This window comes from Actinoallomurus acanthiterrae (genome assembly GCF_054775715.1).
In genome coordinates, this window is the sequence record NZ_BAAHCO010000001.1 from 451,248 (window position 1) to 564,326 (window position 113,079).

Sequence of the window (113,079 nt, forward strand, 5' to 3'; positions counted from 1 at the left end):
TGGCTGGGCTGGCGCTGGTGCTTCTACGTCGGCGTCCCCTTCGCGGTCCTCGCCCTGATCGTGCTGCAGAAGACCCTGCACCTGCCGGTCACCAAGAGGAAGGTCAAGGTCGACTGGTTCGGTTCCACGCTGCTCACCGCCGCGGTGTCCCTGCTGCTCATCTGGGTCTCGTTCGCGGGTACCAAGTACGACTGGCTGTCCTGGCAGACCGGCGTGATGGTCGGCGGCGCCGTGGTCCTCGCCCTGATCTTCGTCCTCGTCGAGATCAAGGCGACCGAGCCGATCGTGCCGATGCACCTGTTCCGCAACCCCACCATGAGCCTCGCCGTGGTGGCGAGCCTGTTCATCGGCGTCGCGATGTTCGGCGCGACGACCTTCCTCAGCCAGTACTTCCAGCTCGCCCGCGGCGACTCGCCGACGAAGGCCGGCCTCATGACCCTGCCGATGATCGCCGGGCTGGCGCTCGCGTCGACCATCAGCGGCCGGATCATCACCCGTACCGGTCGCTACAAGGCCTTCATGGTCAGCGGCGGCGTCCTCATGACCGCCGGGTACGCCCTGATGAGCATGCTGCGTCACGACACGGCGTACTGGGAAGCCTCGATCTTCATGTTCCTCGTCGGCGTCGGTCTCGGCACGACGATGCAGAACACCGTGCTGGCCGTGCAGAACCAGGTGCGCAACGACCAGATGGGCGCGGCCAGCTCGTCCGTCTCGCTGTTCCGTACGCTCGGCGGCGCGATCGGTGTCTCGGCACTCGGTGCGCTGCTGTCCAACCGGGTGACGCACTACACGGCGGAAGGCATGGCTCGCCTCGGCGTTCGGGCGGCCGGCCCGTCCAGCGGTGGCAGCGAGTCCATCCCCAAGCTGTCCGCGTTGCCCGCCCCGATCCGCGCGGTCGTCGAGGACTCCTTCGGCCACGGCATCGGCAACGTCTTCCTGTTCGCCGCGCCGGCCGTGTTCATCGCGCTGCTCGCCCTCCTGTTCATCAAGGAAGTGCCGCTGCGCACCGCGAGCCTCGAGCAGCAGACGGCACCGGCGGGCGCCGCCCCGCACGGCCAGCACGTCCGGCGCGAGGAGCCGGCCTCCGCCGACCGGCCGATCTTCCCGGTCGCTCCCGAGACGCGGCAGGACGGCATCCCGGCCTCTCTGGTCGCTCAGGGCGCCACTCCGGGTGCCGAGGTGCGGCGGGACGGTCTTCCGGGCTCCCCGATCGCTCCCGAGGTGCGGCAGGGCGGCGTCATCCGCGGCGTCGTCCGCAATGCCGACGGGACGCCGGTGCCCGGTGCGGCGATCACACTGATCGACATCCGTGGCCGGCAGATCGGGCGCGCGGTGGCGCGGCCGGACGGCCGGTACGAGGTCGCCACTCCCGGCAGCGGCACGTACGTGCTGATCGCGGCGGCCGGCGACCACGACCCCCAGGCCGCGACCCTGGTCACCGGCGACCGGCCGCTCGACTTCGACCTCGTCCTCGCCGGCAACGGCGGCCTCGCCGGCACCGTGCGGGACACGGACGGCACGCCCGTCGCGGACGCGATGATCGTCGTGACCGACGTCCGTGGCGAGGTCGTCGCGAGCGGGGTGACCGACGCCGAGGGCGGCTACGCCTTCACCCAGGTGGTCGCGGGGACGTACACGATCGCGGTCAGCGCCGAAGGCCACCGACCGGCCGCGGTGCCGGCCGAGGTGGGCGGCGACTCGGGAGTGACCCGGCAGGACGTCGAGCTGCGGCCCGGCGCCCGGATCGCCGGAACCGTCCAGGCGCACGGCCACGGCCCGGTCGCCGACGCCCGTGTCACGCTGCTCGACGCGGCCGGCAACGTCGTCGGCGTCACCGTGACCGGCCCGACCGGCCAGTACTCCTTCGCCGACCTGACCGGCGGCCAGTACACCGTCACCGCCGCCGGGTACGCGCCCGTGGCGAGTGCGGTCAGCCTGAACGGGCACGACGAGAACGCGCATGACATGTGGCTCGGCAACCCGGCGGCGTGACCGACAGAACCGGGCCGGCCCGCTCCGGCCCGGCCGGTCACTCCCCCGGCGGGGTCACCGGCCTGGCCCGGTGGGCCCCGCCCGCCCGGTGGCCCGCCCGGCCCGGACACCCGCCCGGCTCGGACACCTGCCCGGCTCGGACACCTGCCCGGTCCGGACACCTGCTCGGCCCGGACACCTGCTCGGCCCGGACACCCGCCCCGGTTCGCTCCGGCCCGGTTACTCGCCCCGGCCGTGCCACTCTTGGCGGAAACGCGAAACCGGGCCACGCGGGGTGGGATCATGCCATTCGGCCTCGCCGAAGGCACGGCTCAAGGGAAGCGAACGATGACCGAAGCACCAGTCTCGACCGATACCGGTAAGCCCGAGGCGTATCACGCCCTCGAGCACGAGATCGGCGTCCTGCTGCGCCGCGCGCGGGCGCTGTCCACCCAGATGATGCGCGAGGTGCATCCCGGCCTGGACTCCGCGGCGTACGGGCTGCTCGTCGGGCTTCGCGAGTGCGCGCCGGCCCGGCCCAGCGACCTCGCGGAGTACTTCGGGATCGGCAAGGCCACCATGACCCGCCAGCTGAAGGTCCTGGAGGAGCTCGGCCTGATCGAGCGGCGGCCGGACCCGGACGATCGGCGCGCGCACCGGTTCGACCTCACCGTCGAGGGACGCTCGCGGATGGACGCCATCAGCGAGGCCCGCCAGGACAAGTTCCACCGGCTGCTCGGCGCCTGGCCGGAGGAGGACGTCCGCGTCCTCGCCACGATGCTGGCCCGCTTCAACCGCCTGGTCGGCCGGGTAAAGATCGATTAACTTTCCGCTGCCAGTAATCTTCGGCGAATGCGGCGAATACTCATCTTCTGCACCGTTGCCGGAATGCTCGCGTCGGCCACCGCCTGCGGTGGCGGTTCCAAGGCGAAGGACGACCCCGCCTCCGCCAGCCCGAGCGAGAAGGCGGCCGGTTCCGGTGGCGGGGCGAAGAAGTCCGGGGAACCGAAGTCCAAGCCCGCGGGGGGCGCTCACGCGGTCGTCCTGGAGGTGCTGGGCTCGGGGGAGCTCCCGGGCATCTACTACCACGCGGGCAAGGACGGCACCGCCACGAACGCGAAGCTGCCGTGGAAGAAGACCGTCAACGTGAAGAGCGGCCTGCTCGCCGTGCTCGCCAACGCGTCGTCGCAGCAGAAGGTCTCCTGCCAGATCACGGTGGACGGGTCGGTCGTCGTCAAGAAGGCGGGCGAAGTCGCCCAGTGCCGGTACACGCTCAAGAAATGAACGCCCGGCGCACTCTGTACGAATTCCGGGCCGCGGCCTACTTTCTCCTTGGGAGCGCTCCAAAACACGCCTGGCGGACCTAAGGAGACGGTGTGGCGCGTGCAGTCGGGCAGCTAGGAATCCCCCGCATCCCCGTGTCGTTGCGGTGGGAAGGAGAGCCGGCGAGTTCGTACCGGATGATTGACGACGGATTCGAGATCTCTACCGGTCCGGGCACGGACCTGTTCATCGACCCCCAGCGGACGGCCGTGACGCTGAACGCGCCGCACCTGCTCGCCTGCGCGGAGGGCGACTTCCTGCTCAGCGCCCGCGTGCAGGTGGACTTCCAGTCCACGTTCGACGCGGGCGCGCTGCTGGTGTGGCTGAACGACCGCGCCTGGGCCAAGCTCGCCTTCGAGCTGTCCCCGCAGCGGGAGCCCATGGTCGTGTCCGTGGTGACGCGCGGCACGTCCGACGACTGCAACGCCTTCGTCGTGGACGGCGGCGAGGTCTGGCTGCGGGTGGCGCGGGTCGGCACGGCGTACGCCTTCCACGCCTCGACCGACGGCGCGTACTGGCGGCTTATCCGCCACTTCGCGCTCTACGCCTCGGAGGTCCCGTCGTACGGCTTCGAAGCGCAGTCGCCCACCGGCGCCGGCTGCACCGCGACGTTCGACGCGATCGCCTACGAGCCGAGACGCCTGTTGGATCTGCGCGACGGTTCCTGACCGGGTCGAGGCGCCTGCTGGATCCGTGCGACGGAGCCGAGGCGCCTGCTCGACGTGCGCGACAGGCGCCTGAGCGAGCTCTCAGGCGCCTGTCGAATCTGCGCGACCGCCGCCGAGCCGGGACCGCCTACGAGCCCAGGCTCCTGCTTCGCCTGCGGACTGAGCCGGGATCGCCTACGGGCCCAGGCTCCAGCTCCGCCTGCGGGACTGAGCCGGGATCGCCTACGGGCCGAGGCGTCGGCTTGGCCTGCGGGACGGCTCCTGAGTCGTCGCTCGCCGGCGTTCGAGCTCCACCGGGTCGTGGGCGGAGAACATCGTGACGTCGCCGGTCCGGGCCAGTTCCCGGAGCCGGCCGACGTTGTGCAGCCGGGTCGTACGGTCGGCCTGTACGAGGGACTGGAAGGCGCGCAGGCCGGGCGGGCAGGCGCCCGACTCGATCTGGCGGTGGTGGAAGTAGGCGTCCCCGGCGTGCAGGAGCCAGCCGTCGCCGGTGTCCACCGCGACGCCGGCGTGGCCGCGCGTGTGCCCGGTGAGCGGGATCAGGAGCAGTCCGCCGGGAAGGCCGCGTACGGACTCGAACCCGTGCCAGCGTTCGCCGCCGGGGTGGTGCTCGACCCAGCGCGGGCGGTGCGACCACACCGCGGTCCGGTAGCGCTCCCGCTCGAGCAGTGTCACGGGCCGCCGGGCCGCCTCCAACTCCGCGACGTGCACATGCACCTCCGCCTCGGGGAAGTCGGTGAGCCCGCTCGTGTGGTCGACGTCGAGGTGGGTCAGCACGATGTGGCGTACGTCGGCGGCGGCGTACCCGAGCGCCGCGACCTGGCGGACGGCCGTCTCGCCCAGGTCCAGCCGGGGCCGGGTCATCGCGGCGAAGGAGCGGCCGAGGATCTCCTTCGGCCGGGCGACGGCCTGCGTGCCGATCCCCGTGTCGACCAGGATGAGGCCCTCGTCGGTCTCGATGAGCAGGCAGTGACAGACCAGCCGGGCCGCCGAGAGCCGGTCACCGCTCTCGTTGAGGATGCGTCCGCCGAAGGGGTACATCGTGCCGCAGTTGAGATGATGGACACGCATGCGAAAACCCCCATATCACCGCCACCCCGGGGAGTCATCGTAGGACAGCGTGATCAACCCTGACGAGCCCCTGACTCGGCGGAAACCGCTTTTCTGGACGCGCGGCGGAGCCGGCCGGCGGCGGGGACCGCGAGGGCGGCCAGGATGCCGAGGGCGATGGCGACGACGTGCTCGCGCCCGGCCAGGTTGGGCAGCAGGGTGACCTCGGTGACCATCGCGGTGAGCAGGACGGTCATCGTACGCGGGGCGCGGCGGACGCAGCACACGTACGCGACGAGCGCGACGACGGCCGCCGACGGGCCGGTGTCGGAGACGTACCGGGAGATCCACGGCAGGCCGACGATCGTGTCCGGTCCGAGGTAGCACATGATCCGGCCGCTGAGCGTGCACAGGAAGGTCGCGGTCAGCGCGACCATCAGCGTACGGCGCCACCCGACCAGCGCCTCGGCGATCCCGAACACGACGAACACCTGCAGCAGCGAGCCCCACACCGGGAGGTTCGGCGCCGGAGCGTACATCGACAGGGGTAGCCGGACGACGGCGAGGTAGAAGGGGGTGGAGGCCGAGACGTCGCTGATCAGCCGGACGATGTACGTGCCCAGCGAGGAGAAGTGGAGCGACCAGAGGATCAGCACCGTTGCGGACGAGCCGAACGCCAGAGGCAGCCGGCCTCGCCGCAGCCGGGTCAGCGGCTCGGCGGTCAGTCCTCGCACCTCGGCCAGGATGCCCGTGATCCAGGCAGGCCGGAGGCGCCCTCCGGTGGGCCGGCCGGGGTGAAGACCGGTGGCGATGCTCACGCTGTTTCCTTGTGGGGGAGACCCTTTGTGGGGGTTCGCTGGAGCCTTGACGTAATCATCACCGAGGGAGGGCTCCGCGTCCTCACACCGCAGGCTGATTCTCGCTCCGCCGCAAGGTGGAGGGAACCTCCGCGCATCCTCCTGATGTGACACTGATCGCGAAACGTGTTCAAGAGGGATCGAATAGTCCGATTTGGGGAGGAAGAGGAGTGTGGGAGCGTCTACGAAGAGTGAGTTTGTTGTCGTCGCCAACCGGCTGCCCGTCGACCGTGTGATCGACGAGGACGGCGAGGCGGCGTGGCGGCGTAGCCCGGGTGGCCTCGTGACCGCGATCGTGCCGGTCATGCAGCGCCGCGGGGGCGCGTGGGTCGGCTGGGTCGGCGCGCCGGACGAGGAACTGGAGCCCTTCACCGCCGACGGCATGGACCTCGTGCCCATCTGCCTGACCGCGAACGACGTCGAGTTGTACTACGAGGGCTTCTCCAACGCCACTCTTTGGCCGCTGTACCACGACGTGATCGTCCCGCCGGTGTACAAGCGGACGCTCTGGGACGCGTACGTCCGGGTCAACCGGCGGTTCGCGGAGGCGGCCGCCGAGGTCGCCGCCGAGGGCGCGGTCGTCTGGGTGCAGGACTACCAGCTGCAGCTCGTCCCAAAGATGCTCCGGGAGCTGCGCCCCGACCTGCGCATCGGCTTCTTCCTGCACATCCCGTTCCCGCCGATGGAGCTGTTCGTGCAGCTGCCGTGGCGGCAGCAGATCCTCGAAGGGCTGCTCGGCGCGGACCTGGTCGGCTTCCAGAGCGCCGACGCCGCCGCGAACTTCGCCCGCCTCTGCCGTCGCCTGTGCGCCGCGAAGACGCATCGGAACCAGGTCCTCGTCGACGACCGGATCGTCCGGGCCGAGGCGTTCCCGATCTCCGTGGACGTCAAGGAGCTGATCGACCTCATCGGCCGGACCGAGGTACGGCAGCGGGCCGCGCAGATCCGTGAGGACCTCGGTAATCCGGCCACGATCCTGCTCGGTGTCGACCGCCTCGACTACACCAAGGGCATCAGCCAGCGGATCGAGGCGTTCAGCGAGCTGTTCCGCGACGGGAGGCTGAAGAGCGGGGACGCGGTGTTCGTGCAGATCGCGACGCCGAGCCGTGAGCGCGTCGAGCAGTACCGCATCCTGCGCGACGACATCGAGCTGCAGATCGGCCGGGCCAACGGGCTCTACTCCGAGCTCGGCGCGCCGATCATCAACTACCTGCACACGTCGTACACGCGCGACGAGCTGGCCGCGCTCTTCCTCGCCGCCGACGTGATGGTGGTGACACCGCTGCGCGACGGTATGAACCTCGTCGCCAAGGAGTACGTCGCCTGCCGGGCGGACCTGCACGGCAGCCTGCTGCTCAGCGAGTTCGCGGGCGCGGCCGAGGAGCTCAGGCGCGCGTTCCTCGTCAATCCGTACGACATCGACGGCATGAAGCAGAAGATGCTGCAGGCCATGCACGCCGACCCGGCCGAGCAGAACCGCCGGATGCGGGCGCTGCGCAAGCGGGTGATCGAGTACGACGTCGACCGCTGGGCCCACGACTTCCTGGAGGCCCTCGAAGGCCCGGACATCGGAGACGAAGCCGTCGTCAAGGAGGCGGCGCCCGCCGTCTGACCGGCGGGCACCCCCTCCACGGCGCTATCGCAGCGTCGCGGACTTCACGGCGTACGGGTAGGCGCCGCGCTTGTCGTTCGACACGTCATAGTCGAGCTCGGCGGTCGCCTGCCAGGTCCCCGCCTTCTTGGCGGCGTAGGCCGGGATGCCGACGAGCTGGAGCGGCTGCTTGCCGTGGGCGGTCCACAGGTACCGCTTGACGTACTGCCCGACGCCCCGGTGCTCGACGACCTGCGTCTTGCCGTTGAGCTTCAACGTGATCTTGATGACGGCGTGGTTCGTGGGGTACTTGAAGTCGAAGCCCTTCACGCTCGTGCCGTTGGCGTGCATCGTCGGCTTGATCCAGGCAGCGACGTCTGTCTTTTTCGTATCCGAGTTCTTGACCGTGCCGATGCAGACCTTGATGTCCCAGGTGGGGTCCTTGTACTTGGGCACCGGAACGGTCTTTGTCTCGGTGTGGCACTTCAGCGCGGTCGTGGTGGCGGCGCCGGCGGCCGGGGCGACCGCCGCCACGGTGCCGAGCACCGCCACGGACGCGAGAGTGCCGGTGATCATGCGCTGCGTGTTATTCACCATGTCTCCTCTGCAGGGAACGTACGCAGCAGTATGGTGATCTTGATCGCCGGCGGACAGGGACCAGAGGCTCAATCCCGCCTCAGCCGCCCGCCGGGGGGACGGCGGGTTTGACGTGCTGCCACCAGTCACGCAGCTCTTCCGGGGCGTGCGCGCCCTCGACCGTCAGCGAGCCCGGCATCAGCGGGAAGCGGCGCCCCGGGCTCCACGTCCGCGGGTACGTCGGCGGGTCGAGCACCACGATCCGCGTGCCGCCCACCTCGGGGATGTCGGCAGGAACGCCCTCGTTCCAGATCCAGGAGCCGTGCGCGTCGACGAGGTTCCAGACGCCGGCGACCGGGGGCGTGCCCGGCTCGACGTCCTGGTCGATCGACGAGGCCACCCAGCGCGGGTCGGGCGCCTCCCCGGGGATGCCGCCCGGCCGGACCAGCGCGTGCGCGAGGAGGGTGTGCAGCTGGAAGTTGTCGCCGACGCCGCCGATCACGACGGTCCACCCGCGCCCGGTGGCACGTTCCAGCACCAGCAGGCGCTCACCGTCGAGGACCTTGAGCAGGTCACGGACGTACTCCAGCTGCCCCAGGTGGGGCGCGGCCTGGTCCACCACCGAGATCTTGAAGTCGCGTTCGGTCACGGAGGCGCGGACGGCCTGGTCGCGGGCGAGCATCGTGGAGGCGGCCATCGCGAACTGCGGCAGCGCCCACCAGGCCTCCATCGTGACGCCCGCGCCGTCACCCAGCTCGGGGTGCACCGTCTCCCAGACCTCCTGGGACGGCTGGTGCTCCATCGGGTCCGGGGGCGCGCCGCCGGTCGCCTTCTCCCAGGCGCCCGCGAACGCCAGGGCCGCGGCCGCCACCTCGACCAGCCGGTCGACGACCGCCGGGCCGGCGGGGCCCGCGTCCGCGCCCTTCTCCACCAGGGCGCCCGCCAGCACGGCCACCCAGCCGCCGAGGTGCGGGGACGCTTCCGCGATCGCGCCCGCCATCGCCCGGGCTCCGGCGGTCAGCCGGTCGGCGGGAAGGCCGGCGGCCTGCTCCTGCACCGCCGGAAGGAGGGGGCCGAACGCCTGCTGGTCACCGGCCAGCGCCGCGTTCGCCAGGTCTACGCATATCTGTTCAAACACGCCGATCACAGTGCCATAACCGACTGACAGTCACAGAACGGGCACCGCCGGATTAGAGCCGGTCGACGGACGTGACGTGGACGACCGCGCGGCCAGCCTCGTCGGAGGCGCGCAGGTCGACCTCGGCGCCGATGCCCCAGTCGTGGTGGCCGGCGGGGTCGTCGAGGACCTGCCGGACCCGCCACACGTCCGTCTCCCGCTCGATCTGCAGGAGCTTCGGGCCGCGCGCGTCCGGGCCGGTCTGGATCTCGTCGTGCTCCTCGAAGTAGGCGTCGAGGGCGTCGGCCCAGCGGTCGGCGTTCCAGCCGTCCTCCGCGTCGAGCTCGCCGAGCTCGTAGTACTTCTCCAGGGCCGCCAGCTCCACCCGGCGGAACATCGCGTTGCGGACCAGCACCCGGAACGCCCGTTCGTTCGCGGTGACGGCGGCGACCTTCTCCTCGATCGCGGTGTGCTGCTCGGCCGTCTCCGGGTGCTGCAGCTGCTCCCACTCGTCGAGGAGGCTGGAGTCGACCTGGCGGACCAGCTCGCCCAGCCATTCGATCAGGTCCTGCAGGTCGTCGGTCTTCACCGAGTCCGGCACGGTCTGCTGCAGGGCCTTGTAGGCGCTCGCGAGGTAGCGCAGCACGATGCCCTCGACGCGGGCGAGCTGGTAGTACGCGACGTACTCGGCGAACGTCATCGCCTGCTCGTACATGTCGCGTACGACCGACTTGGGCTGGACCGGGTAGTCCGCCACCCATGGGTGTCCGCGCCGGTAGATCTCGTACGCGCCCTCGAGCGTGTCCTCCAGGGGCTTGGGATAGGTGATGTCCTGGAGGAGCTCCATCCGCTCCTCGTACTCCACGCCGTCCGCCTTCATCTGCGCGACGGCCTCGCCCTTGGCCTTGTTCTCCTGCGCTGCGATGATCTGTCGGGGGTCCTCCAGCGTCGACTCGATCACCGACAGGACGTCCAGGGCGTACGACGGTGAGGACGGGTCGAGGAGCTCCATCGCGGCCAGCGCGAACGTCGACAGCGGCTGGTTGAGCGCGAAGTCCTCCTGCAGGTCGACGGTGAGGCGGGCGTACCGGCCCTCGTCGTCGGGCTCCTCGAGCTGCTCGACGACGCCGCCGGCCAGCAGGCTGCGGTAGATCGCGATGGCCTGCGAGATGTGGCGGCGCTGCTTCGCGCGGTCCTCGTGGTTGTCGGTGAGCAGCTTCTTCATCGCCTGGAAGGCGTTGCCCGGCCGGCCGATGACGCTGAGCAGCATGGCGTGGCTGACCTGGAAGCGCGACTGCAGCGGCTCCGGGTCGGCGGCGATGAGCTTGTTGAAGACCTCCTCGTCCCAGCCGACGAAGCCCTCCGGCGCCTTCTTGCGCACCACCTTGCGGCGTTTCTTCGGGTCGTCGCCGGCCTTGGCGAGGGCCTTCTCGTTCTCCACGACGTGCTCGGGGGCCTGGGCGACGACGTAGCCGACCACGTCGAACCCGGCCCGGCCCGCGCGCCCGGCGATCTGGTGGAACTCCCGGGCCCGCAGCCGCCGTACGCGGCTCCCGTCGTACTTGCTCAGCGCGGTGAACAGGACGGTACGGATCGGGACGTTCACCCCGACGCCGAGCGTGTCGGTGCCGCAGATGACCTTGAGCAGCCCGGCCTGCGCGAGGCGCTCCACCAGGCGGCGGTACTTCGGCAGCATCCCGGCGTGGTGGATGCCGATCCCGTGCCGGACGAGCCGGGACAGCGTCTGGCCGAACTTCGTCGTGAACCGGAAGTCGCCGATCAGCCGGGCGATCTCCTCTTTCTCGGCCTTGGTGGAGACGTTGATGCTCATCAGCGCTTGGGCGCGCTCGGCGGCGGCGGCCTGGGTGAAGTGCACGACGTAGATCGGGGCCTTCTGGTCGTGCAGCAGTTCCTCGATCGTCTCGTGCAGCGGCGTCACCCGGTACTCGTACTTCAGCGGCACCGGCCGCTCGGCGGAGCTGACGACGGCCGTCGGGCGGCCGGTGCGCCGGTTGAGGTCCTCTTCGAAGCGCTTCACGTCGCCGAGCGTCGCCGACATGAGCAGGAACTGCGCCTGCGGCAGCTCCAGCAGCGGGATCTGCCACGCCCAGCCGCGCTCGGGCTCGGCGTAGAAGTGGAACTCGTCCATGACGACCTGGCCGATGTCGGCGTCGGCGCCCTCGCGCAGCGCGATGCTGGCCAGCACCTCCGCGGTGCAGCAGACGATGGGGGCGTCGGGGTTGACGCTCGCGTCGCCCGTCATCATGCCGACGTTCTCGCTGCCGAACATCTCGATCAGGTCGAAGAACTTCTCCGACACCAGGGCCTTGATCGGCGCGGTGTAGAAGGTGACCTGGTCACGGGCGAGCGCCGCGAAGTGCGCCCCCGCCGCTACGAGGCTCTTGCCCGAGCCGGTCGGGGTGTTCAGGATGACGTTGGCGCCCGAGACGATCTCGATGAGCGCCTCCTCCTGCGCGGGGTAGAGCGTGATCCCCCGCTCGGTGACCCACTCGCTGAAGGCTTCGAAGACGGCGTCGGGGTCGGATCCCTTGGGCAGACGGTCGATGAGGCGCACACGTCAATACTGCCCGCCCTCGCCAAATCGGGGGAACGCGCCTTCACCCAGGCTCTAAGGCCGGCCCCTCGACTGCCGCCCTGTGGCCCAATCCGGCCATTGACTGGATATAGCGACACTCGCAGGTCCAAGATCATCTTCCGCTTCGCTTCGGCGTCGCCCCTGCCCGCAACCAGGAGAACTATGAAGCTGCCCTCATACGCCGCCGCCCTCACGGCGGCCGTCCTGCTCACCTCCCTGTCCGGAGCCGCCGAGGCGACGGCACAGGGGACCGACGGCAAGGCCCTTTCGAAGGCCCTCCCGAGCGTGAACATGGAAGCCCTCGTCAAGGCGGCCCAGATCGACCCGCGGCGGTCCAACAGCAAGCTGACCCCGGGTGCCAAGGCCAGCGTGCTCCTCGTCGAGCGGGCGCTGCGCGACCGGCACCTGCTCGACAAGAAGTGGGTGGACGGGTCCTTCGGCACCACGACGGTCGCCGCCTTCGCGAAATACCAGAAGTCGCTCGGCTACAAGGGCCTCCAGGCCAGCGGCCTGCCGGCCAAGACGTCGCTCGTCAAGCTCGGAGCCGGCCGCTTCAAGGTCACGCACGTCATCGAGCCGGGTGCCCGGGTGCACATCGGCAAGTTCGTCATCAACACCCGCACGCGGAGCATGCTGAACGAGGCGCAGCGGCTGCTCGGCCGCAAACTCGTGCTGGACCAGGGTTCCTACAACCCCGGGGGTGACCCCACGTCCGCGGGCACCCACGACGGCGGCGGCGTCGTCGACGTCGATGTCAAGGGGATGAGTTCCGCCACCCGCGTCGCGGTCGCCCGCGCCCTGCGCCGTGTCGGCTTCGCGGCATGGGTGCGCAACCCCAAGCAGGGCAACTGGCCGTGGCACATCCACGCCGCCGCCATCAGCGACACCGACCTCTCCTCCCAGGCCCAGAACCAGATCGGTGACTACTACCTCGGCCTGAACGGGCTCGCCAACCGTGGCCCGGACGACGGACCGAAGGTCACCATCCGCACCTGGGAGGAGTACAAGCTCCACTGACCCATCCGAATCCGAGCGCCGCGAAATCGGTCGCTCGGTCGGCCGGTTGCCTCCGGGAGGGCGTCGAGTGCCTCGACGCCCTCCCGGAGGCTTTTGCTGTCAGCGGGGGATGAGGCGGTCGCGCCTTGCGCAGAGGGGGATGAGGCGGTCGCGCCTTGCGCAGAGGGGGACTGTCGACTTAAAGTGATATCACTTTGATTCCATAGATCAAGCACGTTGGAGGAGTCGTGACCGAGGTCGAGATGCCGAGGCCCAAGGTCGGCGAGCGGGTCGCCGACGGCGTCAACGGATGGCCGATGCTGGCGGCGTCCCTCGTGGCGATCGCGGTCGGCGTCGCCCTGTTCTTCACCCGCGAGCCGGCGCTGGTCGTCGTCGCGATCGTCCTCATCCTGGCCGCCGTCGTCGTGCTCGTCGGGCTGACCGCCGTCGCGCCCGGTGAGGCGCGCGTCGTCCAGCTCCTCGGCCGGTACGCCGGGACGATCCGCACGGACGGCCTGCGCTGGGTCAACCCCCTGACCACCCGGCGCAAGATCTCCACCCGGATCCGCAACCACGAGACCGACCGCACCAAGGTCAACGACGCCGAGGGCAACCCGATCGAGATCTCCGCGGTCGTCGTCTGGCACGTCGAGGACACCGCCAAGGCCGTGTTCGAGGTCGACGACTTCGTCGAGTTCGTCGCGATCCAGACCGAGACGGCCGTCCGTCACATCGCCGGGATCTACCCGTACGACGCGTCCGGCGACGAGCGGCTCTCCCTCCGCGAGAACGCCGACGAGATCACCGGCAGGCTGTCCGAGGAGATCGCGGCCCGGGTCGCGTCGGCGGGTGTCAAGGTCATCGAGTCGCGCATCACCCGCCTGTCGTACGCGCCTGAGATCGCCCAGGCGATGCTGCGCCGCCAGCAGGCCGGCGCCGTCGTCGCCGCCCGGCAGCGCATCGTCGACGGCGCCGTCGGCATGGTCGAGGCCGCCCTCAACCAGCTGGCCGAGCACGACGTCGTCGAGCTGGACGAGGAGCGCAAGGCCGCGATGGTCAGCAACCTGCTCGTCGTCCTCTGCGGCGACCGCGACGCCCAGCCCGTCGTCAACACCGGATCCCTGTACCAGTGACGGACGGCGACGAGGGCCAGGCCCCCGAGCGCAAGGGCGGCGAGCGCAAGAAGCTCCTTCTGCGACTCGACCCCGCCGTGCACGAGGCCCTGGCCCGCTGGGCCGCCGACGAACTGCGCAGCACCAACGCCCAGATCGAGTTCCTGCTGCGCCGGGCGCTGGCCGACGCGGGGCGGATGCCGCGCGACGCCGGCCGCATACGAAGACCCGGCCGACCTCCGAAGGAGGACTCCGAATGAACCTGCCGCGATCGCTCCCCGCCCGGCTCTACCTGCTGGCCTACGACGTCGAGAAGGAGCGGCTCACCGCCCGCACCCAGCTCGGCCTGGTCCTGCGCGCCGCCGCGCTGGCCGACCTCTACCTCGACGAGCGGCTCGCCGACGACGACGGGAAGGCCAAGGTCGCCGTCGCCGGCTCGACCGGCGACCCGATCCTCGACGCCGTGCTGCGCCAGGTCGCCGACGGCAGACCGCGATCCTGGCGGCGCTGGGTGAACGCCGACGAGCGCCGCATCGTCCGCGAGGTGCGCGACCAGCTCGAGAAGGACCGATTGATCAAGGTGGAGCGGCGCAGGATCCTCCCCGACCGGGTCCGGTTGCGCGAGCGCCGCGAGGTGAAGCGGTTCGCGTCGGAGGTCAAGGCCGCCCTGCGCCCGTCCTCGGACACCGACCGCCGCACCGCGGCCGCGCTCGTGCTGGCCGCCCGCGGCGAACTGCCGACCGTGCTGTCCCGCCGCGGGCGCCGCGAGAACGCGCGCAGGCTCGAGGAACTCTCCGACCCGGTCTGGCCGGTCGCCCGCGCCCTGGAGAAGGCCGTACGGCAGAAGCAGGCCGCCAACGCCGGCTGACCCTGCCAGCCGTCAACGCCGGCTCTACCCTGCCGGCCGTCAACGCCGGCTCTACCCTGCCGGCCGTCAACGCCGGCTCTACCCTGCCGGCCGTCAACGCCGGCTGACCCTGCCGCGCCCGGGTCGATGACCGAGCAGATCGCGGTGCGGTCAGATGAGCCGCGCGCCGGGGTCAGATTGATCTTACCGACGTGTCTTCGCCGAAATACCGGGGCATCTGACCAGCGATTTCTCCCGTTCTGAACGCCACCAAGAGTCGACTTTTCAGGCATCTCGGGTTGCGGGTGGCAGTGATCGGAGTTAAGACTGAAGGAGCTCAACCGATCGCCGGAATTCAGCACCGGTATCGCGCGGCCGACCGGGTGACGGGGCCGCATTGACGAATCGAAGAATGTGCGTGATCGCCGTAGGGCGATCACCTTCGCGCGCCGTCAATGGAAATGAGTTCCCCGAATGGCAGAGGTCATCGTCGGCGTTCCCACACTGAACGAGGAGTCGACCATTGCGCGTACGGTCCGCTGCGTCGATGAAGGGTTACGCCGGCTGAACCGGCCTGCCTTGATCATCAACTGCGACAGCCGATCGAAGGACGATACCGTCGCGCGGTTCCATCAGGTTCCGACATGGTCCGGCAAAGAGGCGCTGACGACGACCACGTCGCGTCAGGGCAAGGGCGCCAACATCCGACGCGTCATCCGCAGGGCCGCGGAACTGAACGCCGAGGCCGTACTGTTCATCGACGCCGATCTGCGGACACTCGAGCCCTGGTGGATCCCCGAACTGGCCGGCGCGGTCCTGGCCGGCCGGGTCGACTACGGTTCGGCGTCCTATCGGGCCAGCCAGGGCGGCCCACTGCGGCACCTGATCAGCAGGCCGGTCGTCTACGGGTTGTTCGGCGCGGACATCGCCCAGCCGACCGGTGGCGAGGTCGCGTTGTCGGGCCGGATGACCCGCCGGATCGACGAGCTGGACCTCGAGGACTCGGACCTGGGCTACGGAATCGACATTCTGCTGGCGTGCGAAGCCGCGTCCGAGCGGCTGCCGTTCGCGGTCGTCGACCTCGGGGCCAAAGTGCACCGGGCGCGGCGCTGGAGCACCATCGACGATATCGCGGTCGAAGTCGTCGAAAGCGCACTTCGGGCCTATCGACGCCACCGTTTCCGGGGCCGGATGAGTTCGGTTGTCCAGCGGCCGGTCGAATCGCCCGCCCAGACGGTCGGTGTGACACCGCCGAAGCGACGCGCGATCGTCGACGTCGACGCGCTGAGACTTCGATGGGTGGCCGAGCGCGACCGATTCGAACGACTCTACGCCGACGTGTTGCCGCCGTACCTGGCCGATGCCGTCGGCGCCGATCCACGCCTGGGCATCGACAATCGACGGTGGGTGGAAATAGTCGCGACGTTCGCGCGGGAATCATTGTCCGGCGCCTACCGCGAGCGGGAGCTCGCGGCGGCCTTGATGCCGCCGTTCCTCGGCCGGATGGCGAGTTTCGCCGAGGAGTTGGGGACGCAGGACGCCGACACGCTGACGCGCCGATTCGGCGAGGACCTCGATCACTGTCTGGAGTCCAGCCTGCCATGAGGAGCACCCCCGACAAGGCGTCCCGGATGACGATCGACAACACCCCGTCGACAGCGGGCACACGGACCGTGGAGGTCCAGGGCAGCAAGAACTGCTTCAACCACATGGCCGTGGTGAGCCTCCTGGGCGGCAAGGGGTACGAGATGTCGATGTCCAACGCTCCCGACATCTCGGACGTCCGAACGGTCCGCGCGATATTCCGATCCGTGGGCCTGTCCGCCGATCTCACCGACGACACCTTCACCGTGGCAGGCCAGGTCACCTCCGCGACCCTCGACGCCGCGCACGTGCGCAGGCTCCGGGTGTCGATCTGTTACGGCGCGGCCATCGCCGCGGTCCATGGCGCGTGCTGGATGCCGTTCCCCGGCGGCGACGCCTTCACCCGCCGCCCGATCGACCTGCATCTGTCCGTCCTGCGGGCGGCAGGCGCCCGAGTCGAGGTCCGCCCGCACGGCATCTGGATCGAATTCATCGGCCGGCCCCGGTCCTTCGACGTCGACATCGCGGGTCCATTCGGGCCGAGCATGGGCGCGTCCGTGACCGCGCTCGCCGTCGCCGCGGTGGCGCACGGCAGGTCCATGATCCGCTCGTTAAGCCGGGAGCCCGAGGTCGAGCAGGTGAAGGAGGCGCTCCGGCTGTCCGGGGTGAGCGTGGAGGACGTCGATCCGGGGATCTGCCGGGTGACGGGCGTGGCCGGGCGCCTGGCGGGCAAGGTGTCCAGGAAGGTGCCCGCAGACCGGATAGAGGCGGCGACCTACATCTTCCTGGCCGCGGCCAGGAACACCGCACTGCGGCTGGACGGCATCGGATCCCACGATCTACCGCTCGGGTTTCGTCGTGCGATCGGCGAGATCGGTATCCGGATGGAGCGCCGGGACGATGACGGCTGTGTCGTCGTCAGAGGCTCGACGCTGCGCGCGGTGGATCTCGAGACGTCCCCGCACCCGGGATTCCCGACCGACGCCCAGCCGCAGCTGGCCGCCCTCATGGGGTTCGCGGCGGGACGCTCGACGATCACCGAGTCCGTCTATTCGCAGCGGACGACGCACGTCGCCGAGCTGCGCAAGCTGAACGTCCACATCGACGTCGCCGGCTCCCGGCAGGTCATCCCCGGTGAACAGCTCGCCAGGTCGGGATCGGCGAACGTTCGGGACATCCGCTGCGGGGCGGCTCTTCTGGTGGCGGCCGCCACGGTTCCGGGACGGACCGTCCTGCTCGATCCGCAGCGTCACCTGTGGCGCGGCTACAGCCACCTCGAGACGAAGCTGCGGGCGGTCGGCATGACCGCCGGCTGGGCCGCATGACGTGACGACGAACGGAGTTTCGATCATGGATCGGCATGAGGGAATGGCCTCGGCGACCGCGGCCACCGAGGCGGTGCTGACTCCTTCGGAGTCGGCCGTGGTCAGAGAGCAGAAGATCGCTCTCGCCGCCGCTTTCCGGATCTTCGGCCGGCTGGGGTTCGACCTCGGCGTCGCAGGACACATCACGGCGCGTCACGCCGAGCATCCCGACCTCTTCTGGGTCAACCCGCTGGGCCGCTCGTTCATGCGCATGCGCGCCTCTGACCTCCACCTGGTCGATCACACGGGCCGGGTCGTCCTGGGCGACGAGGCGATCAACCACTCGGCCTTCGTCATCCACTCCCACATCCACCGCGCGATGCCGACGGTGAACTCCGTCGCGCACGCGCACTCCCCGTACGGCGTCGCGTGGTCCTCCCTCGGGCGGCTGCTCGACCCGATCAACCAGAACGCCTGCGTCTTCTTCGAGGACCATGTCCTGCTCGACGACTACTTCGGCCCGGTGCTCGCGGACGACGAGGGCGCCAAGATCGCCTCCCTGCTGAGCGAGGCCGGTGCCAAGGCGGCCATTCTGAAGAACCACGGACTGCTGACCGTCGGCGGATCGGTGGCCGAAGCCGCATGGTGGTTCGTCGCGATGGAACGCGTCGCTCAGGTGCAGCTGCTGGCGGAATCGGCGGCCACGCCGCCCTGCCTCGTGGACGCCGACGTGGCACGCGAGGCACGGACGGTCAGCGGCACCGCCGCCGCCGGCTCGGATTCCAGCCGCTGCTGGGCTGGATCCTGCACGAAGAGCCCGACCTGACCGACTGACCGGCAGCGGCCACGAGCGTACGGACGACGGATGAGGTCGGGAATCGTGACCATCGTGAAATCGGCCGAGCGGCGAACGAGGGGCGACACCCTCTGGTCGCGTGCGTTCGGGACCTACTGGAGCGCGACGTCGTTGTCCAATCTGGGCAGCGGAGTGACGCTCGTCGCGCTGCCGATCCTCGCCGCGCAGGAACTCCACGCCGGCGCCCGGCAGCTCGGCCTGCTGCGCGCCGCCGAGACCGTTCCGTACGTCGTGCTCGGGCTGCTCGCCGGCCAACTCGCCGACCGGCTCCGGCCGCTCCGCATCATGATCTTCGCCGACGTGGTGCGAGCACTCCTGCTCGGCCTGATCGTCGTGCTGACGCTGGGATCGTCGCTGACCCTCGGGGAGTTGTACGTCGCCGTCTTCGCGGTCGGGTCGCTGACCGTCTGCTACGACGTCGCGCAGTTCACCCTCCTGCCGTCGATCGTGGCCAGGCGTCAGATGATCCCGGCGAACAGCTCGATCGAGCTGGCCAGAGGCGCGGCGGCCACCTTCGGGCCCGGCCTGGGCGGTGTGCTCGTGGCGGCGCTACGGGCCGGGCCCGCGCTCCTGGTGGACGCGGTCAGCTATGTCTACAGCGCTGCCGCCCTGTTCACCCTGCGGCGGATGCAGCCGCCGTCGACGGAACGACCACGGACCGGCTCGGCCGTCGGCTCGCTGACGCGCGGCCTCGCGTTCGTCGGCCGGCACCCGTTGCTGCGTCCGATGACCGCGTACCTGGGCGTCAACAACCTGTGCAACCAGGCCTTCCTCACCGGGCTCATCGCGTACGTGGAGGTGGACCAGCATCGTTCCTCGTTCCAGGTGGGGCTCGCCTTCGGCGCGTACGGCGCGGGCTTCCTCCTCGCGGCCGTACTGGCACCGGCCCTGAGCCGGCGGCTCGGCGCGGGGATCAGCGTGACGGCGTCGTCGCTGCTGTCGGCTCTCGGGATCGCGCTGCTCGCGGTGTCCACGGCGGGCTCGCCCACCGGTCCGGGCTCGCTGGCCGTCATCGTCGCCGGCTCGGCACTGACCGGCTTCGCCGCCCCGATCTTCAATGTCCAGTCGGTGGCACTGCGGTTGACGGTGACGCCGAAGGATCTCCTCGGCCGAGTCAACGCGGTCGTGAAACTGGTCTCCCAGGGGGCGTTGCCCCTCGGGGCGCTGGCCGGAGGCGCGTTGTTCGCGGCCTTCCCGCCGCGGACGGCGTTTGTCGTCGTCGCGACCGTGAGCTTCCTGGCCACGGCGATCCTGGTGCTGTCGCCGGTCACCCGGTCCCGTGAACTGGGTCCGGGCACCGCGATCCCGCGATAGCGATCGAGAAGGAGCAACGCGTGCAAGCGTCGTCGCCGCTGACGAAGGCCATCGACACCCTCTGGGGTTACACCCTGCTGACGTTCCCGCAGGCGCGTGTCGACATCGGCCTCGGTCTCGGCTGCCATGACATCGGAGTGGCCGAGCAGGCCGCGAGCCTCTTCCACCATGACGGGTTCACGCGCCTCGTGTTCTCCGGCGCGACGTCCCCGGCCACCCGGCCGATCTTTCCGGACGGCGAAGCCGTGCACTTCGCGCGCCGCGCGGTCGAACGCGGCGTGCCTCCCACGAGGATCCTCGTCGAGGATCGGGCCACCAACACGGCGGAGAACTTCACCGCCACCCGTGCCCTGCTGGCGCGACACGGCGTTCCGGTCGAGTCCGCCGTGATCATCACCCGGCCCTACCATCAGCGCCGGGCGCTGTTGACGGCCCGGCATGCGTGGCCGGACGTGGGCTGGTCCACCTCGTCGAGTCATCGCGACTTCGCGTCGTACTGCGACTTCCTCGGTGACCGCGACAAGGTGATCGACTACCTCGTCGGCGAGACGGCGCGGATCGTGACCTACGGAGAGCGCGGCATGCTCGGCGAGGTCGAGACTCCGCCCGACCCGGTGGTCGCGGCGATGCGGGACCTGTCCGCCGCGGGGTACACACGTCGTCCGGTGATCTGACCGATGTCCGATCGGCTACTGATCACCGGGGCGGCAGGCCGGGTCGGGCTCGCGCTGGTGCCGGTTCTCGCCGCACGTCATCGGCTGCGGCTGACGGATCGAGGCTCCGATGAGCTGGCCGGGCTCGGCGCTCATGGCGAGGTCCGTCCCGCGGACCTGCTCGAGCCCGGGACGCTCGGACCGGTGTTCGCGGACGTGGACGCGGTCCTGAATCTCGCCGGAAACGGACGGCAGGCCGCGGCCGTGCCCGACCTTTACGAAGCCAACGTCACCTGCGCGTACAACGTCTTCGCCGCGGCTCGTGCGGCCGGCTGCCCGGCGCGTGATCGAAATGTCGTCCGTTCAGGCGGTGGCGGGGTACCCGGCCGCCCTCGAACCGTTGCCCCCCGACCTGCCGCCGAACCCGGCCGGCCCGTACGGCCTGACCAAGGCGTGCGGCGAGACCCTGGCCCGGATGATGGTGGACATGGCCGGTGCGTCGGTCGTCGTGCTGCGAGTCGGTGCCGTGGCAGGGGCACCGGCGGACGAGGACATCGAGCGCGTCCGAACGTCGACGGCCGACCTCGCCGCCGCCGTCACCGCGGCCGTCGCGTGGCGGGGAACCGGGTGCGTCGTACTCAATGTCGTGAGTCACAGCGCGCGACTTCTGCGCTCCGATCCGACCACCGCGCTCGGCGGTTGAGAACGACGCGGCGCGCGACGTGAACGGCGGACAGCTCGGGGTTCAGCTCCGGCGGGCGGCGAGCAGCTCGGCCTTACGCACCTGCCACCGGACGCGGAAGCCCTCCATCTCCTCGCTGACGTAGTCGAAGAACGCGAGCGTCAAGGCCAGGCGCTCGCCGGCCGGGGTGTCGGGGCCGACCGCCTCGACACCCTGTTCAAGGCTCTTCTGCCAGCGCCCGATGATCCGGTCGCGGTCGAGCAGTGTCTCGTACCAGACGTCGTTGTCGACGACGTACTGGTCGCGGCGGGAGCCCGGCTCGCGCTCCCGCCGGACCATGTGCACCTGGGTGAGGTACCGCACCGCGCCGGAGATCGCCGCGGGGCTCGCCTGGAGCATCTCCGACAGCTCGGCGGCGGTGAGGCGGCCGGTGTCGGAGCCGACCAGCGCGGCGAAGACGCGGGAGGGCATGCGTGCGATGCCCGCCTCGACCATGTCCGAGGCGAACCGCTCGACGAACCGCTGGACGGCTTCCGGGTCCCGCTCGGCCACGCGATCACACTCCCTTTCCGGAACCAGCTTATCGAAGTTCACTGCCTTCACGAATTAGTGAAAGTAGTGTAGCTTCAGAAAAATGACAGACGCCATCTCGGTGGCCGGCCTGGTGAAGAACTTCGGCCGGACGCGTGCGCTCGACGGTCTGGACCTGACCGTCCGATCCGGTGAGGTCCACGGGTTCCTGGGCCCGAACGGTGCCGGGAAGTCCACGACCATCCGCGTCCTGCTCGGCCTCCTGCGGGCCGACGCGGGGACGGCGCGGCTGCTGGACGGTGACCCGTGGCGCGACGTCACCACCCTGCACCGGCGGCTCGCGTACGTCCCGGGCGACGTCGTCCTGTGGCCCAACCTCACCGGAGGCGAGGTCATCGACCTGCTCGGCCGGCTGCGCGGCGGCCACGACCCGGAGCGCAAGGCAGAGCTGCTCGAGCGGTTCGAGCTGGACCCGAAGAAGAAGGGCCGGGCGTACTCCAAGGGCAACCGGCAGAAGGTTGCCCTGGTCGCGGCGTTCGCGTCCGACGTCGAGCTGCTGATCCTCGATGAGCCGACCTCCGGCCTCGACCCGCTCATGGAGGAGGTCTTCCAGCGGTGCGTCGAGGAGGAGCGCGAGCGGGGCCGCACCGTGCTGCTGTCCAGCCACATCCTGTCCGAGGTCGAGGCCCTCTGCGACCGGGTGAGCATCATCCGCAAGGGCCGCACCGTCGAGAGCGGCACGCTCGCCGAGCTGCGGCACCTGACCCGTACCTCGATCACCGCCGAGCTGGCGAGCCCGCCGGACGGGCTGACCGCCCTGCCCGGGGTGCACGACCCCGACGTCCAGGGCACCCGCGTCAAGCTCGAGGTCGACACCGACAAGCTCGACGAGGTGCTGAAGCACCTGACCCGGGCGGGCGTCCGCAGCCTCACGAGCACTCCGCCGACGCTGGAGGAGCTGTTCCTCCGCCACTACGAGGACCAGGCCCCTGCGGGAATGGCACGATGAACGCCCTCGCCGGCACCGGACAGCTGCTCAAGCTCGGACTGCGACGCAGCCGCATCATGCTCGCGGCCTGGGTCTACGCCCTCGCGGCGTACGCGGCGAGCACCGGCTACGGCTTCAAAAGCCTGTACGACACGCCGCAGTCGCTGCGCAACTTCACCACCGGCATCAACGGCAACGGCGCGACGGTCGCGATGTACGGCCGGATCCTCGTGCCCGGCTCGGTCGGCGGCATCACCGCCTGGCGGCTGGCCGCCCTCGGCGGCGTGATGGTCGGCGTGATGACCGTCCTGCTGGTGATCAGGCACACGCGGGGCGACGAGGAGGCGGGCCGCCTCGAACTGGTCGGCGCGGGCGTCGTCGGCCGCCGGGCGCCGCTGACCGCGGGTCTGCTGGTCGGGGTCGTCGCCACTCTCGCGCTGGCGCTCGTGACGACGATCGTGCTGATCGCCTGCGGTCTGCCGGCGACGGGCTCGCTCGCGGTCGGCCTCGCCTGGGCGATCCCGGGCCTGTTCTTCACCGGAGTCGCGGGCGTCACGGCCCAGCTCGCCGAGACGGCGCAGGCGGCGCGCGGCATCGCGCTCGCCGTCGTCGGCGTCGCGTACCTTCTGCGCGCGGCCGGGGACGCGGCACGCGTCCCCTGGCTGGTCTGGGTCTCGCCGATCGGCTGGTCCCAGCGAGTCCGGGCGTACGGCGCGGAACGCTGGTGGCTCATCGGCCTCGGGCTGGTGGTCGCGATCGCGGTCGTGTTCGTGGCGTACGCGCTGGTCGGGCGCAGGGACCTCGGCGCGGGCCTGCTGCCCGTACGCCCCGGCCCCGCGGAGGCCGCGTCGTCGCTGCGCAGCCCACTCGCCCTGGCGTGGCGGCTGCAGCGCGGCGCGTTCCTGTCGTGGCTGTCCGGTTTCGTGGTGTACGGCGTCGCGATCGGCGCGATCCTCAAGGGCATCGGCGACCTGGTCAAGGACAGCTCCGGCACGAAGGACCTCCTCGCGAAGATGGGCGGGCAACGGGGGCTCGAGGACTCCTACATCGGCACGGTCATGGGCGTCCTCGGGGTGATCGCCGCGGCCTACGCCGTCCAGGTGGTGCTCCGGCTGCGCACCGAGGAGACGACGCAACGCCTCGAACCGCTCCTGGCGACACGCGTCCGGAGGGTGCGGTGGTCGGCCGGCCATCTGCTGTTCGCGGCGGCCGGTCCGGCGGTGCTGCTGGGCCTCGCGGGCGCGGCGGCCGGGCTGGCCCACGGGCTGCGGGTCCATGACGTCGGCACCCAGGTGCCCCGGATGTTCGAAGCCGCGCTGGTGCAGGTCCCCGCGGCCTGGGTGACGGCGGCGATCGCGCTCCTGCTGTTCGGCGTCGTACCCCGGTACGTGGCGGCGGCCTGGGGAGTGCTCGCCGTGTTCCTGCTGCTCGGCCAGATGGGGCCGGTGCTCAAGCTGAGCCAGGCGGTGATGGACCTGTCGCCGTTCACGCACGTGCCCAAGCTGCCCGGCGGCGACCTGACCGTCACGCCCCTGGCGGTCCTGACCGCCCTGGCGCTCGCGATCGCCGCGGCCGGTCTCGCGGGCTTCCGCCGCCGCGACATCGGTTAGACCTGCGGCCGCCCTCGCCGCTGCTTCGGCTAAGCGCGGCGGGCCGCCTCCACGATCGCCGCCAGCCGGTCGTGGTGGGCGCCCTTCCAGTAGAGATGGCCGCAGGCTCCGCACCGGGCGTAGTCGTCGTAGCTGCGCCGGGTGCCCGGCTCCAAGAGGTGCTCGATCGTCTCCTTGCCGACCGGGGCCAGCAGGCCGTTGCAGGCGGTGCACCGGCTCCAGGGCGCGAGCGGCGGCGCGAACCGGTCGAGGACGTCGCCGAACTGCTCGTCCGGGTCCGACCCGCGAACGTACGCGCCGAACCACAGCTTCCGGCGGCGGAGCAGCCCGCGATCCTGCGTCAGGAGGATCCGCTTCTCCCGGTTCGCCAGGTCGATCAGGGCGTCGTCGTCGATGTCGTTGTGATAGTCGGTGTCGACGCCGACGAGCCGCAGCCGTCGGGCCAGCGTGCCGAGGTGGACGTCGAGCGTGAAGCGGGGCGGGGTGACCGGCAGGGGCTGTGGCCGGTGCACCGCGGACACCCGGACGAGGTCGCCGTCCCGCGGACGGTACGACGGCGGCACCGCGCGGCCGTCCACGGTGAACTCGCCCACCTCCGGAAGCGGGACGCCGAGGGACTGCGCCAGGTGCCCGAGCGAGGAGGTCCCGTCCAAGACAACGGCGACCGCCCCGCCCCGGGACGCCGAAGGCAGGAAGAAGCGGAGCTCCGCGGCGATCTCGAGCAGAGCATCACTCAAAGGACCCACATCCCGGCCGAACGCATAGGACGGACATCCCCGCCGAGCCGCGGACCATTCCGTACGGTCCGACGTTTACAGGATCCTGGAACTGTGTACCCGAATCCCCTGGACCGGGCTTACCGTCGTTCTGACTGCGTAGGCCACTGAACCGCCACGGGGGCGGGTTCGGCGGGCCCGGCCCCCGGCTCGGTGAATCGAGCCGGGCGGAAGGGCCGGAGCAGGGCCGACTCCTTGCCGTACACCTCACCGGCCACCAGGTCGCCGAGGAGAGGTGCGAGCGTGATCCCGCTGTGCGTCACGACGGTGTAGACGCGTGCCTCCGGGTCGGTGAATCCCGCGACGGTGAGGCGGTCGGCGGGCATGGCGCGCTGCCCGACGCGGGTCCGCTCGACCCGCGCGCCGTCGGCGGCGGTCAGGGCCTCGGGCAGCCGGGCGAGCATCTCGGCGCCGACGTCGTCCGGCGGCGGCGTCTCGGGGTCGGCGGCGTCGTCGAGGTCGACGGCCTGGAGCACGAGCCGGCCGCCGCCGTCGGGGCGTACGTTCAGGCGGTCGCCGGTCAGGACGCGCGCCAGCCGGGCGGGGACCGGGGTGGTCGTGACGAGGAAGCCGTTGGTGACCGTGCCCGACACGCGGGGGTCGAGCACGGGGACGTCGACGAGCCCGCCCGTCCACCGGCCGGCGCAGGTCACCAGGACGTCGGCGGCGCGGACGCCGCCGTCGGCGAGCGTCACGGTGACCCCGCCGCGCCCTGACTTGATCTCGCGTACGGCCGCGCCGGTCTCGACGCGGCCGCCGTGGTCCCGGGTCTCGCCGAGGAGCCGGGCGAGGAGCGCCGCGGGGATCACGTGCCCTTCTTCGGGGAAGAAGACGTAGTCCGTGCCGTCGGGCTGGGCGGCGAGGTCGGGTTCGAACTCGGTGGCCCGGTGGGCGGTGATCCGCTCGACGGCGTATCCGCGGTCTCGGAGCCGCTCCACGCGGGCGGAGAGTTCGAGGCGGCGCGTCTCGCCGTTCGCCCACTCGAGGTGCCCGGTGGGGACGAAACCGTCGCCGCCGAGCGCGTGGTAGGCGTGGACGGCGGTGTGGTTCAGCGCGAAGTAGGCCTCCGGATCCTTGTCGTTCGCGTTGACCCAGGCGAACGACGTGCCGGTGGTGCCCGCGCCGGGAAAACGCTCCTCCAGCACGGTCACCCGCGCGCCACGGCGGGTCAGCCCGGCGGCGACGGCCGCGCCGACGATGCCGGCACCGATCACCAAGACTCGCATGCTCGCGACGGTAGCGAAGTCGGTCCACCAGGTGAGGGAGCGGCTCCGTCCCTGTCGGGTTCTTCACCATCACTTGGACAGAAAAGTTGAGAGTTCAAATAAATCGCGTACTCTTAGGGGGTAAGTTGAGCGTTCAATCACTTGGAGGGTCGCCATGTCCGGACGGATGCCGGTGATCTATCTCAGCCACGGGGCGCCGCCCCTGGCGGACGACGCGATCTGGCCCGGCCAGCTCGCCGCCTGGTCGGCCGGTCTGCCCCGCCCGAAGGCCATCCTCGTCGTGTCGGCGCACTGGGAGTCGGCCCCGCTCGCCGTCGGCGCCACCCGCACGGTCCCGCTGACGTACGACTTCTGGGGCTTCCCCGAGCACTACTACCAGGTCACCTACCCCGCGCCGGGCGCGCCCGAGCTGGCGGACAAGGTCCGCAAGCTGGTGGGCGGCCCGGTCCACGAGGACCCGGAGCGCGGCTTGGACCACGGCGCGTACGTCCCGCTGGTCGAGATGTACCCCGACGCCGACATCCCGGTCCTGCAGATCTCCATGCCGACCCTGGACCCGGAGCGGCTCCTCGCCCTCGGCCGCCGCCTCGCGCCGCTGCGCGACGAGGGCGTGCTGATCGTCGGCAGCGGTTTCTTCACCCACAACCTGCGCGCCCTCGCCATGGACCCGAACCCGGAGAACGCCCCGGGCTGGTCGAAGGAGTTCGACGCCTGGGGACGTGAGACGCTCGCCGCCGGCGACCTCGACGCGCTGCTGGACTTCGAGCACCGGGCCCCGGCCGGCCGCCTCGCCCACCCGCGTACGGAGCACTTCGCGCCGCTGTTCGTCGCCCTCGGCGCGGGCGAGGCCGAGCTCGGCACCCAGCGCAGCGTCATCGACGGCTTCTGGCTCGGCATGGCCAAACGCTCCATCCAGCTGGGCTGATCGCGACCCACCGCCGCGCGCCGACGGCCCGTCCGGGACTTACCGGGCCCTGGGTGCCCTCCGCCCCGTGCGGCGGCCTGGCCGGGATCCGTCGGGCCCTGGGCGCTATCAGCCCCGTGCGGCGGCTCGGCCAGGACTCGCCGCGCCCGCAGGGTCCACCGCCGCGCGCCGGCGGCCCGCCGGGACTTGCCGGGCCCTTAGTGCTGCCCGACCGCGTGGTTGGCCTGGATCACGCCCTCCGGGTCGTACGCCGCCTTGAGCTCGGTGAGCCGCCGGTAGGTCTCCGACGCGAACCCCGTCCGTACCTCGTCCTCGCCGAGCGGGCCATAGCTGAAGTTGAGGGACCGGCCGAGGGCCTCGGCGGCGAACGGCGCGAGGATGTCGTCGTGCAGGGCGCGCACCTTGTCCTCCTCGCCCGGCTCCGCCGGGGACAGGATGTTGAGCAGGTAGGCGGCCTCCCGGTGGCCGACGGCGTTCACGACCCGGGGCGGCCGTGCGAGCGCGCCGCCGAGGTGCCGGAGTCCGACCACGCACATCACCGGGGCCGCTGGGCCCGCCGTCCGCGGCAGCGTCGCGAGCGCGGCCGGGTCGAGCGCGCGCAGCAGACGGTTCTGTGACCGGTAGGCGTGGGGCCGGTCGGGCTCGTCGAAGACCGTGCCGGACTCGGTGTACGGCAGGACCCGCAGCGTGTCCTTCAGGCGCGGGCCGAGGGCGCGCAGCGGTGCCGCCAGCTCCCGCCCCTCCGCCTCGGAGCCCAGGTAGGCGACCTGGACATGCGCGACATGCCGGCCGCGCAGCGCCTCCGGCAGCATCGGCAGGTCCGGGTAGGACAGGACGGTCACGCCCGAGGTCAGCTCCTCCGGCGCCGTCTCCGTCCACCGCCGCCAGGCCTCCAGGACGTCCGGCACCTCCGCGACGCCGAAGTACAGGCCGCCGCCGAAGATCGTGCTCACCGGCAGCAGCTCGACCTCCATGCCCGTGACCACGCCGAAGCCGCCGCCACCGCCGCGCAGCGCCCAGAACAGGTCGGGTTCGGACTCCGCGGTGACCTCCCGGAGCCGCCCGTCGGCGGTGACGACCTCGAACCGGCGCACGTGGTCGGCGGCGAAGCCGTGGCGGCGGGCCATCAGGCCCACGCCCCCGCCCAGGGTGTAGGACACGGCCCCGACGCCGGGGAAGCTCCCGGACAGCGGCGCGAGCCCGTACGGGGCGGCGGCCTCGACGACCTGACGCCAGGTCGCGCCGGCCTCGACCCAGGCCGTACGCGCCTCGGGATCCACCCGGACCCCGGACATCCGGCGCGTGGTGATCAGTACGCCGTCCTCCAGCGTGCGGCCGAGCCCGTGCCCACTGGCCTGCGCCGTCACGCGTACGCCGCGCGCGGCGGCGAACGCGACGGCGGCCCGCACGTCCTCCGGACCGGCCGCTCCCACGATCACCGCGGGCCGGTGCGGGCGCAGCCGCTGGAACCCGAGGCGCTCGCCGTCGTAGCCGTCGGCCTCCGGCAGGTACACATGGCCGGTGAGGCGGTCGATGTCCCGATCGCTCGCTGTCTCCCTCATGTCGGCCACGTTAGAGGCCCTTCCGGACACATCTTGTCCGGAAGGGATGGGAATCTGGGCCCATGAGCGAGACCCGCAAGGACCTGCCCGGCCGGCTGCTGCGCCTGCTGTCCCTCCTGCAGGGCCGACGGGAGTGGTCCGGCGCCGAGCTCGCGGAGCGGCTGGGCGTCACCGACCGCACGCTGCGCCGCGACATCGGGCGGCTGCGCGCGCTCGACTACCCGGTGGAGAGCACGACCGGCACGGCCGGCGGCTACCGGCTGATCTCGGGACGCAACCTCCCGCCCCTGCTGCTGGACGACGACGAGGCGATCGCGGTCGCGCTCGGCCTGGCGACGGCCGCGGGCGGCAGCGTGGCCGGCCTCGAGGAGAGCTCCACGCGGGCGCTGGCCAAGCTGGAGCAGGTCCTGCCTGCCCGGCTGCGGCCCCGTCTGGCCGCGCTGAGCGACGCCACCGTCGCCGTTCCCCGCCCGGACGCGCCGCGCGCCGACCCCGCCGTCCTGGCGGTGATCGCGGGGTGCCGCCGCGACCACGAGATGCTCTCCTTCGACTACCGGAACCGGGCCGACCAGGTCGGCGCCCGCCGCGTCGAGCCGCACCACCTGGTCACCCTCCAGGGCCGGTGGTATCTGATCGCGTACGACCCGGAGCGGGCGGACTGGCGGACCTTCCGGGTGGACCGGATGGAGCGCCCCACGCCCGCCCATCGCCGATTCGCGCCGCGCGACCTGCCCGCGCCGGACCCGGCCGCCTACCTCGCCCGCGTCTTCGCCGCCGCGTCGTACCGCCATACCGCGCGGATGACCGTCCGGCTGCCCGCCGACGCCGTACGGGCCGGGGTGTTCGCGTCGATCCCCGGGGAGGTCGAGGACCGGGGCGCCGGCGGGTGCGCGATCCGGCTGAGCGCGGAGTCCGCCGACCTGGTCGTGCAGTACGTCGCCGCGATCGCGGCCCTCGGCGCCGAGTTCACCCTCGACGCCGCTCCGGAGATCGCCGAGCGGGTTCGGGCGCTCGGGCGCCGGCTCGAGGAAGAGTCAACATCTCCTTTCTCCTGAATCGAGACTTTGCCTGTTGACGGAATCTATGGGTGCGCTCGGCGAGCCTCGGTCATGGCGGCGTTTTGCGCCGGTCAGGCCACCTTCGACAGCCACTGATAGAACGAGCCTATAGGGCCCTAGTTTGGGGACATATTACCTGCGCGTAGTGTTATATGCCGATTCGCGAGGGATGATGGCCATTGGCGACCCCTAGCTAATGAATCAAGGGCTGTCGTGTTTTAGGGCTCTATGCCATTCCAATACAAAGGAGGCTCAACTGTGGTGAGGAAAGCGTCCGTGTGCGGCCTGGCGGCCGCCGCAGTGGCGAGCGGCCTCCTCATGGCCTCGCCTGTACACGCCCAGAGCCGTACCGCGATCCCGGCCGGCGCCGTGGCCGGCGCCGCGGGGAATCTCGTCTCCGCCATCCCCGCCAGCGACGGCCAAGGGCGTCGTCGCGGGCGTACCGTCGTCCGCACCCGCGTAATCAGGGAGCGGCCGCGCACCAGGGTGGTAGAGCGCACACGCGTCATCAGGGTGCCGGAGCGCACCACGGTGGTAGAGCGCCCAGGCTTCGTCAGGGCACCGGAGCGTCAGTTCATCCCGGGTGAGCGGCCCGGAACGAACATTAGCAACCGTAACCAGAACGTCACGAGCGTCGGCGGTGTCGGCAACATCACCGGCAGCGAACGTGCCCGGGGTGGTGTGACCGGCAGCACGGTCACGGGCAGCGGGAACGTCAGCGGCTCGCGCATCGGAATGGAGGAACAGCCGCGCTTCAGGATGGAAGAGCCTCGCCAACCTCTCCGTGAGCCTGGACGGACCACCACGAGCGTCGGCGGCGTCGGCAACGTCACCGGCAGCGCGGGCGCCCAGGGCGGCGTCCGGGAGAGCACCGTCCGGGGCAGCGGCAACGTCTCGCAAGGCGAGATCGGGACCGAGCGTTCTCGCGGCGGCCAGGAGACCACGAGCGTCGGCGGCGTCGGCAACGTGACCGGTAGCCCCGGCGCGTCCGGCGGCGTCTCCGGCAGCACCATCGAGAACAGCGGCAACGTCTCCGGCAGCGAGATTGAGTGACCGGCCGCTGGAGATGAGACGACGATTCGAGGGCACAGGCCGTGCCTGTGCCCTCGGCGTCGAGTCGGCTACAGGTGCCGGCTGTGAAAAGGGCGATTCAAAGTTACGTTACTGGTTTATTGCGTTATCTCCCGCTTATCCATCAATAATGGCGTATATGTATGCCTCCCGCGACGGCGGCCCCAAGAGGGTAGCCACCTCAGAACGTTATGTGTTTTGGTAAAGAGGAGGGCTCAACGTGTTGAGGAGAACTTGGGTCGCGACCGGCCTCGCGACCGCCGCCACGGCGAGTGCGCTCATGCTGGCGTCGCCGGCGACGGCGTCGCAGAGCGCCACGGTGGCGTCCGCCCACAGCCAGATCGTGGCGATGGCCCAAGGCGGTGTCGGCCACATAGTCGCGTACGACCACCATCGTCGCCATTATCGGCACTACCGCCACTATCGCCACTATCGGCATCACCGGTTCTACCCACATCACCGCCGCCACTATCGGCACTATCGGCACCACCGGTTCTACCCGCATCACCGGCATCACGTCCGGTCGTTCATCCCGGGTGAGCGGACCAGCTCGAACATCAGCAACCGCAACAGCAACGTCACGAGCGTCGGCGGCGTCGGCAACGTGACCGGCAGCCCGGGCGGCGTCGGCGGCGTGTCCGGCAGCAATGTCACGGGGAGCGGCAACGTGACCGGCAGCAACATCAGGTGAGCCATCGCCGGTGCGACAGGGCCGTCGATCCGATCGGCGGCCCTCTTGCTTCGCCGCGGGCCGTTCGGGGTTCCCGGCCCGATGGAGGGCCGTCGTGGCCGTACGGTCACGGTGCACACGTACGTCAAGATCCACGAGTCGTTGCGCGCCCGGCGAGGGGGGAACTGATCAACGCGGCGCGGCGTCCAACTCGGTCCACAGGGAACGCCGTCGATTCGTGAACGGGAGCCGGGATGACCGTACGCCGTCCGGGACGTCCGGAGGACCTGCCGTCCGCCGAGGTCATCTGGGCGCGCTGGGCGGCACTGGCGGCGGTCCTGTCCACCCCGGGAGCGGGCCGGCCCGGCTACCGCCTGGACGACGACGGACTGCACCTGGACACCGTCGGCAGCACCTGGGCGGCGATGACGTGGCGGGGCGACGGGCGGGCCGTGCTGTTCGGCGAGGACCACGCGGGCGGGACCAAGTGGCATGAACCACCGGTCGACGTGCTCGCCGGCGCCCCCGACTGGCTGCCGTACGAGCGGCTGGAGGACCATCTCGAGGCCGGCGAACTCGGCTTCGTCTATTGGTACGAGGAGGCGACGTGGCGCCGGGCGCCGTACCCGCCCGACCTCGAGGACGACGGAATCGCCACCACGTTGGGCCGGTTCGCCGTCCGCTCGGACACCGCGTGGGAGATGGAGAGCCGGCTGCGCGAGCGGATCCCCCGTACGAACGCGCCGCTTCAGGCCGCCTGCGCCCGCCTCCTGACGTACGCCGAGCGCCGGGCGGTGACCGCCGGGATCGTACGCGGCTTCGCCGCGCAGATCGGCTGGCCGGACGCCGACGTCACCGCGATCAGCACGGCCGCGCGCCGTGCCGGCCTGACGCGACCCGCCCGCTGAGCCGCGCCCGTGCCGGCCTGACACGTCCCGCCCGCTGAGCCCGGCCGGGCCGAAGTCGACCGGATGCGGCTTTTGGCCATTTTCGGCCTACCTTTAGGTCGGACCTGATCGGGTGTCCTACTGTCAGGCGCGTGTTCCCTCGACCACTGCATCTCGCCAACGAGGCGCTGGCGTTCCTGCTGGAGCTCGTGGCGCTCGCCGTCCTCGCCTGGTGGGGTGTGCGGACGGGCGACGGAGTCCTGCTGAAGGCGGTGCTGGGAGTCGGGGCACCGGCCGTGGCCGCCGTCGTGTGGGGGATGTTCGCCGCGCCGAAGGCCCGGGTGAGGTTGCCGCTCCCCGGCGTGCTGCTCGTCAAGGCGCTGGTGTTCGGCGTGGCCGCCGTCGCGCTGTACGGCCTGGGCCACTCCGGACTGGCCCTGGGGTTCGCCGTCGTCGTCATCGTCAATACGGCGATCGCGACCCTCGACCGGAACGCCCTGATCCGGAACCGCGCCCGATCATGAGGGGCCATCCGCCCGCCCCGGCTCACCGGAGCGGACGGACGCCCCGTGTGTCACATCGAGCCGAGGAGCTTCTTCATCGTCTCGATCTCCGCGGACTGGGAGGTGACGATCGAGGAGGCGAGGGCCTTGGCGTCGGCGGACGATCCGCTCGCCTGCTCGGTCTTGGCCATGGTGACCGCGCCCTGGTGATGCTGGATCATCATCTGCAGGAACGCCTTGTCGAACGGCTTACCGGACAGCGTTCCGAGCTTCTTCATGTCCTGCTCGGACATCATGCCGGAGCCGTGGTCCATGCCCATGTCACCGGACGAGGGGGACTCGCCCCAGGCCTTCAGCCAGCCGGTCATCTTCTCGATCTCCGGCTGCTGCGCTCCTTCGATCTGACCGGCGAGCTTCTTGACCTCGGGCGAGGACGCCTTGGCGGCGGCCTGCTTCGCCATCGTGAGCGCCTGCCGGTGATGCGGGATCATCATCTGCGCGAACATCACGTCCTGGGCGTTGTGCCCGGACGCCGACGGCGCGGAGCTCGCGCCCATCGAGTGAGCCGGCATCGAGTGGCCGCTCATGGAGTTCCCGGAGTCGTCGTTCCCACCGCCGCAGGCGGCGAGGGTGAACGCGGCGACCGGGACGACGATCAGGGAGAAAGCGCGCTTCATCGGTATGTCTACCTTCCGTACTCAGGGTGTGGTGAAGAGACGTCGTGGCTCGGTGCGAGCCAGGACGTCTGTCACAGCCTGAGTACGGAGAGTTGGAAGACCGACGGTGTGGGCGGCGGGCGCCCGCCGTGCCGGCGGCGCAGCCGGGCCCGTCGGCGGCCCGGGGCGCGTCGAAGGGCGGACCGCCCGATGAGGACGGTCAGCAGGATCAGAAGAGACGCGACGAGCAGCAGGCCCAGGCAGGTGCGCCCGCCGGGGTGGTGAGGCGTCGGGGAGGCGGGTGAGCGCGGTCCGACGCCGGCCTTCTCATGGACGGGCCCCGCGGCCTGGTGGGAGGCCATCGGGTCGTCCGGCCCGCTCGCCATGGACATCAGTGGCAGGCCGTGGGAGTCCATCGGGCCGTCCGACGACTGCAGCCCGTGCATGGCGAACAGCCCGGCCACGACCAGTCCCATGAGCAGCAGACGGCACAGAGACGCCCGTCGGACGCCTCCCCATCTCCTGACACCGCTCATGTCCGCCGAGCCTACCTCCGGTCAACCGCTGTCCTCGACGGTCCGAAGCTCCTCGGTCGCCTCCTGGTACGCCCGCGCCGCCCGGCGGAAGTAGTCGAAGAGCGTCGCGAGCTCGTCGGGGGAGTACCCGGCGAGGATCTCGCCGACCTTCCGTCGCGCCGGGTCCACGGCCTGGTCCACTCCGATCGGCCGGGAGACGTGTTCGATCACCACCTTCCGGCGGTCGGCCGGGTCGGGGACCCGTCGTACGTGACCGGCGCGTTCGAGCCGGTCGATGAGCCGGGTCGTCGCTCCGGTCGTGAGCCCGGTGTGCGCGGCGAGCAGGCCGGAGGTCATGGGGCCGGACAGTGAGAGGACGTTGATCGCGTACAGGTCGGTGGCGCCGAGGCCCACCGCCGCCGCACTGGCCTGTCCGTGCAGCACGACCGCGCTGAGGTACCGCCGGTAGACCTCGTGAGCGTCCTCGGGCATTGACCGCATCGAAAATCTTCCTTAGGTTGATATCTGCAGCAACGCAGATGCTCTGCATTGTAGACGTATGGAGGAGTGGACATGGTGAACGACGGTCGTTTCGTGCGGCATGAGCTGCGGGTTCCCGACCCCGCCGCGGCGGCCCGGTTCTACGGGGAGTTGCTCGGGTGGTCGGCCGACGCGGTGCCGACCGGCGTGACCTTCCGCGTGGCGGGTGTCCCGCTCGGCGGGGCGAGCGACGTCAAACCCGGCATTCCGAGCCACTGGACCCCCTTCGTCGCGGTCGCGGACGTCGACGCCGTCGCCCGGGACGCCGCGGCGGCCGGCGGCATCGTGACCAGCGGCGAGCCCGCGGACGTCCCCGGCGTCGGCCGTCTCGCGCCCATTCTCGACCCGCACAAGGCGATCTTCGCAGTGCTGCGCCCGCTCACCGTATCGGCGCCGTCCCGGGAGGTGGGCGCCTTCGTCTGGGCCCGGCTGCGCACCCCGGACGTCGAGTCCTCCGCCCGGTTCTACGAGCAGGTGATCGGTTGGTCGGCGACGCTCTCGCCCGACGGCGGCGCGGCCGTCTTCGACCTCGCCGACGGGACGCGGGTCGCGGAGGTGCTGCCCGCCACGCCGGAGGACCCGTACGGGTGGCTGCCCTTCGTCCGGGTCGGGGATCTCGAGGAGAGCCGGGACCGCGCGGTGGCCCTCGGCGCGGCGGTTCCCGGAACGTCGGTGGAGGTGCCGGGCGGCCGGGGCCGTTTCTCGATCATCCGGGATCCCCAGGGAGCGCCGATCGCCCTGCTCGAGTCCTACTGATACGGTCTCCGCCGGGTCATCGCCCCGTCGTGAGAGGTCCTGCGGGCCGCGCCGGTGATACCTACGTCTCGACTACCTAGGTGGAATACGTACCCATACGGGTGTTTTCCCCGTCCCCAATCCCGGGACGACCGAGCATGCTCGTGGTCATAGCCGATTTCGAATGGCGACGACCGAAGGTACGAGACGATGTGTCAGCACGAGCCCCAGTGTCCGCCCGCGGACCGTCCGGTTAGCGACGCGACGCGCCTCGTCGGCCTCTGCCCGAGGCGGCGTGGGACGCCGTCCGCCGGCGAGAGGTGGGTGTCATGAATCGGCTCATTGAACTCACCGATCCCCTCATGAGCGAGCAGCAGCCGAATGACCGCCCGGCATCGCGGTGCGCGTGGCAGACGTTCGACGCGACCGTCCCCCATGGCGAGCTCGCTCTTCCCCCCGCCGAGTCGGGGAGCGGCCAGGACGTCGCCGTCTCCTGGCCGCTTCCGCCATCGCCCTCCTCCGTGCGGCTCGCTCGCCGGCTCGCCGGCGAGCAGCTGGAGCACTGGAGGCTCGGCGATCATCGTGACATCGCAGAACTCCTCGTCAGCGAACTCGTCACCAACGCCGTACGCCACGCGGAGGGTCGGATCGATCTGACCGTCCGCATGCGGGACGGCGCGGTGCGGTTCGAAGTGCATGACGAGGACGCCGTGTCGGCCCCTCGCATCCGCCGTGTCGGCAAGGGTGAGGAGGGCGGACGCGGGCTCCATCTGGTCGCTCTGCTGTCCAGTGGCTGGGGAACGGCCCGTACGGAGCACGGAAAGGTCGTCTGGTTCGAACTCCGGACGAGCGGACCATCTCAGGACGACAACGCCGACGTGTGAGGGAGGTGGCAGTAAATACCGACAGCGATACCCGTTTGATGCCTCGCAAAGGGTCCGGGGGCCGGAGGCGGGCCCCCTCGCCAGGACGCTGCCGCCCCCGGACCTGCCCACACGTCACGCGCGCCGATCAGGACATGATCTCCCCCGACTTCCCCTGAGAGCTCGAGACGGTTCCAGGCCCCCGCAGAGACGCCGAGACCGGTATGTCCCCCGTATACCGGTCTCGGCGTCTTTCTGAGTGATGCCCCTTAGAAGGCCGCCGCCGCGACGGCCGGCTCCTCCTCCAAGGCGAAGGCGATCGCGTCGTCGAGCCCCAGCCGTGCTCCGCTCCGGAACGCGTCCGCGAACGCCCGGCCACCGAGAACCCGGCGCGTATGCTCCACGCAGCTCCGATGGGACTCCTCGCTGTAGCGGACCACCATCGGGGAGGCGTGCACGGCCTGCCACACGGAGTCGGCGGCGCCCAGCAGCCGGGCGGCGCGAAGATGGTCACCGCGCCTGCAGGCGGTCCACCCCATCACCTCCAGGAACTGCACCAGCCCCCAGCGGTCGTTGATGACGGTCCACGGGATGGCCACCTGGCGCATCATCGCCTCCGTGTGGCGCCAGTCGCCCTGGATCCAGGCAGCCATCGCCACGCCGAACTGCGCGTACGCCCGGAACAGCGGGGCGCCCCGCTCATTGCACAGCGCGATGAGCTGCTCGCCGAGGACGGCCGCCTCGTGCGGCGCCGTGGCCGAGCAGTACACCGAGGCGAGGTACAGGTTGAGGGCGAGGGCGTCGAGGTCGCCGAGCGCTCGGTGCCGGTTCCGTGCCTCTTCCAGCAGCGCGTAACCCTCCTTCGGATCACCGGTGGAGCACGCGGCGACCCCGGCGATCTGGAGGGCGAAGGCGAGGGACGACTCGTCGCGGGACTGCTTCGCGAGCTTGCGGCACTCGGCGACCCAGGTGCGGGCGCTGGCGACGTCGCCCTGGTAGATGGCGAGCAGGGCATCGGCCCACAGCGCGGTGAAGCGCGCCGGGTCGCCCGGGGAGGTCAGGGCGAGGCCGCGATCCAGCCAGTGCCGTCCCTCGGAGAGGGTGCCGGTGATCACCCAGTACGACCACATCGCGGAGGCGATGTCGAGCCCGGCCTCGGGGTCGTGCGTCCCCGTGAAGCACGAGTCCAGGGCGACGCGCAGGTTGGCGATCTCGGTCTGCAGCAGCCGGAACCGGTACACCTGATCGGGCACGACGCGGTCGATCCGGTTCGCGTCGGCCAGGCGCCGGTAGTGGGCGCAGCACGCGTGGCGGAGTGTGGTCTTCTCCGAAGGCGTCAGGTGCTCACGGCCGTACGCGCGGATGCTCTCCAGCATCCGGTACCGCGTCGCGGTGCTGGTCTGCTGGGTGGTGAGCACTGATTTGTCCACCAGGCCGGAGATCAGGTCGAAGATCTCATCGCGTGCGATTCCGTCGCCGGAGCAGATCTCTTCGGCGGTGTCGAGGTCGACGCCGCCGGGGAAGGTGGCGAGGCGGGCCCAGAGGCGTTGTTCGGCGGGGGAGCACAGGTCGTGGCTCCAGTCCATGGTGGCGCGGAGGGTTTGGTGGCGGGGGAGGGCGGTGGTGCTGCCGTCGGTGAGGGTGGTGAAGCGGTCGTCGAGTTCGCGGAGGAGTTGGTCGATGGGGGTGGTGCGTAGGCGGGTGGCGGCGAGTTCGATGGCGAGGGGGATGCCGTCGAGGCGTGCGGAGATGCGGGCGAGGGTGGGGGCGTTGGTGGCGTTGACGGTGAAGTCGGGGTTCACGGTGGTGGCCCGGTCGGTGAACAGCCGCACCGCCTCCCGCCGCGCGATCTTCCGAAACGGCTCGTCGCAGGCGGGGACCGCCAGGGACGGCACCCGGAGCAACTGCTCGCCGTACACCCCGATCGTCTGGCGGCTGGTCGCCAGGATGCGCAGCCGCAGCGTGTTCCGCAGCATCCGGTTGATCAGGGCGGCGCAGGCGAACAGCAGGTGCTCGCAGTTGTCCAGGACGAGCAGCATCCGCTTGTCCGCCAGGTAGTCCAGCAGCGCGGCGCCGATGGGACGCTGCGCCGCCCGGAGCCCCAGAGCCGATGCCACCGTCGACTCGAGCAGGTCGCCGTCCTCCAGGCCGGCCAACTCGATCACCTGGACCCCGTCGGGATAGCTCGAGCTCAGTGCCTCGGAGGCGCGCCGCGCGAGCCGCGACTTGCCGACGCCGCCCGCGCCGGTCAGCGTCAGCAGCCGGGTCCGTCCCAGCAGCCGCCTGATCTCGGCGAGCTCATGCCGGCGTCCGACGAAGGCCGATTCGTCGGCGTGGGATTCGCTCATCGCGCGGGGCTCGTGCACCATGGTGATCATTACCCGTCCGGGCGTCCTTTACCGCCGGTCCGCTTGTGCTCCGCGACCCATGCCGCGATCTGGGAGCGCGAGGTGAAGCCCAATTTGCTCAGGATGTGCTCGACGTGACCTTCGGCGGTCCGCTGGGCGATCACGAGCTTGGCCGCGATCTCCTTGTTGCTCATGCCTTCGGCGACGAGACGGGAGATCTCCGTCTCACGGCGGGTCAACGGTGATCGGTCGGAATCGGCCACGGACGGCTGCCGCTCGCCCAGGGCGAAGGCGAGCGCCTCGTCGAAGGAAAGCGCGGCCCCCTCGTCACGGGCCGCGGCGAAGGCCCGGTCACCCATGGCCGTACGGGTGCAGGTCTCACACTCGTCGTGGTAGCGCGCCAGATGGCCGTACCCGGACAGGGGCGCGTCGACCCTCCGCCAGATCACCCGCAGGACGCCGAGCAGCCGGGCCGCTCGCGGATACCGCCCCTCCGACGCGGCGACCCAGGCCAGGACCTCGATGTTCACCCCGACCCCCAGGAGGTCGTCGAGCTCCCGGTTGAACCGCAGGCTCTCCTCCTCCAGCGCCACCGCGCGGTCCAGGTCGCCCTGCCGCCAGACATCCACGCCGAGCGCCATCATCGTGTACGCCCTGTGCCAGCGCTCCCCATGCGCGTCGCAGAGGGCCAGGCTCTCCTCCGCGTACTTGATCGCCGGCTCCGAGTCCCCGCGGAAGGAGTAGGCGAGGGAGAGCCGGATCAGCCCGAGGGCCTGGCCCACCAGGTCACCGGTCTTCCGGTGCTGGGTCACCGCCGTCTTGAAGTACGAGATCGCGGCGTCGGGGTCGCGCTCGTACATGGCGACCATTCCGCAGAAGAGCGCGACGTAGGCGCCGACCGAGTCCAGCCGCAGGGTCTCCCCGATGCGCTTGCTCTCCTCGAGCATGCTCAGGGCGGGGCCGGGTTCGGCCTGGATGATGGCCAGCCAGGCGTTCGCCCACAGGGCGTGGGCCCGCGTCGCGTCGAGTTCGGTCTCGGTGGCCAGGCCGCGATCGAACCAGCGGCGTCCCTCGGTGAGGTAGTAGCTCGTGGTCCAGTGGTAGAGCAGGTCGGTGGCCATCCGCAGGCCGACGGCGCCCTCGCCCGAGCGGCCGAAGGAGTACTCCAGGGCCACCCGCAGGTTGGGGTGTTCGACCCGCAGCCGGGTCAGCAAGGCGACCTGGTCGGGTCCGAAGAGGCGTGTCCAGGCGTCCGCGGCGAGGCCGCGGTAGTAGTCGCGGTGGCGTCGCAGGATGAGGTCTTCGGTGCCGGAGGCGACCAGGCGTTCCCGGCCGTACTGGCGGATGGTCTCCAAAAGCCGGTACCGGACCGCCCCCGGATGCTCTTCGCGCACGAGCACGGACTTGTCCACCAGCCCGCCCACCAGATCCAGCATGTCCTCCCGCGCGATGCCGTCCCCGGCGCACACCTGCTCGGCGGCCTCCAGGTCCAGGCCGCCGGAGAACACCGAGATCCGCGCCCACACCAGCCGCTCGGCCTCGGTACACAGCCCATGACTCCAATCGATCAACGCTCGCAACGTCTGATGCCGCGGCAACACCACCCGCGACCCCGACGTCAACAGGCGGAACCGATCATCCAACCGGGCGAGAAGCTGCTGCACCGACAACGCCCGAAGGCGCACCGCCGCCAGCTCGATCCCCAACGGCAACCCGTCCAACCTGCGGCAGATCCGCTCCACGATCTCCCGGTTGTCCTCCGTCACCGCGAATCCCGGCACCACCGCCTCGGCCCGCTCGGCGAACAACCGCACCGCATCCCCGGCCACCGCCTCGGCATCGGTGGCGGCCACCGGCAACGTCGGCACCGACAAGGTCTGCTCGCTGACCACCCCCAAGGGCTGGCGGCTGGTGGCCAGGATCCGTAGCCCCGGCGCCGAGCGCAACAACGCATCCGCCAGAATCGCGCACGCCCGTACCAGGTGCTCACAGTTGTCCAGGATCACCAATGCCTGGGCGTCCCGCAGATGATCGATCAGCACCTCCAGCGCCGGACGCGCCGAATGATCCCGGATCCGCAACGCCTCACACACCGCCGGCACCAAAAGATCAGGATTGTTCAGATCCGCCAGCTCCACCAGCCACACCCCATCGGCGAACGCCCGCCGCAACATCGCCCCCACCCGACTCGCCAGCCGGGTCTTACCCACCCCACCAACACCCGTCAACGTCACCAACCGCGACACCGACAACAACCGCTTGACCTCGGCCACCTCATGCCGACGCCCCACGAAACTCGTCACCTCGGCCGGCAGGCGCGGCGCATCCCGCCGGGTGAGCTGCTCGGAGTTCGTGACATCCATGGAAGCCTCGCATCGGCCTCCATCAGGGAACCGGAGCGCGGCAGAGGCCGGGGACGCTGGAAACGCATTAGCAGGTTGCGTTTCAAACGCTACCCTACGCGTCAGATGTCATGAATCGAGCCTTTGTAACCGCAAATACCGCCGAATCAATTGATCACATGAAACGTCCGCCAGCGATCTCCAAGACGGCACCGGTCATGTAGCTCGACAGGTCCGAGGCGAGGAAGAGCGCGACGTTCGCGACCTCGACCGGTTCGCCCGCCCGTCCCATCGGGATCTCTCGCATCTTCCCCTCCCACACGTCCGGCCGCATCGCCTCCGTCATCGCCGTCCTGATCAGCCCTGGCTGCACGGCGTTGACCCGGACGCCCAGGTGGGCGAGCTCCTTGGCGGCGGCCTTGGTCATGCCGACGATGCCCGCCTTCGCGGCGCTGTAGTTCGTCTGGCCGGCCATCCCGACCTTCCCGGAGATGGACGAGACGTTCACGATCGAGCCTCGGCCGCGTTCCCGCATGACCAGCGAGGCGGCGCGGACGCCGTGCCAGGTGCCCTTCAGGTGGACGTCGATCACGGCGTCGAAGTCCGCCTCCGCCATCTTCCGCATGGTGGCGTCCCGGGTGATCCCGGCGTTGTTCACCATGACGTCGAGCCCGCCGTACTCCGCCACGCACCGATCGACCAGCGCCGACACCTGCTCGGCCGAGGTGACGTCGCACTCCACGGCGATGCCGCCCACCTCCTTGGCCGCCGCGCGGGCGGCGTCGAGGTCGCGGTCCGCGATCACCACCCGGGCGCCGTTCTCGGCGAACACCCGCGCCGTGGCCAGCCCGATCCCCTGCGCCGCCCCGGTGATCACGGCGCTCCGTCCCTCCAGCAGTCCCACGGCTCCTCCTGGGTACGATCCGGTCTCCGCCGTCATGCTCGCACGCCCGTACGGGCGTAAGGGCCCGTCTCAAAGCCCCGCTGTCCTACTGCGCGGTGCCCAGGCGGCGCCTCGCCGCGTTGTCGTCGGTCGCTAGCCAACACCGGGCTGACTCCCTCCTCCGCCTTGCGAGGCACCACCTGGACACCGCTCGCTACGGACGGGGACTTTGAGACGGGCCCTAGGCGATCCGCTCGAAGACCGCGGCGAGGCCCTGGCCGCCGCCGATGCACATCGTCTCCAGCCCGTACCGGGCGTCGCGGCGGTGCAGCTCGTGCAGCAGGGTGGTGAGGATGCGCGCGCCGGTCGCGCCGACCGGGTGCCCCAGCGAGATCCCGGAGCCGTTGACGTTCAGCTTGGCCAGGCCGGCCTCGTCGAGCCCCCACTCACGCAGGACGCCGATGACCTGCGCGGCGAACGCCTCGTTCAGCTCGATGAGGTCCATGTCGTCGAGGCTCAGCCGGGCACGGACGAGCGCCTTCTCGGTGGCGGGCACCGGGCCCAGCCCCATCAGGTGCGGCGGGACTCCGGCCACGGCCCAGGACACCAGCCTGGCCTGATGGGTCAGGCCGAGCGCGTCGGCCCGCTTCCGCGTCGTGACCAGGCAGACGGCCGCGCCGTCGTTCTGGCCGCTGGAGTTGCCCGCGGTGACCGTGGCGCCGTCCACGCGCATGACCGGCTTGAGGCCGGCCAACCGCTCCAGGGTCGTGTCCGCCCGCGGGTGCTCGTCGCGGTCGACGACCCGAGTCCCCTTGCGGTCGCGCACCTCGACCGGCACGATCTCGTCGGCGAACAGCCCCTTGTCCTGCGCCCGCACCGCCCGTTCGTGGGAGCGCAGCGCCAACTCGTCCTGCTCCGTACGGCTGATCTCATAGCGTTCGCGGACGTTCTCGGCGGTCTCCAGCATGCCGCCCGGCACCGGGTGGTGCTCGCCGCCCGCCGTGACGCGGGCCCGGGCCAGCCGGTCCATCAGCTTGATCTCGGCTCCGGGCCGGTCCCAGCGCAGGCCGGTGGCGTAGTACTCGACGCCGCTCATGCTCTCCGCGCCGCCCGCGATGACCGTGTCGCTCACGCCTGTCGCGACCTGCATCACCGCGTTCAGGACGGCCTGCAGCCCCGATCCGCACCGTCGGTCCACCTGCACTCCCGCGACCTCGACCGGCAGGCCCGCGTCGAGGGCGGCGACCCGGCCGATGGCCGGTGCGTCACCGTTCGGATTGCAGTTGCCGAGGATGACGTCGCCGATCTCGTGGGGGTCGACACCGGTGCGCTCGACCAGCGCACGGATCACCGTCGCCGCCAGCTCCTGCGCGCTGACGTCCTTCAATGCACCGCCGAAACGCCCCACCGGGGTACGAACCGGTGAGCAAACCACAACCTCGCGCATGTCATGACTCCTCTCGCGACAACCCTACGTTTCGGGTTACGAGAGGATTCGTCCAGTCTTCCGGCAGGCGGCAACGCCTTTCAGACTGCGCTCCCGAGGGCGTGCTGCGTCAGGTCCCACAGGACGTGGTAGACGGTCGTCTGCGCCTCCTGGACGCGGTGCACGGACGCCGACGGGATCACGAACAGGTAGTCGAGGGACGCCAGCTCGGCGAGCCTGCCGCCCTGGCCGCCGGCGAGCGCGATGGTGAGCATCCCACGCCGGGCCGCCTCCTCCACCGCCCGGATGACGTTGGCCGATTCACCGTTCGTCGACAGGCCGAACGCGATGTCGCCGGTGCCGCCCAGCGCGGCGAGCTGCCGGGCGAACACCACCTCGAAGCTCACGTCGTCGGACAGCGCGGTCAGCAGCGCGACGTCGGTGGTCAGGCAGAGCGCGGGCAGGGACCGCCCGCGCGACGGATTGGAGAACGTGGCGGCGATCTCTTCGGCGTCGGTGCTGCTGGCGCCGTTGCCGAAGGTGAACAGCCGCCCGCCCATGGCGAACCTCTTGGCCATCGCCTCGGCGCACTCCGCGAGCAGGAACCCCGACCGCTCCGCGACCTCACGCCGGAGCCGTACGATCTCCTCGGCCTTCTCCTCGGTGGACCGGCTGACCTCGCTCAGCACCGTCTCGATCTCGGACTCCCGCGAATACAGGAACGGGTACAGCTCCTGCATCCCATCCGGTGGCTCACTCCCGGTCATTGCCGCTCCCCCCGATCACCCCGCGCCACCACCGCGATGGCCTCTTTCGCGTGGACCAGGATCGTGTCGCCGACGGCCGCGTCGACCAGCGCGACGCTGACCTCCTCGCACCTGCCGCCACCAGTGTCGGCGACCGCGAGGTCGCCGTCGAGCAGGCGCACCACCGTCACCGGGACGGCCTCGTCGGAACAGGTGACGCAGACCTCCTCCGAACACGGACCGCGCTCGGTCACTCGATCACCTCCGGGCCGAGCAGGCCGGGCTGTTCGAAGAACACGTGCACGAGCTCCGACAGGAGGTGGTACGTCGTCACGTGGATCTCCTTGACGATCGCCGGGTCGTCGCTCTGCGCGATCAGCAGGTGGTCGATCGCCGGGCTCTGGCCCAGCATGCCGCCGTCCCCGCCGGTCAGCGCGACGGTGAGCAGCCCCAGGTCGTGGCCTGCCTCCAGGCCGCGGAGCACGTCGACGCAGTGACCGCCCGCGGAGATCCCCAGGGCGATGTCGTACGGAGCCGCCCACTGGCGCACCTGGTGGGCGAACACCTCGCAGAACCCCTCGCGGCACGCCACCCCCGTGATGGCCGCCGCGTCATTGCTCACCGCGATGGCGGGCAACGCCCGCTTGCCCACGATCATCGGATGCATGAACTCGACGGCGACGTGCGCCGCGTCCGTACCGGCCACGCCGTTGCCGAAGGCGATCAGCTTGCCGCCGCGGTGAAAGCGGACCGCCATGTCCTGGCACGCGCGGGCCACCCGTCCAGAGTCCTCGGCGAGCATCCGGCCGGCCGTCTCACGCCGCGCGAACGCCTGACTGACCCGTTCCATGGGTGGTGTCACGGTCATGTACACACTCCATTCCGGATCCGTACCGTCACGCTATGTCCATGTCGCTCTGGGGGAACACCCTGTCCGGCACAACCGGCGGTAAAGCCTCGGCGCGATCGGTAAGTTCTCGGCCACAACGGTCGCGGGCAGGTCTCGGGGCCGCCACGCCGCGGGCAACATTCGACGTATGCGATCACCGTCCGCTCGGCTGCTGATCCGCGTCGAGGGGATCGTGCAAGGGGTCGGCTTCCGGCCGTACGTCCATTCCCTCGCCCGGCGGCTGGACCTGGCCGGGTGGGTGGGCAACGACGCCCACGGCGTCTTCGTCGAGGTCGAGGGGCCGTCCGACGCCCTGACACGGTTCCAGGAGGGACTGCGCGACGACCCGCCGCCCCTGGCCTTGATCCACCGGATGACCGCGACGCGGCTCCCGGTCCGCGGCGAACGAGGATTCCGCATCGCGCCGAGCCGCCGGGAGGACACCCGTGAGACGCTGATCTCGCCGGACGTCGCGACCTGCGCGGACTGCCTCGCCGAGCTGTTCGACCCCGCCGACCGGCGGTACCGCTACCCGTTCGTCAACTGCACCAACTGCGGGCCGCGGTTCACCATCATCCGCGACGTGCCGTACGACCGGCCCGTGACGACGATGGCCGGGTTCGCCCTGTGCGAGGACTGCGCGGCGGAGTACCACGACCCGGGGAACCGGCGGTTCCACGCGCAGCCGACCTGCTGCCCGGCCTGCGGCCCTGCGCTGCGCCTGTCCGGTACGGACGACGGCGACCCGGCCGTCGAGGCGCCGCGAGCCGGCGGCCTTGGGGCGGCGAGCGCGGTCTGCGACCCGATGGCGGCGGCGGCCGAGGTGCGTTGGGAAGGCGCATCGGCCCCCGGTGATCCGATGGCGGCGGCGGCCGAGGTGCGTTGGGAAGGCGCATCGGCCCCCGGTGATCCGATCGCGGTGGCGGTCGAGGCGCGGCGTTGGGAGGGCGCGCCGGCCTCCGGTGCGCCGGGTGCCGTCCGTGATCCGATCGCGGCGGCGGCGGGGGTGCTGCGGGCGGGCGGCGTTCTGGCCGTGAAGGGGCTCGGCGGCTACCACCTGGCGGTGGACGCCGGCGACGAGGAGGCGGCCCGGCGGCTGCGCTCGCGCAAGCACCGCGAGGCCAAGCCGTTCGCCGTCATGGTCCCCGATCTCGAGGCCGCCCACCGGCTCTGCCTGCTCGACCCGGTCGCCGAACGGCTGCTCACCGGGCCGCGCCGCCCGATCGTGCTGCTTCCCCGGCGGCCCGGCGCGCCGGTGGCGGCCGCGGTCGCGCCGGGCAACCGCGAGCTCGGGATCATGCTGCCGTACACGCCGCTGCACCACCTGCTGGCACGCGAGCTCGGCCGTCCGTACGTCCTGACGAGCGGCAACGTCTCGGACGAGCCGATCGCCTACCGTGACGCCGACGCGTACGAGCGGCTCGCCGGCATCGCCGACCGGTTCCTCACGCACGACCGGCCGATCCACATCCGCACCGACGACTCCGTCGTCCGCGTCGTCGGAGGCCGGGAGCTCCCGCTGCGGCGGTCGCGCGGGTACACGCCGCAGCCGGTCTGGCTCGCCCGGCCGGTGCCGTCCCCGGTGCTGGGCTGCGGGGCCGAGCTGAAGAACACCTTCTGTCTCGCCAAGGGCGACCGCGCCTTCGTCTCCCACCACATCGGGGACCTGGAGAACTACGAGACGCTGCGCTCCTTCACCGAGGGGATCGCGCACTTCCGGCGGCTGTTCGGCATCGCGCCGCGCGTCGTCGCCCATGACCTGCACCCGGAGTACCTGTCGACGAAGTACGCCCTGGCGCTGGAGGACGTGGAGCTCGTGGGCGTGCAGCACCATCACGGGCACATCGCCTCATGCCTGGCGGACAACCGGGAGGACGGCCCGGTGATCGGCGTCGCCTACGACGGCACCGGCTACGGCGCCGACGGCACGATCTGGGGCGGTGAGCTCCTCGTCGCCGACCTGGCCGGGTTCTCCCGGGCGGGCCTCCTGGCCCCGGTGCCGTTGCCCGGCGGGCCGGCCGCGATCCGGCAGCCGTGGCGGATGGCCGCCGCCCACCTGGACGCGGCATACGACGGCGCTCCACCGCCGGAACTGGACGTCCAGGTCCGGAATCGGAGTGGCTGGGACGACGTCCTGGCCGTGGCGAGGTCCGGCGTGAACTCGCCGCTCACGTCGAGCGCCGGCCGCCTGTTCGACGCCGTCGCCGCGATCCTCGGCGTCCGCGACGCCGTCGACTACGAAGGGCAGGCGGCGATCGAACTCGAGCAGCGCGCCGACCCCGCGGAGACGGCCGCCTACCCGGTCGCGATCGACGACGGAGACCTCCTGGTCATCCGGGTCGGCGACCTGGTCCGTGCCGTCGTGGCCGACCTGCGCGACGGCGTCCCGGCCGCGACCGTCGCCGCGCGCTTCCACCACGGGCTCGCCGACGCCACCGTCGCCGCGTGCCGGCGGCTGTCCGCCGCGACGGGGATCGGCACGGTCGCGCTGTCCGGCGGCGTCTTCCAGAATCGGCTCCTGCTGGGCCGGGTCACCGACGGCCTTGGACGCCACGGCCTGCGGGTGCTCACCCACCAGCGGGTGCCGCCGAACGACGGCGGCATCAGCCTCGGCCAGATCGCCGTCGCCGCCGCGAGGCACGACCGACGCCGCTGAACGGACGACGGCGTCGGCGGTCGTCACGGCGAACGTCGACCCAGAGCGTGTCGGCGTGGTGGGCCCGCGAACTCGGTGGGCAGGCGCTGGATCGCGATCGCCGCGGCGTCGTCGTCGAGTCGGCCGCCGACGTGGCGCAGCAGATCGTCATGGAGCAGCCGGATCAGGGTGTCCGCGTCCTCGCCCGCCCAGGCGGGAAGGCGCTCGGCGAGGGGATAGAAACCGCCCGCGCCGTCGCGGGCCTCGATGATCCCGTCGGTGTAGAGCAGCATGAGGTCGCCGGGCTCGAACGGGAACGTCTCCGGCCGATGGTCCTCTTCGGTGAGTTCGCCGAGCCCCAGCGGTGGACACTTCAGGTCCGGATCCAGCGTCAGCACCCGCTCTCCGCGCAGCAGCAGCGGCGGCGGGTGACCGCAGTCGATCACGTGCACGACCGACTCGCGGTCGGGTATGTCGGTGATGGCCGCGGTGACGAAGCACTCCGAGGCGATCGCGTTCGTCTCGGCGAGCTCGATGAGGTTCCGGCAGACGCTGCCTTCCAGGTACGTCGCGAGCTTCGGCAATGCCGCGTGGCGGTGCGACGCCTCACGGAACGCACACAGGAGGAGCGCCGCGTCGCTGAGCGAGCCCAGGCCCTTGCCGCGTACGTCGCCGATGAGCAGGCGGGTGCCACCCACCGTGCGTGCGGCGGCGTACAGGTCACCACCGACGTGCGCCTCGGCGGTGGCGGCGATGTACATCGACGAGATCCGCAGGGGGCCGATCCTGCGGGGCAGCGGGCGCAGGATGACCCGCTGCGCGGCCTCGGACACCGACCGGACCTGGGCGAGCTGCCGCGCGCGCCGGCCACGTAGGTAGGAGAACACGAAGATGACGGACGAGACCGCCAGCAGCGTGAAGATCTGTACCTGGTGGTTGAGCGTCTCGACGCCGCCGTGCAGGCAGGCGATCACTACCTGCGCCACCACCGCCACGGCGCCCACCAACCCGGTCATCACCGGCCCTCCGAAGGACGCCGTGAGCGCGGGCGCCACGACGAGGAGCGGCCCCAGGTGGACGGTCGTGGGGATGTTCACGTCCACGAAGGTGATCAGCAGGATGAACGCGAGTGGTATCAGCACCAGTGCATGAGCCGGCTGCCATGACGGGCGAAGATCGCGCAAGTGCTGCCCGAGGCGCACGCTTCCTGCCTACCCCACAGGTGAGAAATCACCCCAATCGATCAACCTGCGGCTGGTGACCTCATCGCATCGACGATGCCATCCGCTGAAGTCGTATCCCAGGACTCGGCCTCGCTGGGTTCCGCCCACGCCGCTGCGTAGGCGTCTTCGAGAGCGGCCGACCCGGCCGGCCCGACGGCCTCAAGGAGCGCCTCGGGGGTGAGGGTGAAGTCGGGGTCGATCTGGGCGGCGAGGTCCTGGCCGGTCGCGGCGTTCGCCCAGGCGCGGGCGTTCTTGAGGTGGAACTCGACCGCCTGGCGGGTGAACTTGTCCCAGTCCTTGGGGCGGGCGTCGACGGTGGCCCGGAGCGTGGCGAGCGCGGCGCGGTCGGGCTCGGCCAGGTCGTCCAGGTCGAACGGGTGGCCCTGTTCCATGGCGCGGACGGCGCCGGACTGCCCGACGCAGCACAGCAGCGCGTCGCCGACGTGTTCGCGCAGGAAGGCGACGTCCCCGGGGCCGTGGACCTTGTTGCCGATGACCTTCAGAGCGACGTCGTAGTCGGCGGCGTACTCGGTCCACTGCCGGTAGACCGCGACGCCCTTCCGCGTGGGTTCGGCGACGAGGAAGGTCAGGTCGAAGCGGGTGAACATGCCGGAGGCGAAGGACTCCGCACCGGCGGTGCAGTCGACGACGACGTACTCGCCGGGGCCGTCGAGGAGGTGGTTGAGGTACAGCTCGACCGCCCCCGTTTTGGAGTGGTAGCAGGAGACGCCCAGGTCCTCGTCGCTGAACGGCCCGGTCACCATGAGCCTGGCGCCGGCGGCCGGGACCGTCAGCCGGGAGTGGATCGGGTCGTCGCCGCCCAGGCGCAGCAGCCGGGATCCGCGGCCTGGCGGTGTGGTCTTCACCATCGCCGCCGCCGAGGAGATCCGGGGGTTGTCGCCCCGCAGGTACTCCTTGATCGCGGCCAGGTGCGCGCCCATGGCCGGGATCGCGGCGGCGGACTGCTCGGGGAGGCCGAGGGCGACGCCGAGGTGCTGGTTGATGTCGGCGTCCACCGCCACGACCGGCGTGCCGCCGGCCGCAAGATGACGGATGAACAGGGACGACAAGGTCGTCTTGCCGCTGCCGCCCTTGCCGACGAACGCGACCTTCATGCTTCCTCCCAGTGCGGCCGGTGCCCACTTCCGATATCGCCCAACGTAGCGAGATGGATACGGTGAGCGAGGGTTTTCGGTGCGACCCGACTATAGAGGAAACGAAAACCGTTTTCACAATCTCTCGTGGCTCCGCAGGAGGTCGATGGCGCGGACGGTGGCGTGACCGCGCCATTCGAGGGCGCCCGCCGGGGAACTGCTGGCGTGGTCGACGATCCACCCGCCGTCCTCCTGCTGCAGGCCGGCCAGCCGATCCAGGTCGGCCTCGAGCACCTCGGGTCGGAGCAACGCCGCGGCCGGCCGGTCGGGGCGCTCCGCGAAGCCCAGCGGACGCAGCGTCTCGCCCGCGATGCCGCCTTCGACGGGCATCTCGCCACTCGGCGGAATCCGCGCGCCCAGGGACGCCAGGAGACGCGGGGCCTCGGGCCGGAGGTCGTGCACGGTGTCGAGGAAGCGCACCGCGAACGCCAGCACGTACGCGTGCGGCGTCTCGTCGATCGCCTCGATCGCGGCCAGGCAGTACGCCGTCGCCCGGTCGAGCCAGGGATGGCCGGCCACGGCCGGGACGTGGACCGCGACGCGGTGGGCGAGCGCGGCGGTCACGGCGGTGATCTGCAAGGACGACGTGTCCGGATCGGCGTTCGCCCACCAGGGAGCGGTCGCGGCGCGGGACGTGAGGGGAAGGGCGAAGGGCAGGCCGCCGTCGGGGAGCGTCACCGACTCCAGCCAGTCGCACAGCGCGACGGCCCGCGCGGTGACCTCCTCCGCGACCGGCGCGTGGGCCGCGGCCTCCTCGAGCGCCTCGAAGGCGTGCAGCGCCGCGCCCGGCTGGCTCTCGGGCGAGCGCAGGTCCGGCTCGAGGCCCCAGCCGTAGCCCCCGTCGGCGTTGCGGTACGCGTCCAGGGCGGCCAGGACGTGAGCGGCGTCGGCGTGCTCCGTGATCAGCTGAAAGCGACGGCGGTCCAGGAGACGCGCGTGACCGGCCATGAACGCGGCCGCCGCGGAAAGGTCGATGCTCATGACGCGATCGTCCTTCCCGCGGGGCCCGCTCGTCTTGGACGGATCGGACATCTCTACCGCGCGGATCAGACTCGGCCGTCCAGGGGATCCGGCTCGGCGGTCCCCGCCGTACGGATCCGGCTCGACCGTCCACACCCTGTGGATCCAGGTCGGCCCTCCCGCCGTGCGGGTCCCGGTCGGCCCTCCCCGCCGTGGGTCGGCCGTCCACACCCTGTGGATCCGGCTCGGCCATCCCCGCCGTGCGGGTCCGGGGCGACCCTCCCGCCGTGCGGATCAGGCGTGGCAGACCGTGCCGGCCGGAGGTGCCTGGCCGGTGATCAGGTAGTCGACCTCGTGCGTACGGGCGCAGGAGGAGTTGTACAGGGCGGTGTGCCCGTCACCGTCGTACGTCAGTAGCCGGCCGCCGTCGATCTGCCGGGTCAGCGCCTTCGCCCAGACGTACGGGGTGGACGGGTCGTAGGTGTTGCCGACGACGAGGATCGTCGGGGTGCCGGTGACCCGCTCGGGGCGCGGCGGGTTCGCCGCCGGCACCGGCCAGCCGGTGCACCCGGTGGTCGCGTCCCACATCTCCGAGTAGCGCCACATGTGCGGCGCCGCCTTCTTGACGTGCGCCAGCCGGGCCCGCAGGTCCGCGAAGCCGCGCACCCGCGGCGGGAAGTCGTGGCACCCGATGGCCCGGTACGCGGTGTAACTCGGGTCGATGCCGGACACGCCCTCGCCCAGTGCCGTCGCGTTCGAGGGTGTCTTCTCGGCGTCGGCGAGGGCCGTGGCGAGCTGCGGCCAGAAGGACTTGATGATCAGGTACCCGTACGCGCCGGAGGTGACCTCGGCGGCGGTGAGGGAACGACCCAGGGCGGGATCGGTGACCTCACCCTTGTCGGCCCGCGCGGTCAGGGCGTCGAAGTCGGCCACGACGTCCCGACCGTGGAGCGCGCAGTCGGCCGTGGCCTGGCACCAGCTCGCGAAGTGGCTGAAGACCCGTTCCATCGCCGTCGACTCGTCCACGGCGTCCCGGGCGACCGAACGCGTGTGGTCGATGGCGCCGTCCAGCACCATGGTCCGCACCCGTCCGGGGAACAGCCGGGCGTACGCGGCACCGAGCTCCGTGCCGTACGAGACGCCGAGCCAGGAGATCTGCGACTCGCCGAGCGCGGCGCGGATCGCGTCGACGTCCCGGGCGGCGCTGATCGTGTCGACGTGCCGGAGCAGCGGGCCCGTCGTCTTCAGGCAGTCGTTCCCGTGACGGCGGTTGCTCTCCGTGAGCCGCCGGTACTCCGCCGCCGTCGTCGGAAGGGTGGGGGCGGCCGGGTCGTACACCGGCGTCGAGCAGCGTACGGGAGTGCTGTCGCCGACTCCGCGCGGGTCGAAGCCGATCAGGTCGAAACGTCCGCGCAGGGGCCCCAGCTGCGGTGTTCCGAGCAGCATCCCGCCCTGGGCGACCACCGCGGTGCCGGATCCGCCCGGGCCGCCGGGGTTGACGAGCAACGACCCGATCCGGTGTGCCTGGTCGGTGGCCCGCAGGCGGTTCAGCGCCAGGGTGATCCGCTGCCCGCCCGGATGGGACCAGTCCAGCGGCACGGTGATCGTGGCGCACTCCAGCTGAGGCGGCGTGTTCGCGGTGTGACAGTCACGCCAGGCGGGCGCCGGTGTGGGGCCGCTCACCGCCGCCACCGCGGCGGAACCCGAGGTCAGGACGGAGGCCGCGGTCACGGCCACCGTCACGACGGACGAACGCTTCATCGGGACTCCAGTTCGGAGGGGATTGGAGGCACGCGTGCTCGCAAGCGGTCGCAGAGATCCTTTCAACCGGCGGCCCCTGGGGCGTCGCCCGCCGGGGTGATCCCTCCCCGCCCCGCCCTGCGACCTACGGAGGAGGCCGCGCGGGACATGCGGAGGACGGACGAGATCACGAATCGGGAAACCGGATCGCCGCGCCGGCCGGAGAACGGGTGGGCGCAAGAACCGTACGTGCCTCGAGGACTCCTTCGTGATCACTCCTGCCGGGAGGACCCCGGCGCACCGCCACGCCCGGGTGGTGCCCGTCGCAGAAAGGCGAGCGCGCATGCTGAAGGCCATCCTGGAGAGCATCGTGATCCTTCTCGGCCCGGAGCCGGACCTTCACCTGGGAGACGATGCCCACGCGCTCGATCCCGACGACTACGGCGATTCTTGGTAGGAACCGGAATTTTTGCGCGATGCATACCGTTCAGTGACTCCGGAGAGTCATACGGTTTCGGGGGGAAGTTTCCGGGCGTGGCATTGCGATGCCCCGCGCCATCGGGGGTTTGTGCACGTCTAAAGCGGGCATGGTGCCCGATTAGCGCGCCGCGCCGTGGATGGTATCCGTCTCCCTCTTGGAAACGATCAGTAATCGCGCGATGCTGTGATGGTCACGGGTGCCCCACGGTGTTCCGGACTGGAGGTCCCATGGACGTTGCCCTGGACATGTTCGCGATGGAGTGCGAGGACTACACGCTCGCCATGCCGCGCGGTGAGGTCGATGCCTTCACCGGGCATACGTTCCGGGGGCGTCTGATCGAGCTTGTCACCACGACCGACCGACCGCTGCTGGTGGACATGAGCGGGGTGCCGTTCTTCTCCGCGGCCGGGCTCAACGCCGTGGTCGCCGCCGAGAAGCTGTCCAGGCGGCGAGGCGTCCCGATCGCCTACTTCGGCCTCGTGCCGTGCGTCGAGCGGCCGTTCCGGATCACCGGCGTCGACAAGGTCGCCCTGATCTGCCCGACGATGCAGGACGCCATCTGGTGCGTCCTCCCGCTCAGCGACGCCGAGATCGAAAGCTGGGACCTGTCCGACTAGGACTAGAGGTCACTTCGACAGGCAGAAAGCATCCGCGCTGACGTCGCGGCCCTTCAGGAGCCCCTGGAAGGCCACGGCGTCTTCGCGTTCTCACGTCGGCCAGCGCGGGTGAGCCGGCGCGGGCAGCTCGGCCGGGACCGGTTCGGCGGGGATCGCCCGGGCGGCGGTCGGGTGCCGCATCAGCTGGGCGTCCTCCCTAAGGGTCTCGACCGTCCGATGCGGTGTCGGGGAGAAGGTCCGCATCCGGTGGCGGCCCATGGCGTACATGATCGCTCCCGCGACCGCCCAGATGCCCCCCACGATCAGGAAGGCCCAGGCGATGTCGAGCACGTGGCCGATGCCGAGTGCCGCCGCGAACGACAGCAGCACCAGCACCATGTAGCCCGCGAATCCCGCCCCGCCGAACAGCCCGGCGGCCTTCCCGGCCTTGGTCGCCTCCTGGCGGACCTCCGCCTTCGCCAGCGCGACCTCCTGCCGCATCAGCTTCTGCAGGTCGGCGGTCGCCTCACCGACGAGCCGGCCGATCGAGGTGTCTCCGGACGCGACGGTCCGTCGGATGCCGGTGCCGTGTACAGAGGTCGACATGTCAGCTCACTCGTCCCTTCGGTTCGCGGCCGATCGACTCGGCGGCCTCCTCGAGGGTTCGCCATTGATTCGACCCCTACCCGCTGCACGTCGTTCGACCCATCAGGGACCGCGGCCCCGATCTGCCGCGAGGAGGGGACCCGGACGGCGCGGTCCCCTCCCGGCACTCACGGGCCGGCAGGGAGCTTCGGCTCGGAGTTCGTCCACTCCGCGACGGCGTACACCTCGTACGAGGAGACCTCCCCCGGCCGGTGGAACCGGTCGGGCTGATCCTGGACCCGCAGGGTCCGCGGCTTGCCGTCGTCGCCCGGCGGGAGTTTCCGGCTGCCGTGCGGCGGTGTCGCGACGAGGTCCCGTACGGCCAGGAGGGTCCCGCTGCCGGGGTCGATGATCCACTGACGTCGGTACGTGCCGAGCTGCTTGGGTGCGGTGTACAGACCGAGGGGAACGGTCGACGCCACCGGCAGGGAGACCACCGTTCCGGTGCGGCCCATGGGATCGGTCGTCGTGCCCTCGGCGCGGATGCCGGGCTGCGTGGCGAGCATCCGGAAGGCCGCCGCCCGTACCTTCGGCGGGGTGGGGGCGCCGGCCAGCAGCACACCGGCCACGTCGCTCAGCGCCCGGGCGCGTTCGGCGCCCTGAAGGGCTCCCAGGCGTTCCTTCGCGGACGTCGAAGAGAATGCGTGCCAGCGGTCGCGCAGGTTGAACAGCGCGTTCTGTAGCGCTTTCGGCTCGGTCGGCAGCTCGGCGATCTGTGCGGGTGTCATGCCGAAGAACCGCTGATCACTTTCCGGTCGCGGCTGAGGAAGCGGCATGGCGGACTTCGTGTCGAGGAACAGGGTGATCGGGCCCTCACTGCTCGGGGCCTGGATCGTCGTCGGGGATCCCGCCCGCTGCCACTTCGCCCTGTCCTCGGCGGTCCACGGTCGTGCGGGCAGGTCGGTGGCGCTGAAGAGCGCCTTGCCGTCGCGTCCGGTCCAGAGGTCGTACTGCTGTCTCGACTCGATCTTGTAGTGGTCGGCCCTGGTCCTGCCGACCGCGTAGATCAACCCGTCGATGCGCCTGGTGTGCCAGTACGCGCCGATCGGCGCCTTCTCCGCGTTGGTCGCGGCGACCAGCAGTGCGTTGCCGCCGCCGCCCGTCCGAAGGGGAACCGTACGGTCGGGCGACGGGTGCCCGCCCGAGTCCGAGAGGACGGCCAGGGCTCCCGCGGCCACCGCCCCGGCCGCGACCACGCCCATCAGCGGCATCATGAGCCGGCGCCGGGCGCGCGGGCGCGGCGCAGGGCGGGAGCGCCAGTTGGTGCGCAGGGCGAGCCGGTCCGGGTGCTCCTCGCGGGCCAGCGTCGGCCGCATCTGCCGTAGAGCGTCGAGTTCATCCATCGTTCTTCGCCTCCGGGAGGGCGTTCCGCAGCTTCTTCCGAGCCCGGTGGATCTTGGCTTTGACGGTGCCGAGGGGCAGCTCGAGCGTCGCCGCGATCTCGGCGTACGACAGCTCGCCCCAGGCGAGGAGCAAGAGGGCGTTGCGTTCCTGGGCGCTCAGCGAGGCGAGGGCCTTGGCGAGCTGAGGGCCGAGCGCGGCGGCCGCCACCCGGTCGTCGGTCGCCTCGGCCACACCCGCCTCGGCGGGGTCGACTCCGGTCCGGGCGAACGCCCGGTACATGCGGGTCTCCTGCCGGTGGTGCTTGGCGATCAGCTTGCTGGCGATGCCCCACAGCCACGCGCCGAACTCGAAGCGTCCGTCGAACTTCTCCCGGCGCCGGAACGCGGTGGCGAACGTCTCCGACACGACGTCGTCGGCCAGGGTCGGGCCGAGTCGCCGTTTGATGTAGGCGTGGAGCCGTGGCGCGTGGCGGCGGAACAGTTCGCCGAACGACTCGGGGTCTTCCAGGGAGGCGGCGACGAGTGCCTTGTCGTCGGGCCCTCCCTGCGGGTGGCTCACCGCTCTCGCCGTGGCCATGGGCCGTTGTGTCCCTTCATGCGTCACTCTCCGTTGTCGGGCTGCTGACACCCGGCTCTCTCCCGAAGGCCGGGGCCGGGTTGCGCCCGAACCGCCCGGATCACGATCTTGGCCATCGCGACCGGCCGCTCGGACGAAGGGCCGTGATCCGCGACCGGATCGTCATCTGTTCGCCCTGTTCGGTGCCGTACCGCTCGGGTACGGTGCCCGGCATGGTCGATGCGTTCGATGTGCGTGCGGAACTGGCCGGCGTCGGGGACCGTGGCGGGGCGTGGCGGTTCATCCAGGGGTTCGCGGCGGCGTGGGCGACACCGCTCACGGACGCCGACGGCTGGGAGGACGCGGACCTGAGCGCCGCCGAGACGCGGCTCGGCGTGACCCTGCCCGCCGCCGTACGGGAGGCGTACGCGCTGTTCGGCCGGCGTCGGGACCTGACCAGCAACCAGGACGAGCTGTTCGAGCCGAAGCAGCTGTACGTCCACGACGGGCTGCTGGTGTTCCGCGACGAGGACCAGGGCGCGGCGCGGTGGGGCGTCCGGCTCGACGGCCCCGACCCGGCGGTGTTCATCCGGCCCGACCTGGCCGATGACGACGCCGAGAGCTGGGAGCCGTGGCTGGACTCCTTCTCCCTCGCCTGCGTCGAGATGGTGCTGTCGGAGATCCTGCACGCCGACGAGACGCTCGCCGACTATCGCGAGGTCGACGAGGACGACCTCGAGGTGCTCGAGCGGTACGCCCGGCTGCCTCTCCCCGAGTACCCGTCGGGGCAGCTGCCCGGTTCGCGGTGGTTCGCGGGCCTGGACGTGCTCGTACGGGAGGACCAGCGGGCCTGGATCATGATCCGCGCCCGTTCGGAGGAGGCGCTCGTGAACGCCTGCGAGGACTTCGGCGACGGCTGGCTGGCCTGAACGCCGCGGAACAGCGCCGACCGCGACGCCCCGGGGTGGGTCACCGCCGGCCGGCACCGTTCAGGAGGGTGTCGACGACGAGGTCGGCGGCCTGCGGGGGCTTCAGGTCGGGGAATCGGTGGGCGGCGCTGTCGACGAGGTCGTCCAGTACGGCGCGGGCCCAGCCGGGCGGCAGGTCGGCTCGCAGGAACCCTTCGTCGGCCGCTCGCCGCAGGAAGACGTCCAGGCGCCGGCTCAGTTCCTCCCGCCGGACGCTCGCGGTGGGGTCGTCGAGGATCATCCGGCGCGTGTCGACCGGCCACTGCCGGCTGACCGGGATGATGCCCTCCACGTAACGGTGGAGGGCGACCGGCACCGGTGCCTCGGTGAGGCGTGCCTCGTCGAGGACCCGTTCGGAGGAGTCGAGCTTCGTCTCGAAGACGGCGGCGAGCAGGGCCTCGCGCGTGGCGAACCGCCGGTAGACGGTCCTCCGGTCGACCCCGGCCTCCGTGGCGATGGTCGTGATGCTCGTCGAGGGGTCCTCGGCCAGCAGGCGGGCCCCGGTGCGCAGCACCGCGTCCAGATTGCGGGCGGCGTCGGCTCTCATCGCGGCTCCCAGGCACAGGTGTGACGATCGATCGATCCAATCTTCTCACTCCTGGGGAAATAACTCGAACAAATGCCACGTTACTGTGACAGTTACCTGATGAGGGCACCTCCCACCGGAAGGACGCAGATCATGTCCCGAACCTGGCTGATCACCGGCAGCTCGCGCGGCCTGGGCCGCGCGCTCACCGTGGCCGCGCTGGAGCGCGGGGACCGCGTGGTCGCGACCGCGCGCCGCCCCGAACAACTCGCCGACCTCGTGGACCGCTACGGCGACCGCGTCCGTACGTTCGCGCTGGACGTCACCGACGCCGAGGCCGCCCGCGCCGCCGTCCGGTTCGCCGTCGAGGCGTTCGGCCGCCTCGACGTGGTCGTCAACAACGCCGGGTACGCCAACTCCTCGGCGATCGAGGAGACCACGGACGATGACTTTCGCGCGCAGGTGGAGGCGAACTTCTTCGGCGTCGTGAACCTCACCAAGGCCGCGCTTCCGGTGCTGCGCGCCCAGCGCTCCGGTCACTTCGTTCAGGTCTCCTCGGTGGGCGGCCGCGTGGGCGGTTCGCCGGGCGCCGCCGCCTACCAGGCGTCGAAGTTCGCGGTCGAAGGCTTCTCCGAAGTCCTGAACAACGAGGTGAAGCCCCTCGGCATCAAGGTCACGATCGTCGAGCCGGGGGCGTTCCGCACCGACTGGGCCGGTTCGTCCATGATCCTCGCGCCCGTCGGTCCGGACTACGAGCAGACCGTCGGCGCGATGAACCGTCGCCGCGCGGGCCTCGACCGGACCTCCCCCGGAGATCCGGAGCGGGCGGGGCAGGTCATCGTGGACGTCATCGACCTGGACGAGCCGCCGCTGCGCCTCCTGCTCGGCTCGGACGCGGTGGCGGCGGCCGATCGGTCCTCACAGGAGCGCGCGGCCGAAGCGGCCCGATGGGCCGAGGTGAGCCGTTCCACCGACTTCCCCGACGTGGCCTGACGGAAGCGCCTGAGACGACGGCGCGCCCCCGGTCGGGTGACCGGGGGCGCGGGCGTTCCGGGATCGGTCGCCCGGCGGACGCCTCCGCTGGATCAGGCGGGGGCGGCCTCCGCGCGGGCCTTGCGCGGGAGCAGGAACCCGAGTCCGAAGGCCAGCGCGATCAGCCCGATGGTGACCAGCGCCGTCGTCCCGGCGGCGTCGAGGGAGTCGCGGCGGTGGGTGTCCAGACCCGCCGTGGTCAGCGCCCGCACGACCGCCGGTGCGGCCGGGCCGGTGGTCCGGCAGCTGGCCGGAACGGTGTCCGGGTCCTTCTCGGCCTCGCGGTCCTGCACGCAGGTCCGGACGCCCGCGACGATCTGGGCCTGGGCCGGGGCGGGCACGCCCGCCTGGGTCAGCGCGGCGCGCAGCCGGGGCGCGGCCGAGGCGTCGAAGTTGTGGTGCGCCTGCGAGCCGAGCAGCCCGAAGAACAGGGTGCCGATGACCGCGACGCCGAGCGACATGCCGAGCTGCTGGATGGCCTGCAGGGCGCTGGACGCCGAGCCGACCTCGTGGTCGGCGACCTCGCCGAGGATGATGTCGAACATCGGCACGAAGATCATGCCCATCCCGACGCCGCCGACCAGCAGCGGGGCGATGAAGTCGACGCTGGTGAGGCCGGGCCCGACGTACTGGAAGACGCCGTAGAGGACGGCCAGCCCGGTGCCCATGCCCGCCAGGCCGATGTGCAGGAGCCGCCGGCCGAGCTTGACCATGAGCATGCCGCTGATCGCCGAGCCGATCATCGCGCCGAACGCCCAGGGCGCGGTCGTGAGGCCGGCGCGCAGCGGGCTGTATCCGAGGCCGACCTGCATGAACACGCCGAGAGTGAGGAGCGTGCCGCCCATCGCCCCGGTGAAGGCGATCGCGAAGACGACCCCGGAGGCGTACGAGCGCCGGGTGAACACGCCGGGCTCGATCAGCGGCGTCGCGCCCACCCGCTTGCGGCGGATCTGGTACGCGGCGAACAGGGCGAGCACCGGAACCGAGCACGCCAGGAGGACCTTGGTCCACATCGGCCAGCCGAGCTCACGGCCCTGCACCAGCGGGAAGATCAGCATGAAGGTGCCGGAGGCGGCCAGGGCGACGCCGGGCAGGTCGAGCCGTGCCGAGCGCACGGCGGGCGGCGTCGCGGGCAGGAACCGCGCCGCGACCGCCAGCGCGAAGGCGCCGATCGGGACGTTCACCAGGAAGATCATCCGCCAGCCGGTGCCGAACAGGTCGGCGTGGATCAGCGTCCCGCCGATGATCGGGCCGAGCACCGCCGACAGCCCCATCACCGGGCCGAACGCGGTCCATGCCTTCTTCATCTCCTCCGGCGGGAACAGGTCACGGATCAGCCCGAACCCCTGCGGCAGCATCACCGCCCCGAACGCGCCCTGCAACACCCGCGAGACGATCAGCATGGTGGGGGAGACCGCGGTCGCGCAGGCCACGGAGGCGACCGTGAAGCCCGCCACGCCGATCAGCAGCATCCGCTTGCGGCCGAACATGTCGCCGAGCCGCCCGCCGATGAGCAGCATGACCGCGAGCGCCATCGTGTAGCCGGCCGCCATCCACTGCAGCGTCGCGTACGATCCGCCGAGGCTCGCCCGGATCGCCGGCGCCGCCGTGTTGATCACGGTGCTGTCCAGTAGGTCCATGACGCTCGAGGCGAGGACGGCGGAGAACGCGAGCCACCGCCAGCGGTACGGCGCGGCGATCTTTTCGTCGGCCGCCCTGGTCGGGGATTCGAGGATTTCGGTCAAGGCCATCTCCTGTGAACGAGGTCGATGAACAAGACGTTAGAGTCCATAGCGGCCACTTCTTGACCGCAATGACCGGAACCCTGAAAGACATGGCGAACACGAGCTCCCGCACCCTCCGGCTGCTGTCCCTCCTGCAGACCCACCGCTACTGGCCCGGCCCGGAGCTGTCCGACCGGCTCGGAGTCTCTCCCCGTACGCTCCGCCGCGACGTCGACCGGCTCCGCGAGCTGGGCTATCCGGTCGTCGCGCACCGGGGGGTGGACGGCGGCTACCAGCTGGCGCCCGGGGCCGCGCTGCCCCCGCTCGTCGTCGACGACGAGGAGGCCGTCGCCCTCGCCATCGGCCTGCGGATGGCCGCGCAGGGCGCCGTCGCCGGCATCGAGGAGTCGGCGGTCCGCGCCCTGACCAAGGTCGTCCAGGTGATGCCGCCCCGGCTGCGCCGCCGCATCGACGCGCTGCGCGCGGTCACCGTCCCCGCGGCCTGGGGCGCCGGCCCGACCATCGACGCGGACGTGCTCACCGCCGTCGCCCAGGCCTGCCGCGACGAGGAACGGCTGCGGTTCTCCTACCGGGCCCGGGCCGGCGAGCAGTCCGCCCGCCACGTCGAGCCGCACCGCCTCGTCTCGCTTGGCCGCCGCTGGTACCTCGTGGCGTACGACCTGGGCCGGCACGACTGGCGCAGCTTCCGCCTCGACCGTCTCTCCGACCCGGGCAGTACGGGCGAGCGGTTCCGCCCCCGCGACCTGCCCGCCGAGGACGCCGCGGACTTCGTCCGGGCGGGCATCGCGACCATGCCGACGACCTACGCCGTGGAGATCATCGTGCACGCCCCGGCGGCCAAGGTCCGCGCCACCGTTTCCCGCTGGGGCACCGTCGAGGAGATCGCCGACGACCGATGCCGCCTGCTGATGACCGTCGACGGCCTGGAGTGGCCCACCATGCTCATCGGCGCGACCGGCGCCGAGTTCGAGATCGTCGGCCCGCCGGAGCTCACCGACTTCGTCCGCGAGTGGGGCACCCGCTTCCTCCGCGTCACCGGCTGACGCCACGCAGCGCCGACACCGTGGCCGGAGCCTCCTCGGCGAGCGCGGCGGCCAGACGGTCACCGGCGGCCGGATCGTGGGCGGCGAGGACGACCAGCCCCGGGAACCGCGATCGGAGCTCGTTCACCATCCGCGTCGCCGTGCGCATGGCGCGCTTGTCTCCGACGCCTGGAAGCCTGCCGTCGGCGAGCAGCCGGTCGTCGTAGGTGAGGTCGCCGACCATGAGCAGCGGTGCGCGCCCGGGCCGGCGGACCAGCATCGACAGGGAGCCGGGCGTGTGGCCCGGCGTCGGGAGCAGCACCAGGCTGCCGTCACCGAACAGGTCGTGGCCACGGGTGAACGGCGCGAGCGCGGGCTCGGCGAGACCCTCCATGTCGGTCAGCTTCCACCGCAGACCCGGGAGATCGATGTGGCCGGGCATCAGGCCACGAGCCTCCGGTAGCGGCCGGTGCAGGGACTCCCACTCCGGGCGGCTGACGACGATCTCGGAGCGGCCGAGGACGGGCAGCCCGCCGATGTGGTCCTGGTGCAGATGGGAGATTACGGAGGTGTGGACGTCCTCGACCCGGTGGCCGAGCCCCCGCAGCCCGGCCGCCAGGGTGTCCTCGGGGCCGATGTCGAACTTGGCGAGCCGCGAGTAGACGAGCCCGTTGAAGCCGCCGGGGAAGTAGTCCGGGTCCGTGACGGAGGCGCGGTCCTGGCCGGTGTCGAACAGGACGAGGCCGTCGCGGTGCTCCACGACGTAGACGTTGATCGGCCGGGGGGCGGTCCAGCGGCGCGAGGAGAACAGCCAGACGTAGGTGTTCTTCCGTGTCGGGCCGACGTGCTCGGGGCGGATGGCGACGGTGCCGGTGCTGATGACCGATACGGCGCTGATGGGGTCGGAGCTGCTCATGATGTTCCTCCGTGAGGTCGATTACACGACATTAGATGACACGACATCTAGTCTCGTCAAGCGTTTCTCCGGATTAGTTGTCGTGTCATACGTGTCGTGTAACCTGACTTCGCGGAGGTTGGCGTACCGAAGAGCGGGGGCGTGCACGACATGAAGCCGATCGAGGAGTTCCGCTACCTCATCCTCGCCGTGCAGCGAGAGGGGAACCGCCTCCTCGGCGCCGCCCTGCGGCCTCTCGGGCTCACCCCGTCCCAGGCCGAGGTCCTGCGGGTCCTGCACGACCACCAGCCGCTCACGCTGTCGGCCCTCGGGCGGCTCCTGGTGTGCGAGACCACCGCGAGTCCCAGCCGCCTGGTCGACCGGCTCGTGGCCCAGGACCTCGTCGAGCGGACCACCGATCCGGATGACCGCCGGTTCGTCACCCTGACGCTGACGGCGGAAGGACGCCGACTCGAGCGGGAGATCGTGGCCATCGAGGACCGGCTGTACGCCACCCTGGAAGAACTCATCGCAGGCCGGTCGCTCGAAGAGCCGCTGGCCTTGCTGCGCAGCGTGGCGGACGCCTTTCCGTCCGGCGAGGCCCTCGCTCGCCGCAGGGGTGACACCTCGCCCGCCGGCTGACTAGGCGAGCACGGCGATGCCGGTACCGCCCCTTGTGCGCGGTACCGGCATCGGAGATCAGTTGATCGGGTTCGGGGTCCAGCTCGCCGGATCAGTGCCGAGAACGGTCATCCGCTGGTAGAGGCCGACGACTCCGCCGGTCTTGTTGAGCTTCGCGAGCACCGCACCGGACGCGGTGATCTCCACGTCGAAGCCGTTGTCCCCGTAGACGTACAGGAGGCTCGGCGTTCGGTACGCGGGGTGCCCCTTCAGCTTCGTGTTGGGACGCGGAAGACCCTTCATGGCCTTTCCGGGACCGCCGGGGACGGCGGTCCCGATGGTGCCGTTCGACTTGTCGATGCTGATTTGCAGGTCGGACGACGGACCCCCAGAGTTGTAGCCCACGATGGCGCCGAGTTCACCGTGCGCGCCGTTGTTGAGCACCGTACGATCCGGGCTCAACCCGCCGGGCACGCCGCCGATGTGCAGGGGCATCTCGATCGGCCGGTTGTCGCCGAACTTCGCCGACTTGGCGATCCTGTACGCCGTCCTCGTCAGCTCGGCGCTGCTTCCGCGCAGCTCATCGCCCTGGAGGTCGGCCCAGCTGTTCGGGGCGTACTGCCAGCGCAGCTCGAACGACGACTGCCCGGACGGGCTCGGTTTGTAGATCCAGTAGGCGGAGTGACCGTTGATGGACGCGGCGGGGATCCGCTTGGCGGGGACCTTTCCGGGGAGATAGCCCAGGAACGGCTCCTTGCCGCGTTCGTACGCGGTGAGGGTCACCGAGGCGCCGCTCTTCGCTCCTTCCTGCGCGATGACCTGGAAGAACTTCTCATTCTGGTGGTCGGCGACGTAGCCGTTGGCGTGCATGCCGCGGGGCAGCCAGCCGAAGGTGGCGCGCTCCACGAGCGGGTCGCTGTACTTGGCCGCCTCCGCGGCGGGAGTGCCGTGCACGGTGACGGGGGAGACGCCCGCCTGGGTGGCCACGATCGCGATGCCGGCGGCGGCCGCCACTCCACCGGCGAGCAGCATGATCCGGAAACCACCGAAACGCCGGCGGGTCTGTACGGCACGCCGCGCCCCGGGCTCGTCGATGGCCGCGATGAGCCGCTTCTCGCCGGCGTCGAGGCGCTGCCGCGACGGGATCGGCGCGTCGGCGCGCATCGTGCGCATCACATCGAGGTCGTTCACGGTGGGTACCTCAGCCTTCATCGGAGATGGTCATGGGGTTTCCGTCGCCGAGTGCGGCGCGGACCTTCTTTCGAGCCCGATGCAGCCGTGATCGCACCGTCCCGACGGAGATGCCCAGCGCCTGAGCGGTCTCCTCGTAGGACAGATCCGCCCAGGCCACCAGCAGCAGAACCTCCCGGTGCGGTCGGCTGAGACCGGCGAGGGCGGTCGCGAGCGACTGGTGCATTCCAGCCGCGACCACCCGGTCGTCGGCGCCCTCCAGCTGACCGCCGTAGGTCTGCACCACAGGGTCGGCGCCGCTGCGGGCGAACGCCCGCAGCATCCGGGTCTCCTTGCGGTGGTACTGGGCCATCACGTTGGCGGCGATCCCGTACAGCCACGGCCTGGCGTCCGGCCGCCCGAGGTCGTACTTCCGGCGTTTCTCGAACGCCCGGTAGAACGTCTCGGCGGTGACGTCGTCGGCCATGTCGTCGCCGAGTCTTCGGGCGACGTAACGACTGATATGAGGGGCGTGCCGCCGGTACAGCGCGGCGAAGACCCCGGGCTCTTGCCAAGACTGCTCGATCACAGCGGCGTCGCTCACGCCCTGTCGGGTCGTCACAGTCATACGGCTCCCGTCTCTTGCAGCCGGTGTTCCGGCCGTGCGCGGTGTGCGCTTCAGTCGTTTTTCACCGACTCCGCGAAACGGGTTCCATCCGCCCAAGAGGCCATGTTCCACCGTCGACGACCCCGACTCGGCCCGGCGACGTACCGCCGCCGAGCCGATCCGACCACACGCCTGGAACATGGTGTCGTCGTTGGCCGATACCGCGCGCTTGATGCGTTGTCGGTCGCATTTCACGCTGGTATCGGACGGATCCCCGCAGATCTACATGGGTATCCGAGTGGCCACTGGTCACCCCCCGGGGAAGACGGAACCATCAGACGTGGGATGACGTCAGGTGCGCGGAGGGCCGCATGATGGCGAGTCGGAAGAGAGCCTTGGCCTGGTTCGGAATCGCCGCCGCCGGCGGCTCTGTCGGGCAGGTCGTGACCGGCGACGATGGCGAGGTCGCGACATGAGTCCGCTGTTCCGGCGCTCCCGCGAACAGGAGGCACTAGGAGATCGTTCGGTGGCCGCCGGGGGGAATGTGGGCCAGGCGGTGACCGGCGACGGTGCCGTCGGCGTCGGATCCATCAATGTCGATGCGACCGTCGTGATCGGCACGCTGCCGGGGCCCGGCGATCCGACGAACGATCCGCCCAGAGTGCGGCTCAACCCCGATGGCACGGTGCCGCGCGTCCGTGAGGTCGGCCTCGAGGAGCTCAGGATCCACCCCGCCGCACGCGCGGACGGATGGCGACAGGACCGGCAGCCATCGTACGTGCCCCGTGACTGTGACGAGGAGCTCGAACGTGCGCTGGCGGGCGGCGGCCTGGTGATCGTCGAGGGCCGGTCCGCGGCGGGTAAGAGCAGGGCCGCCGCCGAGGCTGTGAACCGGGTGGCGTCAGACCGCCTGCTCTACGTGCCCGAGGATCCGGCCGCGCTGTCCGCGCTCGCCGGTCTTCGCGGCGGCATCCGGGATGCCGTGATCTGGCTGGACGACCTCGAACGTTTCTGCGGCGCCCCAGGGCTGAACCTTCACCTGATCCACCGGCTGTGCCCACCCGGCCGGAACGACGTCGTCGTGCTGGCCACCCTGCGGTCGGAGGCCCGCGGACTGGTGGAAAGGCAAGCGGGCGCCCACCTGCTGGAAACGGCCATCCTCGTACGACCGCCGTTTCAGTTCAGCCCGGCCGAGCGCGAGAGGGCCGAGCAGAAGCGAGCCGATCCGCGTATCGCCCGATGGCTCGACCGTGGCGGTGACACCGGCCTGCCGGAGTATCTGGCGGCCGGCCCGGCGGCCGTACACCGATGGCAGTCCGGGCGGAACGGCGCTCAGTTGGTGGGGGCGGCGCTGGTGTCGGCCGCCATCGACTGCCGCCGTGCCCACTACCTGAAACCTCTTCCCCGCGCACTGCTCGTCTCGCTGTACCCGCACTACCTCGACCGGCGGGACAAGCACCGTACCGACCTCCCCGAGCTGGAGGAGAGCCTGGAATGGGCGGTGGCGCCGGTCAACGGCGCGAGCTCCTGCCTGATGCCTGTGGGAGATGAGCGATACGACACCTTCGACTACCTCGTGGACCACGTGCAGCGCGACTCCGCGTCACCACCGGTCCCCACGGTCGTATGGGAGGCGCTTCTCGACCATGCGGAGGGTGCCGTGCTCACCCCGGTGATCGTCGCGGCGATGCACGACGCGATGCGGACGGGTCGGCTTGCGCTGATGGACCGCGCACTGGTCCGCTACGCCCAGGACGCGGGATTCGGAAGCGTCGCGCGGCAGGTGACCATGATGATCCTGGGGTCGTCGAGCACGCAGGAGGGGTACGACTACTCGAGCCGGCTCAAGCGATGGCTCCGACCGTTCGTCGAGGCCGGCGACAGCCTCGCGATGGCCGAACTCGGCGCTCACCTGCTGGCGAACGGGGAACCCGAGGAGGGCGAGGCGTGGATGCGCCGTTCGGCGGCGGCCGGCAACGACCCGGCGGCGGTGGACGTGGCGATGATGCTGCATGAGAACGGCCGATCCGCGGAGCTGGACGCCTGGCTGGACGATGCCGTCACCGGTGGCAGGGGCGGGGTCGTCACGGGGTTCGCCTCGTGGTTGTCGAGCGAGGGGAATGCCGCGGAGGCGGAACGACTGCTCCGGCGCGCCGCCGACGCGAACTGCACGCCCGCGATCCGACGTCTCGCGCAGCGCGCGTGGGAGCGTGGCGCCCTGGACGAGGCGAAGGAGCGGTACTGGCAGGCCGTCCGGCTGGGCGACCCGGACGCCATGGTCGAACTCGGCGTCCTCTACGCGACGAGCGAAGAGCCGGAACAGGCCGAGCGGCTGCTGCGCTCCGCCGCCGCGGCCGGCCACGTGATCGGCATGCATTACCTCGGCGTGCTGCTCTCCGAGGTGCCCGAGAAGCGTCGTGAGGCCGAGGACTGGTTCCGCCGCGCGGCCGACGCGGGCCACCGACCGGCGGCGGTCGGGCTCGCGCACCTGCTGTACGAGCGGCAGGACGCCGTTGGCTTGACCGAGTGGCTGGAGCGCGCCCGGCAGGATGCCGACGGTGGGGAGGCGGTGGAGGAATTCGCCGCCGTCCTCGCCCGCTCGGGCGACGGGCAGGCCGCCGAACGCTGGTTCCGGCACGCTGTGGACCTCGGTCGAACGCCGTCGATGAACGCGCTCGGTGGTCTTCTCCATCAGCGTGGCGCGACCGAGGAGGCGATGAGCTGGTTCCGCGATGCCGCCGACCGCGGCCATCTTCCGGCCAGACTCAACCTCGGTCTCATTCTCCGCGACACGGGGGCCTTGGAGGAGGCGGAGGACTGGCTCAGGGAGGCCGCTGACACGCTCGTCACCCCCAAGCTCGAGGAGCAGCACACCGCGAGAGTCATGGCCATGTTCCACCTGGGGGACCTGCTGGAGCGGCAAGGCTCGGCCGCCGAAGCCGAGCAAAGGTATGAGTTCGCCGCCGAATGGGGGCACGTGGACGCGATGAGAGCACTTGCCCGGCTCCTTTCCCGGAGCGGGCGGGAAGAGCAAGCCGCGGACTGGCTTCGCCGGGCGTCGTCGGCACGGACCTGACAGAGCCTTTCCCGCGTACGTGGGCCATCGCCCGGGATCATTCCGGCGCGGTACGGGCGCGGCATCGATCCACGCCTCTGCGCGGCCGTCTCGGGCAGGAAAGCGGTCACCGGAACTCCGGACCACCGGGCCGCCCAGGCGAATCCGAGGTCGGCGTTGCGGCCCGTGGAGGTGACGATCCCGGCTGCGGGCACGGTGCCCGCAGCCAGGCGCGCCGCGACGAAGTTGGCCGCACCACGGGCCTTGAAGGAGCCGGTGTACTGCATGAACTCCAACGCCAGGTGCACCCCGCCGCCGAAGACGTCCGAGTCGGCGGGAACGACGGTGATGGGGCGGTCTCAGTCCCGCCACTGCTCCGCGGGGGACTTGCCGGGGAGCGGTCGGCCGATGAGGGCGAGCGGGACGAAGAAGCCGACCTGGCCGATCGCGATGGCCAGTGCGGCGAGAGCCTTCTCGTCGTAGTGCTTGGACGCCAGGGCGTAGAGCTCGTCGGAGACGCGCTCGCCGCGCGGGTTCGGCGTGTACACGGCCTCGGCCAGTGCCAGCGCGGCGCGCTCGGCCTCGGTGAAGTACGGCGCGTCCTTCCAGCTCGCCACGGCGGTGATGCGCTCTTCGGACTCCCCGGCCCTGCGCAGGCTGCCGGTGTGCAGGACGGTCAGGTAGGTGTTGCCCACGATCTGGCCGACGCGCAGTTGCATCAGGCTGATGGTGGTCTGCGGGACCGTACTGTTCCCGGTGGCCTTGAACAGGGCTCCGGTGACGGCCCCGAACTCGGGGACGAGCTTGACGGGGTTGGGCAGTCGCGACTCGGTGGTCATGACGGGTTTCCTTTCAATGGGTTCCGCCGCTATGACGGATCTCGGAGGATGGATGTGACGGTTCGAACGACTTTTGTCAGTCGTCGTCGGTCACGGCCCCGCCGGTGCGGACAACAGTGCGGCGGCGAACGCCAACGCCGCGGCGGAGACCGGATCGTCGGACTCGCCGGCGCGGGCGCGAGCGGCTTCCGCGGCGCTCAGCCCGTCCCGGTTGACGCCCAGGTAGGTACGGGCCGACAGGCAGTAGTCCGACCCGTACTCCTGGGCGACCAGCATCGCCTGCGGTGCGCCGCAAATTTCATTCGACACCGCGTTCAGGCTGCGGGAGGCTGCCGCGATGACACGTACCGATACGCCTCCCACCTGGGACGAGCGCACGCAGCTGACCACCTTCCTCGACTACGCCCGTGACACGGCACGAGCCAAGTGCGAGGGACTGTCCGCGGAGGACGCCCGCAAGGCCCCGCTTCCGAACTCGCCGCTGATGTCGATGTGCGGCCTGATCGGCCATCTCCGCTGGGTCGAGTACCACTGGTTCCAGGTGATGTTCCTGGGCGAGGAGCCCGAGGGCCCCCTCACCGAGGCCACCGACGAGGACCCCGACCCCGAGATGCGACAGGCGCAGGACATCCCTCTCCCTCGCCTTCTCGCCGAGTACGAGGAGCAGAGCGCCCGCTACCGCCGCCTGGTGTCCGACCACGACCTGGACACGAAGGCGAGCCGCCCCCGCCGAAACGGCAGCCACGCCGACCTTCGCTGGATCGTCCTCCACCTCATCGAGGAGATCTCCCGCCACAACGGCCACCTCGACATCGTGCGCGAACTCGTCGACGGGCGCACGGGCGCCTGAATCGGCCCTGTTCCGGCACATGCCGATTTTGACGTACGCAACCCGGATGGCCGTAACCGGTCGGTGCGTCATGTGGTCAACTGAGCCCATTGCCCGGAGTGTCGCCGCCTGTAAGGATCGCGACTGATCAGATACTAACAAGTGTCTGGCTTTCCCGAAGAGGCGCGTGATGAAGCTTTCGGTTGCTCTTTTGGGTGCGCTACTGACGTCCATTTCCTTGGCGCCGCAGGCGGCGTCCGCGCGGCCCCTGGCCGGGACGCAGACCGTCTGCATGACCTCTCCGACGCCCACCGGCTGGGTGGTGACCGGGTACAGCGACTGGTACGCCTGCGGCACGCCGTCCAACCCGTACTACAACGCCAAGGCCATCATGGACACGACGGGGACGGCGGCCGGCGGCACGGTCCGCGCCTGCATGGCCCCTGCGCCGACCGGGTTCTACGCGACCGCGTACTCCTACTCGTTCTCCTGTGAGATCACGAAGACGCCGAGCGGGCAGTTCAACAACCAGGCGACGTACACGAACCTCAACGGCCTGCCGTCCGGCTTCACGACCACCATCTGCGGGATCCAAACGGCACCGTCCGGCTGGGTGCAGGTGGCCATCGCCCAGAGTTACCTCTGCGTCTACTCGCGCACGGGCGGCGTCGGCGACAACGCCATCACGATCCGCAAGCTCTGACCCCCGGCCCTCAGGCACCCCCGGCGGTGCCTGAGGCGAAGGGATCGCTTTTACGGCCGGGCGGCGACGACGGCGACTTCGACGCAGGCGCCGCCGTTCGCACCGGAACGGCTGGACTTACGCCACTCGGAGGTTATGAGTCTCACAGTTCCTCCCGAATCTGCCGGATGAGGTCCAAGGACGCGGACACCGGCAATGCGAAGACGCGGAGTGCTTCGTACGCTTGAGACATTGCTTTGACGAGGTCCGGTTTTTCGTAGAGATGTCCGGTTGCCGGATCTTCACTGTAAGCGATGTCGGGGGTGTCGTCGAAGCTCAAGATGATGAAGCTTGAGGTCAATCCCGGGTGGGCGCCGGTGGCGTGGGGATCACCTGAATGTTGACTCCGGGCTGTTCCGCGAGTTCGGCCAGTCTTTCGAGTTGAGCGCGCTGCGTCTCCTTGCCTCCGACCTCCCGATGAAGTGCCGACTCGTCTAGCACGGCTCCCAGGCCGGGCGGCTTTTCGCGGGTGAGGATTTCCTGACGTTCGATGCGGGCGGTGACCAGGTCCTCGATGACCTCGGGGCGGGCGGCTGGTCGTCCCGCTCTGAGCAGGGCGCGGGCATACTCCGGCGTCTGGAAGATGCCTGGGACCACGACGACATCCCACATATGGACGCCAGAGGCCTGGCGTTCGGCTTCGGCGAAGCGGGCGAACGACTGGACCGGGTGGGTCTCGTGTTTGAGGAGGCCGTGGAGCACCATGAGGCCTCCTCCGGTCTTGAGGGCCTGGTCGCAGCGTTCGACGAAGTCGCGGCGGGGGACCTTCTGGGCGGTCTCGACGTTGCTGATCATCCCCTCCGAGTAGTTGATCAGCTTGGCGAGGTGGCCCTGGGTCATGTTGTCGGCGGCGAGCCGGTAGCGGCGTAGTTCGGAACCGAGCGCGATCAGCGTTGGACTGCGCATCTATGTCCCTTTCTGTACTGCTTTCCGGGGGGTTCGCGGAGCCTCACTTCAGTGCATCCCGAATTCACGAAGTGAAAGCCATTCCGTGCTGGGTATCGATGCCAACACCGAGCGTAGTTATCGATGGTCAGGATGGTGGCGAATCGACGGAATCGGAGATCTCGAGGGGCGGTGCGGGGCATGCGTCGGGTAGAAGAACGTCGTATCGCATGGGAGCGCGGGGAGATAAGGGGAGTACTGCTGGGGGAGATACGACTCCCGATACGACCCGAATCGGCGACACCCGCCCGCCGTTTTCTCACGGCGGTCTCTCTCGCGTGGGGAATCCCCGAAGCCGCCGACACGGCCGAACTGCTCGGCTGCGAGCTCGTCACCAACGCGGTCCGCTACGCCGCCGCGATGCCGGGGTCGACGCTGCGGCTCCTGCTGATCCGGGACGGCGAGCGGCTGCGCGTCGAGGTCCACGACCCGTCCACCGAGCCTCCGGCCGCCAAGGACCCGGCGCTCGACGCCACGAGCGGACGCGGCCTCCTCATCGTCGGCGCGCTGTCCTCCGACGCCGGCTGGCACCCCACGGCGCACGGCAAGGCGGTCTGGTTCGAGCTCCTGCCCCGCTGGCCCTGACCGTACGACCGGCCGCTACGTGACCTCGTCGAGGCGGTCGGCGTAGCGTTCGCCTCTCAACCATTGCAATGATCGAACATCCCTCATTGCGTTAACTTCAAATCCGTTGCAACAGTTTCTGGCTTCTGACCTGCTTATATGTCATCTTCACGCAATGGAGATGTTGCCGAACTTTGGAAAGCAACGTAGCGTTTGCGTTGTTCGAAACAACGAGCCACAAGCGCAAGGAGCACACGATGCAGAAGTTCGACACCGCCGCCCCGATCACCGCCGTCCTGAACATCTCCGCCGGACGTGTCCAGGTCATCGCCGCCGACCGCGCCGACACCACGGTCGAGGTCCTGCCCGCGAACGCCTCCAAGAGGCGCGACGTCCAGACCGCCGAGCAGACCACGGTCGACTACGCCGATGGCGTCCTGCGGATCCACACCCCCGAACCCAAGAACCAGTACTTCGGCCCGTCCGGGGCCATCGAGGTGACGGTCAAGCTGCCCGCCGGCTCCGCGTCGAGGCCAAGACCGCCGCCTCCGAGCTCCGCGGCGTCGGCCGCCTGGGCGACGTCGCCTTCGACGGCGCGTACCGCCAGATCAAGCTCGATGAGGCCGCCAACCTCCGCCTCACCGCGACCGACGGCGATGTCGAGGTCGGCCGACTGCGTGGCTCCGCGGAGATCAGCACGGCACGGGGCGACATCCGCATCGCCGAGGCCACCGGCGGCAAGGTCGTGCTGCGCACCCAGTCCGGCGACATCTCGGTCACCGCCGCCACCGGCGTCTCAGCCTCCCTGGACGCCGGCACCTCCTACGGCCGCATCACCAACTCCCTCAAGAACGACGGCGCCGCCGAACTCGACATCCACGCCACGACCTCCCACGGCGACATCACCGCCCGCAGCCTCTAACGAAGCAGAACCAGGACCATCCGGCCGGGCTCACGGCGATCGAGATCCTGTCGCTCGTCGCCGACGGCCCGGCCGTCCGTCCCGGGGCCTGCGATCCACGTGCAGGCCCGGAGAAGTCGTTCAAGACGCCCCAACGCGACCAGGTGGAACCCATGACGAAGAACAGCACTTCCTCGACCAGTTCGCAGTGGACCGGCATGGTGCCGGTTGACGACACGGCCCTGGCCGTCGCAGACACCGGCGGCCCCGGCATCCCTGTGGTGTACCTCAACGGCCAGTTCGCCACTCAGGGGTACTGGCGGCGGGTCATCGCCGAACTCGGCAGCGACTACCGGCACATCACCTACGACGAGCGGGCCCGTGGCAGGAAATCGAAGCGTTCGGCCGACTATTCCTTCGAGGCCGCCGTCCGGGATGTCGATGCCGTTCTCGCTGCCAGGGGTGTGGACCGGGCGCTGGTGGTGGGCTGGTCCTACGGAGCGGTCGTCGCGGCGCACTGGGCCGACCGGAATCCGGACCGTACCGTGGGCGCGGTCCTGGTCGACGGCGCGTTCCCGCACGACTGGCTCGACGAGGCCATGGAGCAGCGGATCCGGAAGCTGTTCCGGCGGATGGGCTGGTTCACGCCGCTGCTGCGCCCGACGGGCCTGACCCCGCGGATGACCGCCGAACAGCAGGCCGACAGCAACATCGAGCTCGGCAGGCTCTCCCGCGAGCGCGAGCTGGGACCCGTGCTGGACGACATCACCGTCCCGCTGCGGTATGTGGTCGCTTCGGGGACGTCCCTCGGAAGCCGCGGTGACGAGCAAGAACAGATCCGCGCCAGCCTCGATGCGGTGACCACCCGCAACCCGAACATCAAGATCAGTGCGAAGACCGCCAGCAACCACGGTGCGATCCTGCGTAAGGACTTCCCGGCCGTCGCCGAGGCCGTACGCGAGGTCGCCGCTCTCGACCGCGGGGGGCTCTGACGACACGACCGGCGGACTGAGGACGACTACACGCCCTCGCCACCATCGTCCAGATCCCCGCCAGGTACGCCGCGGCATGGATGACGCGGACCGACCGGCCCCAGGTCGGGCGGCTGCCGCGTCCGGAAACGGTTCGGCAGCGGCCGATTCCTTTTCGCGGTGGCCGGGATCTACCTGGTGGGAGGCGCGGTCCGCGCGACGGGCCGGTCGGTCTCTCTCATGTACGCCGAGAAAGAAAGGCTGATCGCCGATGAGCATTCCCGCGACCATGCGCGCACTGCGGCAGACCTCCCTCAACGGCCCGCAGGACATGCGCCTGACCACCGACGCGCCGGTGCCGAGCCCCGGCCAGGGCGAGGTCCTGATCCGCGTCACCGCCGCCGGGGTCAACTTCGCCGACATCTCGAAGGCCCACGGCACGTTCGCAGGCGGCCCGCGGCCACCGTACCTGGCCGGTTTCGAAGCCGCCGGTGAGGTCGTCGCAGTGGGCGAGGCGGTGACCGGCCCGCGAACGGGGACCCGCGTCGTCGGCGTCGGAGACGGCGCTTTCGCCGAGTACATGGTGCTGCCCGCGGCCGCGGCGATGCCGGTGCCCCCCGGCTGGACGGAGCAGCAGGCACTGGGCCTGGTCGTGAACTGGCCCACCGCGCTGGCCGCACTCAAGCCTCTGGGCGGCATCACCGCAGGGCAGACCGTGCTGATCCACGCCGCGGCGGGTGCGACCGGCCAGGCCGCGGTCACCATGGCCAAGCACTACGGTGCGACGGTCATCGCCACCGCCTCGCCGGGCAAGCACGAGACGGTGCTGGCGTTGGGCGCGGACCACGTCCTGGACTCCCTCGACGGCGACATCGCCGCCGAGGTGTCGCGGCTGACCGGCGGCGCGGGCGCCGACGTGGTGCTGGAATCGGCGGGCGGTGCCACCTTCGAGGCCAGTCTGGCCGCGGCCAAGCGGGTCACCGGCCGGGTCATCGTCTACGGCGTGGCAGGCGGCGAAGCCCCGATCACCAACTGGGAACTGGTGTACAAGCACCAGGTCCACATCATCGGCCTCAACATCGGCGTGCTGATCCAGGCCGCACCGCAGATCTTCGGCGAGCTGATGGGTGAGCTGTCCGCGCTGATCGCGGCCGGCGTGCTCGCCCCCAGCCTGCCGACCGCGTACGAACTGGCCGACGGCCCGAAAGCGCTGACGGAACTGGAAGCCAGGGCCACCGTCGGCAAACTGGCCCTGCTGCCCTGAGAAAACCCTCTGGTACCGAGCCGGTGACGCCGCACACCGGAGGTTCTCATGACAGGAGCTGAACAGATGACCGCAACCGTGGACCCGGCCGCTGAGCAGATGGCGCGATTCGTCGTGCTGTACGACACCCCGTCCGACGTCGACGCGTTCGAACGTCACTACAACGACGTCCACATCCCGTTGGCGAAACAGTATCCGGGCCTGCGTCGATACACGCGCAGTCATCAGCCGGCAGCCGTGATCGGCGAGCCGTGCTACATGGTCGTGATGCTGGACTGGGACGACATGGCCGCGCTGGAAGCCGCGCTCGGGTCCGAGATCGGCCGGCGCACCGCTGAGGACGCCGCGGCGAACCTGGCCCGCTACGCGACCTTCCGTGGCATGATCCTGCAACTCGACGAGGTCTGATCGTGGACGCCGCCGCCGCGAGAGGGTCCCGCATCGTCGACAGTGGCCGAGACGGGGCCTGGCATCGTCGGCGGCGTCCGCACGTGGACCACGCTCAGACGTGCCGCGGTACTAGGCTCCCAGCGTGACATCGGAACTTCGGCCGGCACCGAATCACGACCGGTTCACCGCCGAGACCGAACGGTTCCGCCGAGAGCTGTTGGCGCACTGCTACCGCATGGTCGGCTCGGCGCACGACGCCGAGGACCTGGTGCAGGAGAGCTACCTGCGGGCGTGGCGGTCCTACTCCGGATTCGAGGGCCGGGCGTCGATTCGGTCCTGGCTCTACAAGATCGCCACCAACGTCTGCCTGAAGGCGTTGCAGCCGCGCTCGATCCGGGTGCTGCCCTCAGGGCTGGCAGGCCCGTACGACGGACCCGATCGCCCGCCGAGTCCCGTCGCGCCGGGCGAGGTCTCGTGGCTGGAACCGCTGCCGGACGCATGGACCGCCCCGCCCGCCGACGATCCGGCCGCGGTGGTGATCGAACGCGAGTCGCTGCGGCTGGCGCTCATCGCCAGCCTGCAGCACCTGCCCGCCCGCCAACGCGCGATCCTCATCCTGCGCGAGGTGCTGGCGTTCTCCACGGCCGAGACCGCGGAGATCCTCGACACGACCACGGCGGCGGTCAAGAGCGGTCTGCAGCGCGCCCGTGCCCGGCTGGACGAACTGGCGCCAGAGCCCGCGGAACTGCTCGAACCGACCGACCAACGGGCACGCGCGCTGCTCGACGGCTACATCGCGGCCTTCGAGCACTCCGACGCCGGCCTGCTGGAACAGGTGCTGCGCACCGACGCCACGCTGGAGGCGACGCCGTTCCGCGACTGGCAGGCGGGCCGGGCGATGTGCGTCCACATCCTCGACGCGTACGTGCTGGGCACACCGGGCGATTGGCGGATGATCGCCACCGCGGCCAACGGCCAACCCGCCGCCGTCGTCTACCACAGGGACGCGGACGGCGCGCTCCGAGCCGACGGCGCCGTGGTGCTGGCCCCCACCGCCGCCGGCGTCTCCCGCGTGGTCAAGTTCCACGATCCCGCGCTGGCCGCGACGTTCGGCTTCCCCGACGTGCTCACGCACTGACACCACGGACGTGGGCGCGTTCGCCTTGGGGTCCGAACAGGATGAGCAGCTCGACGGCGCGTCCGTCGGCCGATCCCAGCCAGTGCGGCAGCCTGGTGTCGAACTCCGCCGCCTCGCCCGGCGGAAGGACCAGATCCCGCTCACCCAGCACCAGCCGTAGCCGTCCGTTGAGGACGTAGAGCCACTCGTACCCGCTGTGGGTCTGCAGCGTGCGTTCGGCCGGCCCGTTGCGGCTCGGGATGAGCATCTTGTACGCGTGCACCCCGCCGGGCCTGCGGGTGAGCGGGATGAAGGTCATGCCGTGACGGTGGATCGGGTGCAGATGGATCCGCGGGTCACCGGTACGAGGGGCGCCGACGAGGTCGTCGAGCGGGACGTCGTAGACGCGGGCCAGCGGCAGCAGCAGCTCCAGGTTCGCCCGCCGTCTCCCGCTTTCCAGGCGGGACAGGGTGCTCTCCGAGATCCCGGTCGTCGCCGTGAGTTCGGCCAGGGTGATCCCGCGCTGTCGGCGCAGCGCACGCAGCCGCGGCCCGACCGCGTCCAGCACGCTCTCGATCTCCGCACTCATGCCCCCAGTCTTGCCGATTCGGCAAGTTCTCGTGCCATCGGCGGCGGCTCCGGGTGAGGGTGGTCGCCGTACCCGACGACCGACACGAGGGAGAGATCACCAATGGGCCCGGACTGCACCGGCACCACGCCGGGCGTCGACGCCGCCCGCTTCTGGGACGAGCACTACCGCGCCCCCCGGCCAACCGCGACCGGCCGGGCGAACCCCCTGCTGGTCGAGATCGCAGAGCGTCTCACCCCGGGCACCGCCCTGGACCTGGGCTGCGGGGCCGGCGGTGACGCGCTCTGGCTGGCCGATCGCGGGTGGCGGGTCACCGCGGTCGATATCTCCGCGAACGCCGTACGTCGCCTCGCCGAGAACGCCCAGGCGCGCGGCCTGGACGCACTGATGTCGGTGGAACGCGTCGACCTGGCCGAGGCCTTTCCCGAGGGCGGCTTCGACCTGGTGTCCGCCCAGTACTTCCAGACGCAGTTCGCGTTGCCCCGGGCCCGGGTTCTGCGCACCGCCGCGCACGCGCTGCGCCCCGGCGGGCGGCTCGTGGTCGTCGACCACGGCTCCACGGCACCCTGGTCCTGGAACCAGGACCCTGGAATCCACTACCCCACACCGGACGAGGTGTCCGCCGAACTGGCCCTCGACCCGGCCCAGTGGCAGGTCGAGCGCGCGGACATGCCCCGGCGGCACGCGAAGGGACCGGACGGCCAGACCGCGACCGTCGTCGACAACGTGCTGGTCATCCGCCGAACGGCCGCCTGACCTCCCGCCCTGCCCCGTGATCCGAGAGGACGACCATGCCATCAACGCGCCGCCCCACCGAGCACCGCCGCGACGCCGGCCCCCCGAAGACCGGACCGGGGGAGAAGGAGGTGCTGCTGGGCTTCCTCGACTACCTGCGCGCCTCGGTCATCGCCAAGACGGACGGCGTCCCGGAACCGCAGGTCCGTACGCCCGGCGTGACCTCGGGCACGAACCTGCTCGGCCTCGTCAAGCACCTCACCCACGTCGAACGCCACTGGTTGCTCGGCCACCCGACCACCGACTGGGAAGCCACCTTCCGCCCGGAACCGGACGAAAGCGCCGACGACATTCTCCGCGCCTACCGGGAGACCACAGCCCGCGCGAACGAGGTGATCGCCGCCTGCCCCGACCTCGCCACGGCCGCACCGCGCCCCGGCGGGCGGCCCGGCCCGGCACCGTCCCTGCGCTGGACCCTCACCCACCTGATCGAGGAAACCGGGCGCCACGCCGGACACGCCGACATCCTCCGCGAACTCATCGACGGCGCCACCGGACGCTGACCCACCCGTATCGATCCCGGATCCCCTGGACTCAACCGCCTAAAGGATCTCGTCGAGGTTGTCGGCGTAATACTCGATGGCTCGGCGGTACGACTGGACTCGGGGGTCGGCGCTGGTCGCGGCCAGGACCTTGAGCAGGCTCCCCACCGCGTCGCGGGACGCGCCGAGGTTGTACGAGGTCATGGCGAGGAAGACGGTCAGCGCCGCGTCCCCCGGAAACTCCTCCAAGCCCCGGCGGAACGTCGTCGCCGACGATTCGTAGCGGCCCAGCACCCGGTACGTACTGCCCAGGCCGAGGAACGCCCCGTGCCGGTCCTCGGCCGACAGGCCGGAACCGCTCAGCGCCCGCTCGTAGAACGGGACCGCCTCTGCTTCCAATTCGAGGACGTCGTGCGCCCACGCGGTCTGATAGGCGATCTCGGCGTCGTCGGGATACCGCTCCGCCAGGGCCAGCAAGCGCGCGCGAGCCTGCTCGGCCTGCCCCTCCTCCCGGAGCCGTACGGCCAGCGCCAACGCCGAATCACGTTCCATATCGACGCACGCTGCCAGCCGCCGTCTTCCAAGGCAAACCGCGGCTCGGGCCGCCGCCGCGCAGGGGGCGGTGGGCGTGCCCGGTCAGGCGGGTAGGGAGTCCAGTTGCGTCAGGAGCCGGGCCTTGCCCGTTCGGTCCAGCCAGGTGCCGAAGTCCATGAGGCCGGGGTGCGCCTGCCGCAGGGGTGCGACGTCGGTGTCGAAGAAGCGTTCGTTCGCCCAGGTGAACACCTTGGCGGCCGCAGGGGCACGCTCCCAGAGCGTGTCGAGCGGAACCTGGGTGTGCGGTATCGGGCGGCCGGCCGCCGTGCTCAGCGCCGCGGCCATCTGCGGGGCGGTCAGCCTGTCCCCGGTGATCTCAATGGCCTTGTTCAGGTATTCCTCCGGGTTCGCGAAGGCCAGTGCGGCGAACGCTCCGATGTCGTCGATGGCGATGAGCTGCATGACCAGGTCGTCGTGCCAGGGGACGTTGAGCGAGCCGTTCTGGAAGAACCGGGCCGGGCTGGTGAAGTCCTCCATGAACCCGGCGGGGCGCAGGATCGTCGCGGGGAGACCCAGGTCGCGAATGTGTGCTTCGACCTGCCATTTCTCGATCGGTCCCCAGCCCCGCTCGAGGTAGAAGCCGTTCTGGCTCTCGGCGCCGCCCACCGAGGAGTAGACCAGCTGCCGCACGTTCGCGGCCTTGGCGGCGTCCGCGACGTTCTTGCCCTGGGCGAGCTCGCCTGAGTTGGCGGACTGGACGCTGTAGATGCCGTACGCGCCGCGCGCCGCAGCCGCGACGGAGGCGTAGTCGTCCAGGTCGCCGCGGACCAGTTCGGCGCCGGCGTCGGCGAGCGTGACGGCCGCCGGCGAGGTCTCGTCTCGTACCAGGGCGCGGACCCGCCAGCCGGCGGCGAGCAGGTGGCGGGCGGTGGCGCCGCCCTGGTTCCCGGTGGCGCCGGTGACCAGGACGGTCCTGTCGGTGGTGGTGTTCATGACTCGCTCCAGTTTGTACGGGGTGCCGCTGTCTCGCCGTGACCATATGACGATTTTCGAAAGTTGGTCAACAACTAAGTGAAGATTGACGCGATTCGCCATCTGGTCATATGGTCCGCGGGTGAGCGCCTCGACCGAACGACTCCGGGATCCCCGGCAGCGAGCCGAACGAGCGACGCGGATCCTCGACGCGGCGGCCGACCTGCTGCTGCGCCACGGCTACCGGCGGGTGACCATCGACGACGTGGCCGCCGGGGCCGGCATCGGCAAGGGCACCGTTTACCTGCACTGGAAAGCCCGCGAGCAGCTGTTCAGCGCGGTGTTCGCGCGCGAGGTGCTCTACGCGGTGGACGAGCTGTGCCAGGCCCTGCGGCGGGACCCCCGGGCGTGCCTGCTGCACCGCTTCGCCCGCACGTACTTCCTGGCCATCGTGAACCGGCCGCTGCTGCGCAGCTTCCTGCTGGGCGACCCCGATCTGCTCGGCAAGCTGACCAGCTCACCCGACACCACCCGCGACGAGCGGCACGGCAGCGCGATGCGCGGATACTTCCGGCTGCTCGACCGGCACGGCCTGCTGCGCGACGACATGAGCGTTGAAGAGGCCGGCTACGCCTACCAGGCGACCTTCGAGGGCTTCCTGCGGGCCGAGGGTGTTCCGCCCGTGGACGGTCCCGAGCAGCGGGCCGACCTCCTCGCGCGAACCGTCCAACGCGCCTTCGAGAGCGAGTCACCGGCCTCCGACGCCGTCGTGGGGGAGCTGGCCGAAGCGACCATCGCGCTTCTGGGAGAGCTGATCGACGTCGACCGTGGCGAGTTCGGCATCCCCGAGGCCTGATGGGAGCCATCGGGTCGGCCGCTGGCAGACTCGGTGCCTGGTAGCGACGGCGGAGGCCCGCTGGATCTCCGGCCGGCGCGGACGGCACGGCGAACCCCGGTAAGCGCGCCGACCGCAGCGTGTGAAGGCCGAAAGTGGACCTATCCGTGATCGCTTCCGTTCATTAGACTCACGCGCCAAACGGGGTCCTGGGAGGCGATCATGAGTCAGTCCCCCGACGAGCCGGAACCGCGCGAAGAACCCACTCTCGATTCTTCCGACCGGCCGGCCTCCGAATCGCCCCCTTCGCCCGAGGCACAGCCCGGACCCCAACCGCCCCCACCTGGTCCGCCGCAGGCACACGCCGGATCCCAACAGTCTCCGCCTGGTCCGCCGCAGCCGCCCGCCGGATCCCAGCAGTCTCCGCCTGGTCCGCCGCAGCCGCCCGCCGGATCCCAGCAGCCCCTGCCCGGTCCGCCGCAGGCGCCCGGCGGGCCGTACGCCGGACCGCCGGGACCGTCGCCCTGGTCGTACGGGCCGGGACCATGGGGAGCCCCACCAGGACCATGGCCCGCCCCACCAGAACCACCCGGGCCGCCGGGAACGCTCGGACCGCCGCCCATGCCGGGACGCGGTGCGCCTTCCGCCGGTCCCGTCGAGCGGGATCGCCTCGCCGTCCATCTCATCTGGGAGGGCGCGCTCGCCCTCATCGCCGTCGTGCTCATCGCTGCGACTCTGGTGATGACGCCCCACCAGAATCTGACCGTCGCGTTCGGTCAGGCCGGATACCTCGGACTGGCCGCCGCCGGGCTCGCGCTCTCGATGCGGACCGCCTCACCCAACCTCGCCGTCGGCCCCATCCTCGGGTTCTCCGGCGCGCTGACCGCCTCTCTGGTGACCCAGCACGGCTGGGGAAAACCGGTCGCCATGGTCACGGCGGTCCTGCTCGCGACCGCCATCGGGCTCGTACTCGGCCTGCTGGTCGCCGTCATGTCGGTGCCGGCGTGGGCGGCGACGTTCGGGGCGGCGACCGTCATGCAGGCGGCGACGATCGGGTTGACCCACGGCGAGATGATTCCGCTGCGCCTGGGGAGCGGAAGTTACCCCACCGCCCTGTGGTTCGCGCTCTTCGCCCTGGTCTCGGTCGGCGGCGGCGCGCTGTGGCTGACCCCCGCCGTACGCGCGCGGCTCAGCGCCGGGCGGGGCCCCGGCGACCCGGGCCGGTGGAACGGTATGCAGGCCGGCCTGGGAGCCGTCGTCGGGCTCACCGGGTCGAGCTTCCTCGCCGGGCTGGGCGGTGTCGCCCTGCTCATGCGCGTTCAGGCGGCCGACGCCACGAGCGGCGCGAACCTCACCGTGTCGGCGTTCGCCGCCGTGCTGCTCGGCGGCACGAGCGTGTTCGGGCGCCGGGCCGGCGTCTTCGGCACGCTTCTCGGCGTCACGGTCGTCGCGGTCATCGGAACCCTCATCGTCTACAACGACGTCTCGTTCTGGGTGACGAGCCTGGTCACCGGCCTGATCGTCCTGGCCGGCCTCGGCGTCAACCGGGGACTGGAGAGCATCACCGGCGCCCTCAACAGATCGCGTCCCACGCCACCGACCGCTCCGCCGCCGATGGGCGCCCCGGTCGCCTGACCGTGCCGAGTCGACCTGGCGAGCCGACCTGGGTTTTGACTCACATTTCGTGGCGGTCGCGGTAACGGTCGCCCAGACCCCGGGCAAGGCTGCATGTGTTCCCGAAGGCCTTTGCTCTGCTTACGCCGAGTAGGCGGTGGACCGTGCCAGATGTGTACTCAACGTAAGCAGAGCAAAGGGCCGTGGGAGGCGGGGCGGTGAGCGGATAGGTTCGCCTGGTCCGGAGCCGTTCACTCACGAAAATCGAGCCAGAACCCGACCTGGCGAGGCGGCCTGACGAGGTGGCCTGGCGAGTCGGCGTGAGCCGCTCCCGTCTGGACGTCTGAACTCCGGCTCGCCGGGGTCAGGCGAAGCCGGCGACGATGAGGCCGGACTCGTACGCGGCGATGACGGCCTGGACGCGGTCGCGCAGGCCCAGTTTGCTGAGCACGTTGCTCACGTGGGTCTTGACCGTGTGCTCGCTGAGGACCATAGCGGTGGCGATCTCGGAGTTCGACAGGCCCCGGCCGAGCAGGACCAGCGTCTCCTTCTCCCGGCTCGTCAGCGCGTCGAGGCCGGTCGCGGGGGAGACGTCCGAGCGGGGCCGGCGCGCGACCAGGTCGGAGATCAGCCGGCGGGTCACTGTGGGCGCCAGCAGGGACTCGCCCGCCGCGACGACGCGGACGGCGTGGACGAGGTCGTCCCGGCGCACGTCCTTGAGCAGGAACCCGCTCGCGCCCGCGTACAGCGCGTCGTACACGTAGTCGTCCTGGTCGAACGTCGTCAGCATCAGCACCCGGCTGGAGGTACGGGCGCAGATCAGCCGCGCCGCCTCGATGCCGTCCAGGTGCGGCATCCGGATGTCGAGCAGCACCACGTCCGGCGCGTGTTCGGTCGCCGCGGCGACCGCCTCGGCGCCGTCGGACGCCTCGGCCACCACCGTGAAGTCGGGCTGGGCGTCCAGGATCATCGCGAAGCCGCTGCGCACGAGTTCCTGGTCGTCGGCGATGACGAGGCCGATGGTCACGGGACCACCACCGGCAGGGTCGCGGTGACGGTGAAGCCGTCCGTGTCGCCGTGCGCGGAGGCGGTGCCGCCGCAGGCGGCGGCGCGCTCGCGGATGCCGATGAGCCCGTTGCCGGAGCCGCCGAGCGTGCCGGATCCGCTCCCGTCGTCCCGAACCGTGATCACGAGTGACTCTCCCCAGTCGAGGGTGACCGCGACCTCGGTCGCGGCCGCGTGCTTGAGCGTGTTGGTGAGGGCCTCCTGCACGATCCGGAAGGCGGCCACCTCGGTGTCGGCCGTCAGCCGGCCCGACCCGGACACCGAGTACGACGCGGCCAACCCCGTGTCCTCGACCTGGGCCACGAGCGACGGGATGGCCGCGACGGTCGGCTGCGGCGCTCGTACGCCGGTGTCCTGCTCCTCCTTGAGGATGCCGAGCGTACGGCGGAGCTGCGTCATCGCGTCCCGGCCCGCGGCGGCGATCGCGTCGAACGCCTTCTCCGCCCGGTCCGGCATCGTCCGGACCGCCACCGGCCCCGCCTCGGCCTGCACGATCATCAGGCTGACGGCGTGGGCGAGGACGTCGTGCATGTCCCGGGCGATCCGGGCCCGTTCGGTGGCCACCGCCCGAGCCGCCTCCGCCTGCTTGTCGCGTTCCGCCTGCCCGGCCCGGTACGCGAGATCCTGCAACCGCTGCTCCCGGCGCTGCGCGATCGTGCCGAGGATCAGCGCGCCCGTCCCGGTGAGCAGCCCGATCACCGCCGTGGTGGGGCTCTTTACGGAGACGAGGCTGGTCCCGGCGACCAGCACGAGGGCGAGGATCCGCTGCGGCCGCCGCCCGACCCAGGCGAGCGAGTAGAGGGCCACCAGAATGCCCCAGCCGATCGGCTCCGACACTGCGCGGTCCACCTCGTTGTACCCCACGAGCGAGAGGTAGATGACGAGCAGGCACAGGGTGGGAAATCGCCGGCGGAAGACGAGGGGAAGCGCCGTGGTCGCCATGAACACCCAGGCCCAGGGCGAAAACGGCCCGGGCTGCTCCTTGCGGGGGATCACCAGCGGGGCGTACTGGACGGCGAGTACGAGGAGGGCGACTCCCGCGTCGGCGACGTACGGCCGCAACCCGGCGGGCAGGCGGTCCCACCAAGCGGTCGGCGTGTGGGTCCTCACCGGGTCATCATCCCGTGTCCGGCCGTGTCATCGGCGGTCACGCCATCGCGTGGGCGGCGGCGCGGGTACGGCGGAAGGCCACGGGCGCGAGCGCGAGGACGTACAGGGCGCCGGCCACGGGGATGTAGTCCAGGCTCGCCGCCGCGGCGACTGTACCGGCCAGCACCAGGACGGGGGTCCACCAGGCGGCCGAGCGCGCGACCGCGGCCACGACGGTCAGCCCGAGGAGCCCGACGTAGAACAGGATCGGCACGACCGTGTAGACGACCGGCTGCACGCCGGGGACGTCTTGGATCTGCTGGAACATGTGCTGCTTGTCCGCGGCGTCGCGGGCGAGCAGGCCGACGACGATGTCGATGCCGATCTGCGCGACCGAGGCGGCCAGCCCGATCAGGCCGATCGCGGCGAACGAGGTGCCCGTCCGGCCCGGAGCGAGCCGGCGCAGTTCGACGATGACCAGGCCGAACAGCAGGAGACCGGCGAGCATCAACAGATGGCCGAACGTCCAGCCGGCGCGGCTCTGACGGTCGATCAGACGGGCCACCCCGTACGCGCCGATCAGCGCGGGTGCGGCGATGAAAGAGACCTTGCCGAGGTTCACGGTGACTCCCGAGGGCGTTGGATCGATGCGATCGATGCCGCAATCCTCGGGATCTCCGGTCGTCGGGGGATCGCCGGTGAGAGCCATCTTCCGGCATCCCCCGTACGACCGATCCGCCTCCCTCGCGTGTCTGAGGGAGGCGGATGACGAGCGCGTCACGGCCGGGGGCCGTCGCTCCTACGCCGTCAGCACTTTATGGAGTTGCTGTAGTAGGTGTCCCCGCACTTGCCTCTGGTGGTGAACGTCCAAAGAGCGTAAGCCGTTTTGAAGCCCTTAGGGCATTTGTAATACGCGCCGGCGGATCACAGCCAGTGGTTGTCGTGGCGGAGGTAGAACTCGGCGCGCTCCTCGTCGGTCAACCCGCCCAGCCCCGCGGCGAGGCCCTCGAAGTAGCCCTCACGCGGTGCGCCCGGCGAGAAATGCAGCAGCATCGAGGCCGGTTCCCCGGACTCGTTGCGGAAGGCGTGGACGCCGCCCGCGGGGACGTGCACGAAATCGCCGGGAACCGTGTCGATCCAGCGCTCGCCGTTGTAGATGCGGACCGTTCCACTGAGGATGTAGAACGACTCGGTGATCGACCGATGGAAGTGCGCGTCCGGGCCACTGGGCTTCGGTCCGAACTCCCAGCGGTACAGGCCGAACAGTCCGTCCGTCGACGCGCTGCTCGCCAGATAATGCACGGTGTTGCCGGACGGATAGGTCACCTCGGGCTCGTGGTCGGCCGGCCGGTAGGTGGCGCTGACCTCGCCGTGCTCGCCCTCATAACGCGCCGGTGGATAACTCACATCGTCTCCTTCGTGTTCGAGCCGAACATCGCACTGTGTGTTCGGTGAGTAGCGCTTATGGAATAGCGGAGGATGCCGTACGAGCGCCGTTTCGACCGGTATATGATCACCGGGCTCACCGACGCCACCAGGACGGAGTCCAGTGCGCATCACCCCCATTCTTCACAAGGCCGGCATCGCTGCCGCCGCCGTGACGCTCACCGCACTTTCCGTGACCGCGGCCGGCGCCGCGACGAAGACACCCACCGACCTGACCCTGTCAGGCTTGCCGGCGACCATCGCCTACGGGCAGTTCCAGCAGACGGTCCACGGCACGCTGCGGACCCGCGTTCCGGCAGGTCAAACGCCGCAACCGGTTCCAGGCGCCACCGTCCAGGTCTACGAGCTCATGGCGACGAACGTGCCCCTGGGCACCGCCACCACCGACGAGAACGGCGACTTCTCACTCCCGGTCACCCTGCCCGCCCCTGGCGGCGTCGAGGCGAGCTTCGCCGGCGACGACGCGCACTTCGCTTCCTGGGGCGGCGTCAAGGTCGCGCCCGCCACGCGCCTGCCGACCAGGATCACCCTGCAGGGGCCCGCCTCGGCCGCTCCGCAGGGGCCCATGACCGTGACCGGTCAGGTCACCGTGCAGACGCCCGATGGCACCTGGGCTCCGGCGCCGTACGACACCGTGAACCCCGTCGACGCCGCCGGTGCGCCCTCGCGGGTGGCCTCCGACGCCGACGGCCGGTTCTCCTTCCCCGCGGCGGCCTGGCACTCTTCGCTTCCGAGGGCGTGCGTCGACCAACGCGACGGAACGTTCGTCCGGGAAGCCTGCTCCGATCCCTTGGTGACGCCGTACTCCCCGTATCCCGTGCGGATCATCGATTTCAAGCCCGAGCAACAGCCGCTGAACCCCGGCCACTTCTCGTTCTTCGCGGACGTGACGTACGAACCCGACGACGCCGGCACCGCCGCCTACGACGGGCCGGTCGTCCTGCAGTACCAGCCGAAGGGTTCGAAAACCTGGATCACGATGGCGACCGGTACCGCCACCGGCTCGCACAGCACGGGATACGAGTCCTACGGCGAGGTCGAGTTCAAGAACCTCTCGGGCTTCCTGCCCGGTGGCAAGGGCGTGCTGGCCGCCGGCGGGACCTGGGAGGTGCGGACGCCCGCGCAGGGACGCTACCTCGCCGCCCAGAACTCCGATCAGATGTCGCTTACCGGCGCTTCCGCCGTGGTCGACGCGTGGACCTACATCACCGGCAGCAAGGTGACCTCTCAGAGCGGCAAGCGTTACCTGACCGGCTACCTCACCGACGACCACGGCGTCGGCCCGCTCCCGAAAATGAAGATCAAGGTCTACTACCGCAAGACGAAGAGCGCCGCCTCGAAGTACCTCGGCTACGTCACCACGGGCGCCGACGGCCGGTTCCGCTACCAGCTCACCGGTCATGCTCACGGCTACTACCAGGGCGTCTTCGCAGGTGCCGCGATGCCCGGCGGAGCGGACAAGGTCGGCTCTCTCGTCAAGTCCACGGGCGCACTCGTTCACTACTGATCAGCCACCTCGATCGCCTGCCGACGGAAATGGCCGCCCCGGTTCGCCGGGCGGCCATTTTCCGTCTGTGGACGGCTGATGCGCTCGACGTGGCCGGACGCTGTCCGAAGATTCATCCGATGTATGTGTTGACGCGACGTGGATCGCACATAGAACATGTGCGGGCTGACCAGTAGGACCAAGGCGCGTTGCCCCTGACCACGCCGAGGAGTCGCTCGATGCATGCGAGAAAGACCAGATGTCTGCTGCCGGTACTGCTCTCCCTCGGGTTGGCGGCGGGGATGTCGCCCGCGATGGCCGCGCCACCCGAGGCCCCGACGGGAACCACCGTCCCCATCTCGCCTACACCGCCCATGGGCTGGAGCAGTTGGAGCGCTCTGCGCGAAGGCAGCAGCCTGAACCAGAACGGGATCAAGGCCCAGGCGCGGGTCATGCACGACAAGCTGCAGCAGTACGGCTACCGGTACATCAACATCGACGCCGGATGGTCCGACCACCTGGACGCGTACGGGCGCGACGCCTGGGACACCACCCGCTTCCCCGACGGCATCCCCGCGCTCGCCGCGTTTCTGCACGGCCTGGGCCTCAAGCTCGGCATCTACCTCACGCCAGGCGTTCCGATCGAGGCGTACAAGAAGAACCTGCCGGTCTACGGCACCTCGTACCACATGCAGGACATCGCGGACCCGACTCAGCCCGGCAACACCCACAACGACTCCTACCGCATCGACTTCAGCAAGCCCGGCGCGCAGGAGTACATCCAGGGCTACGCCGACCTGTTCGCCTCCTGGAGCGTCGACTACATCAAGATGGACTTCGTCGGCCCCGGCGGCGGCCTCGTCCCCGCCGACAACCGCCCCGACATGAAGGCGTGGCACCAGGCCATCGTCGCCACCGGCCGCAAGATGCACCTGGAGCTGTCCAACTCGCTCAGCATCGCCGACGCCGCGACCTGGCAGGCCACCAGCAACGGCTGGCGTACCGGCGGCGACATCGAGTGCTACTGCGGCGTCAACGGATCCAGCACCCCGCTGACCGGCTGGCAGCGGATGTCGGCCCGGTTCGACCAGGTCGCCGACTGGCAGCCGTACGGCCGCCCCGGCGCGTTCAACGACTACGACTCGATCGAGGTCGGCAACGGCGACGACGGCGGGCTGACCCCCGACGAGCGGCAGACCCAGCTGAGCCTGTGGTCGCTGGCCGCCTCCCCGCTGCTCCTCGGTACGGACCTGACCAAGCTCGACGCTGCCGACCTCAAGCTGCTGACGAACCGTGACGTGGTCGCCGTCGACCAGGACGCCACCGACGCCTCCCGGGTGAGCAAGACCGCGACCGCGCAGGTCTTCGCCAAGAAGGACCCGAGCGGCGAGGTGATCATCGGGCTGTTCAACACCGGGTCCGCCGCGCAGACCGTCTCCGTCGCCCCGGGGACGGCCGGCCTGCCCGCGTCCTCCTCGTACCGTATCCACAACCTGTGGACGCACGAGGTCACCCGCTCCTCCGGCGACGCCGTCGCCGCCTCCGTCCCCGCCCACGGCGCGGCCCTGCTCCGCGTGCGCCCGTGGACCACCGGCATGGCGGCGGCCCGACCGCAGACCGGCCTCACCGTGACCGCCCCCGGCACCCTGGAGACCGGTCAGCAGACCACCGCCACCGCGGACTTCACCAACTGGGGCACCACCCCCGCGAACGACGTCCACGTGACCCTGCCCGCCCCGAACGGCTGGACCGTCACCCCCGTCTCACCCACGTTCTTCGCCTCCGTCGCGCCCGGCGCGACCGTCCGCGCCACCTACCGCGTCACCGCACCGGCGTCCATCGGCCAGCTCTTCCCGACGGCCCGGCTCGACGCCACCGCCCGTTTCCGCTGGAACACCCGCACCCGCGCCCAGGCCGCCGCCTCCGCCGCCGGGCACACGTCCATCCTGCTCGACGCGCCCGTCAAGGCCCCGTTCCACACCTTCAACTCCACGCCGGAGCCCGCGAACTTCTCGCAGGTCGGCACCGCCCTGGGCATCCGCGCGGCCGGCGCCGACGTCTACGGATCGACGAACCAGTACGGGGCGCTCTACCTCCCCGGCGCGGAACACGACGGCTCCACCACCACGGTTCGCGTCACCTGGCAGCGCTACCAGAACTCCGGGGCCAAGACCGGAATCATGGTGCGCAACGACATCACCGGCGCGAACACCTCGCCCGGCTTCGTGACCGTGGGAGTGAGCGCGAAGAAGGGCTACTTCATGCAGTGGGACGCCGACGGCGACGGCCGGCTCGACTCCGGCACCGCCGCCAACGGCTCCGGCGTCGGCACACCCGTCCTGCCCAGCTGGATCCGGCTGGTCCGCTCCGGCACCACCTACACCGGCTACTACTCCACCGACGGCACCACCTGGACCCGGCTGAGCACCGCGAACATCCCCTCCGCCGCGGCCACGCAGGACGTCGGCGCTTTCGGCACCGCCCACAACCCGGGCTACCCGAGCGAAGACGACTTCGCCGGCTTCACCACCACCGGCTGATCTTTATGTGATGTCGCGGAGCGACGGCACCTCCCCGGTGCCTCGTTCCGCGACATCACGCGGAACGAGCGGGGGCGGCGGTGCTGGCGCGGAGGACGACCTTGCCGGTGATGCGCTCGACGCGGCTGCGGCGGGCGGGTTCGCGGAGGGCGAGGTTCATGACGCGTTCGCCCAGCTCCTCGAGGGGGAGGGAGACCGTGGTCAGCGGCGGGACCAGGTCGCGGACGATCGGGATGTCGTCGAAGCCGGCCAGGGAGACCTGGCCGGGCACGTCGAGGCCGTGGTCGCGGAAGGCGGACAGGGCGCCGATCGCCATGACGTCGGTGAGGGCGAAGACGCACGTCGCCCGCGACCCGCGGCGGATCAGCTCGGTCGCGGCGGCGTATCCGCCGTCGCGGGTGAACGACTCCTCGACGACCTGGTCGTCGGGGAGGTCGATGCCGGCGTCGGCGAGGGCGTCGCGGAAGCCGCCCAGCCGGTCGGAGACGGTCGTGAGCGTACGGGGTCCGGTGAGCGCGGCGAAGTCGCGATGGCCCAGGTCGAGGAGGGTGCGGGCGAGGGCGGCGGCGCCCTCCCGGTTCTCCGGCTGGACGGTGTCGACGCGGAGGCTGCGGTGGCGGCTGAGGACCGCCACGCGGCCTCCCGTCCGGATGTACGGGTCGAGCTCGGCGCTCATCGCGTGCTCCCACTCGCGGTCCTCGAACCCGGAGCCGATCAGCAGGATCGCGCGAGCGCGCTGGGCGCGGAGCATCGCGACGTAGTCGACCTCCCGCGCCGGGTCACGGAACGTGCTGGCCAGCATGACGAGCATGCCGTGGTCGGCCGCCGTGCGGGTGACGCCGCGGGCGATCGCCGCGAAGTAGGGGTCGCTGACGTCGTGGCAAATGAGGCCGATCGACTGGCTGGAGGCGCGGGCGAGCGCCTGGGCGTGCGCGTTGGGAGCGTAGGCGAGCTCGGAGGCGGCGGCCAGCACGCGCTCGCGCAGGTCGGCGCGGACCTGGGTGGTGCCGTTGAGCACGCGGGAGGCGGTCGCGAGGGACACTTCGGCCCGCCGCGCGACGTCCTGCAGCGTGACGTGCGCGCCGCCGCCGACGCCCCCCGTGCCGTCGGTGCCTGTCGCGCTGACTCCGTCGCCTGTCACGCCGCCCCCTGAGTCGCCACTGTCGTCCCCCACTGTGCGCCCTCCTGGCTCCAGCATGCCGTGAGGGTGCGACCCAGATCGGGTTCGGGACCCCTCTTGACCGCACCGTACGCCGTCCCTACGGTAGCAGAAAGCGCTTTCAGAATGCGCTTTCTCAGCCCGATCGCGGGTCCGAGCACGGAGGAGCTCATGGTGAGTCAGAGCACCACGTCCAGTGTTCCGGTGGCCGGAGTCGCGGAGCGTGACAGACCCGGACCCGGTGAGCGGTTCCGTGAGGCGGTCGTACGGTCCTGGCGACCGGTCGCCCTCCTCATCGCCTGTTTCGTCGCCTGGTGGGTGATCACCGCCGCCAAGCTCGTCGAGGCCTACCTGGTGCCGTCGCCGGCCAAGACGTTCCAGGTGATGAGCGACAAGGCGGGCTACATCTGGCACCACACATGGGTCACCACGTACGAGACGCTGCTCGGGTTCGTCATCGCCGCGGTCATCGGCGTCCTCGCCGCCGTCGTCATGGTGTACTCCACGGCGATCGAGAAGACGCTCTACCCCGTCTTGCTGTTCGCGCAGGTCATCCCCAAGGTCGCGATCGCGCCGCTGCTCGTCGTCTGGCTCGGCTTCGGCCTGGCCCCCAAGGTCGTCGTCGCGGTGCTCATCGCGTTCTTCCCCGTCGTCATCTCGATGGTCACCGGGCTCAAGGCGGTCGACCCGGAGATGATCCAGCTGTCGGCGACGATGGGCGCCGGCCCGCTGCAGACCTTCGCCAAGATCCGCTTCCCGGCGTCGCTGCCGCACCTGTTCTCCGGGCTGAAGGTCGCCGTGACACTCGCCGTCACCGGTGCCGTCGTCGGTGAGTTCGTCGGGGCCAACGAAGGCCTCGGGTACGTGATCCAGCAGGCCAACGGCAACCTCGACACCCCCATGCTCTTCGCCGGTCTGCTCGTCATGTCCCTGATCGGCGTCGTCCTGTTCGTGCTCGTGGAGTTCGCCGAGAAGCTGCTCTTGCCGTGGCACGCCAGCCGTCGCGGCTCCGCCGTGACCACCACTTACTGACAACACCGCGTACGACGCGCCGCCGACCGCCTGACGGAGACCTGCCAAACCGAGCGGAGAAGATATGAAACTGCGCAGCCTCGCCCTCGCCCTCATCCCCATCGTGGCGGTCACCGCCGCGTGCGGGGGAGGGGGCGGCAAGTCCAAGAGCGCCTCGGGCAAAGAGCTCGACAAGGTCACGCTGACCCTCAACTGGTACCCCTACGGCGAGCACGCGCCGTTCTACTACGGCAAGAAGCAGGGCATCTTCGAGAAGCACGGCATCGACCTGGAGATCAAGGCGGGGCAGGGCTCGCAGAAGACGGTGCAGGCGACCGGCGCGGGCCAGACCGACTTCGGCTGGGCGGACACGCCGGCGCTGCTGGCGGGCGTCAGCCAGGGCCTGCCGGTCAAGAGCATCGGCGTCTACATGCAGACCACCCCCGCCGCGGTGCAGTTCTTCTCGGCCAAGGCGATCAAGACGCCGGCGGACCTGAAGGGCAAGACGATCGCGGCGACGGCCGGTGACGCCCCGTCGCGGACGTTCCCGGCGTTCCTCAAGAAGAACGGCCTGAGCGACTCGGACGTCCACCTGCAGAACACCGACCCGGCGGGCAAGATGGCCGCGGTCATCTCCGGCAAGACGGACGGCCTGATCGGCTACGCCAACGACCAGGGCCCGACGATGGCCGCCAAGTCCGGCAAGCAGGTGTCGTACCTGAAGTTCGCCGACTTCGGGCTGAACTACTACTCCAACGGCCTGCTCGTCGGCGACCGGAAGCTGAAGAGCAGCGCCGACCTGGTCAAGCGGATGTCCGCGGCCACCAGCGAGGCGTGGGCGGCGGCCGAGAAGGACCCGACGAACGCCGTCGCCGCGATGCAGGGCGCGTCCCAGCAACTGCCGTCGCCGACCGTGCTGACCGACCAGTTCAAGACGACGCTGTCGCTCCTGCACACCGACGCCACCAAGGGCAAGGCCCCGGGCGTCAACACCGACGCCGACTGGCAGCAGACCATCAGCGTCTTCACCCAGGCCGGCCTGATCACCAAGGCGCAGGCACCGTCGGCGTACTGGGACTCCTCCGCAGCCCCGCAGGGCTGACCGACCACGGAAGAGGTGACGACGATGGCCGGGCCCGGGAGCACACGGGAACGAGGACAAGTGACTGAGCGAAGCGAGGGAACCGACGAGCGCAGCACCCTGGTCACCTCCCCGACGAAGGAGGGCCTAGTGACTGAAAGAGAAGGGAGCCGCGGCGGTAGCGTCCGGCTGGAGGACGTGGCCGTACGGTTCCGTACGAAGAAGAAAGACGTCACGGCGCTGCGCGACGTGTCGCTCGACGTGGCCGAGGGCGAGTTCGTCGCGATCGTCGGCCCGTCGGGCTGCGGTAAGTCGACGCTGCTCAAGCTGGTCGCGGGGCTGCTCAAGCCGTCGGCCGGCGACGTACGGCTCCGGGACGAGGCCGTCACGGGTCCGCGCCATGACATCGGGTACGTCTTCCAGCGGGCCGCGCTGCTCGAGTGGCGCAGCGCCCGGCGCAACATCCTGCTGCAGGCCGAGATGCGCCGCATGCCCGGAGAGCAGGCACGAGCGCGCACCGCGGAGCTGATCGCGATGACCGGGCTCACCGGGTTCGAGGACGCCTACCCACACGAGCTGTCCGGCGGCATGCAACAGCGGGTCGCGCTGTGCCGGGCGCTCCTGCACGAGCCGCCGGTCCTGCTGATGGACGAGCCGTTCGGCGCGCTGGACGCGCTCACCCGCGAACAGCTGAACATCGAGCTCAACCGCATCTGGCGGGAGACGCGCACGACGGTCCTGCTGGTCACGCACTCGATCGCGGAGGCGGCGTACCTCGCCAACCGGATCGTCGTGATGACCGACCGGCCCGGCACGATCGCCGAGATCATCGACGTGGACCTGCCGGACGAGCGCGACTACGCCGCGACGATGGCGAAGCCGGAGTTCGCCCGCGCCACCGGCCGCATCCGCGACCTGCTCGGCGCGGCGTCGGCGGCCGACTGACGACTGACCGCTCCCGGACATCGCACACCCGCAGAGAGGAACACACAGGGATGGCACGCAGGTCCATCGGGATCGTCCTGAACGGCGTGACCGGCCGGATGGGGTACCGCCAGCACCTCCTCCGCTCGATTCTGGCGATCCGCGACCAGGGCGGGCTGACGACCGCCGACGGCACCGTGCTGTGGCCGGAGCCCGTCCTGGTCGGCCGCAGCGAGGTCAAGCTGCGCGCCATCGCCGAGCGCCACGGGCTCACGGAGTGGTCCACCGACCTCGAAGCGGCCCTCGCCCGGCCGGACGTCGACGTCTACTTCGACACGCAGATCACCAGCGCCCGGGCGCCGGCCGTCCGGACGGCGATCGCTGCGGGCAAGCACATCTACACCGAGAAGCCGCTCGCCGAGGACCTCGAGGAGGCCCTCGCACTCGCCCGGCTCGCGGACGAGGCGGGCATCAAGCACGGCGTCGTGCAGGACAAGCTGTTCCTGCCGGGCCTGATGAAGCTGAAGCGGCTCGTCGACGGCGGCTTCTTCGGCCGGATCCTGTCGGTGCGCGGGGAGTTCGGCTACTGGGTGTTCGAGGGCGACTGGCAGGAGGCGCAGCGCCCGAGCTGGAACTACCGGGTGGAGGACGGCGGCGGCATCATCGCCGACATGTTCTGCCACTGGCGGTACGTCCTGGACAACATCATCGCGCCGGTGCGGTCGGTGCAGGCCCTCGGCGCGATCCACATCCCCGAGCGCGTCGACGAGGACGGTAAGCCGTACGCCGCGACGGCGGACGACGCCGCGTACGGGATCTTCGAGCTCGAGGGCGGCGTCGTCGCGCAGGTCAACTCCTCGTGGGCGACGCGGGTGTTCCGCGACGAGCTGGTGGAGTTCCAGGTGGACGGCACCGAGGGCAGCGCGGTCGCCGGGCTGCGGCGCTGCCGCGTGCAGCACCGGTCGATGACGCCCAAGCCGGTGTGGAACCCCGACCTGCCCGCCACCGAGGACTTCCGCTCCCAGTGGCAGGAGATCCCGGACAACGCCGAGTTCGACAACGGGTTCAAGGCGCAGTGGGAGCTGTTCCTGCGGCACGTCGCCGACGACGGTGAGTTCCCGTGGGACTTCTACGCGGGCGCACGCGGCGTCCAGCTCGCCGAGCTGGGCCTGCGCTCCTGGAAGGAAGGCCGTCGCCTCGAGGTCCCGGAGATCGCGAAGTGAAGGTCGACCTGCCCCGCGCGGACGGCTCGATCGTCCCGTACACGCTCGGCGAGCCGCGCGCCTACCCGCCGCCGGAGAGCCCGGCGACGTCCCGCGTCGCGTACGCCGCCGCGCATGTCGTCGTCGATCCCCTCGCGGATCCGGAGGCGATCGACTGGGAGACGACCCTGAGCTTCCGCCGCCACCTGTGGTCGTACGGGCTCGGCGTGGCGGAGGCGATGGACACCGCGCAGCGCGGCATGGGCCTCGACTGGGCGGCGACGCGCGAGCTCATCGAGCGCAGCGGCGCGGAGGCGCGAGCCTGCGGCGGGCGCATCGTGTGCGGCGCGGGCACCGACCAGCTGCCGCCCGGCCCGGCGCCGCTGGACCGGATCGTCGCCGCGTACGAGGAGCAGCTCGGCGTGATCGAGGCGGCCGGCGGGACGCCGGTCCTCATGGCGAGCCGCCAGCTCGCCGCCTCGGTGGAAGGGCCGGACGACTACGCCGCCGTGTACGGGCGGCTGCTGGGCCAGGTGGCGCGGCCCGCGGTGCTGCACTGGCTCGGCCCGATGTTCGACCCGGCCCTGGAGGGCTACTGGGGCTCAGCCGACCTGGACGCCGCCACCGAGAGCGTTCTGGCGATCATCGGTGCGCACGCCGACCGGGTCGACGGCATCAAGGTGTCGCTGCTGGACGCCGGCCGCGAGGTCGCGCTGCGGCGACGGCTGCCCGCCGGTGTCCGCCTCTACACCGGCGACGACTTCAACTACCCGGAGCTGATCCGCGGCGACGACGTCGGGCACAGCGACGCGCTGCTCGGCATCTTCGACCCGATCGCGCCCGCCGCGGCGGCGGCGCTCGGCGCGCTCGACGCCGGGGACCCGGAGGCGTACGAGCGGATCTTCGGGCCGACCGTGCCGCTGGCCCGGCACATCTTCGCGACCCCGACGTACTACTACAAGACCGGTGTGGTGTTCCTCGCCTGGCTGGCCGGGCACCAGGCGCACTTCCGGATGGTCGGCGGACTGGAGAGCGCCCGATCCGTCCCGCACCTGGTCCGGTTGTTCGAACTCGCGGACCAGGCTGGGCTGCTGCCCGACCCGGAGCTCGCGGTGGCCCGCATGCGCGCGTGGCTCACCGTCCAGGGGGTGCCCGCATGAGCGAGCGAATCGAAAGCACAGCGGGCATGGCCATTCCTCCGATGAAGGAGGTCGCATGAGCCGCTTCAGTCTGAACCAGTGGACGACGCGGTACTGGCCACTTCCGGACCTCGTCGCGGGCTGCGTCGCCGCCGGGGTCACCGGCGTCGGGCTCTGGCGCGAACCGGTCGCCGAGTACGGCCTGGCCCGTACGGCCAAGCTGGTCCGCGACGCCGGGCTGACCGTCACGTCGCTGTGCCGTGGCGGGTTCTTCCAGCTCCCGGACACGATCGCCGACAACCGGCAGGCCATCGAGGAGGCCGCCGAGCTGGGCGCGCCCTCCCTCGCGCTGGTGAGCGGCGGGCTGCCGGACGGCTCCCGGGACCTCGACGGCGCGCGGGCGCGGGTGGCCGAGGCGCTCGCCGAGCTCGCCCCGTACGCCGGGCGGTACGGCGTGCGGCTGGCGCTCGAGCCGCTGCACCCCATGTACTGCTCCGACCGGTGCGTGGTGTCGACCCTCGACCAGGCCCTCGACCTCGCCGCGCCGCATCCGTCCGAGCAGGTCGGCGTCATGGTCGACACCTACCACCTGTGGTGGGACCCGGGCGCCTACGCCGCCATCGCGCGGGCCGGGGCGGCGGACCGGATCGCGCTGTTCCAGGTCGCCGACTGGGTCACCCCGCTGCCCGAGGGCGTCCTGACCGGGCGCGGCATGCTCGGGGACGGCTGCGTCGAGCTGCGCCGGTTCCGTACGGCCGTGGACGAGGCGGGCTACACGGGGCCGATCGAAGTGGAGATCTTCAACGAGGAGCTGTGGGCGATGCCCGGGACCGACGCCCTGTCCCTGTGCCTCGACCGCTTCGCCGAGCACGTCACCTGACATTTTTCGACCTCGCGCGTCAGCGCATCCTCCGCCGAAACCGCCCCCAGACCCCCGGGAGAAACATCGGATCTCTGACCCTTGACGCTCGATCCAACCTCATCTACGTTCGGGAAAGCGCTTCCAGAAAGCGCTTTCAGTCCCACGACCCCATGGGTGGCAGGATGACGAAGCTCAGATGGTGCCTTCTGACCGTCGTCGCTGTTCTCGCGGCCCTCATCATGCCGCAGACAGCAGCGCAAGCCGATGATCTACAACCCGTCAAAGACCCGATCCCCGAACGCCCGATAACCTCCGACCTGGGCCTGGTCCTCCAGGAGTACGCCCAGTTCCCGAAGTCCGATCCGACCCCCGCGCCCGTCGATCCCCGCCTGATGCGCACGAACCGGATCAACTACATCGGTGAGGTTCCGGACGGCTCCGGCCGCATGTACGTGCCGGACCTCAACGGCAACATGTACCTCGTCAAGAACGGCCAGCCGCACGTCTACCTCGACGTCAAGGCGGCCTTCAGCCCGTACTTCTTCTCCGGTCGCGGCCTCGGCCAGGGCTTCGGCATCGTCGCCTTCGACCCGGATTTCAAGAAGAACGGCAAGTTCTACACGGTCCACAGCGAGCTGGCCTCCAGCACGACGAAGGTCCCGGACCTGACGCCGCAGGCGAACACCATCTACCACGGCGTCATCGACGAGTGGACGGCCGACGACCCGTCGGCGGACACCTTCCACGGCACCCACCGAGAGGTGCTGCGGCTCGGGTTCGGCGGGCAGATCCACGGCATCCAGGAGATCGGGTTCAACCCGAACGCCCGGCCGGGATCGAAGGACTACGGCAAGCTCTACATCGCCGCCGGTGACGGCGGGCAGGGCCAGGCCGCGGGCAACAACGACCCGCAGAACCTCGGGGTCCCGCAGGGCAAGCTCCTGCGCATCGACCCGCACGGCAACAACAGCGCCAACGGCAAGTACGGCATCCCGGCCGACAACCCGTTCGTCGGCAAGCCCGGCGACCTCGGCGAGATCTTCGCCTACGGCTTCCGCGACCCGCACCGCTTCGGCTGGGACACCGGCGGCAGCCACCAGCTGTTCCTCGGCCACATCGGTGAGCACACCATCGAGGGCGTCTGGGACATCCGGGCCGGCGACAACGCGGGCTGGCCGAACCGCGAGGGCCCGTTCAGCTTCGTGAAGAACGACCGCTGCGACCTGTACACGCTGCCCGCGGACGACGCGAAGTACGGCTACGACTACCCGGTGGCCGCCTACGACCACGACCCGCCGGCGGGCTGGAACTGCTCCAGCGACATCGGCAAGGCGATCTCAGGCGGGTACGTCTACCGCGGCCACAAGCTGCCCGAGCTGTACGGCAAGTACATCTTCGGCGACCTGGTCGACGGCAGCGTCTACTACACCGAGCAGAGCCAGATGCGCCGCGGCGGGCCGCGCGCGCCGATCCACCAGCTGCAGACGTTCGACACGAACGGCAACCGGCTGACGATGCAGCAGTTCGCCGGCGACAAGCGGGTCGACCTCCGCTTCGGCCGCGACAGCCACGGCGAGCTGTACATGATCTCCAAGGCGAACGGGAAGATCTGGAAGGTCGTCGGCACGAAGCACTTCGCCTCGGGTCCGGTCGGCCACACCCACGTGGGCGGCACGGCGGGCGCCAAGAACTGGGCGCCGGTCACCCCGTCGAAGTGGAAGTTCGAGGGTAACCAGGTCATCCTCGCCGAGGCCGGCGTGCAGCGGCCCGGCCCGCGCCGCCCGTTCGAGTACGCGGTCCTCACCAAGGGCCCGAAGTTCGGCACGGAGCGGATCGACGCGGACGTGCGGATCGACACTCCGACGGATATCAGCAACCGCGATGTGATCATCGTGTTCGGCTACCAATCGGACACGCAGTTCTACTACGCGCATCTGTCGCAGAGCAACGACATCTACCCGCACAACGGGATCTTCGTCGTGAACAACGCCGACCGGCTGCGGATCGAGGACCAGTGGGACCCGCTGCGCTCGCGTGGCGCCCCTCCGTCGATCACCGACATGAACTGGCACCACGTGACGATCATCCGCCACGTGGACACCGGTGAGATCGCGGTCTACCTCGACCACTCGAAGAACCCGCGGATGACGGCGGTCGACAAGACCTTCGCGTCCGGTCGGGTCGGGTTCGGGTCGTTCGACAACATCGGCCGGGTCCGCAACTTCCAGGTGACCGGCACCGCTGTGAACGACTGATCCCGGGCTCGGGCCGCTCTCCGGCCGGTCCGGCGGCGGACACGGCCCGGGCCCCACTGCCTCCCGGCGGTCATCGCCTCCGAGCGATGGCCGCCGGGACTCCATACGCACGTGGAGGAACGATGACAGATCTCAACGAGGCGGCGGTCCCCGGCCGCCGTCGGCCCGTACGATCCCGGCGCCTCGGCGCCGCCCTCGTGGCCGCCGCCCTGTGCGCGCCGCTCACCGCGGCCGCGAGCGCGGCCCAGGCGGACGCCGGCACGACGTCGGCCCTGGCCCGTCACCACGGTGACGGGAAGGTGCTGCCGAGCCTGCGCCGGAACCTGGTCGCCTACTACGACTTCGACCACCCCGTACGCGGCAACCCCGCGCAGGAGCGCGACCAGGGGTCGTCCGGCACGACCATCAACCTGATCAACGGCGGGGGCGCCATGCGCGTCCGGGACAGCGCCTACCCCGGCGCCGGGCACGCGCTCCAGACCCAGCAGATCAACCCCACGACGTTCGGCAACGACGACTGGAAGGGCGGCATCTACTCCACGACCGGAGTGCCGACCCTCCGCGCGTTCAACCACACCACGGCGATGTCGATCATGGGCTGGTTCAAGACGACCGGTCCGAACCCGAACCCGAACACCAACACTCCGGACCCGTCGGACTACTTCGGCGCCGTCGCGCTGACGGGTGTGCTCAGCGGCGACTCGCAGGGCCACAACGTACGAGGACTGCTCGAGATCATCGACGTGTCGGGGACCAAGCGCCTGGTCGCTCTCGGTCGCCGCGTCGACGGCAGCAGCTCTCAGACGTTCGCCGCGAACGAGGACTGGCACAGCATCCTGCCGATCGGCAAGTGGGTCTTCCTCGCCGCGTCGTTCGACTACGACCACGGCACCATGAAGCTGTACAAGGACGGCAAGCCGATCCCCGGCTTCTACGTGGTGTCGGGCGACCCCTGGGGCGTCGGGACGCCTGGCACGCACTACACCTCCGCGACCGACCCGCGCGGCATCAAGATCGGCGGTGGCTACCCGCAGAACACGCAGGAGGACAACCCCTGCAACTGCCGGTTCGACAGCCTGATGTTCCTCAATCGGGTCGTCACCGACAAGGAGGTCTGGCAGCAGTACAGCCGGGCCGTCTCAGGCCGGCACTGACCACCATCCCCCGCCAGAACCGCGCGGTGAGCCCTCCCCCGAGAGCTCACCGCGCGGTTGCGTGCTTACGGGCGGCCGCCCCGGACGAAGTGCGCGTCCCAGTAGCCGGCCATGGGGTCGACGGACACGACCCGGCCGGTGCGCGGGGCGTGGATGAACATGCCACCGCCGACGTAGAGGCCGTCGTGGCCGTAGTTGTCGAAGAAGACGATGTCGCCGGGCTGAAGGTCGCCTCGTGCGACGTAGTGGGTGGCCGACGCCTGGTCGGGGACGACGCGAGGCAGGCTAACCCCCGCGGCCCGCCAGGACATCATGACCAGCCCGGAGCAGTCGTAGCCATCGGGGCCGGTGCCGCCGAAGACGTAGGGCTTGTTCTTCTGCGCGTAGGCGTAGTTGAGCGCGGCGCGCGCGGAGCCGGAGGCCGGGCCGGTGTACGAGCCGCCGATCGCGCCGGACGGAGAAGTGGACTCGCCGGCCTTCTTGATCAGCGCCTTCTGTTTGGCGATGGCGCTGTTGATGGTCGACTTCTGCGCCTTGATCTTCGCGACCTTCTGCTGGACGTCCTGGACCGTGGCCTGCGCCTCGGCGAGGTCGCGCCGGAGCCGCTGCGTCGAGGCGAGGAACGCGGTGAGCGCCTGGCCGCGGTTGTTGGCCAGGTGCGTGAAGGTCGACATCTGGTCGAGGGCCGCGTCCGGGTTCTTGGAGGCCAGGACGGCGGTGGCCGGGTCGGACGTGCCGGTCTTGTACTGGTCGGCGGCGAGCTGCGCGACCTGCGCGTGCAGCTGGTTGTACAGGGCCTTCTCGGACTTCGTCTCGGCGTTGGCCGCCTTGAGGCGCTTCTTCGCCGCGTCGAGCTCGGTGTTGGCCTTGTTGTACTGGTCGACGAGCTTGTCGACCTTCGCGCTGAGCTTCTCCAGCTCTTTCTTCGCGGCGGCCGCCGACGGCTTGGTCGGGGCGGCGTGGGCGGTGCCGACCGTCGTCAGCGAGACGGTCATCGCGAGCGACGCGGCCGCGCAGACGCGAAGCGATCGCCGAAACCGCGAGCGGCCCGTGGCGCGGGCGTTCGTCAGGGGGTGAGAAGGCGCCACAGAAGTCCTACTCCTCTCCTTGCCGCCTTCCGGGTCGGCGATCGAGGTTCGGGCTGGAGCCACCATGCCGGAGTCTCATCGGCTCCGGACGCGCCTCGACGACTGTGGATTCCCGGGTTCCCAAGGGGATTCGGCGGACGGCTGTGCTTCGTGTGAAGCCGGGGGCAGCCGGGCTTTCCGTAGTTTAGAGGTGATCAGGCGCCTTTTGCCAATCAATGTTTCGTTAACCTTTTGCCGCGCTGACGTTCATTGACCGGCCGATGCGGACAATGCGCCGCCCGTATGCGGGGTGAATAGGGGAACGTCAACGGAGGTGCGAGGGCGCCTCGTCCGGCGGAGCGCATCGCCGGCTCCGGGTGAACGACAGGCGGACGAGCACCGGCGCCAGCGTGACGACGGCGAAGAGCCGCATGCTCTGCACGCTCGATACCAGCCCGACGTCGGCGTTGGTCGCGACCGACGTGGCGAGGACCGCGTTGATTCCGCCGGGTGTCGTCGCGAGGTAGGCGTCGGCGTACGACAGGTTCGTCAGGCGGGCCAGCAGCCACGCGAGTACCGCCGAGACGAGGCTGATGACGACCGTTCCGCCCAGCATCCAGGGGAGGAGCCGGCGCGCGTGCCGGAGGGAGTCCCGGCGGAACCGGAGCCCGATCTCCAGGCCGATGCAGGTGAACACGAGCGTCTGCAGCAGCCCGGCCGGCCGGAATCCGTGGGCCGCTCCGGAGAAGGTCGCCACGACGGTCACCAGCATCGGACCGAGCACCATCGGCGCGGGCAGCCGGAGGCGCCGCCCCACCTGGACGCCCAGGACCGCCACGGCGCACAGCACCAGGAGCCCGGCCGGCTGATGGGCCCCGGCCACCAGGTGCAGCATCTGCGGGCTGACCGGCGAGTGGGGCTCGGCCGACCCGCCGCTCCCGTGCAGCAGGGGTCCGGACAGGGGGACGACCACCGGGGCGGTCACCGCGATCATGGCGACGCGGGAGTACTGGGCGATGGCGACGAGCCGGGTGTCGGCCCCGAGTTCGTCCGCGGCAGCCAGCATGGCCGCCGCGCCGCCCGGTACCGTGGCCAGCGTCGCCGTCGGCCGGTCGACCAGACCGGTCCGCTCGATCCGCCGCGCCACCCCCACGCTGAGCAGGACCGTCACGACGGTTACGACGGTGAGCGGGAGCATCGCCGGCGCGGCCGCCCGCAGCGCCGCCGGGTGGATGTAGCCGCCCATCAGCACCCCGGCCAGCGCCTGGGAGATGCGGTACGCGGGGCGCGGGAAAGTGGCGGTGACGAGCCCGGACAGCGCGAGGAGCATGCCCAGGAGCAGTCCGGCGAGCATGTACGGCCCGGGCACCCCCACCGCGTGCGCTCCCGCGCCGGCCAGGAAGGCGGTGACGACGACGGCGCACCAGCCCCGGGCCGGCAGCGGGCGTCTCGGCCGGGCGTTCGGCGGACCGGCCGTTCCGGACGGCCGGGCCCGTACCTTCCCCATGGACGACACATGGTGACTGTGTCCATCGGCGCGGCCGGTGATGGTTATGGCGGCGAACGCAATAGCCAATGAAGATGTCGCTCTAGGCCAAGGCCGCCCCGTGTACACCGCGTTCCGTCCAAAGGCGGGCGGTGTTATGGCGCTTATTGTGCGCTAAACGTCCGCTATATCGGTTGTCACGAGGTTCGGGCCCTTTGTGGGGGAAGGTGCGGCGCGCTCACTGGTGACCGCCGTGGGCCGCATGGCCGTGGTCGTGGCCGGCGTGCTCGGCCTCGGGGGAGCCGCCCATCATCCTCAGCATCGGGATGCCGCCGGTCCGGACGAACCGGGCCAGCAGGACGGCGGTGAGGACGAGGAAGGCGATGTTGAGCCAGGTCGTGTAGTTCCAGGACACGCCCGCCTCCATCACGACCGCATGGCGCTTGCCGGGAATGAGGCCGGTCACACCGAAGATCAGCTCGACGAGATAGCCGGCGATCACCATGGCCGCGTAGAAGGTGCCGGTGATGAACAGTGCCATCCGAGTGCCGTAGTACTTCCGGTAGATCATGATGATCGGCAGGATGATCAGGTCGGCGAAGATGAACGCGACGACGCCGCCGAAGCTGATGCCGCCGTTCCACAGCACCGCGGCCAGCGGGACGTTGCCGATCGAGCACACGAAGCTGACCACCGCCACGAGCGGTCCGACCAGCGGTCCCCAGATCTTCGCGGCGAGCGGGTGGTCGACGAGGAAGAAGTGCTGCCAGAACGAGTCGGGCACCCACGCGGCGATCGCCCCGGCGATCAGCAGCCCGATGACGAGGTCGCGCAGGATCGCCGCCCACTCCATGACGAACACGTGCGCCACCGAGGTGAAGCCCTCGCCCGACAGGAGCCGCTGCCAGAACGAGCCCTGCCGCTGGACGGACATGTCCATCGCCGCGTGACCCTCCATCGAGCCGGCCACGCCGCGTTCGGCCTGCTCGCGGGCCGCACGCAGCAGCCGTTCGCGTAGGAACAGCCGGAACAGCACCGCCAGCACGACGATCATGATCGGCCCGCCGATGAACTCGGCGGCGGTGAACCGCCAGCCCATGAGCAACGCCAGGATGATGCCGAGCTCGATCACGAGGTTGGTCGAGGCGATCTCGAACGTCATCGCCGCGATGAAACTCGCGCCCTTGCGGAACAGCGAGCGCGCCAGCGCGACCGCCGCGTACGAGCACGACGACGACGCGACGCCCAGGCCGGTGGAGATCGCGAGCGTACGCGGCCGCCCGTCGCCGAGCAGCCGCACGACCGTCGACCGCCGCACCACCGCCTGGACGATCGCCGACAGCAGGAATCCCAGGATCAACGCCCAGAGGATCTCCCAGGTCATCGACCCGGCGATCGCCAGCGCGTGCCCGATCGCTCCCATGCTCGCCCTCATTTCAGGAGAGGTTCCGCCGTACTCAGACTCCCGAACCATATACCCATGGGGGGTTTATTTCTATGCGACATCAACGGTGATTTGGGACGTACCACGCCTCCGGCCGGATATGCGCGCGGGCTGCGGATCAGCGGTCCGGGCTCGACAGCAGGAGGGCGGCCACGCGTTCCGGATCGTCGGGCATGGGAACGTGCGTGGCCGCAGCCGGGCAGGGTGACGTGCCGGGCCGCGGGGATCATCTCCCGCGCGCGGAGCGCCTGCCGCGGCGGCAGCAACCGGTCGTCCCCGCCCCAGCCGATCGTGACGGGCACGCGCGGCCGCGGATCGGGGGCGAACCGGTAGTGGCGCGTGAAGGGCAGCGTGGCGGGAAGGGCGGCCGACGCCGCGAACGCCTCGGCGGCTGCGCGCGCGTCGGCCGGGGACAGCCGCGCAGGGTGCCCGTAGTACGGGCGGAAGAGCAGCATCCGGACGGCCGCGACGCTCGCGAGCGTGGGCCCGATCGGCCCGGACAGGCGGGCGAGTCCCCGGCTCAGCCGCAGGGCCGCCATCGTGGAGCGGATCTCCCGGGTGTTCCAGAAACCGATCGGTGACAGCGCCACCGCCGAGGCGACCTCTCCGGTACGGGCCAGCTCCAGGGCGATCGCGCCGCCGAGCGAGTTGCCCGCGACGTGGGGGCGGTCGAGGCCGAGCGCCCCGATCGCCTCCCGTACCGCGTCGACGTACCCGGCGACGTCGTAGCGCGCGCCGGCCGGCAGCGACGGGGACTCTCCGTGTCCCGGCAGGTCCAGGGCGATCACGTCCCGTTCCTCGGAGAGCAGACCGCGGACCGGACGCCAGGTCCGGCGGTCGAGGCCCACTCCGTGCAGGAGTACGAGCGGCGGCTCCGTGCCGGATCGGTCGTACGCGAGCATGGGCCTCCTCTCGGGAGGGTTCAATGGGCGTGCGGCATGCCGGTCGACCGGGGCCTGCCGGGCGGGACGAGCCACAGCGCGAGCACCGCGGCGATCGCGGCCGCGACGGCGAACACCGCGTACGCGTCGGTGTAGCCGCCGATCACGGGGACGGCGGACAGGCCGGCCGCGGCGATCGTGGAGGCGACGGCGACGCCGACGGCGGCACCCAGCTCGTGGAACGTATTGATCACCCCGGAGGCGAGCCCGGCCTCCTCGTGCGTCACGTGGGCCAGCGCGGAGGTCGTCGCGGCGACGAAGACCGGCCCGACCCCAACGGTCGCGATGACGATCCCCGGGAGCAGCCCGGTGACGACGCTGCCGTGCCCGGAGAGCCCGGTGAGCAGCCCGGTCCCGACGGCGATCAGGCCGAGGCCGCCGACCGCGACCGGCCGGGTGCCGATCGTGCCGATGAGCCGTCCGCCCAGGTGCGCGCCCAGCCCGGTCCCGAGGGCAGCGGGCAGGAAGAGCAGGCCCGTCTCCAGGGCCCCGATGTGCCGTGCGTGCTGCAGGTACTGCGAGCCGAGGAAGAACATCGAGATCAACAGGCCGGAGGCGACGAGCATCAGGAACGCGCCCGCGGCGACCGGGCGGCGAGCGAGCATGCCCACGTGCATCAGCGGGTGCCGTACGGTCCGCTCGACGAGTGCGAAGGCCGCGTAGAGCACGGCGGCGGCGGCCAGCGGCGCCAGCGTGCCGGGGGCGGACCAGCCGGCGTCACCGGCGTGGATCATCCCGTAGATGAAGGCGGCCGTCGCGGCGGTGACCGTGAGGGCGCCGAGCACGTCGAGCCGCCGCGCGCCGCCGCCGGCGCGCCGGGCGGGAACGGTGGCCGGGAGGGCGGCCAGTACGGCCACGCCGACCGGGACGTTGACGAAGAACGCCCAGCGCCAGCCGGGTCCGGCGGTGAGCACGCCGCCCGCCAGCACGCCCGCCGCGAACCCGATGCCGCCGAGCGAGGCCCACACGCTCAGCGCCTTGGTGCGCTCGGCGCCGTGGAACGTGGTGGTGATGGTCGACAGCGCGGCGGGGGACAGCAGCGCCGCGCCGACCCCTTGGGCGATCCGGCCGCCGAGCAGGGACGCCTCGTTCTGCGCGAGGCCCGTGACCAGCGAGGCCACCGTGAAGACCACCAGCCCGATCAGCATCATCCGATGGCCGCCGAAGGCGTCGGCGAGCCGGCCGCCCAGGAGCATCAGGCCGCCGAAGAACAGGGTGTACGCGGTGACGGTCCACGTCAGCCCCGCACGGCCGAGCGCGAGGTCGCGGCCGATGTCGGGGAGCGCGACGTTCACCACGGTGACATCGAGGATCAGCATGAACTGGGCGACGCTGATCAGCGCGAGCGCCGCCCAGCGGCGGGGAGCGACCGGCCCCGAGGCTCCGGGATCGTGGCCGGTATGGCCCGAGCCGGCGTCGGCCGGATGCGGGGAATGCGTCGGATGTGCCATTGACGGCTCCTTAGCGGTCGGACATGCCGCGGCGTGCGGCGGTCGCCCACTTAACTCGTACATCGATGTTCGGAATTAAGGTACCCGGGGTGGGTATATAACCACAACACCCCTGTACGACTTCCGTTAGTCTCCTCGCATGGGGTCGAGCACGCGGCGCGAAGCCGCCGAGGGACGGGCGGGCGGTCCCCGCCGACGGGCCGACGCCGAGCGCAACATCGCGGCGATCGTGACCGCCGCCACCGATCTGCTCGCCCGCGACCCGGACGCGAGCATGACCGACATCGCCCGCGCGGCCGGCGTCGGGCGGGTGACGCTGTACGCCCACTTCCCGTCCCGGGAGGAACTGGTGCGGACGGTGCTCGCCGCGGCGATCAGGCACAGCATGGGAGCCGTCGAGGCGGCGGCGCCGGGAGAAGGGCCGCCGGCCGAGGCGTTCGCCCGGCTCATCCGTACGTGCTGGCCGATCCTCGACCGGTTCGGCAGTCTGCACGAGGCGGCCCGGCGCGCACTGCCCGCCGAGGAGGTGCGCCGCCACCACGACCTGCCGATGGGTCACGTCGAGCGGCTCATCGTGCGCGGTCAGGAGGCCGGGTCCTTCCGCGCCGACCTGCCGGCCGAGTGGCTCGTGACGACGGTGTACGCCCTGCTGCACGCGGCGGGCGACGAGGTCCAGGCGGGACGCCGCACCGCCGAGGAGACGGGGGACCTGCTGGAGCGGACCCTGTCGGCGCTCCTGCGCACTCCGGACGCCTGAGCGCGGTTCCCCCTGTTTCGCAGGCGAAGGCTGCTGTTACTATCGGCGATTAGTACTATTAATAGATAGTAGATAGGGGTAGCCGGGTGGCCAACAGCGAGCAGATCGAGGCGTGGAACAGCGACACCGGGCGGCACTGGGCCGAGCATCAGGACCGGTACGACGCGATGATGAGCCGGTTGACGGACCGCCTCATCGCCGACGCCGCGATCTCGGCGGCGGATAACGTGCTGGACGTCGGCTGCGGGTGCGGGCAGACCACCCGCATCGCCGCCCGGCGGGCGTCCGGCGGCACCGCCCTGGGCGTCGACCTGTCCCGGCCGATGCTCGAACGGGCGCGGGAGCGGGCCGAGGAGGAGGGCCTCGGCAACCTACGGTTCGAGCGGACGGACGCGCAGGTGGCCGACTTTCCCGAAGAGTCGTTCGACCTGGTGCTGAGCCGGTTCGGGGTGATGTTCTTCGACGATCCCACCGCCGCGTTCGCCAACCTGCGCCGTGCTCTGCGGCCTGGTGGACGGCTCGCCTTCCTGTGCTGGCAGGAGGCCCTGAACAACGAGCACATGGTCGTGCCGTACGGCGCCGTCGCCACCCTGGTCCCGCTGCCGGACCTCGGTGGGCCGGGCAAGCCGGGTCCGTTCTCCCTCGCCGACCCGGACCGCGTCCGTGACCTGCTGGGCGGCGCCGGGTTCGCCGAGGTCCGGGCCGAGCCGGTCACCGAGCCGGTGCGCCTGGGCGCGGACCTCGACGACGCGGTCGACTTCCTGAGCGGGAACCCCGTGGTGCGCGGCATGCTCGCCGAGGCCGACGACGCCACCATCGCCAAGGCGTTCGACGCCGTGCGCGCGGCGCTCGCGCCGTACGAGACGCCGGACGGGGTGCTTCTCGGCTCGGCCGTCTGGTCGGTCACGGCGGGCCGGCCCTGATCCGTACGATCGGCGGGCAGGAGGTGTGCGGTGGAGGATCTCGACCGGGCGGTCGCGTTGCTGGGCCCTCTCGAAGGGCGGATCATGCGGGCCGTGTGGACGGGCGCGGTGGCCGAGCCGTTCGTCGTCCGTGACGTGCTGACACTGATGCCCGAACTGGCGTACACGACGGTGATGACGACGGTGCGGCGGCTGGCCGACAAGGGGCTCCTCGCCGCCGACGCCGGCAGGCGGGCGCACGAGTACCGCGCCACCGGCGGCCCCCGCTCGTTCCTGGCTCAGGCCAGCGACCGGGAGGCCGCGCAGTTCGTCAGCCGGTACGGCGAGGCGGGGCTGGCCGCCTTCGCCGCGCGGCTGTCCGAGCTGACACCGGAGGAGCGCCGGCGGCTCGAGGACCTGATCCAGTGATCCTGTTCTCGCTGCGTCGCCGCCCTGCCGCGTTCGCCGTGGCGGCCGCTCTGATCGTTCTTCGGATCGCCTGGCGGCCGGCCGCGGGGATGTGCGGTTCGATGACGATGCCGGAGTGCCTGGCCATGGCGGCCGCACTCGTCGGGGCGGCCAGCCTCGTCGCGGTCGCCGTTCGCGCGGGGATGCTGGCCGCCGGGGCCTCGCGGGCACTCGCGGTGCTGCCACGCGAGCCCGTGCCGGGTCCGCTCGCGGACGCCGCCCGGCGTGCCGGCATTCGGCGTCTCGTATGTCTCGCCGGCGGTGAGCCGTCGGCGTTCTGCGCCGGGCCGTTCCGGCCGCGCGTGTACGTCACGACCGGTCTGGCGGACGCCCTGGGCGCCGACGAACTGGCGGCCGTACTCGTCCACGAGCAGGCGCATGCCCGGCGCCGCGATCCACTGCGGCGCCTGCTCGCCCACGCCGCCACCAACGTGCTGATCTACCTGCCGCTGTGCGGCTGGTGGCGGCGACGGCAGGCCGAGGGAGCGGAACTGCGCGCCGACCAGGCCGCGATCGAGCGCGTCGGCCGGCGGGCCGTCGCCCGGGCCCTGTTCGCCCTCGACGGTTCGGGACCGCGGGTCCCGGCGGGCGCGGCGTTCGAGGGGGCCGGAAAAGCCCGTGTCGCCCAGCTCCTCGGCGACGAGGTGCCGCGCCCCCGCCCCCCGGCCGGCCTCATCGCGCTGTCGGCGCTCGGCCTGGTCGTCGCGACGAGCCTGCTGATGTGCGTCGGCCAGACCCTCGACGCGTGGCTCATGTAGCGCCGTCGGTGGCTCCGGCCAGTGTTCCGGGTGCTCGGCGGGGTCGATCTCGTACGCCTGCGCCGGCGAACGCGGAGTCCGGCCCCCGGACGCCGGGGGCCGGACTCATCGGACGTCGTCGCCCGCGTCAGCGAGCGGCCTTGAAGCGGCGGAGCCGCAGGCTGTTGCTGACCACGAACACGCTGGAGAACGCCATCGCGGCACCGGCCAGCATCGGGTTGAGCAGGCCGGCGGCGGCCAGCGGCAGGGCGGCCACGTTGTAGGCGAACGCCCAGAACAGGTTGCCCTTGATGGTGCCCAGCGTCCGGCGGGACAGCCGGATGGCGTCGGCGGCGGCGCGCAGGTCGCCGCGTACCAGCGTGAGGTCGGCGGCCTCGATCGCCACGTCGGTGCCCGTCCCCATCGCCAGGCCCAGGTCGGCCTGGGCGAGGGCCGCGGCGTCGTTGACGCCGTCCCCGACCATCGCGACGACCTTGCCCTCGTCCTGCAGCCGCTTGACGACGTCGACCTTGTCGGCGGGCAGCACCTCCGCGATGACCTCGTCGATCCCGGCCTCGGCCGCGACCGCGCGGGCCGCCGCCTCGTTGTCGCCGGTCAGCAGCACCGGCGTCAGGCCGAGCGCGCGGAGCCGCGCGACGGCCTCGGCGCTGGTGTCCTTGATCGTGTCCGCGACGACCAGCACCGCGCGAGCCTCGCCGTCCCAGCCGACCGCGACCGCCGTCCTGCCCTCCGCCTCGGCCGCGGCCTTGGCGCGCTCCAGGTCGGCGGGGAGGTGCTCGGACCACTCCTCGAGCAGGCGCGTACGGCCGACCAGGACCGCGTGGCCGTCCACGATGCCCTGGACGCCGAGGCCTTCGACGTTGGTGAAGTCCTCCGGCCGGGGCAGCGCGCCGACCCGCTGGACGGCGCCCTTGGCGATGGCCTGGGCGATGGGATGCTCGGAGGCGTCCTCCAGGGCGCCGGCCAGCCGCAGCACCTCGTCGGCGTCCTGCCCGTCGGCGGTGACCACGTCGACCAGGCTCATCTTCCCCGTGGTGACCGTGCCGGTCTTGTCCAGCACGATCGTGTCGATCCGGCGGGTCGACTCCAGCACCTCGGGGCCCTTGATGAGGATGCCGAGCTGCGCGCCGCGTCCCGTACCGACCAGGAGCGCGGTCGGGGTGGCCAGGCCCAGGGCGCACGGGCAGGCGATGATGAGCACCGCGACGGCGGCGGTGACGGCGGCGGAGACGCTGCCGCCCGTGCCGAGCCAGAATCCGAGGGTGGCCGCCGCGAGGGTGATCACGATCGGCACGAAGATGCCGGAGATCCGGTCGGCGAGGCGCTGCACCTGCGCCTTGCCGCTCTGCGCCTCCTCGACCAGCCGGGCCATCTGCGCGAGCTGCGTGTCCGCGCCGATCTTGGTGGCCTCGACGACGAGGCGGCCGCCCGCGTTGACGGTGGCGCCGACGACCGTGTCGCCGACCCCGACCTCCACGGGCACGGACTCGCCGGTGAGCATGCTCGCGTCGACCGCCGAGCTTCCCTCGACGATGACCCCGTCCGTGGCGATCTTCTCGCCCGGCCGGACGACGAACCGGTCCCCGGCCTTGAGCTGCTCGATCGGGACGCGCTCCTCGCGCTCGCCGCGCAGCACGGCGACGTCCTTGGCGCCCATCTCCAGCAGCGCTCGCAGCGCGGCGCCGGCGCGCCGCTTCGACCGCGCCTCGAAGTAGCGCCCGGCCAGGATGTACACCGTCACCCCGGCGGCCACCTCCAGGTAGATGTTCCCGGCTCCGGAGGCGCGCTCGATGGTGAAGGTGAACGGGTGCCGCATGCCCGGCTCTCCGGCGGTGCCGAAGAACAGCGCGTACAGCGACCAGCCGAACGACGCGATGGTGCCCAGGGACACGAGCGTGTCCATCGTCGCCGCGCCGAGCTTGAGGTTCTTGTACGCCGCGCGGTGGAAGGGCAGCGCCCCCCACACCAGCACCGGCGCCGCGAGCGTCAGCGACGCCCACTGCCAGTACCGGAACTGCAGCGCCGGGACCATCGCGAGCAGGATGACCGGCACGGCCAGTGTGGCGCTGACGACGAGCCGGTCGCGCAGGGCCCGTACGGGGGCGTCCTCGGCGTCCGCTTCGTCCCCCACAGTCGGCTCGGGGGTGGGGAGCTCGGCGGTGTAGCCGGCCTTCTCCACCTGGGCGACCAGGTCGTCGCGGGTGACACCGGGGCCGAAGCTGACGCTGGCCTTCTCGGTGGCGTAGTTGACGGTCGCGGTGACGCCCTCGAGCTTGTTGAGCCGCTTCTCGATGCGGTTCGCGCACGACGCGCAGGTCATACCGCCGATCGCCAGCTCTACCCGATCGGGTGTCGTGTGCGTGGTGGTGCTCATCACCCCTCCTTGTCCGGGTTGGTGGTGCTCAGTGCTGGTGATCGCCGGAAGACTCCGCGGGCGCCGTGCCGCCCGGGCCGGCCACGACGGTGAACTCGGCGGTGTGGACCTTGCCGTCGTGCTGGAAGTCCAGGTAGAGACGGTACGTGCCGGCGGACGGTGCCTCGGCGTAGAAGGTGACGGTCGGTCCGGGCTTGGTCTTCCCGTCGCCGGGCTCGCCGTCGGGGTGGACGTGGAGGTACGCCAGGTCGCCCTGGCGCAGCGCCACCAGGTGACCGTACGCGGCGAGGTAGGGCTGCAGGTCGGTGACCGGCTTGCCGTCCCGGGAGATCGCCAGATCGAGCCGGCTCGCCCGGCCCGCCGCCAAGGCTCCGTTGAGGGTGACGGTGTAGCCGTCGACGGTGGCGACCTCGGCCGGTGCGGGCAGCGGCCGTGGCGTGGCGGCGCCCGCGACGGCGGTGTCGATGCCGAGGGTCAACGGGTCGGCACCGGTGGGCTTGAAGTCGGCGAACGCGCGGTAGGTGCCCGGCCCGCTCAACGGGGAGGCGACCCGCCAGGTGCCGTCGGCGGCCATCGTCGGGTGCACGTGCCGGAAACCGGACAGGTCGCGGCGGACGACGATGAGGTGCATCCGCTTGTCGTGCTGCGTGTCGAACGCGGTGACCGCCCGCCCGTTCGGCCCGATGATCCGGAACGCGAACGCGCCGGTCGTGTCGGGCACCGTGGTCAGGGTGTAGCCCCGGTCGGACACGAGCAGCCCGCCCGGCAACGCGCTCCCGCGGCTCTGGTGCTCCATGCCGTCGTGCATGGT

The 113,079-nt window shown here is 70.8% G+C and carries 105 protein-coding genes and 4 pseudogenes (1 of these 109 cut by a window edge); 58 read left to right on the forward strand and 51 right to left on the reverse strand.

Annotation, left to right across the window (positions count from 1 at the left end; translation table 11 throughout):
- The 4 genes from ACYVF7_RS02230 to ACYVF7_RS02245 form a co-directional block, all read left to right on the forward strand.
- On the forward strand, nt 1-1,995 hold the 3' portion of the coding sequence (locus ACYVF7_RS02230; protein ID WP_460334044.1) for an MFS transporter. Its footprint begins 537 nt before the window's first position; the window shows 1,995 of its 2,532 coding nt (coding positions 538-2,532); the start codon falls outside the window, past its left edge; its stop codon occupies nt 1,993-1,995.
- A gap of 327 nt (nt 1,996-2,322) precedes the next feature.
- Complete coding sequence (locus ACYVF7_RS02235) at nt 2,323-2,799, forward strand: MarR family winged helix-turn-helix transcriptional regulator (protein WP_460334047.1); 477 nt, start codon at nt 2,323-2,325, stop codon at nt 2,797-2,799.
- A 27-nt stretch (nt 2,800-2,826) separates the two neighbouring features.
- On the forward strand, nt 2,827-3,258 hold the full coding sequence (locus ACYVF7_RS02240) for a hypothetical protein (RefSeq protein ID WP_460334050.1): 432 nt from the start codon (nt 2,827-2,829) through the stop codon (nt 3,256-3,258).
- 92 nt (nt 3,259-3,350) lie between these two features.
- The gene (locus ACYVF7_RS02245; RefSeq protein WP_460334053.1) at nt 3,351-3,965 is read left to right on the forward strand and encodes a DUF1349 domain-containing protein; all 615 of its coding nucleotides are present in this window, start codon (nt 3,351-3,353) and stop codon (nt 3,963-3,965) included.
- A 222-nt stretch (nt 3,966-4,187) separates the two neighbouring features.
- On the opposite strand, the gene ACYVF7_RS02250 is transcribed toward ACYVF7_RS02245, so the two are convergent.
- Nucleotides 4,188-5,036 (reverse strand): MBL fold metallo-hydrolase, encoded by an 849-nt coding sequence (locus ACYVF7_RS02250; RefSeq protein ID WP_460334055.1) that lies wholly within the window; start codon nt 5,034-5,036, stop codon nt 4,188-4,190.
- A gap of 53 nt (nt 5,037-5,089) precedes the next feature.
- Nucleotides 5,090-5,833: a hypothetical protein gene (locus ACYVF7_RS02255; protein WP_460334058.1), complete on the reverse strand. Its 744-nt coding sequence runs from the start codon at nt 5,831-5,833 to the stop codon at nt 5,090-5,092.
- 211 nt (nt 5,834-6,044) lie between these two features.
- Here ACYVF7_RS02255 and ACYVF7_RS02260 point away from each other — a divergent pair, with 211 nt between their 5' ends.
- Nucleotides 6,045-7,484 carry an alpha,alpha-trehalose-phosphate synthase (UDP-forming) gene (locus ACYVF7_RS02260; protein WP_460334061.1) on the forward strand — a complete coding sequence of 480 codons (1,440 nt, stop codon included), beginning with the start codon at nt 6,045-6,047 and terminating at the stop codon, nt 7,482-7,484.
- Nucleotides 7,485-7,508: 24 nt separating this feature from the next.
- Here the strand turns inward: ACYVF7_RS02260 and ACYVF7_RS02265 are convergent, their stop codons facing one another.
- The 3 genes from ACYVF7_RS02265 to ACYVF7_RS02275 form a co-directional block, all read right to left on the reverse strand.
- A complete protein-coding gene (locus ACYVF7_RS02265) occupies nt 7,509-8,060 on the reverse strand; it encodes a hypothetical protein (protein ID WP_460334064.1) in 552 nt (183 codons plus the stop codon).
- A 79-nt stretch (nt 8,061-8,139) separates the two neighbouring features.
- Complete coding sequence (locus ACYVF7_RS02270; RefSeq protein ID WP_460334067.1) at nt 8,140-9,177, reverse strand: hypothetical protein; 1,038 nt, start codon at nt 9,175-9,177, stop codon at nt 8,140-8,142.
- Between the two features lie 52 nt (nt 9,178-9,229).
- A complete protein-coding gene (locus tag ACYVF7_RS02275) occupies nt 9,230-11,731 on the reverse strand; it encodes a DEAD/DEAH box helicase (protein ID WP_460334070.1) in 2,502 nt (833 codons plus the stop codon).
- A gap of 183 nt (nt 11,732-11,914) precedes the next feature.
- On the opposite strand from ACYVF7_RS02275, the gene ACYVF7_RS02280 reads away from it, so the two are divergent.
- The 10 genes and pseudogenes from ACYVF7_RS02280 to ACYVF7_RS02325 all read left to right on the forward strand — a co-directional run bounded on the left by ACYVF7_RS02280 (nt 11,915) and on the right by ACYVF7_RS02325 (nt 21,121).
- Nucleotides 11,915-12,769: a peptidoglycan-binding protein gene (locus tag ACYVF7_RS02280; RefSeq protein ID WP_460334073.1), complete on the forward strand. Its 855-nt coding sequence runs from the start codon at nt 11,915-11,917 to the stop codon at nt 12,767-12,769.
- A gap of 242 nt (nt 12,770-13,011) precedes the next feature.
- Nucleotides 13,012-13,881 carry an SPFH domain-containing protein gene (locus ACYVF7_RS02285; RefSeq protein ID WP_460357753.1) on the forward strand — a complete coding sequence of 290 codons (870 nt, stop codon included), beginning with the start codon at nt 13,012-13,014 and terminating at the stop codon, nt 13,879-13,881.
- On the forward strand, nt 13,878-14,120 hold the full coding sequence (locus ACYVF7_RS02290) for a type II toxin-antitoxin system antitoxin (RefSeq protein WP_460334076.1): 243 nt from the start codon (nt 13,878-13,880) through the stop codon (nt 14,118-14,120). The genes ACYVF7_RS02285 and ACYVF7_RS02290 overlap by 4 nt, the downstream gene beginning before the upstream one ends.
- A complete protein-coding gene (locus ACYVF7_RS02295) occupies nt 14,117-14,728 on the forward strand; it encodes a GOLPH3/VPS74 family protein (protein WP_460334079.1) in 612 nt (203 codons plus the stop codon). Before ACYVF7_RS02290 ends, ACYVF7_RS02295 begins: the two co-directional genes overlap by 4 nt.
- 453 nt (nt 14,729-15,181) lie before the next feature.
- Nucleotides 15,182-16,312: a glycosyltransferase family 2 protein gene (locus tag ACYVF7_RS02300; RefSeq protein WP_460334082.1), complete on the forward strand. Its 1,131-nt coding sequence runs from the start codon at nt 15,182-15,184 to the stop codon at nt 16,310-16,312.
- The gene (locus tag ACYVF7_RS02305) at nt 16,309-17,616 is read left to right on the forward strand and encodes a hypothetical protein (protein WP_460334085.1); all 1,308 of its coding nucleotides are present in this window, start codon (nt 16,309-16,311) and stop codon (nt 17,614-17,616) included. The genes ACYVF7_RS02300 and ACYVF7_RS02305 overlap by 4 nt, the downstream gene beginning before the upstream one ends.
- A 25-nt stretch (nt 17,617-17,641) precedes the next feature.
- On the forward strand, nt 17,642-18,421 hold the full coding sequence (locus tag ACYVF7_RS02310) for a class II aldolase/adducin family protein (RefSeq protein WP_460334088.1): 780 nt from the start codon (nt 17,642-17,644) through the stop codon (nt 18,419-18,421).
- Nucleotides 18,422-18,475: 54 nt separating this feature from the next.
- Nucleotides 18,476-19,765, forward strand: a complete 1,290-nt coding sequence (locus ACYVF7_RS02315) for an MFS transporter (RefSeq protein ID WP_460334091.1) — start codon at nt 18,476-18,478, stop codon at nt 19,763-19,765.
- Nucleotides 19,766-19,785: 20 nt separating this feature from the next.
- A complete protein-coding gene (locus ACYVF7_RS02320; RefSeq protein ID WP_460334094.1) occupies nt 19,786-20,439 on the forward strand; it encodes a YdcF family protein in 654 nt (217 codons plus the stop codon).
- Between the two features lie 3 nt (nt 20,440-20,442).
- Nucleotides 20,443-21,121: pseudogene (locus tag ACYVF7_RS02325) on the forward strand (NAD-dependent epimerase/dehydratase family protein).
- A 42-nt stretch (nt 21,122-21,163) separates the two neighbouring features.
- Here ACYVF7_RS02325 and ACYVF7_RS02330 read toward each other — a convergent pair.
- Entirely contained in the window at nt 21,164-21,652 is a 489-nt protein-coding gene (locus ACYVF7_RS02330; RefSeq protein ID WP_460334097.1) for a GbsR/MarR family transcriptional regulator, read from the reverse strand.
- Between the two features lie 82 nt (nt 21,653-21,734).
- On the opposite strand from ACYVF7_RS02330, the gene ACYVF7_RS02335 reads away from it, so the two are divergent.
- Nucleotides 21,735-22,640, forward strand: coding sequence for an ABC transporter ATP-binding protein (locus tag ACYVF7_RS02335; protein ID WP_460334100.1), 906 nt, complete (start codon nt 21,735-21,737; stop codon nt 22,638-22,640).
- A complete protein-coding gene (locus ACYVF7_RS02340; protein WP_460334102.1) occupies nt 22,637-24,229 on the forward strand; it encodes an ABC transporter permease in 1,593 nt (530 codons plus the stop codon). Before ACYVF7_RS02335 ends, ACYVF7_RS02340 begins: the two co-directional genes overlap by 4 nt.
- A 29-nt stretch (nt 24,230-24,258) precedes the next feature.
- Here ACYVF7_RS02340 and ACYVF7_RS02345 read toward each other — a convergent pair whose 3' ends face one another.
- A complete protein-coding gene (locus tag ACYVF7_RS02345) occupies nt 24,259-24,966 on the reverse strand; it encodes a Mut7-C RNAse domain-containing protein (protein ID WP_460334105.1) in 708 nt (235 codons plus the stop codon).
- A 119-nt stretch (nt 24,967-25,085) separates the two neighbouring features.
- Nucleotides 25,086-26,231 carry an NAD(P)/FAD-dependent oxidoreductase gene (locus tag ACYVF7_RS02350; protein ID WP_460334108.1) on the reverse strand — a complete coding sequence of 382 codons (1,146 nt, stop codon included), beginning with the start codon at nt 26,229-26,231 and terminating at the stop codon, nt 25,086-25,088.
- Between the two features lie 154 nt (nt 26,232-26,385).
- Here ACYVF7_RS02350 and ACYVF7_RS02355 point away from each other — a divergent pair, with 154 nt between their 5' ends.
- Nucleotides 26,386-27,156: a dioxygenase family protein gene (locus ACYVF7_RS02355; protein WP_460334111.1), complete on the forward strand. Its 771-nt coding sequence runs from the start codon at nt 26,386-26,388 to the stop codon at nt 27,154-27,156.
- Nucleotides 27,157-27,353: 197 nt separating this feature from the next.
- On the opposite strand, the gene ACYVF7_RS02360 is transcribed toward ACYVF7_RS02355, so the two are convergent.
- Nucleotides 27,354-28,718, reverse strand: a complete 1,365-nt coding sequence (locus ACYVF7_RS02360) for an FAD-binding oxidoreductase (protein WP_460334114.1) — start codon at nt 28,716-28,718, stop codon at nt 27,354-27,356.
- A gap of 62 nt (nt 28,719-28,780) precedes the next feature.
- On the opposite strand from ACYVF7_RS02360, the gene ACYVF7_RS02365 reads away from it, so the two are divergent.
- The 5 genes from ACYVF7_RS02365 to ACYVF7_RS02385 all read left to right on the forward strand — a co-directional run bounded on the left by ACYVF7_RS02365 (nt 28,781) and on the right by ACYVF7_RS02385 (nt 32,928).
- Entirely contained in the window at nt 28,781-29,773 is a 993-nt protein-coding gene (locus tag ACYVF7_RS02365; protein ID WP_460334117.1) for a helix-turn-helix transcriptional regulator, read from the forward strand.
- 264 nt (nt 29,774-30,037) lie between these two features.
- Complete coding sequence (locus ACYVF7_RS02370) at nt 30,038-30,829, forward strand: hypothetical protein (RefSeq protein ID WP_460334120.1); 792 nt, start codon at nt 30,038-30,040, stop codon at nt 30,827-30,829.
- A 238-nt stretch (nt 30,830-31,067) separates the two neighbouring features.
- Entirely contained in the window at nt 31,068-31,538 is a 471-nt protein-coding gene (locus tag ACYVF7_RS02375) for a hypothetical protein (RefSeq protein ID WP_460334123.1), read from the forward strand.
- Between the two features lie 233 nt (nt 31,539-31,771).
- Nucleotides 31,772-32,425: a hypothetical protein gene (locus ACYVF7_RS02380; RefSeq protein ID WP_460334126.1), complete on the forward strand. Its 654-nt coding sequence runs from the start codon at nt 31,772-31,774 to the stop codon at nt 32,423-32,425.
- Between the two features lie 131 nt (nt 32,426-32,556).
- On the forward strand, nt 32,557-32,928 hold the full coding sequence (locus ACYVF7_RS02385; RefSeq protein ID WP_460334129.1) for a YrdB family protein: 372 nt from the start codon (nt 32,557-32,559) through the stop codon (nt 32,926-32,928).
- A gap of 50 nt (nt 32,929-32,978) precedes the next feature.
- Here ACYVF7_RS02385 and ACYVF7_RS02390 read toward each other — a convergent pair whose 3' ends face one another.
- From ACYVF7_RS02390 to ACYVF7_RS02400, 3 genes are all read right to left on the reverse strand, one after another.
- Nucleotides 32,979-33,584 carry a DUF305 domain-containing protein gene (locus ACYVF7_RS02390; protein WP_460334132.1) on the reverse strand — a complete coding sequence of 202 codons (606 nt, stop codon included), beginning with the start codon at nt 33,582-33,584 and terminating at the stop codon, nt 32,979-32,981.
- 71 nt (nt 33,585-33,655) lie between these two features.
- Nucleotides 33,656-34,039 (reverse strand): DUF6153 family protein, encoded by a 384-nt coding sequence (locus tag ACYVF7_RS02395; RefSeq protein ID WP_460334135.1) that lies wholly within the window; start codon nt 34,037-34,039, stop codon nt 33,656-33,658.
- Nucleotides 34,040-34,120: 81 nt separating this feature from the next.
- A complete protein-coding gene (locus ACYVF7_RS02400; RefSeq protein WP_460334138.1) occupies nt 34,121-34,570 on the reverse strand; it encodes a MarR family winged helix-turn-helix transcriptional regulator in 450 nt (149 codons plus the stop codon).
- A gap of 81 nt (nt 34,571-34,651) precedes the next feature.
- Here ACYVF7_RS02400 and ACYVF7_RS02405 point away from each other — a divergent pair, with 81 nt between their 5' ends.
- Together ACYVF7_RS02405 and ACYVF7_RS02410 are read left to right on the forward strand one after the other, a co-directional pair.
- Nucleotides 34,652-35,374, forward strand: coding sequence for a VOC family protein (locus tag ACYVF7_RS02405; protein WP_460334141.1), 723 nt, complete (start codon nt 34,652-34,654; stop codon nt 35,372-35,374).
- Nucleotides 35,375-35,682: 308 nt separating this feature from the next.
- Nucleotides 35,683-36,237 carry an ATP-binding protein gene (locus tag ACYVF7_RS02410; protein WP_460334144.1) on the forward strand — a complete coding sequence of 185 codons (555 nt, stop codon included), beginning with the start codon at nt 35,683-35,685 and terminating at the stop codon, nt 36,235-36,237.
- A 248-nt stretch (nt 36,238-36,485) separates the two neighbouring features.
- Here the strand turns inward: ACYVF7_RS02410 and ACYVF7_RS02415 are convergent, their stop codons facing one another.
- The 7 genes from ACYVF7_RS02415 to ACYVF7_RS02445 form a co-directional block, all read right to left on the reverse strand.
- The gene (locus ACYVF7_RS02415) at nt 36,486-38,594 is read right to left on the reverse strand and encodes an ATP-binding protein (protein WP_460334147.1); all 2,109 of its coding nucleotides are present in this window, start codon (nt 38,592-38,594) and stop codon (nt 36,486-36,488) included.
- Complete coding sequence (locus tag ACYVF7_RS02420; protein ID WP_460334150.1) at nt 38,594-40,927, reverse strand: LuxR C-terminal-related transcriptional regulator; 2,334 nt, start codon at nt 40,925-40,927, stop codon at nt 38,594-38,596. The genes ACYVF7_RS02415 and ACYVF7_RS02420 overlap by 1 nt, the downstream gene beginning before the upstream one ends.
- 154 nt (nt 40,928-41,081) lie before the next feature.
- The gene (gene fabG, locus ACYVF7_RS02425; protein WP_460334153.1) at nt 41,082-41,810 is read right to left on the reverse strand and encodes a 3-oxoacyl-ACP reductase FabG; all 729 of its coding nucleotides are present in this window, start codon (nt 41,808-41,810) and stop codon (nt 41,082-41,084) included.
- Nucleotides 41,811-42,030: 220 nt separating this feature from the next.
- On the reverse strand, nt 42,031-43,236 hold the full coding sequence (locus ACYVF7_RS02430; RefSeq protein ID WP_460334156.1) for an acetyl-CoA C-acetyltransferase: 1,206 nt from the start codon (nt 43,234-43,236) through the stop codon (nt 42,031-42,033).
- Between the two features lie 80 nt (nt 43,237-43,316).
- Complete coding sequence (locus ACYVF7_RS02435) at nt 43,317-43,982, reverse strand: D-sedoheptulose-7-phosphate isomerase (RefSeq protein ID WP_460334159.1); 666 nt, start codon at nt 43,980-43,982, stop codon at nt 43,317-43,319.
- The gene (locus tag ACYVF7_RS02440) at nt 43,979-44,215 is read right to left on the reverse strand and encodes a HypC/HybG/HupF family hydrogenase formation chaperone (RefSeq protein WP_460334162.1); all 237 of its coding nucleotides are present in this window, start codon (nt 44,213-44,215) and stop codon (nt 43,979-43,981) included. Before ACYVF7_RS02440 ends, ACYVF7_RS02435 begins: the two co-directional genes overlap by 4 nt.
- Entirely contained in the window at nt 44,212-44,829 is a 618-nt protein-coding gene (locus ACYVF7_RS02445) for a D-sedoheptulose-7-phosphate isomerase (protein WP_460334165.1), read from the reverse strand. Before ACYVF7_RS02445 ends, ACYVF7_RS02440 begins: the two co-directional genes overlap by 4 nt.
- Nucleotides 44,830-44,998: 169 nt before the next feature.
- Here ACYVF7_RS02445 and hypF point away from each other — a divergent pair, with 169 nt between their 5' ends.
- A complete protein-coding gene (gene hypF / locus ACYVF7_RS02450; RefSeq protein WP_460334168.1) occupies nt 44,999-47,506 on the forward strand; it encodes a carbamoyltransferase HypF in 2,508 nt (835 codons plus the stop codon).
- A gap of 23 nt (nt 47,507-47,529) precedes the next feature.
- Here hypF and ACYVF7_RS02455 read toward each other — a convergent pair whose 3' ends face one another.
- The 4 genes from ACYVF7_RS02455 to ACYVF7_RS02470 form a co-directional block, all read right to left on the reverse strand.
- Entirely contained in the window at nt 47,530-48,627 is a 1,098-nt protein-coding gene (locus ACYVF7_RS02455; RefSeq protein ID WP_460334170.1) for a PP2C family protein-serine/threonine phosphatase, read from the reverse strand.
- 101 nt (nt 48,628-48,728) lie between these two features.
- The gene (locus ACYVF7_RS02460; protein WP_460334173.1) at nt 48,729-49,823 is read right to left on the reverse strand and encodes an ATP-binding protein; all 1,095 of its coding nucleotides are present in this window, start codon (nt 49,821-49,823) and stop codon (nt 48,729-48,731) included.
- Between the two features lie 114 nt (nt 49,824-49,937).
- Nucleotides 49,938-50,843, reverse strand: a complete 906-nt coding sequence (locus ACYVF7_RS02465; protein ID WP_460334175.1) for a hypothetical protein — start codon at nt 50,841-50,843, stop codon at nt 49,938-49,940.
- A gap of 273 nt (nt 50,844-51,116) precedes the next feature.
- Entirely contained in the window at nt 51,117-52,583 is a 1,467-nt protein-coding gene (locus tag ACYVF7_RS02470; RefSeq protein ID WP_460334178.1) for an alpha/beta hydrolase, read from the reverse strand.
- Nucleotides 52,584-53,270: 687 nt separating this feature from the next.
- Between ACYVF7_RS02470 and ACYVF7_RS02475 the strand changes: the two genes are divergently transcribed.
- The gene (locus ACYVF7_RS02475) at nt 53,271-53,660 is read left to right on the forward strand and encodes an STAS domain-containing protein (protein WP_460334182.1); all 390 of its coding nucleotides are present in this window, start codon (nt 53,271-53,273) and stop codon (nt 53,658-53,660) included.
- A gap of 90 nt (nt 53,661-53,750) precedes the next feature.
- On the opposite strand, the gene ACYVF7_RS02480 is transcribed toward ACYVF7_RS02475, so the two are convergent.
- The 3 genes from ACYVF7_RS02480 to ACYVF7_RS02490 form a co-directional block, all read right to left on the reverse strand.
- Entirely contained in the window at nt 53,751-54,245 is a 495-nt protein-coding gene (locus ACYVF7_RS02480; protein WP_460334185.1) for a phage holin family protein, read from the reverse strand.
- Nucleotides 54,246-54,412: 167 nt separating this feature from the next.
- Nucleotides 54,413-55,627 (reverse strand): CU044_5270 family protein, encoded by a 1,215-nt coding sequence (locus tag ACYVF7_RS02485; protein ID WP_460334188.1) that lies wholly within the window; start codon nt 55,625-55,627, stop codon nt 54,413-54,415.
- Nucleotides 55,620-56,204: an RNA polymerase sigma factor gene (locus tag ACYVF7_RS02490; RefSeq protein ID WP_460334191.1), complete on the reverse strand. Its 585-nt coding sequence runs from the start codon at nt 56,202-56,204 to the stop codon at nt 55,620-55,622. The genes ACYVF7_RS02485 and ACYVF7_RS02490 overlap by 8 nt, the downstream gene beginning before the upstream one ends.
- Nucleotides 56,205-56,416: 212 nt before the next feature.
- Here ACYVF7_RS02490 and ACYVF7_RS02495 point away from each other — a divergent pair, with 212 nt between their 5' ends.
- Nucleotides 56,417-57,112, forward strand: a complete 696-nt coding sequence (locus tag ACYVF7_RS02495) for a hypothetical protein (protein WP_460334194.1) — start codon at nt 56,417-56,419, stop codon at nt 57,110-57,112.
- 40 nt (nt 57,113-57,152) lie between these two features.
- Here the strand turns inward: ACYVF7_RS02495 and ACYVF7_RS02500 are convergent, their stop codons facing one another.
- Nucleotides 57,153-57,698: a TetR/AcrR family transcriptional regulator gene (locus tag ACYVF7_RS02500; RefSeq protein WP_460334197.1), complete on the reverse strand. Its 546-nt coding sequence runs from the start codon at nt 57,696-57,698 to the stop codon at nt 57,153-57,155.
- A gap of 132 nt (nt 57,699-57,830) precedes the next feature.
- On the opposite strand from ACYVF7_RS02500, the gene ACYVF7_RS02505 reads away from it, so the two are divergent.
- Entirely contained in the window at nt 57,831-58,670 is an 840-nt protein-coding gene (locus ACYVF7_RS02505) for an oxidoreductase (protein WP_460334201.1), read from the forward strand.
- 92 nt (nt 58,671-58,762) lie between these two features.
- Here the strand turns inward: ACYVF7_RS02505 and ACYVF7_RS02510 are convergent, their stop codons facing one another.
- The gene (locus tag ACYVF7_RS02510) at nt 58,763-60,454 is read right to left on the reverse strand and encodes a DHA2 family efflux MFS transporter permease subunit (RefSeq protein ID WP_460334204.1); all 1,692 of its coding nucleotides are present in this window, start codon (nt 60,452-60,454) and stop codon (nt 58,763-58,765) included.
- An 89-nt stretch (nt 60,455-60,543) separates the two neighbouring features.
- Between ACYVF7_RS02510 and ACYVF7_RS02515 the strand changes: the two genes are divergently transcribed.
- Nucleotides 60,544-61,497, forward strand: a complete 954-nt coding sequence (locus tag ACYVF7_RS02515; protein ID WP_460334207.1) for a helix-turn-helix transcriptional regulator — start codon at nt 60,544-60,546, stop codon at nt 61,495-61,497.
- Here ACYVF7_RS02515 and ACYVF7_RS02520 read toward each other — a convergent pair.
- Complete coding sequence (locus ACYVF7_RS02520) at nt 61,487-62,392, reverse strand: N-acyl homoserine lactonase family protein (protein ID WP_460334210.1); 906 nt, start codon at nt 62,390-62,392, stop codon at nt 61,487-61,489. The genes ACYVF7_RS02515 and ACYVF7_RS02520 overlap by 11 nt on opposite strands.
- 150 nt (nt 62,393-62,542) lie before the next feature.
- On the opposite strand from ACYVF7_RS02520, the gene ACYVF7_RS02525 reads away from it, so the two are divergent.
- Nucleotides 62,543-63,013 carry a MarR family winged helix-turn-helix transcriptional regulator gene (locus tag ACYVF7_RS02525; protein WP_460357755.1) on the forward strand — a complete coding sequence of 157 codons (471 nt, stop codon included), beginning with the start codon at nt 62,543-62,545 and terminating at the stop codon, nt 63,011-63,013.
- 57 nt (nt 63,014-63,070) lie between these two features.
- Here ACYVF7_RS02525 and ACYVF7_RS02530 read toward each other — a convergent pair whose 3' ends face one another.
- Nucleotides 63,071-64,183: a hypothetical protein gene (locus tag ACYVF7_RS02530; protein WP_460334213.1), complete on the reverse strand. Its 1,113-nt coding sequence runs from the start codon at nt 64,181-64,183 to the stop codon at nt 63,071-63,073.
- A 10-nt stretch (nt 64,184-64,193) separates the two neighbouring features.
- A complete protein-coding gene (locus tag ACYVF7_RS02535; protein WP_460334216.1) occupies nt 64,194-64,790 on the reverse strand; it encodes an RNA polymerase sigma factor in 597 nt (198 codons plus the stop codon).
- A gap of 451 nt (nt 64,791-65,241) precedes the next feature.
- Here ACYVF7_RS02535 and ACYVF7_RS02540 point away from each other — a divergent pair, with 451 nt between their 5' ends.
- On the forward strand, nt 65,242-67,845 hold the full coding sequence (locus ACYVF7_RS02540; protein ID WP_460334219.1) for a tetratricopeptide repeat protein: 2,604 nt from the start codon (nt 65,242-65,244) through the stop codon (nt 67,843-67,845).
- Nucleotides 67,846-67,859: 14 nt separating this feature from the next.
- On the opposite strand, the pseudogene ACYVF7_RS02545 reads toward ACYVF7_RS02540, so the two are convergent.
- The 3 genes and pseudogenes from ACYVF7_RS02545 to ACYVF7_RS02555 form a co-directional block, all read right to left on the reverse strand.
- Nucleotides 67,860-68,174 (reverse strand): annotated as a pseudogene (locus tag ACYVF7_RS02545) (pyridoxal-phosphate dependent enzyme); the annotation flags it as partial.
- 9 nt (nt 68,175-68,183) lie between these two features.
- Nucleotides 68,184-68,663 carry a carboxymuconolactone decarboxylase family protein gene (locus tag ACYVF7_RS02550; RefSeq protein ID WP_460334224.1) on the reverse strand — a complete coding sequence of 160 codons (480 nt, stop codon included), beginning with the start codon at nt 68,661-68,663 and terminating at the stop codon, nt 68,184-68,186.
- 90 nt (nt 68,664-68,753) lie between these two features.
- Complete coding sequence (locus tag ACYVF7_RS02555; protein WP_460334227.1) at nt 68,754-68,972, reverse strand: hypothetical protein; 219 nt, start codon at nt 68,970-68,972, stop codon at nt 68,754-68,756.
- A gap of 28 nt (nt 68,973-69,000) precedes the next feature.
- Between ACYVF7_RS02555 and ACYVF7_RS02560 the strand changes: the two genes are divergently transcribed.
- On the forward strand, nt 69,001-69,513 hold the full coding sequence (locus tag ACYVF7_RS02560) for a DinB family protein (protein WP_460334229.1): 513 nt from the start codon (nt 69,001-69,003) through the stop codon (nt 69,511-69,513).
- 271 nt (nt 69,514-69,784) lie between these two features.
- Nucleotides 69,785-70,195, forward strand: coding sequence for a hypothetical protein (locus ACYVF7_RS02565; protein ID WP_460334232.1), 411 nt, complete (start codon nt 69,785-69,787; stop codon nt 70,193-70,195).
- A 50-nt stretch (nt 70,196-70,245) separates the two neighbouring features.
- On the opposite strand, the gene ACYVF7_RS02570 is transcribed toward ACYVF7_RS02565, so the two are convergent.
- Together ACYVF7_RS02570 and ACYVF7_RS02575 are read right to left on the reverse strand one after the other, a co-directional pair.
- Nucleotides 70,246-70,341 carry a DUF397 domain-containing protein gene (locus ACYVF7_RS02570; RefSeq protein ID WP_460334235.1) on the reverse strand — a complete coding sequence of 32 codons (96 nt, stop codon included), beginning with the start codon at nt 70,339-70,341 and terminating at the stop codon, nt 70,246-70,248.
- Nucleotides 70,338-71,140, reverse strand: a pseudogene (locus ACYVF7_RS02575) (helix-turn-helix domain-containing protein). Before ACYVF7_RS02575 ends, ACYVF7_RS02570 begins: the two are co-directional and overlap by 4 nt.
- 180 nt (nt 71,141-71,320) lie before the next feature.
- Between ACYVF7_RS02575 and ACYVF7_RS02580 the strand changes: the two are divergent.
- The 6 genes and pseudogenes from ACYVF7_RS02580 to ACYVF7_RS02605 all read left to right on the forward strand — a co-directional run bounded on the left by ACYVF7_RS02580 (nt 71,321) and on the right by ACYVF7_RS02605 (nt 76,407).
- Complete coding sequence (locus tag ACYVF7_RS02580; RefSeq protein ID WP_460334238.1) at nt 71,321-71,764, forward strand: ATP-binding protein; 444 nt, start codon at nt 71,321-71,323, stop codon at nt 71,762-71,764.
- A 236-nt stretch (nt 71,765-72,000) separates the two neighbouring features.
- Nucleotides 72,001-72,665: pseudogene (locus ACYVF7_RS02585) on the forward strand (DUF4097 family beta strand repeat-containing protein).
- A 152-nt stretch (nt 72,666-72,817) separates the two neighbouring features.
- Nucleotides 72,818-73,636, forward strand: coding sequence for an alpha/beta fold hydrolase (locus tag ACYVF7_RS02590; protein WP_460334241.1), 819 nt, complete (start codon nt 72,818-72,820; stop codon nt 73,634-73,636).
- A gap of 250 nt (nt 73,637-73,886) precedes the next feature.
- Nucleotides 73,887-74,879: a zinc-binding dehydrogenase gene (locus ACYVF7_RS02595; protein ID WP_460334243.1), complete on the forward strand. Its 993-nt coding sequence runs from the start codon at nt 73,887-73,889 to the stop codon at nt 74,877-74,879.
- Nucleotides 74,880-74,945: 66 nt separating this feature from the next.
- Nucleotides 74,946-75,287 (forward strand): EthD family reductase, encoded by a 342-nt coding sequence (locus ACYVF7_RS02600; protein ID WP_460334246.1) that lies wholly within the window; start codon nt 74,946-74,948, stop codon nt 75,285-75,287.
- Between the two features lie 124 nt (nt 75,288-75,411).
- Entirely contained in the window at nt 75,412-76,407 is a 996-nt protein-coding gene (locus tag ACYVF7_RS02605; protein ID WP_460334249.1) for an RNA polymerase subunit sigma-70, read from the forward strand.
- Here the strand turns inward: ACYVF7_RS02605 and ACYVF7_RS02610 are convergent.
- Nucleotides 76,397-76,975 (reverse strand): helix-turn-helix domain-containing protein, encoded by a 579-nt coding sequence (locus tag ACYVF7_RS02610; RefSeq protein WP_460334252.1) that lies wholly within the window; start codon nt 76,973-76,975, stop codon nt 76,397-76,399. The two genes, ACYVF7_RS02605 and ACYVF7_RS02610, sit on opposite strands and share 11 nt — an antisense overlap.
- Before the next feature lie 102 nt (nt 76,976-77,077).
- Here ACYVF7_RS02610 and ACYVF7_RS02615 point away from each other — a divergent pair, with 102 nt between their 5' ends.
- Together ACYVF7_RS02615 and ACYVF7_RS02620 are read left to right on the forward strand one after the other, a co-directional pair.
- The gene (locus ACYVF7_RS02615; protein WP_460334255.1) at nt 77,078-77,731 is read left to right on the forward strand and encodes an SAM-dependent methyltransferase; all 654 of its coding nucleotides are present in this window, start codon (nt 77,078-77,080) and stop codon (nt 77,729-77,731) included.
- Between the two features lie 35 nt (nt 77,732-77,766).
- Nucleotides 77,767-78,273, forward strand: a complete 507-nt coding sequence (locus tag ACYVF7_RS02620; RefSeq protein ID WP_460334258.1) for a DinB family protein — start codon at nt 77,767-77,769, stop codon at nt 78,271-78,273.
- A gap of 39 nt (nt 78,274-78,312) precedes the next feature.
- Here ACYVF7_RS02620 and ACYVF7_RS02625 read toward each other — a convergent pair whose 3' ends face one another.
- The gene (locus tag ACYVF7_RS02625; protein ID WP_460334261.1) at nt 78,313-78,804 is read right to left on the reverse strand and encodes a tetratricopeptide repeat protein; all 492 of its coding nucleotides are present in this window, start codon (nt 78,802-78,804) and stop codon (nt 78,313-78,315) included.
- An 84-nt stretch (nt 78,805-78,888) separates the two neighbouring features.
- Nucleotides 78,889-79,779, reverse strand: a complete 891-nt coding sequence (locus ACYVF7_RS02630; RefSeq protein ID WP_460334264.1) for an NmrA/HSCARG family protein — start codon at nt 79,777-79,779, stop codon at nt 78,889-78,891.
- Nucleotides 79,780-79,900: 121 nt separating this feature from the next.
- Between ACYVF7_RS02630 and ACYVF7_RS02635 the strand changes: the two genes are divergently transcribed.
- Complete coding sequence (locus ACYVF7_RS02635; RefSeq protein ID WP_460334267.1) at nt 79,901-80,614, forward strand: TetR/AcrR family transcriptional regulator; 714 nt, start codon at nt 79,901-79,903, stop codon at nt 80,612-80,614.
- A gap of 600 nt (nt 80,615-81,214) precedes the next feature.
- Complete coding sequence (locus ACYVF7_RS02640) at nt 81,215-82,228, forward strand: ABC transporter permease (RefSeq protein ID WP_460334270.1); 1,014 nt, start codon at nt 81,215-81,217, stop codon at nt 82,226-82,228.
- Nucleotides 82,229-82,571: 343 nt separating this feature from the next.
- Here ACYVF7_RS02640 and ACYVF7_RS02645 read toward each other — a convergent pair whose 3' ends face one another.
- From ACYVF7_RS02645 to ACYVF7_RS02660, 4 genes are all read right to left on the reverse strand, one after another.
- A complete protein-coding gene (locus ACYVF7_RS02645) occupies nt 82,572-83,234 on the reverse strand; it encodes a response regulator (protein WP_460334273.1) in 663 nt (220 codons plus the stop codon).
- On the reverse strand, nt 83,231-84,382 hold the full coding sequence (locus tag ACYVF7_RS02650) for a sensor histidine kinase (RefSeq protein ID WP_460334277.1): 1,152 nt from the start codon (nt 84,380-84,382) through the stop codon (nt 83,231-83,233). Before ACYVF7_RS02650 ends, ACYVF7_RS02645 begins: the two co-directional genes overlap by 4 nt.
- A 37-nt stretch (nt 84,383-84,419) precedes the next feature.
- Nucleotides 84,420-84,983 (reverse strand): hypothetical protein, encoded by a 564-nt coding sequence (locus ACYVF7_RS02655; protein ID WP_460334280.1) that lies wholly within the window; start codon nt 84,981-84,983, stop codon nt 84,420-84,422.
- A 302-nt stretch (nt 84,984-85,285) separates the two neighbouring features.
- Nucleotides 85,286-85,768, reverse strand: a complete 483-nt coding sequence (locus ACYVF7_RS02660; protein WP_460334282.1) for a cupin domain-containing protein — start codon at nt 85,766-85,768, stop codon at nt 85,286-85,288.
- A 142-nt stretch (nt 85,769-85,910) separates the two neighbouring features.
- Between ACYVF7_RS02660 and ACYVF7_RS02665 the strand changes: the two genes are divergently transcribed.
- On the forward strand, nt 85,911-87,314 hold the full coding sequence (locus tag ACYVF7_RS02665; RefSeq protein ID WP_460334284.1) for a hypothetical protein: 1,404 nt from the start codon (nt 85,911-85,913) through the stop codon (nt 87,312-87,314).
- Between the two features lie 218 nt (nt 87,315-87,532).
- Nucleotides 87,533-89,833: an NEW3 domain-containing protein gene (locus ACYVF7_RS02670; protein WP_460334287.1), complete on the forward strand. Its 2,301-nt coding sequence runs from the start codon at nt 87,533-87,535 to the stop codon at nt 89,831-89,833.
- A 55-nt stretch (nt 89,834-89,888) separates the two neighbouring features.
- Here the strand turns inward: ACYVF7_RS02670 and ACYVF7_RS02675 are convergent, their stop codons facing one another.
- Nucleotides 89,889-90,974 carry a LacI family DNA-binding transcriptional regulator gene (locus tag ACYVF7_RS02675; RefSeq protein ID WP_460334290.1) on the reverse strand — a complete coding sequence of 362 codons (1,086 nt, stop codon included), beginning with the start codon at nt 90,972-90,974 and terminating at the stop codon, nt 89,889-89,891.
- A 189-nt stretch (nt 90,975-91,163) separates the two neighbouring features.
- Between ACYVF7_RS02675 and ACYVF7_RS02680 the strand changes: the two genes are divergently transcribed.
- The 8 genes from ACYVF7_RS02680 (at nt 91,164) to ACYVF7_RS02715 (ending at nt 100,620) form a co-directional block, all read left to right on the forward strand.
- The gene (locus ACYVF7_RS02680; RefSeq protein ID WP_460334293.1) at nt 91,164-92,024 is read left to right on the forward strand and encodes an ABC transporter permease; all 861 of its coding nucleotides are present in this window, start codon (nt 91,164-91,166) and stop codon (nt 92,022-92,024) included.
- A gap of 64 nt (nt 92,025-92,088) precedes the next feature.
- Nucleotides 92,089-93,105: an ABC transporter substrate-binding protein gene (locus ACYVF7_RS02685; RefSeq protein ID WP_460334296.1), complete on the forward strand. Its 1,017-nt coding sequence runs from the start codon at nt 92,089-92,091 to the stop codon at nt 93,103-93,105.
- A gap of 129 nt (nt 93,106-93,234) precedes the next feature.
- Nucleotides 93,235-94,029, forward strand: coding sequence for an ABC transporter ATP-binding protein (locus ACYVF7_RS02690; protein ID WP_460334299.1), 795 nt, complete (start codon nt 93,235-93,237; stop codon nt 94,027-94,029).
- A 50-nt stretch (nt 94,030-94,079) separates the two neighbouring features.
- Entirely contained in the window at nt 94,080-95,231 is a 1,152-nt protein-coding gene (locus ACYVF7_RS02695) for a Gfo/Idh/MocA family protein (RefSeq protein ID WP_460334302.1), read from the forward strand.
- Nucleotides 95,228-96,370, forward strand: a complete 1,143-nt coding sequence (locus ACYVF7_RS02700) for a dihydrodipicolinate synthase family protein (RefSeq protein ID WP_460334305.1) — start codon at nt 95,228-95,230, stop codon at nt 96,368-96,370. Before ACYVF7_RS02695 ends, ACYVF7_RS02700 begins: the two co-directional genes overlap by 4 nt.
- A 55-nt stretch (nt 96,371-96,425) precedes the next feature.
- A complete protein-coding gene (locus ACYVF7_RS02705) occupies nt 96,426-97,229 on the forward strand; it encodes a sugar phosphate isomerase/epimerase family protein (protein ID WP_460334308.1) in 804 nt (267 codons plus the stop codon).
- Nucleotides 97,230-97,393: 164 nt separating this feature from the next.
- Nucleotides 97,394-99,466 (forward strand): PQQ-dependent sugar dehydrogenase, encoded by a 2,073-nt coding sequence (locus ACYVF7_RS02710; RefSeq protein ID WP_460334311.1) that lies wholly within the window; start codon nt 97,394-97,396, stop codon nt 99,464-99,466.
- 122 nt (nt 99,467-99,588) lie between these two features.
- Nucleotides 99,589-100,620: a LamG-like jellyroll fold domain-containing protein gene (locus ACYVF7_RS02715; protein ID WP_460334313.1), complete on the forward strand. Its 1,032-nt coding sequence runs from the start codon at nt 99,589-99,591 to the stop codon at nt 100,618-100,620.
- 65 nt (nt 100,621-100,685) lie between these two features.
- Here ACYVF7_RS02715 and ACYVF7_RS02720 read toward each other — a convergent pair whose 3' ends face one another.
- The 5 genes from ACYVF7_RS02720 to ACYVF7_RS02740 all read right to left on the reverse strand — a co-directional run bounded on the left by ACYVF7_RS02720 (nt 100,686) and on the right by ACYVF7_RS02740 (nt 107,009).
- On the reverse strand, nt 100,686-101,615 hold the full coding sequence (locus ACYVF7_RS02720) for a C40 family peptidase (protein ID WP_460334316.1): 930 nt from the start codon (nt 101,613-101,615) through the stop codon (nt 100,686-100,688).
- Nucleotides 101,616-102,012: 397 nt separating this feature from the next.
- Nucleotides 102,013-103,194, reverse strand: a complete 1,182-nt coding sequence (locus ACYVF7_RS02725; RefSeq protein WP_460334319.1) for an AbrB family transcriptional regulator — start codon at nt 103,192-103,194, stop codon at nt 102,013-102,015.
- A gap of 217 nt (nt 103,195-103,411) precedes the next feature.
- Nucleotides 103,412-104,596, reverse strand: coding sequence for a permease (locus ACYVF7_RS02730; RefSeq protein WP_460334322.1), 1,185 nt, complete (start codon nt 104,594-104,596; stop codon nt 103,412-103,414).
- 8 nt (nt 104,597-104,604) lie between these two features.
- A complete protein-coding gene (locus ACYVF7_RS02735) occupies nt 104,605-105,519 on the reverse strand; it encodes an alpha/beta fold hydrolase (RefSeq protein WP_460334325.1) in 915 nt (304 codons plus the stop codon).
- Between the two features lie 20 nt (nt 105,520-105,539).
- Nucleotides 105,540-107,009, reverse strand: coding sequence for an MFS transporter (locus ACYVF7_RS02740; RefSeq protein ID WP_460334327.1), 1,470 nt, complete (start codon nt 107,007-107,009; stop codon nt 105,540-105,542).
- A 139-nt stretch (nt 107,010-107,148) separates the two neighbouring features.
- Between ACYVF7_RS02740 and ACYVF7_RS02745 the strand changes: the two genes are divergently transcribed.
- From ACYVF7_RS02745 to ACYVF7_RS02760, 4 genes are all read left to right on the forward strand, one after another.
- Nucleotides 107,149-107,766 (forward strand): TetR/AcrR family transcriptional regulator, encoded by a 618-nt coding sequence (locus ACYVF7_RS02745; protein ID WP_460334330.1) that lies wholly within the window; start codon nt 107,149-107,151, stop codon nt 107,764-107,766.
- Nucleotides 107,767-107,852: 86 nt separating this feature from the next.
- Nucleotides 107,853-108,689 (forward strand): class I SAM-dependent methyltransferase, encoded by an 837-nt coding sequence (locus ACYVF7_RS02750; RefSeq protein ID WP_460334333.1) that lies wholly within the window; start codon nt 107,853-107,855, stop codon nt 108,687-108,689.
- Nucleotides 108,690-108,719: 30 nt separating this feature from the next.
- The gene (locus ACYVF7_RS02755) at nt 108,720-109,097 is read left to right on the forward strand and encodes a BlaI/MecI/CopY family transcriptional regulator (protein WP_460334336.1); all 378 of its coding nucleotides are present in this window, start codon (nt 108,720-108,722) and stop codon (nt 109,095-109,097) included.
- A complete protein-coding gene (locus ACYVF7_RS02760) occupies nt 109,094-109,894 on the forward strand; it encodes a M56 family metallopeptidase (protein ID WP_460334339.1) in 801 nt (266 codons plus the stop codon). Before ACYVF7_RS02755 ends, ACYVF7_RS02760 begins: the two co-directional genes overlap by 4 nt.
- Nucleotides 109,895-110,021: 127 nt before the next feature.
- Here the strand turns inward: ACYVF7_RS02760 and ACYVF7_RS02765 are convergent, their stop codons facing one another.
- Entirely contained in the window at nt 110,022-112,268 is a 2,247-nt protein-coding gene (locus ACYVF7_RS02765) for a heavy metal translocating P-type ATPase (protein ID WP_460334342.1), read from the reverse strand.
- A 28-nt stretch (nt 112,269-112,296) separates the two neighbouring features.
- A complete protein-coding gene (locus tag ACYVF7_RS02770; RefSeq protein ID WP_460334345.1) occupies nt 112,297-113,076 on the reverse strand; it encodes a hypothetical protein in 780 nt (259 codons plus the stop codon).
- Between the last annotated feature and the right edge of the window lie 3 nt (nt 113,077-113,079).

Excerpts from the sequence above, each read along its gene's own strand:
- ACYVF7_RS02235 (WP_460334047.1), top strand. The coding sequence starts at position 2,323 with ATGACCGAAGCACCAGTCTCGACCGATACCGGTAAGCCCGAGGCGTAT.
- ACYVF7_RS02240 (WP_460334050.1), top strand. The coding sequence starts at position 2,827 with ATGCGGCGAATACTCATCTTCTGCACCGTTGCCGGAATGCTCGCGTCG.
- ACYVF7_RS02250 (WP_460334055.1), bottom strand. The coding sequence starts at position 5,036 with ATGCGTGTCCATCATCTCAACTGCGGCACGATGTACCCCTTCGGCGGA.
- ACYVF7_RS02265 (WP_460334064.1), bottom strand. The coding sequence starts at position 8,060 with ATGGTGAATAACACGCAGCGCATGATCACCGGCACTCTCGCGTCCGTG.
- ACYVF7_RS02280 (WP_460334073.1), top strand. The coding sequence starts at position 11,915 with ATGAAGCTGCCCTCATACGCCGCCGCCCTCACGGCGGCCGTCCTGCTC.
- ACYVF7_RS02285 (WP_460357753.1), top strand. The coding sequence starts at position 13,012 with ATGCCGAGGCCCAAGGTCGGCGAGCGGGTCGCCGACGGCGTCAACGGA.
- ACYVF7_RS02295 (WP_460334079.1), top strand. The coding sequence starts at position 14,117 with ATGAACCTGCCGCGATCGCTCCCCGCCCGGCTCTACCTGCTGGCCTAC.
- ACYVF7_RS02300 (WP_460334082.1), top strand. The coding sequence starts at position 15,182 with ATGGCAGAGGTCATCGTCGGCGTTCCCACACTGAACGAGGAGTCGACC.
- ACYVF7_RS02305 (WP_460334085.1), top strand. The coding sequence starts at position 16,309 with ATGAGGAGCACCCCCGACAAGGCGTCCCGGATGACGATCGACAACACC.
- ACYVF7_RS02310 (WP_460334088.1), top strand. The coding sequence starts at position 17,642 with ATGGATCGGCATGAGGGAATGGCCTCGGCGACCGCGGCCACCGAGGCG.
- ACYVF7_RS02335 (WP_460334100.1), top strand. The coding sequence starts at position 21,735 with ATGACAGACGCCATCTCGGTGGCCGGCCTGGTGAAGAACTTCGGCCGG.
- ACYVF7_RS02340 (WP_460334102.1), top strand. The coding sequence starts at position 22,637 with ATGAACGCCCTCGCCGGCACCGGACAGCTGCTCAAGCTCGGACTGCGA.
- ACYVF7_RS02350 (WP_460334108.1), bottom strand. The coding sequence starts at position 26,231 with ATGCGAGTCTTGGTGATCGGTGCCGGCATCGTCGGCGCGGCCGTCGCC.
- ACYVF7_RS02355 (WP_460334111.1), top strand. The coding sequence starts at position 26,386 with ATGTCCGGACGGATGCCGGTGATCTATCTCAGCCACGGGGCGCCGCCC.
- ACYVF7_RS02360 (WP_460334114.1), bottom strand. The coding sequence starts at position 28,718 with ATGAGGGAGACAGCGAGCGATCGGGACATCGACCGCCTCACCGGCCAT.
- ACYVF7_RS02365 (WP_460334117.1), top strand. The coding sequence starts at position 28,781 with ATGAGCGAGACCCGCAAGGACCTGCCCGGCCGGCTGCTGCGCCTGCTG.
- ACYVF7_RS02380 (WP_460334126.1), top strand. The coding sequence starts at position 31,772 with ATGACCGTACGCCGTCCGGGACGTCCGGAGGACCTGCCGTCCGCCGAG.
- ACYVF7_RS02390 (WP_460334132.1), bottom strand. The coding sequence starts at position 33,584 with ATGAAGCGCGCTTTCTCCCTGATCGTCGTCCCGGTCGCCGCGTTCACC.
- ACYVF7_RS02395 (WP_460334135.1), bottom strand. The coding sequence starts at position 34,039 with ATGGGACTGGTCGTGGCCGGGCTGTTCGCCATGCACGGGCTGCAGTCG.
- ACYVF7_RS02400 (WP_460334138.1), bottom strand. The coding sequence starts at position 34,570 with ATGCCCGAGGACGCTCACGAGGTCTACCGGCGGTACCTCAGCGCGGTC.
- ACYVF7_RS02405 (WP_460334141.1), top strand. The coding sequence starts at position 34,652 with ATGGTGAACGACGGTCGTTTCGTGCGGCATGAGCTGCGGGTTCCCGAC.
- ACYVF7_RS02410 (WP_460334144.1), top strand. The coding sequence starts at position 35,683 with ATGAATCGGCTCATTGAACTCACCGATCCCCTCATGAGCGAGCAGCAG.
- ACYVF7_RS02415 (WP_460334147.1), bottom strand. The coding sequence starts at position 38,594 with ATGATCACCATGGTGCACGAGCCCCGCGCGATGAGCGAATCCCACGCC.
- ACYVF7_RS02420 (WP_460334150.1), bottom strand. The coding sequence starts at position 40,927 with ATGGATGTCACGAACTCCGAGCAGCTCACCCGGCGGGATGCGCCGCGC.
- ACYVF7_RS02430 (WP_460334156.1), bottom strand. The coding sequence starts at position 43,236 with ATGCGCGAGGTTGTGGTTTGCTCACCGGTTCGTACCCCGGTGGGGCGT.
- ACYVF7_RS02435 (WP_460334159.1), bottom strand. The coding sequence starts at position 43,982 with ATGACCGGGAGTGAGCCACCGGATGGGATGCAGGAGCTGTACCCGTTC.
- ACYVF7_RS02445 (WP_460334165.1), bottom strand. The coding sequence starts at position 44,829 with ATGACCGTGACACCACCCATGGAACGGGTCAGTCAGGCGTTCGCGCGG.
- hypF (WP_460334168.1), top strand. The coding sequence starts at position 44,999 with ATGCGATCACCGTCCGCTCGGCTGCTGATCCGCGTCGAGGGGATCGTG.
- ACYVF7_RS02460 (WP_460334173.1), bottom strand. The coding sequence starts at position 49,823 with ATGAAGGTCGCGTTCGTCGGCAAGGGCGGCAGCGGCAAGACGACCTTG.
- ACYVF7_RS02465 (WP_460334175.1), bottom strand. The coding sequence starts at position 50,843 with ATGAGCATCGACCTTTCCGCGGCGGCCGCGTTCATGGCCGGTCACGCG.
- ACYVF7_RS02470 (WP_460334178.1), bottom strand. The coding sequence starts at position 52,583 with ATGAAGCGTTCGTCCGTCGTGACGGTGGCCGTGACCGCGGCCTCCGTC.
- ACYVF7_RS02475 (WP_460334182.1), top strand. The coding sequence starts at position 53,271 with ATGGACGTTGCCCTGGACATGTTCGCGATGGAGTGCGAGGACTACACG.
- ACYVF7_RS02480 (WP_460334185.1), bottom strand. The coding sequence starts at position 54,245 with ATGTCGACCTCTGTACACGGCACCGGCATCCGACGGACCGTCGCGTCC.
- ACYVF7_RS02485 (WP_460334188.1), bottom strand. The coding sequence starts at position 55,627 with ATGGATGAACTCGACGCTCTACGGCAGATGCGGCCGACGCTGGCCCGC.
- ACYVF7_RS02490 (WP_460334191.1), bottom strand. The coding sequence starts at position 56,204 with ATGGCCACGGCGAGAGCGGTGAGCCACCCGCAGGGAGGGCCCGACGAC.
- ACYVF7_RS02495 (WP_460334194.1), top strand. The coding sequence starts at position 56,417 with ATGGTCGATGCGTTCGATGTGCGTGCGGAACTGGCCGGCGTCGGGGAC.
- ACYVF7_RS02500 (WP_460334197.1), bottom strand. The coding sequence starts at position 57,698 with ATGAGAGCCGACGCCGCCCGCAATCTGGACGCGGTGCTGCGCACCGGG.
- ACYVF7_RS02505 (WP_460334201.1), top strand. The coding sequence starts at position 57,831 with ATGTCCCGAACCTGGCTGATCACCGGCAGCTCGCGCGGCCTGGGCCGC.
- ACYVF7_RS02515 (WP_460334207.1), top strand. The coding sequence starts at position 60,544 with ATGGCGAACACGAGCTCCCGCACCCTCCGGCTGCTGTCCCTCCTGCAG.
- ACYVF7_RS02520 (WP_460334210.1), bottom strand. The coding sequence starts at position 62,392 with ATGAGCAGCTCCGACCCCATCAGCGCCGTATCGGTCATCAGCACCGGC.
- ACYVF7_RS02525 (WP_460357755.1), top strand. The coding sequence starts at position 62,543 with ATGAAGCCGATCGAGGAGTTCCGCTACCTCATCCTCGCCGTGCAGCGA.
- ACYVF7_RS02535 (WP_460334216.1), bottom strand. The coding sequence starts at position 64,790 with ATGACTGTGACGACCCGACAGGGCGTGAGCGACGCCGCTGTGATCGAG.
- ACYVF7_RS02540 (WP_460334219.1), top strand. The coding sequence starts at position 65,242 with ATGAGTCCGCTGTTCCGGCGCTCCCGCGAACAGGAGGCACTAGGAGAT.
- ACYVF7_RS02550 (WP_460334224.1), bottom strand. The coding sequence starts at position 68,663 with ATGACCACCGAGTCGCGACTGCCCAACCCCGTCAAGCTCGTCCCCGAG.
- ACYVF7_RS02560 (WP_460334229.1), top strand. The coding sequence starts at position 69,001 with ATGACACGTACCGATACGCCTCCCACCTGGGACGAGCGCACGCAGCTG.
- ACYVF7_RS02565 (WP_460334232.1), top strand. The coding sequence starts at position 69,785 with ATGACCTCTCCGACGCCCACCGGCTGGGTGGTGACCGGGTACAGCGAC.
- ACYVF7_RS02580 (WP_460334238.1), top strand. The coding sequence starts at position 71,321 with ATGCGTCGGGTAGAAGAACGTCGTATCGCATGGGAGCGCGGGGAGATA.
- ACYVF7_RS02590 (WP_460334241.1), top strand. The coding sequence starts at position 72,818 with ATGACGAAGAACAGCACTTCCTCGACCAGTTCGCAGTGGACCGGCATG.
- ACYVF7_RS02595 (WP_460334243.1), top strand. The coding sequence starts at position 73,887 with ATGAGCATTCCCGCGACCATGCGCGCACTGCGGCAGACCTCCCTCAAC.
- ACYVF7_RS02600 (WP_460334246.1), top strand. The coding sequence starts at position 74,946 with ATGACCGCAACCGTGGACCCGGCCGCTGAGCAGATGGCGCGATTCGTC.
- ACYVF7_RS02610 (WP_460334252.1), bottom strand. The coding sequence starts at position 76,975 with ATGAGTGCGGAGATCGAGAGCGTGCTGGACGCGGTCGGGCCGCGGCTG.
- ACYVF7_RS02615 (WP_460334255.1), top strand. The coding sequence starts at position 77,078 with ATGGGCCCGGACTGCACCGGCACCACGCCGGGCGTCGACGCCGCCCGC.
- ACYVF7_RS02620 (WP_460334258.1), top strand. The coding sequence starts at position 77,767 with ATGCCATCAACGCGCCGCCCCACCGAGCACCGCCGCGACGCCGGCCCC.
- ACYVF7_RS02625 (WP_460334261.1), bottom strand. The coding sequence starts at position 78,804 with ATGGAACGTGATTCGGCGTTGGCGCTGGCCGTACGGCTCCGGGAGGAG.
- ACYVF7_RS02630 (WP_460334264.1), bottom strand. The coding sequence starts at position 79,779 with ATGAACACCACCACCGACAGGACCGTCCTGGTCACCGGCGCCACCGGG.
- ACYVF7_RS02640 (WP_460334270.1), top strand. The coding sequence starts at position 81,215 with ATGCCGGGACGCGGTGCGCCTTCCGCCGGTCCCGTCGAGCGGGATCGC.
- ACYVF7_RS02670 (WP_460334287.1), top strand. The coding sequence starts at position 87,533 with ATGCATGCGAGAAAGACCAGATGTCTGCTGCCGGTACTGCTCTCCCTC.
- ACYVF7_RS02680 (WP_460334293.1), top strand. The coding sequence starts at position 91,164 with ATGGTGAGTCAGAGCACCACGTCCAGTGTTCCGGTGGCCGGAGTCGCG.
- ACYVF7_RS02685 (WP_460334296.1), top strand. The coding sequence starts at position 92,089 with ATGAAACTGCGCAGCCTCGCCCTCGCCCTCATCCCCATCGTGGCGGTC.
- ACYVF7_RS02695 (WP_460334302.1), top strand. The coding sequence starts at position 94,080 with ATGGCACGCAGGTCCATCGGGATCGTCCTGAACGGCGTGACCGGCCGG.
- ACYVF7_RS02705 (WP_460334308.1), top strand. The coding sequence starts at position 96,426 with ATGAGCCGCTTCAGTCTGAACCAGTGGACGACGCGGTACTGGCCACTT.
- ACYVF7_RS02710 (WP_460334311.1), top strand. The coding sequence starts at position 97,394 with ATGACGAAGCTCAGATGGTGCCTTCTGACCGTCGTCGCTGTTCTCGCG.
- ACYVF7_RS02715 (WP_460334313.1), top strand. The coding sequence starts at position 99,589 with ATGACAGATCTCAACGAGGCGGCGGTCCCCGGCCGCCGTCGGCCCGTA.
- ACYVF7_RS02720 (WP_460334316.1), bottom strand. The coding sequence starts at position 101,615 with ATGACCGTCTCGCTGACGACGGTCGGCACCGCCCACGCCGCCCCGACC.
- ACYVF7_RS02725 (WP_460334319.1), bottom strand. The coding sequence starts at position 103,194 with ATGGGGAAGGTACGGGCCCGGCCGTCCGGAACGGCCGGTCCGCCGAAC.
- ACYVF7_RS02730 (WP_460334322.1), bottom strand. The coding sequence starts at position 104,596 with ATGGGAGCGATCGGGCACGCGCTGGCGATCGCCGGGTCGATGACCTGG.
- ACYVF7_RS02735 (WP_460334325.1), bottom strand. The coding sequence starts at position 105,519 with ATGCTCGCGTACGACCGATCCGGCACGGAGCCGCCGCTCGTACTCCTG.
- ACYVF7_RS02740 (WP_460334327.1), bottom strand. The coding sequence starts at position 107,009 with ATGGCACATCCGACGCATTCCCCGCATCCGGCCGACGCCGGCTCGGGC.
- ACYVF7_RS02745 (WP_460334330.1), top strand. The coding sequence starts at position 107,149 with ATGGGGTCGAGCACGCGGCGCGAAGCCGCCGAGGGACGGGCGGGCGGT.
- ACYVF7_RS02765 (WP_460334342.1), bottom strand. The coding sequence starts at position 112,268 with ATGAGCACCACCACGCACACGACACCCGATCGGGTAGAGCTGGCGATC.
- ACYVF7_RS02770 (WP_460334345.1), bottom strand. The coding sequence starts at position 113,076 with ATGCACGACGGCATGGAGCACCAGAGCCGCGGGAGCGCGTTGCCGGGC.